This is a genomic window from Blautia sp. XA-2221 (assembly GCF_028767025.1).
Lineage (GTDB): Bacteria > Bacillota > Clostridia > Lachnospirales > Lachnospiraceae > Blautia_A.
The window spans coordinates 1-115,343 of record NZ_JAJQXX010000002.1 but is presented as its reverse complement, the minus strand read 5'-3'; the positions used below and the strand labels follow the sequence as shown (position 1 = coordinate 115,343).

The following is a 115,343-nucleotide window of genomic DNA, read 5'->3' as shown; positions in this document are numbered from 1 at the left end:
AGATTTCTGCCTGTTTCTTTATCCCATAATTCCCACAGCCTTCCTCCATACTCCGGAAGGAATACTGCTTTCAGGTATTTGTTTTCCAGAACTGCTGTCCTGATTTCTTTTTCCCCGAGTTCCCGGGTATACCCATTATACTGTCTGTAAGGATACGCCGTCTTTTTTCTTCCGTATCCTTCGAAGATCTCATCATCTTCCTTCAGTCTGAACTCCAACTGATTCTGGAGAACCAGTTCCCCAAGCAGATCAGGAACGCAGCTCTGCTCCCCCAGCTCTGCTGCTCTCATTCTTTTTTCCTCAAATCTCAGCTCCGGCTTCATATTTCCTCCTCTGTTTTATTTTCAGGCTGCCTGATGCATCCTGCACTTCTCCTTTTTGTTTATTATATCAGCCCACATTCTGTATGAATAGTACAAAACAATTAATACAGACTTTTCTTTTTCAGCATCTCTGGTTTTAGCTATAAAGTCCTGTGCAGATACTTTTCTCTGGTGGCAAGACCGCCCCTGATATGTCTTTCCGACTTGTTTTTATCCAACACACGCCGCACCTCTGCTGCCAGACTGGGATTGATCTCCTGTAACCTGTCAGAACAGTCTTTATGTACCGTACTCTTACTGATTCCAAACTTTTTTGCTGCCTGTCTTACAGTTGCCTTAGTTTCAATAATATAAGAAGCGATCTCCACTGCCCGTTCTTCGATGTAATCTTTCAAAGGAAAAACCCCCGAAAACGCTGTTTTTACAGTGTATGCGGGGGAATCAGAGCGTATGAATCGCTTCTTTTTCAACAAATACTTGACAAACCCATACTGCCGGACTACAATGGGACAAACAATTAATTACACACTTTCGGTAGGTGAGGCTACCACAGGGATTTGGATTTTCCTAAGATTGCTGCCGCAAAAACGTGGAGACACGATTCGCTGGTCAGCAGGATATGTCGCAGTCAAGGCATAACCTAATGCAATTTTTACGCCCTGTGATGCTAAAGCTTGAACGATGTTTCACAGGAAAAATATATCCTGTCATTGCTCAGGCGATGACAGGATTTTTATTTTGAAAAGGAGGTGAAAACCATGGAACCTGGAGCCAGTTGTCAGATCATTATATTAAAGAAAGGACTGAAGAATTATGATGAAAACATTACTGATCCACACACCGAAAAATCACACTTCTGTCAGCTCTCTGACAGAGCCAAAAACTGTACAGGAGTCCATGGAAAAACATGAAACCTCCTATTTTGAGACTTCCGTACTGACCCATGCCAGAAAACGCTTTATGTGGCTTCTTTTTCTGATGCTTTCTGCCACACTTACCGGAACCATTATTACCAGATATGAAAACGCCTTTTCCGCAGTCCCTCTTCTTGTTTCCTTTATTCCCATGCTGATGGATACCGGAGGAAACTGCGGTTCTCAAAGCTCAACTCTTATCATCCGCGGTCTTGCTCTGAATGAGATCCGTCCCTGTGATGTTTTTCGGATTGCATTTAAAGAATTTCGGATTGCGCTTCTGGTAGGTACTGGACTTGCTGTAATAAACGGAATCCGTATTCTTATTATGTACAAAGATCCCAGACTTGCTCTGGTCGTTTCTCTTTCTCTGACTGCAACTGTAATCCTGTCCAAGATCATCGGATGTATTCTTCCGCTTGGCGCAAAAATTCTGCATATGGATCCGGCTATCATGGCGTCTCCTCTGATCACTACAGCTGTGGACACCTGCTCTATTATTATTTACTTTTACATTGCCACAAGGATCTTTGCCCTTGCTGTGTAACCTGTTTATTCCTTCTGAAGATCAACGATCCTGGTACAGACTTTTTCCAGAAGCTCCGGGCTGTGGCTGACTACGATCATTCCAATTTTGCGCTTTTCGGTTTCATCTATAAGAAAATGCCAAATCTGACTCTGTGTGATGAGATCCAGCATTGTGCTGATCTCATCTGCCAGAAGGAACTGCGTCCTCTGCCCCAGCGCTCTTGCAATACAGAATCTCTGCATTTCTCCCCCTGACAGCTCTGCCGGAAAACGGTTCATCCAGTCTGCCTCAATCCCAAGTCTTTTCATAAGGTCAGGAGATACATGATCGCCCTCCTCAACCACTGCTTTCATCCGCAGTCTGGGATTAATGGCCTGTTCCGGATGCTGCCAGATCAGCTGAACCGGGCAGTAGGAGCCCCAGGCGTCAAGGGGCTTTCCGTCCAGCAGAACTTCTCCGCTGTCAGGCTTCTCATATCCTGACAATATCTTGCAGAGAGTTGTTTTTCCAAATCCACTTGGTGCCACAAGCCCCACTCGCTCTGCGCTCTCTGCTTTCAGACTGAAATCTTTTAAAATTGCTCTGCTTTTTTCTCCATATCGAAAAGAAATGTTTCTGGCTTCAAGAATCATACACGCACCTCACATATCCTCCGTTTACTTCCCTGTAGGGGATTTCCCCTCTGCATTTTTCTGTACATTTTTCGCATCTGGGGGCAAACGGACAACCCTCCGGCATATCTTTTACATAGGGCTGCACCCCGTCAATATAATGAAAACCATTTTGGGGCATTGCTCTCCATAAGGCTTTTGTATAAGGATGCCTCAGTGTTTTTTCCTGGCGAAAATCCTCTGTTTTCGCATCCTCCAGCGTATAGCCTGCATAAAAAACAAGAACCCTGTCCGCAGTTTCCAGAGCAAGTTCCAGATCATGAGTGATGATCAGCACTCCCGCTCCCATATCAGCCAGCTCCCGAAAATGCTCCATGGCTCTCTTTGCCGCTTTCAGGTGAAGTCCCGGAGTAGGTTCATCTGCAATAACCAGCTTCGGCTCTTCGATCATCGCTGTGGATATCATCACTCTCCTGGTCATTCCTCCGGAAAGCTCAAAAGGATACTGTTCCTGAACCTCCTTTGCCAGACCATACCGTCTGAAGATCCTGTCCAGTTTCTTTTTTCTTTCAGGATCCTTTTTACCTTTGCAGATCTGTGTTCCCACTTTCATCAGCGGATCCAGATAGGAAGTGCTCTGGGGAACCATAACAATCTCTTTTCCTCTGAGCGCACGGATCCTTTTTTCCGTGAGAGGCTCTCCACAATAAAGAATCTCTCCACCCATTTCTGCATTATAAGGAAGGATTCCCATTACTCCATGGGCCAGAAGACTTTTTCCGGAACCGGAAGAACCAACAACAGCCACCATTTCTCCCTGGTGAACAGTAAGACTGAGATCCCTGATCACAGGAAGCTTTGTCTGCTTTGTACCCTTCTGATACTGGGAAAAAGAAATATTCATATTCCTGATTTCAAGTATTGTATTTTTTTCCATTTGGTCCCTCCTATTCATGAGCGCTTGCAGGATCCACCAGCTTCCGGATACCCTCGCCTACAGTATAAAAGCACACAACTGTCAGAACCAGCATCAATCCGGGAAACAGGGCCAGCCACCACTTTCCGGTGATCAGATATTTCATTGCCTCTGACAGGATGATACCAATGGCGGGCTGCTCATTAGAAAGTCCGAATCCCAGAAATGTAATGCTGGATTCATGAAGGATCGCATGAGGAAAAAGAAGTATCAGACCTACCAGAAACTGAGGAAAAAGATGAGGAACCATGTGCTTCATGGCAATATAAAAATTACTTTTCCCAAGTTTTCTGGCCATTTTAATATACTGCTGTTCTTTTAACTGCAGAACCTCGCCCCGGATCAGTCGCGCCAGTGAGGTCCAGTGCGTCAGGGCAACACCCAGGATCACGCCTTTCAGTCCCCGTCCGCAGGCAACGCAGATCAGGATCAGAAGAAGCATATGAGGGATTCCCATAACAAGATCAATAAACCAGGTGATCACTGTATCTACAGCTTTTCCCATTGTTGCAGACAGAACTCCCAAAATAAATGCCATAACTGCGCTGAAAGCTGCGGCGCTGATTCCAATAATAATGCTGATGGAAAGTCCTTTGACCGTCCGGGTAAACATATCTCTTCCCAGCCAGTCAGTTCCAAAAGGATATTTCAGGCAGGGCGCTATATTTTTGCGGGCAAAATCAGTCTCTCTGGCAGCATCTCCACAGAAAATTCCGCCAATGCACACAGCAGCCAGGAAAATCAGAGAAAGCACAAGCCACAGTACCAATCTTTGCCGGCGGTTCCATTTTTTTATCATAAACGTTCCTTTTTTTGTGTTTTTTGTCATTTTGCGGCACCTCCACGTCTGATACGCGGATCGATCACACCGTATAGAATATTTGCAATGAGATTTCCGCCAAAAACAAACAATGCGCTGATAATAGTGATTGCCATAAGAAGCGGCATATCACTTCCAAGTCCTGCGCTTACTGCCGCCTGTCCCAGTCCCGGATAGGAAAAAACCTGCTCCACCAGAACAGAACCTCCAAAAATCTCACTGATCGAAGCAAACTGCAAAGTCATGGCAGGCGCCAGAACATTCCGAAATCCATGATTCCGGAAAATCTGCCACAGGCTTTCGCCTCTTGTCCTGGCAAAAACAACATAATCACTTTCACAGATATCAATCATCTTTTCTCTGGTATGCATGGCAATATTGGCAATTCCGGTAATGGACAGCGTAACCGCAGGAAGAATGGCATGGTATACTCTGTCTAAAAAGGTTACTCCGCTTGCCTCCACGCCTATGGGAACGCTTAATCCTATGGGAAGGATCTTCAGCCATACACCAAATATGATCAGAAGCAGCATGGCAATCCAAAAAGCCGGGGTACTGGATATTAACAGGCAGTATCCTTTTACTGCCTTATCTACAAATTTCCCACGGTTCATTCCTGCAAGAGCGCCCAGGGCAAAGCCAATAACCCCTGACAATACCCAGGCGATAATCATAAGAAAAAGTGAATTTCCCAGCTTTACTGCAATTACCTTTGACACATCCTGTCTGTAAAGAAGAGAAACGCCCATATCTCCCTTCAGAAAATCTTTCAGCCATGCCAGATATCTCTGAACCGGCGGTTCCCCTACTCCCCAGTATTCTTCAAGCTTTGCAATCTGTTCCTGGCTCATGCTTCCCAGCGCGGCCTGTCCTACATTGGCCTGAAGGGGATCTACGGGAGAAACCGTCATCAGGGCAAAGGCTGCAATACTGACTGCAAAAATAAGAAGAACCATCTTTACAAAATTTTTCAGTATAAATTTTCCTGCTGTATTTTTCAATATTTTCTCCTTATATATAATCCTTTTGTAACGCACAGTATCCGGCAGCTTCCGGAGATATTTTATTCCTCTTACGGAACAAACTTTCCCGAAATCCTGCCGGATAACTATTTTACACGTAATTTTATCAGATTTTCAGAATTATTCCCAGGTCCACTGATCCACATTATTTACAATAGACCATCCATGTCCATGAGGATGGATCTTCTGATCCGCAACTTTCAGTCCGTCTCTTACAAAGTACAGATGATCCACATTGCACAGCCAGATCCACGGAATATCTCCCTCCTGGGTAACGCCTGTTTCTCCATCCCACTGAGCCTTTTTCCACAGCTCATAGGATTCCTCAAGATCACTGCTTTCCAGAGCCTCGTCCATGTATTTGTCTACTGTTTCATTAGCATACGGTGAATACTCAGCAGTTCCTGTTTCCTTCATTGTATGGTAAATGTTGTAAAGTTCCATAGGAGTGTGAGCTCCCCATCCCCACATCAGAGGCTGAGACAAAGCTGCGGTATAAGCGGTATCCCAGTCAGCTCCCTCTGTAGTAACAGCAATTCCCAGTTCAGAAAGCTGATTCTTTGCATCCTCAGCCAGAGCCTGACGTACAGAATCAGATGCCGGATAAACAATCTTCAGTTCAGCACGTACACCGTCTTTTTCACGGATTCCGTCCTTGCCTTCTTTCCAGCCGGCATCCTCAAGAATCTTTACAGCGCCATCAAAATCATATTCTGTTTCTGCAGCCTCATTATACCAGGGCATCTTGTCACATACGCTGTATGCCGGAGTTCCATAACCGTTCAGTACATTGTCGATCATTTCCTGACGGTCGATTCCAATGTTGATGGCCCGTCTTACTTCCACATCACTGGTAAAGTCATTTCCAACCGTTACTCCGTCTTTTTCTTCTGCCGGAGCTGCTGGAAGATTCAGTCCACGGTTATCAACTGTATCTACACGGAACAATTCATATCCGTCAATTTCCGTATCAGAATAGGAAGCTGCAGTATGCGCTACATCTACAGTTCCGGACTGAGCTGCCGCAAGAGCTGCATCCTCTTCCATAAAAAGAACCGTAACCTTTTTCATCTTTGGTTCCTCTCCGTAATAATCCGGATTCGCCTCAAAGATAACCTGCTGTCCCTTATCCCACTGTTTCATGATATAACGTCCTGATCCAACAGGATTCTGTCCGTAATTTTCATCATATGCATGTTCCGGAACAATTCCCACTACCGCCATTGTATAAGGCCAGATAGAAAACGGTTTATTCAGATGGAACTCTACTGTGGTGTCATCCACTGCAACAGCTTCCTCCAGCATGGAAAAATCATTGACAGAACTGTTGTCACGGCAGTTATTGTAAGTAAACGCTACATCCTTTGCTGTCAGTGGTTCCCCGTCTGTAAATTTTACATCATCACGGATCTTCACTGTCCAGACAAGCCCGTCCTCACTGACAGAATAATCTGTGGCAAGATCCATTCCGATAGACAGATCCTTATTGGTAACAGTAAGCGTACTCTGTATCAGAGGTTCATGAACATGCTCTCCGGCTCCCCAGCCATATGCAGGATCAAATCCCGCCTCCGGCTCAGAAGTTGTAGGCATGGTAACGATCACTTCATCTTTTGTTTTCTGTTCTGCTGCTGAAACCATTGCGCTGCTTCCGATCGTGGAAACAGTCATACAGAAAGCAGTCAGCAGTACCATCAATCTTTTTTTCATTATGATAGTCCTCCTCCGCATTTTTACTTCAGTATAGCACTATGCCACAGGCAGATTAACCCTCCACAGGGGATATCTACTCATTCTTATTTTGCATATATATTGTATTTTTTTCATATCAGAACATCCCCCTGGGAGGCTTGTGAAAATCTCTGACTTTGTTAAAATATAGTCAACACAGGAATTGTGTTATATGATGTCAAAGTCAGTGCACGACCTCCACTTATGATGCACTAACGATCCCATTAAATACTCATTTAAAAAAGCACTCACGAAGAGTGCTTTTTTAATATATCCTTTGTCTTTTTACAAATATCTTTTACCTTTTTACAACACAGAGTCGATCAGATTTCTGGTGTACTCCGCCCTTGGACACCATATGATTTCCTCCGGAGTTCCGGCTTCCACAATTTTTCCCTGTTTCATAACGATCACCCGGTCACAGAACATCTGAACCAGAGCAAGATCATGACAGATAAAAATCACGCTCAGACCATTTTTTTGTCTTAGCTGTATCAGAAGCTCCATAATCTGCTTCTGCACGGTCACATCAAGGGCGCTGGTCGCCTCGTCACAGATCAGAAGCTCCGGCTCCGGCGCAAGAGCTCTGGCAATAGCAGCTCTCTGGCACTGTCCTCCACTGACCTGATGAGGATACCGGGAAGCAAATTCCGGGGTGAGTCCGCACAATTCCAGAAGGTTATCCACCTTTTCTTTTAATTCTGCTCCCTTTATCCCCATATTCCTCAGGCTTTCCCCAATTCCGTCTCCAAGTGTCCTTCTGGGATCAAAAGACTCCGCAGGCATCTGAAAAACCATTTGCATATGACGGTATGCCTGTCTTAACTGCCTCACCTCTGCCCGGGATATTTCTATACATCCCGCCTCAGTTTCTTCTGACGAAGGATAAAACAGAACTTTTCCCTCTGTACAGGGAAGAAGCCCTGTAACCAGCCTGGCAACTGTACTTTTTCCGCTTCCGGATTCACCAACAATTCCCAGACATTCGCCTCTTCTCAGTTCAAAAGACATCTCATCCACAGCTGCAAAGGAGTTCTTTCCTGCAGTAAATATCTTTTTCAATTTCTCCGCTTTCAGCAAAATCTCTGTCATATTTTCTGATCCTCCCGTCTTTTCAGCCGGATCACAGAATCCATAAGCTGACGGGTATACTGACTTTCCGGATTTTCCAGAACCTTTTGTGTATCTCCATAATCCATTATTCTTCCATTCTGAAGTACAAGGATCCTGTCTGCCATTTTTCTCACCACACCGATATTGTGGGTAATCAGAAGCATGGCTGTATGGAACTCTTTTTTCATCAGAAGAAGCTCTTCCACCACCTGTTTTTGTACCGTCACGTCAAGAGCGCTGGTGGGCTCATCTGCCAGGAGCAGATCCGGTTTTAAAAGCATGGCGGTACAGATTCCCACTCTCTGGTTCATTCCCCCGGACAATTCAAAAGGATAGCTTCCAAGAACACGGGAGCAGTCTGTCAGCCCTATTTTTTTCATCAGATCAGCTGCTCTGTTTTCTACCTCTGCTCTGCTGATTTTTTCATGCTCCGATACAGCCTCATATATCTGAGCCCCTACTGTTCGCACCGGACAAAAGGCTGATTTGCAGTCCTGAAACACCATTCCAATCTCAGGTCCCCGGTATTTCCTCAGCATCTTTTCCGGCATGGCAGTCAGATCTTTTCCTTTGTACCATACCTGACCTGTAACTTTGGCTCTGTTTCCCAGAAGTCCCATAACAGCCTTCGCAACCGTACTTTTTCCGCTTCCGGATTCCCCTACAATACCAAGGATCTCTCCTTTTTTCACCTGAAAGCTTACGTTCTGTACCGCAATATCTCCATCATAGCAGACAGTCAGGTTCTCCACCCGGAGCAGCACATCTTCATTCTTTTTTACCTTCATTCCGATCCTCTGTTTCCAAGTCTGTTATTCTACATCCAGGTCTGCGGTGATCTCATAATAATCAGATGGATGAGCTGCTATTCCCTTTACATTGGATTTTGTCACAATTCCCATATTGAGATGTGATACAAAGAAAAATGCATCATCATCCAGGATCTTCTGCTGCAGCTCTATTGCCAGTTTTGCTCTCTCTTCCGGCTCAAATGTCTGATGAAGTTTTTCTGTAAGAGCTGTTACCTCTTTATTCTCATATTTTCCATAGTTTTTCGGTCCCACTACTGTGCTAGTAAAGAAGTATTCCGGATCTCCGGTAGGCGCTGTAGTCGTAGAACTTACATACACATCAAAATCACCGTCAGCAGCATAAGTCATATGATCTGAAGTATTATTTACCACAACGTCAATTCCAATTTCTTTCAGAGTTGCCTGCGCATACTCGGCAAGCTTCGGCTGCTCCAGACGGGTTGGGTAGGTCAGCCAGTTTATGGTAAGTTTTTGTCCGTCCTTGTCTACATATCCGTCACCGTCTGTATCCTTCCACCCGGATTCCTCCAGAAGTTTTTTTGCCCCTTCCGGATCATAGGAAACAGTTTCCACTGCCTCGTTTCCATAAGAAAAACCGTCCGGAAAAGCAGCTTTGGCAGGAAGTCCTCTTCCCTCCATGATCACAGAGCAAAAGCCCTCTTTATCAATTCCCATTTCAACAGCTTTTCGTATATTCTGATCCTGCATGATCTCGGACTCAAAATTAAACTGTCCGAAAAAGCATCTGCTGGTTGCGCAGGAATTAATGGTGTATTCCGGATTCCCGTCAAAAAGCGCATAGTTATCATACTGAAGGCCGTAAGTTCCCTGAATATCGCCTGTCTGAAGAGCTGCAGTCAGAGCGCTGCCATCCGAAAAGGATTTTACGGTAACTTTGTCCACCTTTACATCACCGCCCCAGTAGTTTTCATTTTTTACAAGATCAATCTGAGTCGGGGTAACTTTTTCTGCAATATAAGGGCCTGTTCCTGCCACATTGGCATTTCCCCCTTCTCCCTGAACGCCATACTCCATATCAATAATGGCTCCGTAGGGATCGCCCAGATAATTAATGATCGCCGGACATGGTTCTGTTGTGTAAATAGTCAGAGTCAGTCCGTCTGCCTCAATATGATCGATCTTCATATCAGAAGGAGCACGGTCATGAACCTTTACCAGATTTTCCAGACATTCTTTTACTGCCTGAGCATCCATAGTACGGCCGCTTGAAAATTTTACCCCGTCTCTCAGAGTGATCTTTACCGTAGTGTCATCCACAAACTCATAATCTGTGGCAAGCCATGGCTCCACCTCCATATTGTCATTATACTTAAATAATGTTTCTCCTACACCATATCTGATCGCGCTCCATCCGGAATAATTGTCATGAGGATTCAGACCTGCGTCACCCATTTCCTCACTGTATCCGGTTGTTCCGTATACAAAAGTCTTTTCCTCATCTGCCATTACGCTGACGCTCATTCCTGATATCATTACAGCTCCTGCAATCACTGCAGCAATAAATTTTTTCTTCATTTTCTACCTCTTTTCTTCTTGTGTTCCGGGTCCAGATAATCTCTCAGTGTATCTCCCAGAAGGTTAAAAATCAGTACAGTTACAAAAATCGCAGCTCCCGGTGCCAGTGACATCCACGGTGCAATCTGCAGAAGGCTTCTGCCCTCATTGATCATGCTTCCCCACTCTGCTGCCGGCGGCTGTACCCCAAGTCCCAGAAAGGATAAGCCAGCAAGCTCCATCATCATAGTGCCAATATCCAGAACTGCCGTTACAAGAACAGGTCCTGCAATATTAGGCAGGATATGGCGCAGAAGCAAAGCAGGCGTGCTGCTGCCGGAAAGTCTGGCCGCCATCATATAAGGCGCCTCTTTCTGGGTCAGGGTCAGCCCTCTGGCCAGTCTGGCAAACTTCGGCCAACTTACCACGGCCAGCGCAAGTACCGCATTCTGTACGCCGCCGCCCAGAACCCCTGCCACAGCTAATGCAAACACAAGGCTCGGAAATGCCAGAAACAGATCTGATATCCTCATAAGGAAGGCATCCACAAGGCCTCCTCGCCAACCACAGATAATTCCCACAAGAGTTCCCGTTACTGTTGTAATGGTCACCAGGATCAGAGTGGAAAAAACACTGGTGGTTCCGCCTACCAGAATTCTGGAAAGCATATCGCGCCCATAGCGGTCTGTTCCCAGCAGATGCTCCGGCCCCGGCGGCTGCTTTGCCAGCAGGAGATTCTGCTCATAGGGATCGTAAGGACAGATATATTTTGCACACAGAGCTGTCAAAAGAAGCAGCGCTGCCAGAACTGCCAGTACAATAAGCCTTACTTTTACGGGATCTGTTCCCGGCTTATACACAGAGGATGAACCGTTCTTTTGCTTTCTCATTTCTGCTCACCTCCCAGTCTTACACGGGGATCCAGATAATGATACACAATGTCTGTAATCAGATTCACAACTACATAAATCACTGCCATCCACGCCACATATGCCTGAACAATAGGATAATCTCTCATAGTAATAGCATCTACAGCCATTTTCCCTACGCCGTCCCACATAAAAATAGATTCTACAATCGTAGTTCCCCCCAAAAGACTTCCCACAGACAAAGCCATCAGTGTCACTATGGTCAGCATGGATACCCTCAGAACATTTTTCCAGACGATCACACTTCCTCTGACGCCCCTTGCCCTGGCGCCCATCACATAATCCTTATTCAGCTCCTCCAGCACAGCAGCTCTGATCTGTCGGATATATTTTGCCGCCATAGCGATGGCAAGGGTGAGCGTAGGCAGCACAAGACTTGCCACAATATTTTCTGATGTGATGACCGGCAGCCATCCAAGCCTTACAGAAAATATATACATTAAGATCAGCGCCGCAAAAAAATTCGGTGCAGAATTCCCGATAAAGCTCAAAAACCGTATCAGATAATCTGCCCATCGATTATGGCGTATAGCAGAAAAAATCCCAAGCGGGATGGCTATCAGCATAGTCACTGCCATAGAAGAAACCGTAAGAAGTATGGTTGCCGGAAGCTTTTCCATAAAAGTATCATATACTTTCTGCCCGGATACATAACTGGTTCCCATATCGCCTGTAACCATTCCGGCAAGCCATCTGCCGTACTGTACCAGAAAAGGCTGATCCAGACCGTATTCTTTTTTTGCCTGGTCAATGACCTCCTGATCGACAACTGCCCCTGCGTTTTCATACATGTAGGTTACTGCATCTCCCCCTGCAAGGCGCATCATGGCAAAGGACAGAAACGTAATCCCGATCAGAACGGGAATTAACTGAAGCAGCCTTTTTCCTATATATTTCAACATAAATTTTATCCTCTGTTTATTTGCAGAATTTCTGTTACCACTGCACATTATTCGTTTACAGATTTTCCGGATAATCTTCTTTGATACTGTTCACTCTGTTCACAGTAGCCTGACCCAAATTCCAAATCTCCTTGAATGATGTTTTTTTATGTGCTTTTTCATCATTTTACTTATCGCTTCCGATCCGTTCTTCCAGAAAATGGATAAACTCTCTCAGACTGCTGTCAGGCTCTTCTCCCCTGTGTCTGATATATCCGAATATTACCCGGCTTCCCTTCATCTTCAGCGGAATTCCGGGAATCGTATCTTTTTTGTTCTCAGACAGATAGCTTCCGCTGATATTTACAACATCACTGTTTTTTAAAAGCCTTTCCATGATGTAGTCACTGTTTGTGATCACAGAAGCATCCAGACTTTTTAATGAAAAGCTCTCCGAATTTCCGGAAGCTCCAATATCAAAAAATTCATCCTGATAATTCTGAACCAGACGCACCCCGTCAAGTTCTTCAAAGCTCAGGCTGTCTTTTTTGATCCCGTAAAGAGATGAATTTCTTCCCGGATAAACAATCGCTTCTGTGTCCTGCAGGGGAATAAATTCCATCCGGTTTCTGGACAGTTCATAAAGAAATTCCTCTTTCTGCCGTTCCAGAATATAGACAAAGCCCACATCATCCTGATAATCCCGGACACGTTCCATCACTGTCCGGACACCTGCAGTATAAACCTGAAAATGATAGTTTTTGTCATAATTCTCATTATAAAAGTCCACAAACTGAGTAGCAAACCAGGAACTGGGATTTGCCGAAATCCTGAGCCATTTTGTCATCCCATGCTCTGCCACGGCTTCCAGTTTTGTGACCTCGCTTACGATTTTGCAGGCATAATGATATACCTGACTTCCCTGCGGTGTAAGACGGATCCCTCTGGGAAGCCGCTCAAAAAGCTGCATTCCCAGAGAATCTTCCAAAGCCTTTACCACCTTACTGACACTGGGCTGAGTGGAATATAAAATTTTTGCCGCCTCGCTGACAGATCCGGTCTGGGCGCAGGCCACAAAATACTGCAGCTGTTTTAAATCCATGATTTTTTCCTTTATAGTTCTTTTATTTACAGGTTTTCAGCATAAACATCGGTGTGGGATTATAAAACTCGTCCTTTTCCACATAAATCCTGCTGCTGATTCCAAGATCCACAGAAAATTCCTGAAGCTTCATTGCTCCCAGAGTCTCCAGATCCCAGGCCGGACGGCTGTAGGAACTGATGGGAAGCTGACGCTTGATCTCCTCACATTCTCTCATCATCTCATCGCCAACCTCCTGATGGGCATGATTGTCCGGAAGCTCTGACAGATCTGTAAAATCACTGAGCCCGTAATTTGCATCAAAATTCAAAAGTGTGCCGCCTTTTTTCAGTACGCGCACCCACTCTCTGTAAGCACGTTTTACATCCGGAAGCGTCCAGGTAAGATTTCGGGAGATCACCACATCAAAGCTTTCATCTTCAAATCTCAGATTTTCCGCATCCATTACAAGGAACTCGCAGGCTGTTTTTTCCTCTGATGCAAGTATTCTGGCATTTTCAACCATATCAGGCGTCAGATCCACACCTGTAACCTGATATCCTTCTTTTGCCAGAAGTACGGAAAAAAATCCCGCCCCGCAGCCTACGTCAAGGATTCTGAGAGTTCTGTCCCGGGGAATCTGCTTTTTTATTTCATAAAGCCACCGTTCAGCCATAGAACTATGAAGCTCTGCCCTTTTGTGTTCCAGAAAATCTTGGCTTCTTTTTTCCCAGTAGCTTACAATTCTCTCTTTCCTCTCATCATAGGGATTTACAATCTTTCCATAGGCGATCATCGGCCCGTCCCCCAGTACCTGAAGCGTACCGGTCTGATACAGGATCACACCGTCATACTCAGCCACGCTCAGCTCCAGAAGACCACCTTCATAATCCCGAACTTCACCCAGAATCTCCCCTTCCCGTATCATATCACCGGGCTTTTTAAAGGGATACCACAGCCCGTCCCCGGAAGCGTCCTGATAACAGATATCTGTAACCTCCAGAGGATAATAAGTTCTATAATCCTTTTTTCCCTGATAAATTCCCAGGTGGCAGAGAATATTTCTTACATCTCTCCTTGTAGAGCGTACTTCTTCACTGGTCCAGGCTCCCATACCGCCCCGCTCAATGAGAATACTGGGTATTCCCTGAGAAGCAGCATAGTTATAAGAGCCCCCTGACGCCACATTGGAACGGACCATGTAGGGTACGTCCACCTGCTCCGCCATACGTCTTGACTGACTGACTGTTTCTTCATCTGCCATGCCCGCATAATACACGTAAGGAGTCAGCTGTTCATAATCATCCCCACTATGCAGATCCATATAATAATCTGCTGCCGGCTGAAGTTCATGGGAAACTGCCCATGCAAGACGTTCCATTTCTGTGCCTGTGGGATTTCCGGGAAATTCTCTGTTCAGATTTTTCCCGTCTGTCAGTCCCATACTTCCATTTCTATGCTCAAAGGCCGGAACATTAAGCGCTTTTACAATAATTATGGTACCTGCCACCTTCTGTATCTTCAGTTTTTGCGACAGCTCAATGGCAGCCTGTATCCCCACATATTCGCCCCCGTGCACTCCCGCAGTGATCAGTATGGTTTTTCCCGGTCGTGTTCCATGAAGTACAGCAGCCGGAAGCCGGAATTCACCATGTCCCAGTTCCAGATAACCCGTCCATACTTTTCCAGGCTCCACAGAAATATTATTCAGGCAAAAACTTTCTCTCTTTTTTCCGGAAAGAAGAAAAATGGGAGTGGAGCCATTATTTATGATCTCTTCTTCTGTCCATACCTGTTTCCACACTTCTGTGTCGCAGCTTATGTCTGTCAGTCCTGCATTTTTCAGAGTTTCCACATCCCATTGAGGTCGTTTCTGTCTGCTTAAAGGAACCTGTCTGGCAATAGACTCCATCCGTTCAGTGTCTGTTCCTGTATAATAATCTTCCAGATTTTTTTCTTCCACCCTCTGACGATCCTTCTCGTAACCGCTGCGCTTTTCCTCATCATAAAGATGACCGTACCAATCTGCGTCAAAATTACACAGAAGTCCTCCCGGTTTCAGCACACGTATCCATTCCTCATACGCCTGTCCCGGATTTTCCAGATTCCAGGTCACGTTTCTGGAAAATACTGCGTCAAATTCGCAGTCTTCCAATTCCAGATCCTGCGCGTCACTGATCTTCCAGATAATTTTTTCCGCAAACACTCCTGTATTCTTTTTTGCCTCTTTCAGCATCTCCTCTGTAACATCTGCTGCAGTTACCTGATATCCGGCTTCCGCAAGAAGCAGAGCAAAAAACCCCGGTCCGGTTCCCACATCAAGAATCTTCAGTTCCTCCGGTTTCTTTCCCGGAAAGTTCTCTTCAAGAAGAGAAAGAAGCTTGTTCTTCCACATATTTCGTCTGGCATCTGCCAGCTCCTGCTGATTATATTCTGAATAGCCCTCTGCACGCTGCGTCCAGTAGGCATGGATTTCTTCTTTTAACGTATTCATGATCCCTTCTGCTCTTTTCTGTCCTTATGTTCTTTTTATAAAAAAGAAGTTCCTATTTTATAGATGGTTTTATTATATAAAAAAAGAAATCCCTCCTGCAACCCTCCCAGGGGGATTTCTTTACTGTTCAGAAATTGTCTCTTTTCCTGATTTCTCTGTTGATAAATTTATACAGTCTTTCCACGGCTTCTCCGTGAATCTGTTTTTTCTGAGCTCTAACCATCTCGTCAGCCGCCTCAGGATCGTTCATAAGCTGGATTCCTTTTTCCACCTGTCCATTGAGGGTGAGCGCAGACCAGCTCATGCCTGCCTTCATAAAAAACCTACGGTTTACTGTCTCGCATCCGGGAATAGGCGCCGTGTGGATCATCGGCACACCCGTCACTGCCGCTTCTGTAGATGTCAGGCCGCCCGGCTTTGTAAAAAGAACATCACATGCTTTCAGATACAGAGACATCTGAGTAGTAAATCCAAGAATCTGCACCCGAGACTGTTTACAGAACTCTTTTTTCAGTTTCTGCTCCGCCTTAGTATTGCTTCCGCAGATAACAAGAATTTTTTCCTGAGATGTGCCTTCCAGAAGTTTTTTTACAAGCTCGGAAAGATCTCCGGCTCCCATACTTCCTCCGGCTGCCAGAAAATATCTGCCTTCCGGATCAAGTCCCAGCTTTTCTCTTGCCTGTTCTCTGCTTATCTTTCTTCGACAATTCTTTGCCACAGGAATTCCAAAAGCCAGAAGTTTCTCAGCAGGAATCCCCCGTCTGATACAGGATTTTTTCAGAGCTTCATGAGGAAGCACATAATAATCACAGTCTGTTTCCTCCCAGAAGGGAATACAGGTGTAATCTGTCATGACTGCCACCGTAAGCGGAAGCTTCAGACCTTTTCGCTTCATATAAGTAATTGTTTCTGCAGGATAAAGATGCGGCATGATCAGCACATCAACCGGATGTTCACGTAAATATCCGTCCAGATACTTTGCCATTCTTCCATTAATATAGTACACAGGAGATTTCTTCAGCAACCGGCTGGCTATCATTCCCAGCTTATAAAAAAGGCCAAAAAGTCTGGGAGTTTTTTTGACGATCTGAACATATCCGTCCCCTACCAGACGCGAAACTCCCTCTCCTGCAAGACAGAGATAATCCAGCACATATGCCTCGTCACCTCGCTCCTGCATTTCCTCTGCAATCGCCCGGGCTGCAGAATTATGCCCGCCTCCTGTATTGCAGGACAAAATCAGTGCTTTCATTCAAGTTTCCCTTCCTCTCCTCGCCTGTATGCGGCATTTGCCTTCAGACAATGTTTATGTATTACAATTCCCGACATCAGGATACATCCGGACAAAACTGTTCTGTTGGGCACAGTCAGCATAACAGTAGCGGCGAAAATCAGGAATGTATATACGCTCTTTCTGGTGTTAGATCTGGCAGGTATTGCGATAATAAACAGCAGATACCAGAAAATCAGAGCTGCCAGCGGCTGCCACAGAGGAAGCAGCCCGATCAGTACGCCAAAAGATACTGCAATCGCCTTGCCCCCATGGCCTTTCTGAAACAGAGAATGAGCATGTCCGAACACAGGCGCTGCCATTACCAGCGCAAACATCCAGGAGTTTATCCCCAGCGCTCTTGCACACAGCGCAACCGGAATCGCTCCCTTTCCCAGATCTGCCAGAAGAACCAGTATCCCGCAAAAAACGCCTCCACAAGCAAATGCATTAAATGTTCCCGGGTTTCCATCCTCAGACTCTGTCTGAACATCCACGCCCCTGAAGATCATGGGAATCAGACGTCCAAATAAAATGCTTCCTGATAAAAATCCCATAATTACATAGAAAAAATATCCATATTTCATAATCCAACCTGCTTTCCTGCTGCAAATAAAATTTCACAGTCAGTTCAGACCCGCATCCGTCTTCTCTTCTGATTTCTGAATGTCTATTTTCCCGGTCACAGATTTTTATAAATTTCCTATCACCTGTCAAAAAATTTCCTGTTACAACACTCTACTCATACTGACTGTTAATTTTTCTGCAAGATACCCCCAGTGTATCACAACAAAAAAATACACGCAACAAAAAGACAAACCGCTCTTGACGGCACAGCTTATGCCATGCTACAATGTCACCTGTCCAAAACAGAGTGTGGACTTTTTTGGCTAAGCCACTTTTCGCCATAAAAGCCTTTTTATAAACGAACAGACAAGAGGAATGTAAATGAACAATACTTTTATGAAAGAAAAACCAGTATTTCCTCTGATCATGTCCATGGCTCTTCCCATGGTGATCTCCATGCTGGTAAACTCTTTATATAATATAGTAGACAGTTTCTTTGTTGCGCAGATCAGTGAAGATGCCATGACAGCCCTATCTCTGGTCTTTCCCATCCAGAACCTGGTCAATGCCATTGCCATTGGTTTTGGCGTGGGAATCAGCTCACAGATTGCCTTTCATCTGGGGGCAGGAAATAAACACAATGCAGATATTGCCGCTACTCACGGCACAATCCTGTCCGCTGTACACGGACTGATCATGATGATTGTCTGTACCCTGATCATGCCGTCTTTTCTGGGTCTTTTTACACCGGATAAAAAAGTTATTGATCTGGGTGTAAGATATTCCGGCATCGTTTTTGCCTTTTCTGTTGTGATAGGGCTTGACCTTGCTTTTGACAAAATTTTCCAGGCAGTCGGAAGAATGAAAGTTACCATGTTTTCAATGATGTGCGGCTGTATTACCAATATTATACTGGATCCGGTTCTGATCTTTGGCCTTGGTCCTTTCCCTGCGCTTGGAATTGAAGGCGCTGCTCTGGCAACAGGTCTTGGACAGGTTTTAAATCTGATCATTTACCTGGTGATCTATTTCGCCCGCCCAATCCCGGTACGCCTCAGAAAAACATGTCTGAAACCAGACGGCAACATAGATAAAAAACTTTATGCTGTGGGAATTCCGGCAATTCTGAACATTGCGCTCCCCTCCCTTCTGATCTCCGTACTGAACAGTCTGCTTGCTGTCTACTCCCAGAGCTATGTGGTAATTCTCGGAATTTATTATAAGCTTCAGACCTTCCTTTATCTTCCTGCCAACGGAATCGTCCAGGGTATGCGCCCTGTGATCGGATATAACTATGGAGCAGGAGAACACAAACGTGTGAAAAAAATCTATATGGTAACGCTTGCCATGAGCAGCGTCATTATGATCATCGGAACAGTTGTCTGTCTGGCAGTTCCCGGACAGCTGATGGGACTGTTCACCTCCAATGCGGAAACCATCCTTGCAGGAAAAACAGCTCTCCGGATTATCAGCGCCGGCTTCCTGGTTTCTGCTGTGTCCGTTACAACCTGCGGCGCACTGGAGGGAGTTGGAAAGGGAACTCCTTCTCTTATCATCTCTCTGTGCAGATATGTACTGATCATCATTCCTGCCGCCTTCGTCCTCAGCAGAATTTTGGGCGCAGTAGGAGTATGGCATGCCTTCTGGATCGCTGAAGCAGTTACTGCAGTTGTAGCCGGCCTGATCAGCCGTAAAGTAGTATGGGGACATTAATTGTCCCCATTAAATTTAGTAGTCTAATTCCCCCAATAAGATTCATAATATTTTTTCAGTATTTTCTGGTATTTTTTTTCAAGTGCATCATAAAGCTTTTTATTTTTTAGAAGATATGACATATAAGTCAGCCATTCATTATCTTTTAGCAGGAGTGCCTGCTTTACCCGATAACCAACCGCATGCACTAGCAACTGAGAATCCATTTTTTCCAACCTCTCCATGATCAAAAATGCTCCCGGCCAGTTGAGATCCTGCAGCCACTCCAACATCTCGCATATGTATGTATCTAATTCTTTATCTGTTTTTTCACATATTACTTTTGCGCAATTTTCCCATGACCATTTATATTCTATAGGTTGCATAAATACAGATAAGGATTTTATCTTTCTCGCTTCTCTAAGGGCAGCTTCCTGAACCTCTGTCGGTTGATCCTCATCCATCATTTCAAATAAAGTATCAATATCTACTGCCATGCCAATATCCTCCATTCCCCAATACTATTCTCCCTGGCCCTGCACTGCCTGCTCTTTTTTAAACAATCTGAAAATCAGACCAAAAATTACTGCCAGATAAAACAAAACGGTAAGATTCCAAAAAAGAAATACGCCATCCAAAATACCGCTGCTGCTAAATATTACCCCAACTATACTAAATACAGCTTACCACTATATTTACAGCCCGGTCAATAAAAATAACGATGTTATTCTAATATCTTTATATCCTTTTTTATAGAGAAAACAGCTGAATCCCTAACTATTTTCTCTCACATCATAAATATCTGAACCTCCAGTCCTTGTCATCTTCCAACCCCAGGATCACATTTACCGGAACTTCCAGAACTCTGGATAATCTCATTAAAAAGTCCACGTCCATTTTCGTTATCCCGTTCTCAATCCGCGAAATTGTCATCGTTGACACATCCATAGCCTCTGCAAGAGATTCCTGACAAAAATCACAGCGCTTCCGCAATTTTCGTATCCTTTCTCCCATTTCAATTCTCTGCTGATTAAATTCCTTCTGCATCAACTGTTACCCCCTCCAGATTTTTCTTCTGTAAAATAAAATATAAATCATGCCCTCCTCTCTTATATGCAAACATTTGTTTGTATATATTTTATAGGAAACATATGTTTGTGTCAACCCAATAAAACGGACTGAACTATATTTATTTAAAAACATTTTGAAAACGCTTACGCTGTTTTTCATGAAATCCCTTAAAAAAGCGTACAAAAAGGAAGCAGCAGGGGAACCGCCTCCTTGAAAATCCATATTCTGATATTATTATTTACAATCAAACTAATCAGTAGTCTAGTTTTCCCCAATAAGATTCATAATATCTTTTCAGTATTTTCTGATATTTTTTTTCTTCAGAAAGTGCATCATAAAATTTTTTATTTTTTAGAAGATATGACATATAGATCAGCCATTCATTATCTTTTAGCAGGAGCGCCTGCTTTACCTTATAAATAGCATCATACACCAATAACTGAGGATCCATTTTTTCCAGCCTCTCCATGATCAAAAATGCTCCCGGCCAATTAAGATCCTGCAGCCACTCTAGCATCTCATATGTGTAATGATTTAATTCTTCATCCGTTTTTTCACATATTACTTTTGCACAATTTTCCCACGACAATTTATATTCTACAGGCTGCATCAATACAGATAAGGATTTTATCTTTCTCGCTTCTCTGATAGCCTCTTCCTGAACCTCTATAGGCTTTCTCTCATCCAACATTTCATATAAAGTTTCAATATCTACTGCCATATCAATATCCTCCATCCCATTTTACAACTACACTTTTTACTGCTTTAGTCCAGATTCATAATCTTTGTAAAAATATCTCTCATTCTTTGGTAATCTTCTGTTTCCTGATTCTCCCCTCTTTTAGAAATGTATATTTTTTGTTCTTTTAATACAATTCCTGCTGTAAATACACAAATAGATTCATTCCCACTATTCTGCCGAGTTATCATATCTATTAAAATTGGTGATAATTTATCTACATAAAAAATGCTTGTCATACATATTGGCGCTGCCGGAAGTCTATCTATATGTTTTTTTACAAATTTTTTTAACTCTTCATTCAATCGTTTTACATGTCTCTCGGTAAGCTCCGAAAGATAAAGTTGTACTAATATCTGAGTCCTGTGATTTTTTTTATCCTCATAAATATGTACAGATATTTTGTCATGTATATCATCTAAAGATATTTCTCCCGTTTCCACTATTAACTTATAATAATTCATAAACGCCCAACTGGCTGTTTTCATTAAATTTTTCTCTTTCAAAAAAGTTTTTATAATTTCTATCTTTTTTGAATGATTTTCAGATGTCTGAAATATCTCACCGTCAATAAATAGCTTATAAAGTTGTTTTCTACTTCGATTTAAAATATTATTATATTTCCAACTTACAAAACAATGAAAAATTGCGCCTGATATCATACATGCATATGTGAGCACATAACAAAATAATAAAAACCTTGACATATACATTTGCTCTAAACAGACCCACTTCACAACCGAAACCAAAGATAATGCAATAAAAACAAAAATTTCTATTAATGCCTGAATTTGTAAAACATAAAATCCTTTTAAATTTGACATCCATTTTATTTTTTTATGTTTTACTATATATCCATATCGAAACAATGGATTAGACTCGTCTTCTCTTTCTGCTATTTGCGCATTCATACCAGAAAATCCTGGTATGATACTATTACGAGCCGGAAACCAGTGAAGAAAGATAATCAAAAGAATACTTAAATAGTTATATGCTATCCTCTTACTGATCATATTTGTTCCAATAAAATCAGTTATACATAAAATTGCACCAATAGTGCTTATAATTAGGATAAAAGAAAGCAGACTATATGCATCCATCTCAAACGCTCTTTTTTTATTATCTTGTCTTTTCATACCCCGTTTCCTTCCTGTAATTTTAATTAAATTACTCCGTTGCGCTAATTTAAATTTATTGGACCCATATGATACTGTTCTTTTTTATATCTCTTTCTCAATTCTTCTTTAAATACTACTGTTGATGGATACATAAGTGAAAGTTCCTCAAATATCTCAAATACCTTTGCCTTCATCTTTTGATATTCTTCAAATGCATTTCCCTTCCGGATTCCTGGAATATACATTTTTTCCTCATTTAATACAATTCCAATCGGCAAACAATGAAAACTCTTTCTTTGATGAATCGTTCCACAAAATATATCTTCAAATAACTTTGATTTTTCTTCTACATAAATGATATAAGTAACATGGGGAAAGCCAAAGGGAAGACTTCTCTGGGAAGCATAGCGGATTTCTTTATGAATAAACCGGTTCATCATATCCACATATTCCCGTGTTAATCGTTTCTGATACATTTGAACTAATATCTGCACACTATTGTCATCACGATTCTCTTCTATATCCATAATCAGATTATGCTTCATATTAGTTTTCTGTCCAAAAAGTAATTTCCCTTCCCCCTGAAAACAATCTCGAAATCCCCTTACAGTATCATATAACATCGTAATATAATCCAATGTATTTTTATAATGAATCACATCATAATTGTCGTTAGGAATTGCCTTTTTGCACACCTCTTTTTCTTTATAAAAACCTTTTTGCTTTTTTAGTCTTTCTGATTTAATGATCCAGTCATAATATGCCGAAAAAAATAATGATACTGCTATATTTATAAATACCCATACAATAATTATCCCATCTGGCCATAGTACAGTATATTCAAGTCCTATTTTCTTAAACTTTACAGAAATAAAAATAATATAAATCAGTCTTATCAGTATAACTGCCATCTGTATGATCGCTATGATCTGACAAAAATAATTCCCTCTTAGCTTTGCCATTCTGCCATTATAATTTTTTCGAAAATGTCCTTTTGCATACAGAGGATTAGATACGTCATTCCGCAAGCCAAGCCAACTCTGTTTGTCAATGACAGAGCCTACCTCATTTTCTTTCCATCTTTTAAAACCATATCTCCAATACCCGCCCAACATCCCAGGCAGCAGAACAGTATATAACGGAATTCCCAAATGAAAATGCCATTTCCATTTGTCAAGTGCCCATCCCCAAAACAACAGTAATGCTAATAATATACTGTCTGTAATATCCAGCTTAATAAACTCCACTACTTCTTGGCAAAGTATTTTGATAGTTCCTTGTTTTCTTTCCTTTTTCATATGTACTCCCCCATGGACATTTTACCACTTTATCATAATATCATCCGAGAAAAATGACTTTTGTAACTTCACTCTTCTCGGATGAGTCCTTTTTATAAGTCTCAAAACCGCCTCCTTCAAAACTAATTTTCTGATATTATTATTTACAATCAAGCTAATCAGTAGTCTAATTTTCCCCAATAAGATTCATAATATCTTTTCAGTATTTTCTGGTATTTTTTTTCTTCAGAAAGTGCATCATAAAATTTTTTATTTTTTAGAAGATATGACATATAGATCAGCCATTCATTATCTTTTAGCAGGAGCGCCTGCTTTACTGCACAAATGCTAGCGTCCAACAACAACTGAGGATTCATTTTTTCCAGTCTTTCCATGATCAAAAATGCTCCCGGCCAATTAAGATCCTTCAGCCACTCTAGCATATCATATATATAACTGTTTAATTCTTCATCCGTTTTTTCACAGATTACTTTTGCACAATTTTTCCACGACAATTTATATTCTATAGGCTGCATAAATACAGATAAGGATTTTATCTTTCTCGCTTCTCTGATAGCGTCTTCCTGAACCTCTATAGGCTTTCTCTCATCCAACATTTCAAATAAAGTGTCAATATCTACTGTCATATCAATATCCTCCATCCCATTTTACAACTACACTTTTTACTGCCCGAGTCCAAATAGAATTTGAACCCGTGTCTTTTTTAACTTCTTCAACTGCTGATTTATCCGCACAGATAAACCTTCTCAACTCCGGATCATAATACCGGTTCTTCAAGTAGTACATCCCTGTTTCTTTGTCGTAGTAGTATCCTCTGTAGCGAAACAGGTTCTGCTGGCCTACAGTGTCCTTCAGGCTTCCGGTAATGCTTAAAATCTTACCCCAGCTGTCATAAGTATAGTTTACCACCGTGTTTCCAGCTTCGTCAATGAGAGTAGTAATATCATTCGGAAGCTTGTGCAATCGTAAAACACTGGATGTTCTTTCCATTATTCACCCCGGCAGGCTTTCTGATGTATCTTTTAATATATCTACTGCCTTTTTTATCATGGAAGGATAGGAACTCCCATCAGTCCTGCTCTCCAACGCTCCGTTAGGTGACTTCGGACTTTTGCGAAACACAGCCGGAAGTATAATTCCACCTGTAAACCAATCCAAAACCATGAAGATCAATAATGTCTTTAACACGGTATCCCAGCCTCCAAACAGTTCCGCTACCGTACTGCCTAAAAGGGCAAGTACTGTAAAAATCTTATATTTCATGCTCGTTTTCCTCCATTTCTCATGAAATTCTCTTAAAAAAGAGTACAAAAAAGGAAGCGGCAGGGGAACCGCCTCCTGATTACTATTTATCATCTGTTTTCCGACAATTCCCTCCAATCTACTTCTATCTCATAATCATCAATGTAAAGTTTATAATCTGAAGGCACCTCTTTTAAATAAGAGTAGTATGTGCTAACATTTAAGCCCTTTCCCAGTTTTGATCCAAAATAAATAAAATTACTATTCTCTGAATCTTTAACATTTCTCTTTTTCCATCCATTCTCTGTCGAATCATGCAAGAAAATATAACAACTATCTGTATTTCCATCCCATATAATGCCCGCCCTATAATCGGCTGTATTTTTGTCCATTGCTGAATTTCCTGCTACATTTCTGCCTAGTGAAAAATCTTTGGGAAGTTTCCACTTATCTTTTCTTTTCTCATAAATGTTCACGTATAGTATTCCCTCATCAGATTCGGGCACAAATGCTGTCTCTTCTCCAATAAGCGGATGTCCTTGTTGCTTCGTTTTTCCATAAAATGAGATTGCTTTTTCCAGAGAAGTAAAAGATATTGTATTACGGACTATATTTGTAAGAAAATATGATGCCAGCATAATAATGGAAATACACAATATCCATTTTCTTATCTTTCCTGTTACAGCCTTTTTCTTCTTTCTGTTAATCAGCCAGGCAGCGGCGCAGCAGACCACCCAGAAAAACATTATATTTCCGATTATCGTGTCAAATCGCTGAAAATCCAATTCCCTTATCTCCTTTTCTATTTCTCAAATATCTTTTCACATCAGAATAACCACATTATTATCTTATAGATCCCAGAAAATCAATCTTTTCCAGACATTTTCACTAATTATCTTTTAGTAACTTTTCCCAATCTACTTCTATCTCATAATCATCAATATAAAGTTTATAATTTGACGGCGTATCTTTTAAATAACTGCAATAAAATTTATTTACTATACCTTCTACTGGTTTCGAACTAATATATGTAAATCTGCTATTCTCTGAATCTCTTACATTCCTCCTTTTGCAATCCTGGCTTATTGTCTCCCAAAGTATTATATATCGGCCATCTGTGTTTCCTTCCCATATTACACTAACCATATATTTGTTTGTATTTTCATCTATATCATCATGCATTGAATCTTCATGTAAAATCCAACAGGGAAGTTTCCATTTATTTTGTTTTTTATGATAAATGTTTAATTCCAATCCGTCATTAAGTTGAGGAACAAGGGCAGTTTCTGTTCCTATAATCGGCTCTCCCTGAGACTTTGTATTTCCATAAAATGAAACTGCTTTTTCCAGGGAGGCAAAAGATATAGTACACTTGACTAAATTTAACATAAAATATCCTGCAAAAACAATAATCGAAATACATATCATCCGTTTTTTTAGCTTTCCTGCTGTGGCTTTCTTCTTTTTTCTGTAAATAAACCAAATAGCAACACAGCAGATCACCCAGAAAAGAGCTATAGTTTCCACTATCATTTCAAACTTTTGAAAATCCAATTCTTTTGCCCCCCTAAATAATGTTATTCTATTTACAACTCCTCTGAATCCTCATATCCCCAATAGCTTCTATGATTGTTACACTCCTTCAATCCCATTAACTTAAGAAAATCTGCTCGCATTTCTATATATTTTTTCCGTTTTCGTTTCATAATACCAGAACATTCCAAAATTCTTAGGGACGGTTTTCCAGAGTATATCTTACCATTATCAGAAATCCCTTCAAATTTGAGTACTGCTACCAAACGGTTTCGCCTTTTTTGTGGATTTACAGATAAAACTTTCCAAAATCTTTCTTCTAGTTCCTGGTTTCCCTGTTCCACACAGAGTAAAAAACTCAATGAAACATTATCCGTTTTATACTTATTCTCAATACATCGAACCCAGAAATCTGCAAAAATCTCGTTTTGTCTTTCCATAACCTCTTCTGAGTAGGTTTGTATATATACTACCTGAAATATCTGTAATTCCCCTTTTTTTACACGAAGATAACTATCTGTATATCCACTATATGTTTTAACAGTATTTATATACTGATATCCCATCTTCTGTGTGGATTCCATCAAATTTCCTCTTATTTTCTCCTTAGGAACGCAATAATTGCAATCAAAAGGTCGATAGTAACCAAATCCATGAGGCTTTGCTATATATCTGAACGGCATCCAGATTCCATGTAAATCCTCCATATAACTGAAGTCTTTATAATATCGTCTTCCATAATAATTAAAAATTATTATCCAGATAATATTACAGATCCAAAACAATATCCCCATACTATGAATCATAAGTTTCGAATAGAAAAACACTGGCATCCTGAACACTATATCCGAAGAAACAATAGTAGGTATCCTAAGCATAACAACACGCTCACTCCAATCTACAGGACAGAACTGATAAGTAAAAATAATAATCCAAATACTTACCCAAAAAACAATAATAGCCACTTGACAATAAAATATCCCTTTTAGAAATGACCAATATTCCGATTTTTCTGCATCCTTTCTGAAATACCCTCTGACATATAACGGATTATAAGAACTTAATTCTCGGTCAGTATTTATTATATTTTTATCAATTTGTGGTTTTAAATATACACCTGACAAAATGCATCCTATACAATAAAAATAATACTTATCATCATATGCAAACCATGTCATTGCCAAATTTAAATTTATAAAATATACTACAAACCACACAAATATGTATGTAACTGACCTTGGCTTTTTCATCTCCATCCCCCTTTTTCATATTGGCAGGTTTTTGTCCCTGCCAATATCAATTTCTAATACATATAAACTATTGTATCATCCATAAATACCATTCTAAAACTTGTACGTGAAGGAGTTCTATGCGTCTCTCTTTTTATCTTATTAGAAATCATTGTACTTGCTGCATAACTTCCTGCTGTCCATATAGTTGCTTTAAACATACCTCCTATATATCTCCGATTCTCCTCTTCTAAACGAGGTTTTTTTCGAAACTCTGACAGATATTCTTTTTTTATCTGTATTTTTTTATCTGTATGATCTCTCGAAAATTTTAAATAATCATTTATTTTTAGTGTTTCTCCTAATTTGTCAAAGCCTAAGCTCAGACCTAAATCTACCCCAGCTGTCATAAGTATAGTTTACCACCGTGTTTCCAGCTTCGTCAATGAGAGCAGTGATATCGTTCAGAAGCTTGTGCAATCGTAAAAACACTGGATGTTCTTTCCATTGTTCACCCCGGCAGGCTTTCTGATGTATCTTTTAATATATCTACTGCCTTTTTTATCATGGAAGGCATAGGGACTCCCATCAGTCCTGCATTCTCCACAATAGAAAGTACCTCATTTGCAATAAATCCAATGCACACTGCATTTCTTATATATTCCACTCCCAGAACCATATCCAGACGGGCTGCGATCAGAACATATAACAAAGTCATTCCCTTTCTGCAAAGCCCCTTCCATCCGGCTCTGCTCTCCAACGCTCCGTTAGGCGACTTCGGACTTTTACAGAATACAGCCGGAAGTATGATTCCACCTGTAAACCAATCCAAAACCATGAAGATCAATAATGTCTTTAACACGGGATCCCAGCCTCCAAACAGTTCCGCTACCGTACTGCCTAAAAGGGCAAGTACTATAAAAATCTTATATTTCATGCTCGTTTTCCTCCATTTCTCATGAAATTCTCTTAAAAAAGAGTACAAAAAAGGAAGCGGCAGGGGAACCGCCTCCTTAATAATTAATTTGCAATTACATATCCGCCTGTTCCTCATCCCCCCAATGGTATTTACCGTTCATTATATTTTTCATTCAGTCCCATAAGCTCCAGGAAATTCTCTCTCATTTCACAATATTTTCTCTTTCCACGCCAGATTCCATAATTATCCAAAACTTCTAAAATTGGATATTTCATCTCTTCATCAAATTTAAGAACTGCCACCAAACGATTTCTCCCTTTCTTCTGATCTACTGTCTGCATATTTAAAAGACAATGCTCTAATTCTTCATTAATCTCCTCTACACATAACAAAAAACTAAATGATATGTTCTCTGTTTGATATCTCTGCCAAATCTTATTTTTCCATAAATTCGCAAAAATCTCATTCTGTCTTTCCATTTTTTCTTCAGTATATCTGGACATTTGTATTACTTGAAATATCTGTAATTCTCCATCCTTTACACGAAGATAACTGTCTGAAAACTCCCCATTCATGTCAGTTGAATCAACAAACTGATAACCATTTTTCTGGCATAATTTTCTCAAAGTTGTCCGTATTTTTTCTTTGGAAATAAAATAACTGCAACGAAAAGGACGATAAGCTGCCAATCCACAATATTTTGTTATATGACTAAAAGGTTTCCAAATTCCATTCTCTTCTGTATATCGAAATGATTCATTATAACTCCATGCATAAAATACGCGAAAACCAAACCAGACAAGAAAAATTATCCAAAACAGACTCCCTGCGAAAATAGTTACTCCTTTTTTATAAAAAAATGGCGGTATTTTTCTATAACATAAAATGCATCCCCATATAGGAATTTCCACTATAACCAACACTATCTGACAGTAATACAGCCCTTTCACATTCGCCCATAAACAACTGGTACTTCTCGTATTTTTTCTAAAATACCCCTTATTATATAATGGATTATGTGTATTCCATCTGTCTGCCAACACATAATAATTTCTATCATGAAAAAAATTTGCACTGGGAATTAGTAGAATTCCTGCTAAAACGCAACCTATCATCCAAAAATCTTTTCCAAATATTCCAAACCACTTAATTCCCAGACACAAATTCATAAAAGAACCCATCATGCCAAGTAAAAGTCCAACTGTTTCTCCCATATTAAAATTATCCTCTTTTCCTACTTTTTTCTTAATATCGGCAGGTTTTAATTCCTGCCAATATTAAAAATTTTATTACATACAGACTATTTGATCATAAATAAACACATAACGAACTCCCTTTTCTCTTTTTGGCTTAGTTCCAACAATTTCATGAATGCCCCGTTGAGCAATTGGGGAAACTATTCCTGATGTCACATAACTTTCTCCTGACCATGCAGCTGTTTTGAATATTTCCACAGCATAACTTCTATTCTCTGCAGATTTTGCTCTATTCTTTTTCCACAACCAAATTGTCTTCTTATCTATTTCATCTAATTTGTTTATGTGAATTTTTTTCAGTTCTTTATACCCTATTATATCCAATGTATTTTCTACTCTACCTAAGCCAATTGAAACATATCCTTCTATTGCCCCATTAATAACCGCATCTATCAATTCTTCTCCATCATCTATATAGCTAGAAGCAATTTCTCCTGCAACACCCACTGCAAGCTGTACTCCATTCGATACACCTCCTATAAATCCCATCGCTGTTGTCAGCCCTGATGTTCCTGCTGCAATCCAGCTTACCTCTTTAAGAGATTTTCCGTCAAAAATCATTTGCTCTGCAACAGACGCTGCAGCACCTACCACAAATGATACTGCTGCTGCAATCCAAATATCCCCGTCACCGTCTCTTCGTGTCAGCGGATTTTCATCACAGTATACATACAGATTTCGGTTATGCAGTGTTTCCATAGATGCCTTAGCTACTCCAGTTTTATCCGCACAGATAAACCTTCTCAACTCCGGATCATAATATCTGCTCTTCAGGTAGTACATCCCTGTTTCTTTGTCGTAGTAGTATCCTCTGTAGCGAAACGGGTTCTGCTGGCCTACGGTGTCCTTCAGGCTTCCAGTAATGCTTAAAATCTTACCCCAGCTGTCATAAGTATAGTTTACCACCGTGTTTCCATCCTCGTCAATAAGAGCAATGATATCGTTCTGAAGGTTTCTTACATAGAAATAGTTTTTTCCTCCAATAATAATGGAAACAAGGTTGGCATTGGAATCGTAAGTGTACCAGAAGGTCTGTCCATTGGTGATCTCTGATACCAGAAGTTCCCCTGCCATTCGGTATTCGGTGGCTGTACCATCTACGACTTTCCTTGTTCTGGAGCCTGTATGATCGTAAAAATACTGGATGTTCTTTCCATTGTTCACCCCGGCAAGCTTTCTGCCCATAGTCCAGCGATAAGTAATATTTCCTCTGGTCAGCATGTTTCCGATTGCATCATAGGTCATTGCTGTGCCGTTCCAGTTCACAAGCTGGTCTTTCCAGACAGAAGCATAAGCTCCTGTTTCTGTTCTTTCCGGGAAAGCGGGAAGCTCTCCTGTGGTATATGCATACTCCTTCACCTCAGTCAGATTTCCGCCCAGATCATACTCGTAAACAAAAGTCTTATTCTGGGTCTGGCTGTCTTCACGGATCAGCTGGTTTCTCTCATCATAGCAGAAAGTATCTGTCTTTGCCGCTCCGGAGCCTGATTGATCCTGGATCCTTGTGATATTTCCGTTTTTGTCATACTGATAGGTAAGCTTTCTGTCTCCCACAGTCAGTCCTGACGGCATAGCATGTTCCTGATTTCCGTTTGCTGCCGGATAAGCCACCTTTACTGCAAAAGCCTTTTTGGTGCTGAGAGTTACACCTGCTGCCCTTCCCAGCTTATCGTAAGTACTAGTCTTTGTATAGCCTCCGCGTACCTTTGTGGTCTGTTCCCTGCCGTCTTTATCATAAGTATAAAGAGTCGTAGTATGGGAAACGCCTGCCTTGTGGATCAGCCTTGTCATGTGATTGGCTTCATCGTAAGTATACTCATAAAAAGAACCTTTTTCATCTCTTACACGCATCAGGCGGTCAAGGAAATCATAATCCAGATCATAGATTTTACCTGACATATGGTTCACAACCCGACAAAGATTTCCCTCTTTATTATAGGTATAAGTATTCAGCTTCTGCTCTGTTCCGCCGGAAAATTCCCTGAAATAGCTTTCTGTCATCCGATCCTGATTGTCGTAGGTATACCGGATCTCATTTCCATTTGCATAAACAGTCCTGCTGAGGTTTCCGTTTCCACTTTCATAAATATACTGTACCACCTGGCTGCCTGCAATGGATGCGGCTGTTGTGTTTCCAAAGGCATCATATTCAAATCCATATCGGAATCCGTTGTGGTCAATGGACGTCAGTTTGTCCTTTGTATAACCATAAATATTTTTTACCATCTGCTTTGTTCCGCCTGCAGTTACTTCCTGGGAAACGGAGGTCATTCGATCTGCAGAATCATACTCATAGCTTAGCCTGTTTCCCTGTCCGTCTATCAGTGAATTAAGAAGATCTGACTTCTCGTTCCAGTCATACTGAGTTCTGTTACCCTCTGCGTCTGTGACAGACGCCACATGGTTTTTATCTGTGGTAAAAGCTCTTGTGATCCAGATACCTTTATCCTGAACGTCAGTCTGCACAGTACCGCTTTTTGTGATGTTTCCGTTTCCGTCATAGACCAGACGGTTCACCACGCCCATAGCAGAAGTTCCCTTTGTCACGTTATGTTTTTTATCATACTCATACTTGAATTTATTTCCCTTTGGATCCGTGATCCCGGTCAGGTCGCTGTTTTCATTATATTCAAACTTTGTGGCATTTTTCTGGGAATCCACAGCAGAGATCACATTGTTTTTGTCATCATAGGTGTAGCTCTGTCCAAATTCCTCCCGGTACAGGGAAAGTCCATCAAAAAAGGCAAGGTTGGCGTTTCTGCAGTAAGTATAGGAAACCTTAATACTGGTGTAGTCCTGTTTTGCCACATAAACGTCGCCCAGGAACTGCCAGTCAAGAATATCCGGACTGAAATTGGTATAATGAATATCATTTTTTCCGTCTGCCCCTACAAAAACCACTTCTACACCAAAGCGGCGGTATTTATCATTATCTGTTTCCGGTAGACAGGTTCCCCGTCCCCAGGCATTGACCATGTAAGTGTCTCCTTTTTTGCCTGTGAGATCCAGGATTTTTGTAAGACGCTTGTTTACCTGAGTATTGCCTATGAAACGGTATATATATTTATCCAGCCCGCCTACTCTTTCGGGAACTATGGATACCGCACGTTTATCAACTTCTGTTGCCATATTCAGCTGACAGTAACGTGCATTCAGAAAACAGAAATTCTTTCCACGCTGTACTGCATACCATTTCTGATTTCCTGTCATACAAATTCCACGCACTGCAATTTTCTGTCCTGCTTTTAATGTGATAACTGCTTTTCCTGTCAGCGATGGAGTATCAAATACTTTATCCTCCTGCTTCATGGTACAGACAGGAGCATTTACACTGAGGCGAATGACATGATCTCTTTTTATATATCCAAAATAACGTTTTTTATCAATCTGCATTGCCACATAGTACCATTTTTGTCCTCTCGAATCTGTTGTGACGGAACGGATCACCACACTGGTTCCTCTGGGTATCACTTCTTCTACAATATTCCCACTGTCAGAAGCTGAAGCTCGCAAAATTGCTCCTGTAACCGCAACTGCCCCACAGTTATCTCCATCATTTCCTCCAAGATATGCAAACGCTCTGCTTACCGGAAAATATCCCCGTTTTCCTTCTGCATTTTCTACCCTGTACCACTGACTGTTTTCATTTGGAAGGGAAACAGAAGCATAAAGCTGTGTCCATTTCTGTACACTTGCGACTTTTTTTCCATTCAGGGATGGTCTGTCATAAATATACGAAGTTCCTGCTGCAGTTACCGTCACAACACGGTTTACCGGTCTTACATTTTCAGATCCGACTGATGTCAGACCATCCTCATAATATGCCTTCTTTTCAAAATCCGTACTTCCCAGCTGGAAATCCCCGTTGTCGATCAGATTACATCTGCTTACAGTTGTTCCCGTTTCCAGCTGAGCCATGTCACCGTATACCACACCTGAAGCATGATATAAATAAAGATATACACGCACTGTGGGATCTTTAGAGTCGGAGGGCACAGTAAAGGTACGGTAAAGACGTACGAAACCGCCTGTTGTTTCTTTCAGGATTTCACTGTCCAGATAAACCCATTTTCCATTTTTGTCAATGTATCTGATCCTCAGCCTTGCGCCTCCATCTTCTGCCGTCTGCTTCATTTCTGTCTTTACATACATAGAAAAGGTATACGTCATTCCTGCTTTCAGCTTTACATCCTGCGCCCAGCTTACATATCCTTTCAGAGAACTGCTCTCTGCTTTTAAGGATCTGGTTCCTACTTTGCAGTGCTTCTGATCCGTATTGACAGATGCTGTTCCTGATGCGTCTGTTCCGATAATCTTTCCCCATGCAGACTTAGCTGCCTGAATGATCGGGTCCTTCAGAAGCTGAACTACATTGGTCTGAAGCTTTGTGGCGTTTTCCAGACAGTTCACATGATTTCCGCTGGTATTGAACCGTGCGCTGGCAGCGTGACCAAAGCCGTCATGAATGTGAAGAAGGTTTCCGCTGTTGTTAAAACGATAGATTTCGCTCCGTTTTTTATTGTCTGTGAATTTTGTGCTGTTATAACCGTAAGTCAGGGTCAGGCTGTTTCCTTTCACATCCCCGCCAAACTCCGTGATTCTTTTTACACGATAAGGGCTGGAAGTATAATATTCGTAATTAACACGGTATCCGTCAACATCAGCCAGAGAAGTAAGCATATGGTTTTTATCATATGTGTAGTTTACAGTTTCTTTGTCAACATCAATGATTTTTACCAGATCTCCATTGTTGTACCCGAACAGCTTCTTTTTCCCGGAAGGTGAGGTAATCTCATGAAGATAAGTGAGCTTACCCTGGCTGTTTTTCCGATAAGTAAGAACTGTCTTTCTGCCTGCACCATCTATAACATAGATCACTCTTCCATCCTTCCAGGCAACAACAAGGGTATTTCCATTTTTGTCCTTTACTTTTACCAGATATCCGTTTCGGAACATCAGCTGGTTATTTTCCTTATCATGGATCACAAGCTGTTCGCTGGCATCTGCATGAATAGTCACATAAGATTCTGAACCGCCTTCCTCCAGCCATTTGGATTTTTTTGAATCATAATAAAAATAATGAACCGTTCCGTCTCCGTCTGTATGCTGATAGTAATCAGTTCCTGCAATTTTGACTTTTTTCAGCGTCTGATGATAACTTAGGGCAAATCCGTAGCCATATCCCAGATTCACTTTTCTGTTATTGGAGTTATATACATGAGCAAGACTCATAGGTACGCGGCTTCCGCCGGTTGCCATAGTATCATGGATCAGGATCAGGTTTCCGTTATAATCATTTACATGAACGGTTCCTGCTCTTCCCACATCCTGACTGTGGTAGCTCCAGTAAGACTCCAGACCTGAATAATTCACATAAGAAAGCTCAATTCTGGGGCGCATATCCTGAAATCCGTTGTCGCAGTCAGAGGACAAAAATTCTGTATATCCGGAAAGCTCTTTGTCATTTTTAAACATCAGTCCGTAGTTGCCGCCGTTCTGATACCAGTCCTTTACCATTCTGGTAATATCCAGTGTAATGTATTTCTGCTGATCTCCTTTGTATCTGCATATATCCTCCACAGTATCGGAATAAAGAGGCTTATTGTACCAGTTAATGGAATCGGATTTCCAGCCATGAAGCACCTTATGCACCGCCACGGTATGTTCCTTTCCGTCTTCAGCCAGTGAAACAAGTACCAGTCTGGCATTGATAACCATATCGCCTGTTTTGATCTCCGGAAGCTCAAATCTTACAAAGCTTCTCTGTACCTGATCGCCGCCCTTATTTTTCAGAATAATACTTGTCTGGAAGTTATCCTCCTCATACAAGGAATCCACATGGGCGTCATAGATTTCTGAAGCTTTTTTGGAGGTTGTTGTTACCGGGTCGATGACTACCGGAAACAGGCGGTTCTCAGATCCCAGCCATTCCATATCCGGCAAAAATGTAATCCTGCACACATCTGTATCTGTTTCTGTAAGGCTCAGACGGATTGCCTCTGATTTTTCGCCTCCGGCGTCTTTCATGCAGGGCGCATGAACGCAGAACACTTCCTGTTCCTCCCTGTCTAAAAAAGAAACCACATTGTTGTGCAGTACAGGACGAAGATTTTTCATCTGATAAAAACAGCTGTAAGTATCGGAAACCGCTTCCGGTTTATGAAGGATCAGGTCTTCCTTTACTCCTTCCCCGTGAATACGGCAGCGAAGCTCTGCCCCGTCAAAAATGTCCTTATAAGAAACTACGCTTTTTTCCTGTTTCCGGGCTTCCGCAGAAGTACCTCCCTCCAGTCCCCAGGAAAGAAAGCTGTCTTTCCGACTCAGGTACACTGTGGAAGCCGGCTCTGCTTTTTTACTCAGGAAAATCTTCATGTCCCCTTTTCTGTTCAGAAATCCCGGGATTTTATTTTCCTGTTCTGATCTTTCCATGTTTTTTTCTGAAAAATTTCTTTTTTTGCAAAAGCTCTGTAAATTCTGCGGTATTTTTGTTTCCTGAAGGGTATCGTCCATTTCCTTCCAGTCTCCGCCTCTGTCCTGATAGTGTACAGGTTCCAGATAAATCTCTACTGTTCTGGAATGATCCTGATTTTCAAATACTTTTCTGTTTGCAGTACGCTGATCTGCAAGCTCTGTTCGTTTCATGCATCTCATCTGTTTCATGATTTTGTTCTCCTTTGCTGTTTTATTATTTATTTGTGTAATTCAGGTCCGGCTCTGTTTTACAATCAATACTATAGCAAACAAACGTTCTTGTTTTCCATAACACATCTGTATAATGCGCAAACATTTGTTTGTATTTTATTACCAGAATATTTTCCGTTGACAAAATACCCTTCCAGGGTATATGATGACGATATAAGAATACCTCTATGGGGTATATTTACAAACATAATTCATTTTGATCATAAATAAATCAAAGGAGGGATTTACAGTGACTGAAACGACATCCTGCTGCTGCACCAAAAAAACAGTGCGTCCGGAGGAAGAGCGCAAAAAGCTTATAAACCGGCTGAAAAGAATTGAAGGACAGGTCCGAGGTATTATAGGAATGCTGGAAAACGACGCCTACTGCAATGACATTCTGGTTCAGTCCGCCGCAGTAAACGCTGCAGTAAATGCTTTTAACAAAGAACTTCTTGCCGCCCATATTAAAGCCTGTGTGGCAAGGGATATACGAGAAGGCAAAGACGAAACCATTGACGAACTTGTGGCTACCTTACAGAAGCTTATGAAATAAGGCTGTGCGCGGAACAGACAGTCTGTACACAGCAGAAGGAGGAAATATGGAACAATATCAGGTAACAGGAATGAGCTGCGCAGCCTGCAGCGCACGGGTAGAAAAAGCTGTTTCTCACGTTCCCGGGGTAATCTCCTGCTCAGTCAGTCTGCTCACCAATTCCATGGGAGTAGAGGGAAGCGCCTCACCTGGGGATATTATAAAGGCTGTTGAGGAGGCCGGTTACGGAGCCTCTCTGAAAGAAGCTGACAGTCAGCAGTTCTCTGCATCCCAGGCTGCGGAAGCTCTTGCGGATCACGAAACTCCGGTTCTGAAAAAACGACTGATCGCCTCTGTGGGCTTTCTTCTGGTTCTTATGTATTTTTCCATGGGACATATGATGTGGGGCTGGCCTGTGCCTCAGTGGTTTGAACACAACCATGTTGCCATGGGACTTTTACAGCTGCTTCTTGCAGGAATCGTTATGGTTATTAACCAGAAATTTTTTATCAGCGGATTCAAAAGTCTGTGGCATCGTGCTCCCAACATGGATACTCTCGTTGCCCTTGGCTCCATGGCGTCTTTTATCTGGAGCGTGTATGTGCTTTTTGCCATGACAGGCGCTCAGGTCAGCGGAGACACGGCTGCTGTGGAAAATTATATGATGGACTTTTATTTTGAATCTGCGGCAATGATCCTTACTTTGATCACTGTGGGAAAAATGCTGGAATCCCGATCCAAAGGAAAAACAACAGATGCGCTGAAAAATCTTATGAAGCTTGCGCCAAAAACAGCTGTTGTGATCCGTAACGGACAGGAAATCACGATCCCTGTAGAACAGGTCCACAAGGGAGACATCTTTGTTGTCCGTCCGGGAGAAAACATTCCTGTAGACGGAGTGGTTCTTGAAGGAACAAGCGCAGTAAATGAATCAGCGCTCACAGGTGAAAGCATTCCTGTGGACAAGGCTGCCGGAGATATGGTATCTGCAGCCACTGTCAACCAGTCAGGATTTATCCGCTGCGAAGCCTCCCGGGTAGGCGAAGATACTACTTTATCCCAGATTATAAAAATGGTCAGCGACGCTGCCGCCACCAAGGCTCCTATTGCTAAAATCGCAGACCGGGTTTCCGGGATCTTTGTGCCTGCTGTCATCACTATCGCTGTGATCACAACTATTGTGTGGCTTCTTACTGGACAAACCTTCGGATATGCTCTTGCAAGGGGAATTTCTGTTCTTGTTATCAGCTGCCCCTGCGCCCTGGGACTTGCCACTCCGGTTGCCATTATGGTAGGAAACGGCATGGGCGCCAAACACGGTATTCTTTTTAAAACAGCTGTATCTCTTGAAGAAACAGGAAAAGTACAGATTGTGGCTCTTGATAAAACAGGCACCATTACCAGCGGTCAGCCGGAAGTTACTGACATTCTTCCTGGGGAGGGATTTTCAGAAGAACAGCTTCTGACGCTCGCTTTTTCTCTGGAACAAAAAAGTGAGCATCCTCTGGCAAAAGCAATTCTAAAAAAAGCTGAAGAGCTGAAACTCTGCGCTTCTGAAATCTCTGATTTTCAGGCGCTTCCCGGAAACGGACTTTCCGGCGTTATGAACAGTCAGACTCTTCTGGGAGGAAGCATGAAGTTTATCAGCAGCCGTGTTTCTGTGCCGACTTCTCTGAAGCAGCAGGCTGAACATCTGTCAGAACAGGGCAAAACCCCTCTTCTCTTTGCCTCAGGCAATAAGCTGGCGGGTATCATCGCAGTTGCCGATGTGATCAAGGAAGATAGTCCACGTGCTGTTAAAGAACTCCAGAATATGGGGATCCGGGTTGTAATGCTTACCGGGGACAACGAAAAAACTGCCCGGGCTATCGGAAAACAGGCAGGAGTGGACGAGGTGATCGCAGGAGTTCTCCCTGATGGCAAGGAAAGTGTGATCCGCTCTCTGAAAGAGCAGGGAAAGGTTGCCATGGTAGGAGACGGGATCAATGACGCTCCGGCTCTTACAAGGGCAGATATCGGCATTGCCATAGGCGCCGGAACAGACATTGCCATTGACGCGGCAGACATTGTTCTGATGAAAAGCCGGTTAAGCGATGTACCTGCCGCTATCCGTCTTAGCAGAGCTACCCTGAGAAATATCCACGAAAATCTTTTCTGGGCATTTTTCTACAATGTAATAGGAATACCTCTTGCTGCAGGAGTGTGGATCCCCATCTTTGGCTGGACCTTGAACCCCATGTTCGGAGCTGCCGCCATGAGCCTTTCCAGCTTCTGCGTTGTCACAAATGCCCTTCGGCTGAATCTTTTTAAGGTTCATGATGCAAGCCGGGACAAAAAAATCAAACAGGCTGTTTCCATTCAGCCGAAAAAAGACTATAATGAAAGTAATAAAGAAAAGGAGACTACTGCTATGGTAAAAATTACAGTAAATGTTGAAGGAATGATGTGTCCTCATTGTGAGGCCCATGTAAATGAAGCTGTCAAAGCTGCTTTCCAGGCAGAGGATGTTGTTTCCTCCCACGAAAAAAAGACAACTGTTTTTACTTCTCCGGAACATATAGACGAAGATAAGATCCGGGAAGTTATCAAAAACGCAGGATACGAAGTAACTGGAATCACTGAGGAATAAGCCGGATACAAAAAATGTATCTGCACTGCTATTGAAATACAGAAAACGGGTCATGGTCATTTTTGTCCGTGATCCGTTTTTTAAAGAATGAGGGGGAAATCATGGATACCACACAGAAAAACAGGGAAAACAAAAGCCTTCGGATGATTCATTTTTATGCCAGGCGAATATGGAGAGATACGTCAAACCTTATGAAATGGCTGATTCTGGCTGTACTTACAGGTCTGACAGTAGGAGCCGTAAGCAGCGTCTTTGCAGGAGCGCTGAAATCTGTCACGGATTTTCGTGCGCAGAATCTTCAGGTATTTCTTTTGCTTCCGGTTTCAGGTCTGTGTATTGTATTTCTGTATCAGAAATTCGGAAAAGATGACGGCGGTACCAATCAGGTGCTTTCCACCATCCGCTCTCAGGATGATGTTCCTCTGCGTTCTGCTCCTTTAATTTTTATCTCCACTCTCCTGACTCATCTTACAGGAGGATCCGCAGGACGTGAGGGAGCTGCCATACAGCTTGGGGGAAGTATTGGCAATCAGCTTGGCAGCTGGTTCCGGCTTGACGAAGAAGACCGGCATGTAATTGTAATGTGCGGCATGAGCGCCGCCTTTTCTGCTGTTTTTGGCACTCCTATGGCTGCCGCCGTATTTTCTATGGAAGTGGTAAGCGTTGGAGTTATGTACTATGCAGCACTCCTTCCCTGCGTGATCGCTTCCCTGGTTGCCGCCAGATTTGCAGTCAGCTTCGATATTCATCCGGAAAGCTTTCATGTATCCGGGATTCCTGAGCTTTCCGTTGCTTCCGGACTGAAAATGCTTCTTGTAGCAGTTGGCTGCGGCATCGTAAGCATTCTTTTCTGCGTTGCCCTGAAAGGTATCGGACAGTTTTATTCCCGTTTCCTGAAAAATAAATATCTGCGTATTGTCGCAGCCTCCGGAGCTATTATTGTGATCACGCTTCTTCTCCAAACAACAGATTTTATGGGCGCAGGAAATGTACTCATTGAAAAAGCAGTGGAAGAAGGGCAGACCCGGCCTTTTGATTTTCTGTGGAAGCTGATTCTTACTGCAATTACCATGAAAGCAGGCTTCCGGGGAGGAGAAATTGTTCCCTCCTTCTGTATCGGCGCCACCTTTGGCTGTGTTATGGGACAGCTTGTAGGACTTTCACCTTCCCTGTGCGCAGCTTCCGGAATGGCCGCCCTGTTCTGCGGTGTTACCAACTGCCCCATTACCTCCATTCTCATTGCCTTTGAGCTGTTTGGATTTGAGGGTGTTTCCTATTATCTGATCGCGGTTTCCATCAGCTATGCTGTTTCCGGTTATTATGGACTTTATAAGGATCAGACCATTGTATACTCCAAATATAAGGCAAAATATATTAACAGACATACAAAATAACCATCATTTATAAAAAACGCTTCTCTCAAAACCATATGCCTGAAATGGCACCCGGAATCTTATAAGACAGAACAATGCCCGATATCAGTTCACATAACCGATATCGGGCATCTCTTTATTATACCTATCAATAAATTGGAAGATAAATTTGTAAATTGCCTTTGCAGCGTAAGATCAATACTCTCCCACTACTGTAGCTTTAATAAGGTTCGTATTTCCGGAACGTCCCAGCGGAACGCCTGCTGTCAGAACAACCACATCTCCTTTTTCTACATAGCCGGCTTCTTCTGCCGCTTCTGTAGCATGGAGCAGAAGGATTTCCATGCTGTACTCTTCCTTAATATGAATAGGTGTGATACCCCAGGACATATTAAGCTGTCTGCATGTGTGTTCCTCCGGTGAGCATCCTACGATCATGCAGCCCGGACGGTATTTGGAAACCATTCTCGCAGTGTTTCCGGAACGGCTGACTGTAATAATAGCCTTTGCGCCAAGATCAATGGCTGTCATACAGGTAGCGTGGGAAATAGCTGTTGTCATATTTTCAGTAGTCCCATGATCTCTGGAAAGAATGTTAAATTGTTTGTTATATGCGATATCACTCTCTGTACGAAGAGCAATCTTTATCATAGTACGAAGAGCTTCTACCGGATATTTTCCTGCCGCAGTTTCACCGGAGAGCATGATCGCGCTTGTTCCCTGATAAATGGCATTTGCCACATCGGTTGTCTCCGCACGGGTAGGTCTTGGATTTTTCATCATGGAATCCAGCATCTGAGTTGCTGTGATCACCTGTTTGCCTGCATTATAAACCTTGTTGATAAGCTCTTTCTGAATAACAGGAACATCCTCCAGAGGAATTTCCACACCCATATCTCCACGGGCGATCATGATTCCGTCTGCCACTTCCATAATGCTGTCAATATTGTCAACACCCTGCTGGTTTTCAATTTTGGCAATAATGTTAATATCACGGCCGCCGTTTTCATCCAGGATCTTACGGATTTCCAGAACGTCATCTGCAGTTCTGGTAAAGGAAGCTGCAACAAAGTCGAATCCCTCTTTGATTCCAAAAAGGATATCCTCTCTGTCCTTTTTGCTGATAAACGGCATATTTACATTTACACCCGGAAGGTTCACACCTTTTTTGTTGGAGATCACTCCTCCGTTTATGACAACACAGTGAATCTCTGTTCCCTGGATCTTTTCCACTTTCAGGCCGATCAGACCATCATCGATCAGAATACTGTCGCCGGGCTTCACATCCTTATAAAGTTCTTTGTAAGTAACAGATACTTTTTCTTCTGTTCCCTGAATATCCTCTGCGGTCAGGATAAATTTCTGACCTTCTTTTACGGTAATCTTACCTTTTTCAAATTCCTTAATACGGATTTCAGGTCCTTTTGTATCGAGCAGCGCAGCAATGGGTCTGTTAATCTTTTTTCTGATCGCCTTTAATCTTTCAAGACGGCCTTTCTGTTCTTCATGAGGACCATGAGAAAAATTGAATCTGGCAACATCCATCCCCTCGATGGCAAGCTGTTCCAGTATTCCTTCTTTATCAGTTGACGGACCCATAGTACAAATAATTTTTGTTTTGCGCATATCAAACTCTCCTTCTCAGATTTTTACGAAATATAAATTTATTTTATAACAAAAACTATCTTTTACACAAGCAAATTTATGTAAAAAAATCGTAGAAACATCTAAAAATTTATAAGCTCTTTCAGAACTTCCCCTGCAAGGATCAGTCCTGCCACTGACGGAACAAACGCTACTGAGCCCGGAACGGAGCGTTTTTTAGGCGCTGTCTCCGACTGTTCCTCACTGTAGGAGCTGAGTGTTTCCTGAGATGGCATAACCGGAGACTCCTGAGAATAAACAACCTTCAGCTTTTTTATTCCCCGTTTTTTCAGCTCACGGCGCATTACCTTTGCCAGAGGACACACGGATGTTTTATAAATATCCGTTACCTGAAAAGCTGTGGGATCCAGTTTGTTTCCAGCCCCCATACTGCTGATGACAGGAACTCCTGCAGCATATGCTTCTTCCACGATCTGAAGCTTGGCTGTCACTGTATCCACTGCGTCTACCACATAATCATACTGCCTGAAATCAAACTCATCTTTTGTTTCAGGAAGATAAAAGCACTTGTGTGCGTGTACTTTTATATCCGGATTAATATCAAGAATACGCTCCTTCATTACATCCACTTTATATTTCCCTATCGTGCTTCTCAGGGCTATGATCTGACGGTTCAGATTGGTAAGGCTCACTGTATCGCTGTCAATAAGATCGATCTCTCCAATACCGCTTCTTGCAAGCGCTTCTGCCGTATATCCGCCTACTCCCCCAATGCCGAAAACTGCCACACGGCACTGCGCCAGTCTGTCCATTGCAGCCTCTCCGAAAAGAAGCTCTGTTCTTGAAAACTGATTTGCCATAATTTTTACCCCACTAATTTTTCGTAGTCTTCTTTCATAAAACGATGATAAATGGTATGTCCCATTTCCATTTTTATACAGTAATAATAAGGATCGATCTCCTTATCCTGAAAGTACAAAGCATAATCAAAATCATTATCCTGCATTTCAAGACATACATAATCCGGACTGAAGCGTGCGAAACAGTCGCATATATCATGGATGGAAATATCATGGTGCGTTCCAAAAAGCCGTATCATTTCTTTTAGAAAGGGAGGATCCGGGATTTCTCTGTGAACATACTCAGCCCCTTCCGGAGGAATTGTAACTTCCACCCTTCCTCTGCTTTCCCGGAAAGAAACCTGACCCAGACCACTGACCGCAAACTCCGATGAACTGTTCAGCTCATTAAGAATCCTGCTTTTCCGAGCTTTGTTTTCCGTTTTTTTATGATTTCCGTTTTCCTGCTGTATTTTGTCCTCAGAATTTATACCGGAGCTGTTCTCTTCCCATAAAGTTTCTCCCAGAAGAACCATAAAGGATTCCCAGGGAAAGTACAGCCGGATGCTTTCCCGGACAAATCCCAGTTTTATCTGCGCTTCCTTGATCTGATCTGTCATATTTTTTATAAGTTTTTGTTTTTTCATGGTTATATTCTCCATTAAACCAGTTTTCCCACACTGCCGGAACTTATGAATCTCCGGCGCTGCGTACCTCTGAAAACTGATATTTCTGTGTTTCTTTCAGCCTATTATTCAGGTATGTATTATATCATATCTGTATTCTGTTCACAAGAATCCTGTTTTCCTTTGGATTTTGGGCTTATTTTACATTGTTTTGACTTTTTCTTTCCAATATCTACAAATTTTCGTGCTATCCTGTAAAAACTCTGATAAAATAAAAACAGAAACGGCAGCTTCAGTCGGCTACTGTAATCGCAGCTGCCCAAGGAGGATATTTATGAAGTTTAAACTGAACAGTATGGAAAAGAAATGGATTCTCTATGATGTGGGAAATTCGGCATTTACGCTCCTGATTGCTACGATCATGCCTATTTATTTCAATTACCTGGCAGATCAGGCAGGAATTTCCGAAGTAAACTATCTGGCTTACTGGGGATATGCCACATCTGCAGCCACGATCATTGTTGCAATTCTGGGACCTGTACTTGGCGCTGCCTCTGATACAAAAGGACGGCGCAAAAAGATTTTCCTGGTTTCTCTTCTGGTAGGAACTTTAGGCTGTGTTTTCCTTGGATTTACCCAGTCATGGATCTGGTTTCTGCTGCTTTTTGTAATTGCAAAATCCGCCTACTCTTTAAGCCTGGTTGTGTATGATTCCATGCTTCCGGATGTTACTACAGATGAGCGGGCAGACGAAGTATCGGCTCAGGGCTATGCCTGGGGTTATATTGGAAGCTGTATTCCTTTTATTTTAAGCCTGATGCTCGTACTGTTTTATGATAAGATCGGACTTACCATGAAAACAGCTATGGGAATCTCCTTCCTTCTGGTGGCTGTCTGGTGGATCAGCATGAGCCTTCCTCTGCTGAAAAACTACCAGCAGAAGCATTACCAGTCAGTAGCCTCCGGCAACAATCTGGCTGCCAGCTTCCGCCGTCTGAAAGGAGTTTTTTCCGAACTGAAAAACAACAGAAAAATCCTGTTTTTCCTGATCGCCTTTTTCTTTTATATTGACGGTGTATATACGATCATTGATATGGCAACCGCTTACGGAACCGCTCTCGGCCTTGACTCTACAGGACTTCTTCTTGCGCTTCTGGTAACTCAGATCGTAGCTTTTCCGGCAGCTTTGATCTTTGGCAAACTGGCAGGAAGGGTCAGCGCTTCCCGCCTGATCACGGTTTCTATCGGAGCTTATTTCCTGATCGCTCTGTACGGAATTATCCTGAAAGAGCAGTATCAGTTCTGGATTCTTGCTGTTGTTGTGGGAATTTTTCAGGGCGCCATCCAGTCCATGTCCAGATCTTATTTTGTAAAGATCATCCCTGCCAACAAGTCCGGTGAATATTTTGGAATTTACGATATCTGCGGAAAAGGAGCCGCTTTCGCAGGAACTATGGTCGTTTCTCTGATAAGTCAGCTTAGCGGCAGCGTAAACCTTGGTGTAGGAGCACTTTCCATTATGTTCCTGATCGGATTCTTCTTTTTCCGTAAGGCGGACAAAACGCCCCTGAACTGATTATATAAAAAACCTGCATACGCCTGAGGCGCCCCCGGAAAAGCATATTCCAAGGGCGCCTCATTTTCAGTCTGTATACCGTTTTTATTTCATAAGCTGTATCTGATGTTTTTCTATTTCACCAGTTTCTTACTCATCAAAATTTACTTCAAAAACACCTTCCGGCAGACGCATAGTAAGAACGCCAAGATTAAAATCCTGATCCATCACAGTGATGTGATACTCAAAAATCGCATCATCTTCAAATTTTGACAACAAAACATAGGATCCGTTTTCCTTACCCTCAATCTGATCGCAGATATCTTCATAAACTGCTTCCCCGGAAATAGCTCTGGGATATCCGCAGCTTTTAATTTTTTCTTCAATTGCTTTATATAATTCTTCCATATTTTTTCCTCTCTGTATAATTTGGTGTTTTATTTCTCATAAGGACAGTGATACCGTGGCTTTCCAAGTGATTTTTTGCCATATTCAATGGCTTTTGACGGACACTGGGTAATGCAGGCCATGCAGTGAGTACATTTATCCCCCCACTGAGGCATTTCATTCACAAGCCGTATATTATTTAACGGACAGACTTTTACACATTTTCCGCAGCCGGTACAACCGTTATCCACATTAAATTTCTTTGCATGCACAAACAGTGGATAAAAAAGCAGATTTACCGGACCGCTGCACACACTTCCGAGCATGCCTACCGGTTCTTCTGTAAGAGATTCTCCTGCAAAAATCTGTTCTTCTACCCGGCGGATCTTCAGCTCTGAACCTGCAATGATATTTTTTGCCTCTTCCTCTGCCGGAACCTGAAACATGGCAAGATAATTCTCCGGCATCAGAATACCGGCGCAGCCCATGTAGGTAAAAACCTTATCCTCACAAAGCTTCCTGACATATTTTGCAGCGTTTCCAATTCCATCGCCACAGGTCATAACAAAATATGCTTTCATTCCTGTGTCAAATTTTGACTTTCTGATCCAGGTTTCTACAATTTCCGGGATTCTCCATGCATAAGTAGGCACTACAAAAACCGCTGTTTCCGGTGTTTTCCCGGAAAAGAACTTTTTCTGCTTTATGGCATCATTCAGAGAATACATCTCATCTCCTGTCTTTTCCTGGATCCGTTTTGCTACAAATCTACTGTTTCCTGTTCCTGAAAAATAAAAAATCATCTGGACGCGCTCCTTTCTGTCCGTTCAGTTCCTCATGGAAAACTTTCTTTCATCTTCTACCAGAGAAAGCTCTTTTACATCCATTTGTTCTATACTGATGTAGCGGTCATGAAACAGAGCCTGAAGGATCATATCAATTGAAGCCTCTTCTCCCTGAACCTGAGCCGTTACAGACCCGTTACATTCATTCTGTACCCAGCCTGTTACATTATATTTCTGTGCCAGATAATACATTTTATATCGAAATCCCACTCCCTGGACTCTTCCCCAAAACGAAAATCCCCGGCGTATTTTTATCCCCATAGCATTTTCTCCATATCCGTCAGCACTTATTTCCTGAAAACCATGCCATCAGCACTCTGTCAGTTTCTTCCACAGCATTTTTTATACTTCTTTCCGCTTCCGCAGGGACATGGATCATTCGGATAAATCTTCTTGCTCTTTTCTTCTCTCCCTGACATATCGTTCTGGAACACTCCCGGGAACCTTGGGCCACTTTCTTCTTCCTCAGGCGCATGACCGCACAGCTGTACTTTTCTGGTTTTACTGTAAGCTTCCATCAGAAGCTCTGCCATTTCCCTTGCCTGATCTTTCGTTTCAAAAATAACTCCGTTTTTGTTCAGCTGCTCCATTGCCTCTGACATAAGCCCGCCTGTATAATATACTCTGTAAATTTCGCAGAGATAGGCTTCTGCCAATTCTTCAGACATTCCCAGTTCCTGTTCCAGTAACTGTCTGATCTTTCTATAAACCGGCAGCTGAGAAGGATAGCCATTGTATGTGCAGTCAACAATTTCCTCCTCTGAAGGAATATAAAATTCTCTGTCTCCCTGATATTCCAGAAGCATACGATAGATTTCTTCCTCTTCCAGCAAGGCCTGAAGACTGATCCTGTCACCGTCAAGAACACATAAATTTTCCTCTTCCGGAACAGACTGGAATAATTCCATAAATTCTTCAAAGCTTACTCTGCACTCTCTTCTTCTGCGGTACATTCTGTATACCACCCTTGCAGGAGCTGTGCCGTAAAGGTATTCAACCATTACCAGACATGCACTCAGCCAGCTTCTTTTTTCCTGAAGCGCACGGAACTCCGGTGTAAAAATCTTTCCAAAAACATCTGAAACCTCTGCCGGAACCTCTGCATATCCGTCATCATAAACTGCCAGATATCCAAGATCACTGGCCCATTCCAGATCTGCCCATTCATTTTCTTCCACATAAAAAAGACCTTTTTTCATTGCCTTTTCAAAAGCCTGGAATTCCCATTCATTCAGTCTCAAAAACTCCTTTTCCATAACCTCAGGCTTTAAAAGTTCTCCGGCAATCCGTCCTGCCAGTTCCTGTTTATCCTGCTCTTCAGCCCCGGAAAGTCCCAAATCTTCCGCCAGAAAAACCAGATCCTCCTGTTCATATGCCTGCAGATATTCTGCAACCTTTGGCTTTCTGCTTCCGGCTGTTTTTTTCATCTCCTTCATAACTGCTTTTGTTACTGTTTCTGCCATGTCCTTTATAAGAGAATTGACACATTTTTTATTATTTTCTGTTTTGCTTACTGCATTTTCACTGAAAATAAGAGCGGCTTTGCCCTGACAGAAATCCTCCTGGATTTCTTTACTGCTTCTGTGATCCGGCTCTCCTGCTTCCGGTATAAACAGTTCTGCCAGACGCTTATTTTTCTTTTCTGTATCTGACCAGAAAGCTTCCTCTGCGCCTGTTTTCTCTTTTACAATTACGGGGCAAAGCGCCTCGCCATCCTCATTGACTGCAGGAATCTTTTTTTCCACCTCTGCCCTGTACTCCGGAAGCTTCTGCTCGTCTGCCTTTACCCGGAAGGTAAACCATGTCATCTTATCCAGCAGGTCATTTACAAATGTATCGGAAGCATTTGCAAAATCATACTGACCAGAAGTCACCTGAGGTTCATTTTCTCTGTATTCTCTCACCTGAACCTTTTCCTGATAAAATTCAAATTCATATCTGTCTGTAAATGAATACTCAAGGATTTCTTCCAGAACCACTGCCATCTGTGCAAAAGTAATATTGGAAGGAACAAAACATCTTCTCCATACCGGCGGCTTCGTTCCTTTTCTTATGATTTTAAGCTGATAAAATTCCATGTTTTCTCTCCTGTACCTGTCTTTCTAATTATCTTTTGTTACTGTTCACCCCATTTACAGCAACTTGGGCAAAATGCATTTTAAATCACTTCCGGTGATGGCATTTTGCCCTCTATATATCCTTCTCATTTCTTCTATTCTACTTCATATTCTCCAAACACACAACAGGGTTTTGCAGGACAGGGGACAAAACAGGCATGAAACAAAAAATATCAAAATTTTCAAGTATTAAACCTAACGAAATCGTGATATAATCAAAATAATCCGAAAAAATATAGAGGAAACTTATGGACGTAAGTTATAACAGATTATGGAAAATACTCATAGATAAAAATATGAAGCGAATAGAGATGCAGTACCTCATTGGGATCAGTGGAAACATTCTTGCCCGGATGGGAAAAACAGTATGTATCAATGGAGACCATTGAGAAAATCTGCAAGAAGCTGGACTGCACCGTTGATGAGATGATGGAATTTACAGATAATGAATAACCGGAGGTTGCTGCAATGACAGATACACAGCAAAGAGCAGCGACGCCAACATTTGAAAAAAACTGAAAAAAACGTGGATACGAAAAAGGCGACAGCCAGATCTTCTGGGTGGAACTTCTGATAACAGTATTTGGTATCTTAAAAAAACGAATAGGAGGATTCATAATGAGTGAGAAAACAGAGATTACTTTTATGCAGACAAGATTAATCCGGCTTGCTTCAGAAGAGTGGCATTTACCTGTTGAGCAGATTATCCACCTGTTTAAAGAAGCTGGTGTTCTTGAATATATAGAAAAATGTTATGGGATTTTTCATTGCGAAGGTGATGAAGCTGTGCTTGAAGATATTACGGAGTTTCTGGAGGGAAAGGGGATAGAGATTAGTGCTTGACTTAAAAGATGGATTTGTTCTCTACCATGGAAGTTATTGTGAAGTAAAAGAACCAGATCTTGCTAAATGTGCAAAGAGAAAAGATTTTGGTCAGGGATTCTATTTAACTACCTCAAAGGAGCAGGCAGAAAGTTTTCTGAGAACTTCAATAGCAAAAGCAATCGCAACCAGAAAAATTGAAGAAGGTCAGAATTATGGATATATTTCAACTTTTGAATTAAAACTTTCCGGGAAACTTGAAACGCATATTTTTGAAAATGCAGATGTGGACTGGTTACATTGCATTGCCGCTCACCGAAAGAAAAAAATGTTTATTGATGTTGAACGTGAAATGGGAAAATATGATATCATTGCAGGAAAAATTGCGGATGATGCAACAAACGCTACTCTTACCGCTTATCTTGCCGGAGTTTTTGGGACTGCAGGTGATAAGGAAGCAGACGATTTCTGCATCAGACAGTTGATGCCAAATAAACTAAAAGATCAATATTGCTTCAAAACAGAATCCGCTATTAAGTGTCTGAAATTTGTGAAAGGTGAAAAGATATGGCTGAAGTAACAATTCCAAAGGAAAAAATAAATTATACAATTGACCTTCTTATCACTATGGTGACAGAAGAAGTCGCAGAAGAGACATGCCGGGACAGAAAAGAGGTATTGACAGATTTTTTATGTTCCAAAACAGGAAAAGCACTATATGATGAAAAAACAAAGCTGTGGTGCAATGGACCGGCATATATAGCTGAACTGTATATGGAGGAATTAAAGAAAAAATGCATTCCAAATCACTTCCAGTGATGGCATTTTGCCCGCTATATATCCTTCTCATTTCTTCTATCTACTTCATATTCTCCAAACACACAACAGGGTTTTGCCGGGCAGGAGACAAAACAGGCATGAAACAAAAATACAGGAATGCCTACATCATCGTCTGACTCTCCTGTATTTTTATTTTCATATATACTATCTATATATTTTAAATTACATATATTTCATCCAAGCACTCTTTAACTTTTTCTCTCAACATAATAGGCATGAAGTTTATATCCCAGCATATCATCTCGAGCAATAAATATCACATAACTCTCTGAAAATTCATCAAAATCAAAGCCTTATACCCTCATCTATTACTGTAAATTATTATTTTCCTTAAACGGCTTCAAAAAGATCACCCATCCGAAGATTAGTAAATTCAGCACAAGGGCAACCGGTATCTCTCCCCAGTGGATCTGCTGGTTTTGAAGTACATCCGCAGAATATGTTCCGGAAAAAACCACGGCCATATTGTTATTCAGGAAATGAATGATCACCGGAACCCAGATATTCTGTGTTTTCATGTATGCATATGCCATAAAAAGGCCCAGGGTGATACAGGTAATAAACTGACTTACCAGAGCCGCCAGTCCCATATCCGGCGTGGTATAGTAGAAAAAGTCAATTGGCAGATGCCATACAGCCCATACACAACCCAGAAGGATCACGCCACCTTTCAGTCCGAAACGCTTCTGAAAAAGAGGCTGAAGATAATATCTCCATCCGTATTCCTCCCCGAAAAATGCCACGACTACCGTAAAAAAGTTTATCAGAACCGTAAAAAACATAATCCAGGTATTAGGATTTACCATTATTTTTCCAAATTCAGAAAGCTGGCCGCCCAGCGCACTGGCAATCACAAATCTGAGAAGGTACAATCCAATAAACAGCAGGATCATAAGAACAGATGTATTCCACTGATTGCTGTTCAGTCCGTAAGCTCTGCGCTTCTCTTTACCGGATGCCAGAAGAAGGATCCAGAAAACAATGCTGCCGCCCATCATGGCATACTGCAGAAGCAGCATCCACTGTGAAAACGGAGCTCCCATAATGTCTATATTTACAGGAAAAAGAACAGAAGCTGCCGCACAGAAAATCATCACTGCTGTCAGCACCACAAAGAATATGTAAAAAGCTTTTGGGAGCTTTTTGTCATCCTTTCTGGTAATTAAATATGCCATCATTACACCGGCTGCCGGATACAGCATCTGCGCATTAGGAAAGGCGCTGAGATCAATTCCTTTTCCGTATCCATACCACATCAAAAGTCCCAGCGCATAGGTGATCCCATATGCTATGATCACATAGATCATAAGCTGTTTTTTCTCGGTCTGCGTAAATTTCATAATTCTCCTCCTTATTCTCCCGGAAATACTGCTGTCACGGAAAAAATCCCGTCCTTTGTGTCTATATTCAGTGCGCCGTGATACTTTTCTACTGTATGACGCACATTTTCCAGGCCAATTCCTTCATGTCCCTGTTTTATGGAACGTCCCGGGGCATAGCTCCCGGAAAAAGGGTTCCATATTTTTACTATTGTAAAATCCTGTATCTGTTCTCCTCTTATTTTTATCCAGAAATTCTTTTTATTTTCGCCTGCCTCTATGGCATTATCCAGAAGATTTGCAAAAATTGTTGTCACATCCATATCGGTCAGGAAATCCAGACTGACACCGCCCATATTACATTCTGCCTGTCCCGGTTCCAGTTTTTTTAATTTATCATTCAGGATCATGTTCAGCATTCTGTTGTCTGAATAAAATTTCAGACCCAGAGAATTCAACATTCCGTGAACGTCCTCAAAATAACCAGTAACATCCGTCTTTGCCGACTGTTCCAGCATATTCAGATGATTCCTGATATCATGAATGATCCTTCTGGAATGATTATAATTATTTTCCATATCCTCATAATACTGATGAGTCAGTTCATTCTGCTGTTTCATCAGTTCCAGCTTATGCTTCAGTTCTCTGTTTTCTGCCAGATCGTACCACACATAAAGACAGTAAATATTTATAGCCAGCAAAAGGATCATACAGAGAATAACTCCCCAGAATCCATGCTCCAGAAAAAAGCTCTCCCCAGAAACACAGTATAGATATACAAGGATCATACTGAACAGCGGAACAAGGACCATTCCTCTGATATGCAGCTCCCTATGATCTTTTACCATACGTTTCTGAACAATCCGGCGCATAAGATAAGTCACGGAAAACAGGCAGATCATTTTAGCCATCACAAGCGTATAATAAGAGAGCATATCCTGGTCAAAGTCGAACTTTTTACTGATATATACAGTAAAGTAAATACCGATCACCTGCGCTCCGTAATTTGCCATTCCGTAGATCAGAGAATACAAAACCCAGGTTCTGCTTCTGTGATAAAAACTCCAGCAGATTACAATGTAATATGCCGTAAGCACGGACATTGTAATGATGTCATTCCACCATAATGTGGGGAGCAAAAAGGTAAGTACCACAAAAATTCCCCAGGCACAGTATCTTACCCATAATTTCGACTCTATCTCTCTGGGCATGGAATACAGAAACTAGATGAAGCTTCCTGTATGGATGAGCAGTTCGATGGTCTGAAAAAAATAATATAAAACATAATTCATTTCCATCATCCTTCCCTTGATTCCAGCCGCGCCGACAGCCAGGCGGTCAGCTCCTGCTTCCATGTTTTCTGTTTCTTCTGGGAAAGTGGGATTTCCATTCCATTATCCAGATAAATATGCTGTCCTTTTACATTTTTCACATGGAGCATATTCACAGAAAAGCTCTGATGAGGCATGGAAAATCCAAAATCCTGCATACGCTTTGCCACATTTCCAATGCGTTCCACCATGTAATATTCTTCTTTGTCTGTCACAATTCGTATCTTTCTGTTTTCGTACTCAAAAAAATAAATAGACTCTACAGGGAGACAGATAATCCCGTCCACCGTGCGAAAATCAAGGATGATCTTTTTGTCCGAAGTTTTCATATATCGGAATATTTCTTCCAGAACATTTATGATCTCCTGACTGTTGACTGGTTTCAGAAGATACTGAAATGCATGAACTCCAAAGGCTCCTGCTACATAATCCCGGTATGCTGTCAGATAAACGATTTTAACCTCTGTATCTACAGAACGGATGGATTTTCCTGTTTCTATGCCATTCATTCCCTGCATGTCAATATCCAGAAAAACCGCATCATAAGACTGATAGTTTTCCAGCAGATCTCTGCCGGACGAAAACACACTTACCTCTACCTGAGGATTCCATTCCAGGATCAGTTTTCTGACCTGCTCCTGAATATTTTTGTCATCATCACAAACCGCAATTCTGTACATTTCTGCCTCTCTCTCCTGCTGTTTTTAATATAATCATTATACCTGAAATTGTAAATACAGTATACATAAGAGATAAAAAACATGTACTAAACGACAGATAGCCTATGCCGAAATCCAGATAACAAAAGAGGATTTCCCAACAATATTTCCCAACAATAAAAGGCTGCCGAAGCTTTGACTGTCAGGTCTTTATTCCCTGCGGTTTCAAAGCTTACAGCAGCCTTTTATGTTATTTGCTGTAAATTTACATTCTTAATTTTTTGTGGAATTCTCCAATGGTTTTTTTCTGCTGAAAAATAAATAGTCCTGCCAGCACCAGAAAACTGATCCCGGAGCAGATCACAGACGGATAAGGAAACGTCACCAATCCTGTCCATAACAGAATGATGGGAATGCATCCTGCTATTCCTGCCTGAACAAGATAAAACAGGTATTCTTCCGGTTCCAGATGGTTTACCTTGGCGATTACAGGAATAGAACCAAGCACTGCCATTGCCCCAAAGGGAAGCACAAAGTTTACCGACCACCTGTGCCAGCCTGTAAATATATCCCAAAAAACAGCAATAGCCGTTATGATCAGAAGCTGCCACATTGCATTTTTCAGTATATTTCTCCGTTTGGTGTATCCCACAGACACCACCAGCCACGCACAAAAGCTTCCTGCCGCCGCAAACCAGAACCAGTTCAGGGTCTGGGCGGTCATGTAATTGATCATTCCGCACAGCACTGCTGCCGCCAGGCAAAGAAACGTAAACGTCTGGTATGCCTTTCTGCCCTCTTTTTTCTGCTCTTCCCCGCATCCCGGAAAATCATTTCTCTCTTCTGTAAATGAAATTTCATCCTTTTTCAGATATTCAAGAAAATTCCTCTGAATACTTTCTCCGGGAATTTTTGAGGTAAATCCCAGAAGCAGCTCATCTCCGTAAGAGCAGGAACAAAGCTGCAGCGCCTCCGTACAGGTAAAAAATCCAAAGCGTTCAATATACGGTTCATATTCCTCGGGAAAACGAACCACCCCTATATTGGAATATACAGTCGTGATCCTTCTGCTTCCCAGAGCCGCGCCTACCATAAGGAAATATTTTTTTACTTCCAGGGGGACTGCACGGATCACCGGATTCTTTTCCAGCCGCACATATCCGTTCATATGCATGGCGATCTTTTCTTTTACAAGCTCTGTTTCAAACTGTTTTTTTACTTCCTCCAGCACATCCCGGAAGGTGGTTGTTTCTGTAAATGTATATCCTACTTCGATCCATCCGAAAAAGTTTGCCATGGATTCCGAAGGAAAAAAGTTCCTCAGATTTACCGGAACCATCAAAGTAACAGGACGCTTCTGACGGTTTCTGGGAATCTCCTCATGAATGGAACAGATAAAGATCGCTGACAGATACGCAGTAATAGAAGCGCCGTAAGAGCGCGCTTTCTCCAGGATTTCCTTTACAGGAATGGAAACCTCCAGAATCTGCATATCGTCATGCCCCAGCATTTCTCCCTTCAGCCTTACTGCCCGTGGCTTCTTCTCTTTATTTTTCGGAGTTTCCGAGGAATAATACTGGGAAAAGCTGTCCTCCTCATGATCCCGGAAAGTAGTTCTCTGTTCCATTTTCTGTTCCGGAAACTGTGTTTCCGGATGCCGCAGCTTCAGATAATTCTGTACCAGCTCCTGAAGAAAATTCCTGGCTCCGGTACCGTCAGTAAGCGCATGATAAACCTCAAAATTAATACGGTTTTCATAATAAGAAACCTCAAACAAAAGTGACTTTTTATCCGGAATATAAAGCCGGCTGCACGGAGGCTTTATTTCCTCCTTTGCAACAGCTCTGATATCTCTTCTCTCCAGATAAAACCAGAAAAGTCCCTTTCTCAGCACCACCTGAAACAGGGGATATTTTTCCATAGTCTGGTCCAGAGCCGTCTGCAGGATCTGCGGATCTACTGTTTCTTTCAGCTCACAGTACATCCGGAAAACTCTGGTATCATTCTTGTCTGTTGCGGGTGGAAATGCCAGAGCCGCATTATCCAGCTTTCGCCAGTTTGAATATCCTGATTTCACATTTTCTGCCTTCTCTCCTATAATAGTTCAAATATATCATAGCCTTAATCAACAGGCAAGAAAGGATTTGAGCAGACTTTTCCCCACTATCCACAGATTTTTCTGTTCAAACATAAAACAATCTTTTATGGAAATGGGCAAAAATCAGACCTCTCTTTTTTTCAGAAACTCATTCATATGCCGGAAGCTTTCCTGCACATGAAAAAAACGGATCCCCAGCGCAAAATATCCATGAAGCGCATTGGAAATTCTGTGTATCTCCACATAGTTTCCTGCCTGCTCCAGCCTTTTTCCATATTCTTCCCCTTCATCTCTTAAAGGGTCAAACTCCGCTGTCAGAATCAGCGTATCCGGCATATCGCTTAAATCTTTTTCCTTCAAAGGTGAGAAATATGGATTTTCACGATCCTCCGGACTGCTCTCATAAAGCTTCAGATAATTTTCCATTCTCTCAGAAGTCAGCAGATAATCTGTTCCGTTGGTATGAACCGACTCATAGGGGGACTGCTCTGTATAGCAGTTACCCAGAGCCGGATAGATAAGTATCTGCCGCTTTGGCATAAACTCTTCTCTGTCCCTTGCCATAAGGCACACCGCTGCCGCCAGATTTCCGCCTGCGCTGTCCCCCATGATCGTAATTTTGTCCGGATCTATGTTCAGATCAGGATTGGTATACAGCTCTCTGGCTGCCGCATAGCAGTCCTCCAGACCTGTGGGAAAACGGTATTCCGGAGCCAGTCTGTATTCTACAGAAATCACAATATGTTTCGTGTCCTGCGCCATCCGGGAACATACACGGTCATAATTTTCCACGCTGTCAGTCACCCATCCGCCCCCGTGAAAAAACAACAGAATAGGGCAGGAATTTCTCTCTGACGCCTCCATTGTCATGGCATCCTCTGAAGGAAAATAAACACGCACAGGAACCTCATATTCTCCATTATATACCTTTGTGTCCAGTTTTTTTACAAATATCCTCATGGCATCCAGCTTTTTAAGGTCTGCCAGCCGTCTGGCTGCATCTACTTCAACATTGCTGTAAGATAGCGCATGCAAAATTGCGCGCATTGTCTTTGATATCAATATTTTATCCTCTCTGTTTATCGTTTATCTCATTTTTACGCTTCCATCATATCATTATCAGTTTTGTATGACAATCATTTCCCGCATTTATCTTATGGTTACAGAACGCTCCGTTTACATCGGCCTTGTCAAAACACATTGCAAAGTTCAGGCGGATTTCATTAAAAAAGCAAAATTCCCCGTTTCATCTGGTAAGTTTTTGATGTAAAATTGATTATAAGGAATCCTCTTTCTTTTTCAGCAGATTTTTTCAGTTACCTGATTCTACACCAAAAGGAGAGAGAATCCCTTATATTTTGGACAATTTTAAAAATTCCCATCAATCATTATCAAAATTGGAGAGGTTAAGATGAACAAAGAAAGAAATATATCTTTAGATATTACACGGATAATCGCAGTGTTGGCAGTGGTAATGATACATACAAATGTAAAGTTTGTAACTTCGTATAATATCGCAACACCGGAATTTTTTTGGGGAAATATTTTTGACAGTATATCACGAATAGGCGTTCCTCTTTTTGTTATGATTTCAGGAGCATTAATGCTTGACGAAAACCGTAATATCAGCATAAAAAGTTTGTTTTTAAAGAATATAAAAAATATTGCTTTCCTTTTGATCTTTTGGTCCGTACTATATTCCTGTATTTATAATATAGTGTTTCCATTATCGAAAGGCAAATCCCTGAGTTTTAAGCGTATCGTTTCTTCAATGCTTCTGGGACATTATCATATGTGGTATCTCTATATGATCATCGGTCTGTATCTGATAACGCCGTTTCTCAGAGAGTTTATAAGCAAAAAGAATAAAAATTTAATTTTGTTATTTTTTGCCGTTTCTGTCTTAACACAGTTTTCGCAGCCCATACTAAACGCTTTGTCATTATTGTGGAACGATGTGATTTATTTCGTAAAATTCATAGAAAAATTCCGTTTAGATTTTTTCGGCGGTTTTATTACCTATTATATTATCGGATGGTATCTTACGAATATTAAAATCAAGAAGAAATGGAGCTTTTATTGCATGGGATTTTTTTCCTTGCTGATCACTGTTTTATATGTTCAAATAACAAAGGATTATTCTAATGGCTATTCCAATATGAATCTTCTTATTTTGCTGTATTCAGTAGCTGTGTTTATTGCATTGAATTGTGGAAAAAAATGGACACCGGACAGCCGATTAAAAAATATTATAGAAGTATTATCCAAATTGAGTTTTGGCGTCTATATCGTTCATCCTCTTTTCCTGACTGTTTTCCGCAAAATTTTTGGATATACAAAAGCGCCTCTCCAGTATATATTAATCTGTTATGTGGTTGTAACGATTCTGTCCTTCGCAAGCTGCTTTGCTGCATCTAAAATACCGGGTGTCAAAAAGCTGATCAGAGCATAAAATAATTGATCCGCTCACAGACAAAGGGCGAAGATATTGCTGTTGCGTATCTTCGCCCTTAATTTATGTCAGCTGAGCTGCCATCTTACATGACTTCCGACCTCATCTTTGGTTACGATCAACTGATCCTCTATCTCCTGCTTCAGTTCTGTCACATGAGAAATAATTCCGATCAGCTTCGAGCCTTCTGCCATTTCCAGTAATACCTTTACAGCCTGATTCCTGGAATGTTCATCCAGAGAGCCAAATCCCTCGTCTATAAACATAATATCCAGGCTGACCGCCGCAGAACTTTCCTGAATCTCATCTGCCATTCCAAGGGCAAGAGAAAGAGCAGCCATAAAGGATTCCCCTCCGGAAAGTGTCCGGATCTCCCTCTCTTTTCCGGTAACTGTGGAATATACCATTAGATCGAGCCCTCTGTTTTTGCCCTCTCCCGCCTTTTCCAGATCGCACATACGAAGCTCAAACTGACCTGCGGACATATCCTGAAATCTGCGATTGGCTGCATCCAGGATTCTTTCCAGATAATAGCGCTGCACATAAGTTTCCAGATCCATTCTGGAACCGCTGACATTGCCCGAAACCAGGCTGTAGAGATTATCAAGCTTTGCATGTTCCTCCACCAGACGTTTCCTGTCCGTATACTTTGGAGCGAGAGCATCATAAACCGACTGATCCTCCTGATATACAGACTTTAACCCGTCCCTGATACGCCCCAGATCTTCAAGGTTTTTCTCTGCTTCCTCTGCCTGACTGCATATTTCTTCCAGCACAGGACGCGGCCTTTCTCCTATTGCAGTTCTCATTGACTGTGCGCTGCTTTCTGCTGCCGTCCTGTTGTTACGGAATGTATTTACCTCTTTTCTGAACGCTTCAGCAGCATCCTTTTCATAGGTGTCAGTAAGATATTTCCATTGTTCCTCTGTAAGATTTTTCTCCTGCAAAAGACTTTCATAAACCCTTTTCTGCCTGTTTTTTTCTTCTTTTTGCCCGGGCAGCTCCGCATCATATTTGCGGATAAGAGCTTCTGTTTCTATACTTTTCTGTCTTACCTGCTCAGCTTTCTCTCTGGATTTTTTCAAAGCATTTTCTTTCTGATTCTTTTTGTTTTGCGCTATATTCCGGGCATTTTTTGCCTCATCTTCAGAAGAAAAATCGGCAGAAGATGAATATCCGGAAAGCTCTGATCTGGCTCCTTCCAGCTCCGCCTGTTTATTTTTTTCCTTCTCCTGAAAGCTCTCCATATCTGCTTTTAAAGAAGGCTTACGTTTTTCCAGTTCCTCTAATTTTTCCCGGACTTCTGCTAATGTCTGCGATTGTTTCTGATATATAAGTCCTTCTTCCTGAATCTTCTTCTTCCATTGTTTTATCAAATCCTGCGCCTGTCCGGGAGAAAAATCTTCCGGAAGATCCGGGATATTCCTGCGCATTTTATCCTGTAATTTCACAAAATTTTCTTTGAAATCCCGATCTCTGGCATCTCTCAGGTTAATATTTGACTTCACCTCTCCGGAAAGTTTTTCCTGCTCTTTACGAAGAAGATCTGCGTCCTGTCCAATCTGTTCTATCTTATCCTGGGAAAGTTCTTTATGCTCTGCTTTCGGAATACAAGGGCTTGGATGCTCTGTTGATCCACATACAGGACACGGTTTCCCGGGCTTCAGCTCTTTAGCCAGAAACCCTGCCTGAGCATCCAGAAAAGCACGTCTCAGATTTTCGTATTCCTGGTTCTTTTTCTCATATCTGTCACTGACATCCTTATATTCCTGTTGCAGATTTTCTGCAGCCGCATTATATTTTTTTATTTCCTGATACATACCTGACAGCCCTTTGAGATCCTCTATCATCATTCCAACCTCGTCCATTTTGGACTGACATACGGCAAGCTTTTCTCCTGCATCAAAAAGAGTTTTCTCCTGCTCCCGGTATTCTTTTTCCTGATTTTCTACAGATGCGAAATCATCCTTTGCTTTTTTATTTTGCTTTTGAATATATTGAAGTTCGCTGGCAAGCTTCTCTGCTTTTTGTTGACAATCCCTTATTTGCCGGAATAATTTCAGAGCATTTTTCGCCTTTTCATCTATACGATTGAACTCTTCCTGAGCCTGATCCCGCTCCTTCTCCGCTTCTTTTTCTTCTTTCTCTGCCTCCTGTTGTATTTTCAGAAGCTCCGGCAACTGACTGTTCAGTTCTCTTAAAGCAGTCTCTGTTTTTTCTGCTTTCTGCCTTTTTTCTTCCAGCTGGTCGCTGGATACTTTTACGTCCCAGGCCGCCTGAATCTGCTCTGCCAGCCGTTCTTTTTTCTCCATTTCAGAAGCCAGTTCTCCGCATTGAGCAAGTTTCTTTTCCGCATCCTCCAGCTGAGAGAATAGCTGCTGAAGATGTTGGGCTTCCGTATATTCATCTCTTTTTTTATCCCTGACTTTCGCCGCTTCACTGTAGCGTTTTTCTGCTGTTTCCAGGTTCTCTTCCAGAATCCTGCAATACTGGAACAGTGTTTCCAGAAATTCTCCTATTACAACAATCTCCCCGGCTGTAATCTGCTTTTTCAGCCTATCCAGGCTCTCTTCCAGAACAGCTGTCTCCTGCCATAATTCTTCCTGGCCCTGTTTTTCCATTCTGTCTGACAGAAGCTTTACTCCGGCTGCCTGACTCTGACACTGCATTTTAATACTTTCAATGTCCTTTTCCTTTGCCTTCTTTCTCTTTTTCAGTTCCACAGCAATATTCTCATACATTTCTGTATTAAAAAGCCTGCGGAATATTTTTTTCTTATCGTCAGATTTTGCCCGGAGAAGTTCCATAAACTCTCCCTGTGCGATCATGGCTATCTGCATAAACTGATTTTTGGTAAGTCCGATGATCTCCTGGATTTTTCCATTGGATTCCTTCTGAGGATATTCCGTGCCATCTGGCATGATCAGACTCACAGAACCTGTAATCTCTCTGGTCCCAACACCCTTTGCGGCTCCTCTGGTGAGTTTTTTCAGGTGTCTGGGCACACGATGTACTGTATAAATATCCTGCGCCTGCCCGTCTGTAAATTCCAGCTCCACATATGGTTCAAGATCCAGCGCTGCATACTGACTCTGCAGAACAACGCCCTCTTTTTTATTTGATACAGAGCTGGCTTCCCCGTACAGAGCAAAAACGATCGCATCAAAAATCGTAGTTTTTCCGGCTCCCGTATCGCCTGTGATCAAAAAAAGATTCTGATCTGTCCTGGTAAAATCTATAACGGTTTTCTGCCCGTAAGATCCAAATGCCTGCATGGTAAGTTTCTGCGGTCTCATTCTATTTCACCTCCTGTACCGTGTTCAGTACGTCTCTGAGAATATCTTTTTCTTCCTCATCCATATCCTTCAGAAATCCGCAGCACAGTTCAAAAGGATCCAGCAATTCCCGGGCTTTGTTTTTTCTGCTGTAGTCTGCTTTTCTCTGATTTTCCCGGCGGATTTCCAGAAGATACGGAAAAGCAAGTCTCAGTCTGTCCTGCATATCAATAACATCAAGATCTGCCTTATCTGTAAGAATTACCGTCACATAATCCTGGCATTTCTGTTCCAGAACCTCTTCCAGACTTCCTTTTATCACCCGAACCTGACGTAAAGGCATAAGAGGAAGAACCGTAATTTCCGGCGCTTTTTCTTTCTCTTTTATTTCCACCATAAGAATCCCCTTCTGCTGTGCCGCCTCGCTTACAGAGCAGGCCAGAGGCGTTCCACAGTAGCGAAAAACTTCCTTTCCCACTTTCATGGGCTTATGGATATGCCCCAGCGCCGCATAATCAAACTGTTCCAGAATATCTGCGGAAATCTGGTCAATATTCCCCACAGTCCGTATCTCCGAGTCCATTCTTTCCACATCATCCGCAGCTTTTCCCACAGAAAGATAAAACTGATGGCTTACCAGAATGTTTCTCTCTTTTTTATTTATATCTTCTCTTTCGATCAGCTTGTGAACTGTTTCATCATAAGAAAGATTATTGCCGTTTTTATCTGTTCCTGCAATCATTTTTACCATAGACGGCTTCACAAAAGGAAGAAGATAAAAGTTTACTTTACCATAGGTATCCTGCAGTACGACCTTCTCAATATATTCTCCCTCACGCTGTGGCGGAAGTCCAATCATATGCACTTTCTGTCTGGAAAGCACGCTTCGGAAACAGTCCACTCTTGGACCACTGTCATGGTTTCCGCTGATCGCCATAACCGTCATTTCCGGCGCTGCCTCAGTCAGCTGTCCCATAAAAGAATCAAATACCTGTACTGCCTCCGCAGACGGAACCGCTTTGTCATAAATATCACCTGCGATCACCAGAGCGTCCGGTTTCTGTGCCTTTACCATATCCACAATCTGCCGGAAAATATATTCCTGATCCTCCCTCAGATCCCGGTTCATTAGCTTTAACCCAATATGTAAGTCTGATAAATGAAAAAATTTCATGCGTCCTCCTGGTTCTTTGTAATCATAAATCCTTACTGTCAGTAATGCTGTTTTTATAGTTTGTATACAAAATCCCCCGGTTCTGTCCACACAGGTCCGAAGGATTTTCGTTTGTTCTCTTTTATTACATTCAGAACATTTTATCTTTACAGGTTCGTTTCTTTCATTTTAGCAGACGTGTGCAGCACTGCCAAGCAAAAATTTTCTTAACGGTTCCATTTACAGGAGCCTGATCAGAACACTATACGGGCAGCAATTTTCATCTCTTCCATAAATAAACAAAAACTGCTGCAAGCTTACCTCGTCCGACAGATTATGCCGGAACTACAGGTTTCTTACAGCAGTTCTCATGCTTATATTTTCAATTATGAAAGAATTTTCAGGCAGTTAGTTCGCGCCCAGAATCTCTCTGGCATTTTTGATCCGTTCCTCTGTGGGAGGCTTCACACCTTCCAGCGGATAAGGAATTCCCAGCTTTTCCCACTTAAAGGTTCCCAGCGTATGATAAGGAAGAACCTCCACTCTCTCCACATTTTTAAGAGTTTTAATAAAATCAGCCAGTCTGTGGAGATATATGTCGTTATCGCTTCCACCAGGCACAAGCACATGGCGGATCCATACAGGCTTGTTCATCTCTGAAAGCTTTTCTGCCATGGCAAGGATATTTGTGTTAGTACAGCCGGTAAGCTTCACATGCTCCTGTTCATCAATCTGTTTGATATCCAGAAGAACAAGATCTGTGTACTTCATCAGCTCCTGCCATTTGGAATAAAAAGGCTCTTTTTCTGTATAAGGGTTGGCGCTGGTATCCAGTGTGGTATGCACGCCGGCTTCTTTTGCCAGACGGAAAAATTCTGTCAGGAAGTCAATCTGCAGAAGAGGTTCCCCTCCGCTAACTGTGATCCCGCCCTTTTCACCCCAGTAATTTTTATACCGAAGTGCTTTTTTCAAAAGTTCTGACGGTGTGTATGTCTGTCCTTCTCCCATTTTCCAGGTATCCGGATTATGGCAGAACTGACAGCGCATACCGCAGCCGCTTAAGAAAATCACAAACCGGACGCCCGGGCCGTCAACAGACCCGAAGCTTTCCAGTGAGTGAACATATCCTTTGATCTCTTTTTTATCCATTCTTACATTTCTGCGTGGCAGGTTCTGGCAATAACGTCCATCTGCTGCTCTCTTGTAAGGTCGATAAATTTAACTGCATAACCGGAAACACGGATTGTGAAGTTTGCATACTCCTCTTTTTCCGGATGTTCCATAGCGTCGATCAGTTTCTCTTTTCCAAATACGTTTACGTTCAGGTGATGAGCGCCCTGATCAAAGTATCCGTCAAGTACATGAACGAGGTTGTCTGTACGCTCCTCATCACTGTGTCCCAGAGCATCCGGATTGATAGTCTGAGTATTGGAAATACCGTCAAGAGCATCCTCATAGTCAAGTTTTGCAACAGAGTTCAGGGAAGCAAGAAGTCCGTTCTGCTCTGCGCCGTAAGACGGGTTAGCACCAGGTGCCAGAGGCTCGCCTGCTTTTCTTCCATCCGGAAGAGATCCTGTAGCTTTACCATAAACAACATTAGATGTAATGGTAAGAATGGATGTGGTAGGTTTGGAATCACGGTATGTATGGATGTGTTTCAGCTTTCCGAGGAAAGTAGACAGAAGATTTGTTGCAATCTCGTCTGCTCTGTCATCATCATTACCATAACGTGGGAAGTCTCCCTCAACAATAAAGTCTGTTGTAATTCCGTCTTCATCACGAATTGCTTTTACTTTTGCATATTTGATCGCAGACAGGGAATCTACTACATGAGAGAAACCTGCGATACCGGTTGCAAAGGAACGGTCAACCTTTGTATCGATCAGAGCCATCTCTGCAGCTTCGTAGTAGTATTTGTCATGCATGTAGTGGATCATGTTCAGGGTTCCAACATACAGATGAGCCAGCCAGTCCATCATCTGATCATATTTCTGAACTACCTCGTCATAGTCAAGATACTCAGAAGTGATCGGCTGATACTGAGGTCCTACCTGCTGTTTTGTCTTCTCGTCAACACCACCGTTGATCGCGTAAAGAAGGCATTTTGCAAGGTTTGCACGAGCTCCGAAGAACTGGATCTCTTTACCTGTTTCTGTAGCAGATACACAGCAGCAGATGCTGTAGTCATCTCCCCATACCGGACGCATTACATCATCATTCTCGTACTGGATAGAACTTGTTGTAACAGAAATATTTGCAGCATATTTCTTAAAGTTCTCAGGCAGTCTTGAAGAATAAAGAACAGTAAGGTTCGGTTCCGGAGCCGGTCCCATATCCTCAAGTGTATGAAGGAAACGGAAGTCACTCTTTGTTACCATATGGCGTCCGTCGATTCCCATACCTGCTACTTCCAGAGTTGCCCATACCGGGTCACCGGAGAAGAGCTGGTTGTAAGAAGGAATACGAGCAAATTTTACCATACGGAATTTCATAACCATATGGTCAACAAGCTCCTGAGCCTCTGACTCTGTAATTGTACCATTCTGAAGATCTCTCTCAATATAAATATCAAGGAAAGTAGAGATACGTCCAACGCTCATTGCTGCGCCGTTCTGAGTCTTGATAGCTGCAAGATATCCGAAGTACAGCCACTGGAATGCTTCTCTTGCATTCTTAGCCGGCTGAGAAATATCAAAACCATAGATCTGAGCCATAGCTTTCATTCCCTGAAGAGCGCGGATCTGGTCAGCGATCTCCTCACGAAGCTGGAAGTCATAACGTCTCATACCCTGACGGTCGCTTGCTGCAAAGTCTTTCTGTTTTTCTTCGATCAGAGCGTCGATACCGTAAAGAGCCACACGTCTGTAATCGCCTACGATACGTCCACGGCCGTAAGTATCCGGAAGACCTGTAAGGATCTTATTGTGACGAGCTACTTTCATCTCCGGTGTATAGATGTCAAATACACCCTGGTTATGTGTTTTGAATTCGTAGTTGTTAAAAATGTCTTTGATCTTGTCGCTTACTTCATATCCGTAAGTTTCACATGCTTTTTCTGCCATTTTGATACCGCCGTATGGCATAAATGCACGTTTCAGCGGTTTGTCAGTCTGAAGACCAACAACTGTTTCCAGATTTTTCAGATCTTCATCAATATATCCCGGGCCATATGCAGTAAGAGATGTTACAACCTCTGTCTCCATATCCAGAACACCGCCGTTGGCACGTTCTGCCTTCTGAAGCTCCTGAAGCTTGTCCCAGAGTTTGTTTGTTGCCTCTGTCGGCTCTGCCAGGAATGAAGAATCACCGTCATATGGTGTATAGTTCATTTTAATAAAGTTACGTACGTCAATTTTCTCTTTCCAGCGATTTCCTTTAAATCCTTCCCACTGTGAAAATTCTCTCATGTGATCAGCACCTCTTTCTTGTAAATATAGGTCTCATGTCCTGAAGCTTTTTTGTACAGCTGTCAGAACTGTTTCATTAATTATTTGATGCGAACATTTCCTGTCCACACTGTCAGTCTATACTGCTTTTGCAGCTCTGTCAATTATTTAACACATGTTTCCCATAAAGTACAATCCGGGGCTCTCAAACGCCTGAAAACGCTTGAAAATCCCCGGATTTTTTATGTTTTCTTTATATGGATATACAGGTAGAAGTTCTTTTGCACCCGCATATTCCAGATTCCATTATACCCAAATTCAACATTCATCTATTGGCAGCCTTATTCCCACCAATAAAATTCTGCGCTTAAAAATATTAATTCCAGAAGTCTGTCTTTGTTTCCAGATTAATATCCTTCGCTTTAAATACAGGATTCTTTCCGGCTTTTTTCTGCTTGAAGTAATCCTGCATACAACGAATGGCCGGTTTTGCAAGAAGCACGATAACAGGAAGATTAATAAGAGCCATCAGCCCCATAAGTACATCCGCTGTGTCCCACACCACGCTGAAATCCATCGTTGCTCCCAGACATACAATAAGAGCCGCTGCGATACGGAAGATATTCATGATCAGTTTTTTCGGTGTTTTGTCACAGATGTAGCGAAGTCCCATTTCTGCATAATAAAAATTTCCGATCAGTGTAGTAAATGCAAATAAAAACAGAGCCACTGTAATAAATACAGAACCAGCGCTTCCCAGTGAGCCTGCCACAGCCTCCTGTACATAAGGCATTCCGGCGATTCCTTCTTCCGGTATCACACCGGAACACAGAAGCATAAATCCTGTTGCACTGCAGATCACAATTGTATCAATATAAACAGAAAGCATCTGAACAAGCCCCTGTTTTACAGGATGAGACACGCCGGCTGAAGCTGCGGCATTAGGAGCAGAACCCACACCGGCCTCGTTTGAAAAAAGTCCCCTTTTAATTCCCTGCATAATTGCGGAACCTGCAAATCCGCCAAAAATAGCAGAAATATCAAAAGCGCCTTTAAAAATAGATGCGATCACTCCTGGAAGGAGATTCAGATGTGTGATCACAATAAACAGAGAAACTCCTATGTAAAAGATTCCCATTAACGGAACCAGAACCTCTGTGATTTTGGAAATGCGTTTGCTTCCGCCAAAAATACAGATCCCGAAAACAACTGCAAGGATCATACCTATCACAAGGGGTGTTGTCCCAGGCTGATAAAAATCATATCTGCGGAAAGAATCTGAAATATTAAAAGCTGCAACCATGTTGAAGCCGCCCATATAAGTTACAATAAGGACTGCCGCAAACAAAACTCCCAGCCATCTTTTTTTCAGTACAGCCTGAATATAGTATGCCGGACCTCCGTAAGAACTTCCGTCTGCCGCTTTTCTTTTATAAATCTGCGCCAGCGTACTCTCAATAAACGCAGATGCGCTTCCCAGAAGAGCGATCAGCCACATCCAGAACATGGCTCCTGCTCCGCCGATACAGAGAGCTGTGGAAATTCCCGCAATATTTCCGGTTCCCACTCTGGATGCAGTGGAAACCATCAGCGCCTGGAAAGAAGAAATTGATTTTTCATCATCTTTTGGCTCCATAACCACCTTAATGGCTTCTTTCAGCGCTCTGAACTGAATTCCTTTTGTTTTGATGGTAAAATAAATTCCCGCGCCTACAAGCAGGATAATAAGGATATAGCTGTACATCCAGTTGCTTAATCTACCTATTACTTTTCCATACACCTCAACAATTCCTGAAAACAATTGTCAGTACCTCCTGTTTTTTATTGTGCGTAAATCATGCATATCTTACCATAAAATCAAGGGTTCTGACAAGAAAAAAGAAGCCGCTGCGCCGGAAACAATACCGTATAGGCAAGAAACTGTCCTGTTCAGGTTCTTGCCATTCCGTCTACACTTAACACCACGCCTGTAATATAAGACGCCTCATCTGACGCAAGAAATACAAATGCATTGGCAATGTCTTCCGGCTGTCCCAGCCTGCGCAGCGGAATCTGTGCGATCATCGGCTCGATCACGCTTTTTGGCACAGCTTTCATCATGTCTGTTTCCGTAATTCCCGGAGCCACTGCATTGACGCGGATCCCTTTTGGACCAAGTTCCCTTGCCAGTGAAACCGTCAGCCCGTTTACTGCAAATTTAGAAGCCGGATAGGCAATCCCACTGGGCTGTCCGTAAAGACTAACCATAGAAGACGTACTTAAAATCACTCCGCTTCCTCTTGCAACCATACACTCTGAAGCCGCCCTTGTTGCATTGAATACTCCTTTTACATTCAGATCCATTACTCTGTCAAAAGCTTCTTCTGTATACTCCACAAAAGGTGTACTCTCTGATACCCCTGCATTATTCACAAGAATATCTACGCATCCATACTTTGCAGTCGCTTCTCTGAATTCATTTCTCACACTTTCCAGACTGCTGAGATTAGGACTGATTCCTGCCACAGTCCTGTCCGGATATTTTTCCTTCAGGCTTTCCACTGCTTTATCTGCTGACTCCTGAGAGCTTGCCGCCAGAATAACTGTGGCTCCCTCTCTCAAAAAAGCATCTGCTGTGGCATATCCGATTCCTCTGCTTCCACCTGTGATAATCGCTACTTTATCTTTTAACCTCATATAGGCTACCTCCCTGTCGTTTATGCCTGTATCATACTCTTTTGGAAATAGCCTGTCTGTGATAATATCACCTAACCGTAAAAAATTTTCGTACTTTTATCTTCTACGAAGCTCTCCCATTCTCTATTATCAAATTCTTTCATTCTCCATTACGAAACTCTCCCATTCTCCATTTCATACACCACATCTGCCACGTTCATGGTAGATTTTCGGTGAGAAACGAGAACAACTGTCTTTTCATCCGATGCCTCACGAAGCGATTTCAGAATAATCCCTTCATTCAGAGAATCCAGGTTTGAAGTCGGCTCGTCCAGAAGAATAAAAGGAGCATCATGGAGAAACGCTCTGGCAATTCCTATCCTCTGCTTTTCTCCTCCTGAAAGAGTATCTCCCAGTTCTCCGATCTCTGTATCATAACCTTTTGGCAGACTCATAATAAAATCATGAACCGCTGCTTTTTTTGCAGCCTCTGTAATCTCCTGTCTGGAAGCGCCTGGTTTTCCCACTGCAATATTATTTGCTATGGAATCATGGAATAAATGTGTTTCCTGAGTCACATAACTTTCTGTGTCCCTCAGACAGTGCGTGGGGATCCTGCGCACATTTTCTCCGTTTACGGAAATTTCTCCGGAATCTGTATCCCAAAACCTCATCAAAAGCTTCAAAAGTGTAGATTTTCCGCTTCCGCTGGTTCCATGTATTCCCACGATTTTGCCGGCTGGAATTTTAACGGAATAATCTCTGAGAATCTCTTCTTCCTCATAGGAAAAGGTTACATGAGATGCTTCAGCCCCGGAAAATCTCTTTTGTACAGAGTCCTCTCCGGAAGAATTTTTCCCGGACATCCGGATATCCTTCTGTTCCTCATAAATTTCTTCTACCCGTGGCTGTTCCTCCAGAACAGACAGCACTCTTTCACCACTTGCCAGAGTCTGGTTCAGATTATTAGACAGATTTGAAAGCGCTACCACCGGACCAAAAGATCCCATCATAGCTATTGTGCAGATAATCACCCCGTCAAATCCTACCGCCTGTTTTCCGTAAAGATATAAAGTAAAAAACAACATTCCGAAGGATGCCAGAAGAATCGCCAGATTTGTGACTGATCTCTGTCCGCCTTCCATACGGCTTAATTTTTTCTGCATCTCCGTAAGATCAGCAGATTTTTCTTCCATCTGATCTTCACGTTTTTTTCCCTGTCCATACTGTATGGTTTCGTCCAGCCCCCTGAGAGAATCCAGCACAAAGCTGTTCAGCTCACCGAATTTTGTACGGAACTTCATTCCGACACTTCCACCTCTGTGTCCGTTCCACAGGGGAACGAATACACCAACGATCAAGTAAGCGCACAGCGCAAAGATCCCCGCTCCCACATGATAACTTCCTATAAAAATCACCATGATTAGAGAGGTCAAAACTGCAATCGCTACCGGCGAAATCGTATGGGCATAAAAAACCTCCAGAAGTTCAATGTCTGTGGTAATAATAGAAATCAGGTTTCCCTTATCGCGTCCTTCAAGCTTTGCCGGACAAAGCTTCCGCAATGCCGCAAAAACCTTATGGCGGATGATTGCAAGAAGCTTAAATGCAATAAAATGATTGCAATATTGCTCCGCATAATGAAGGATCCCACGGGCAACAGCCAGAACGATTATCAGAATAAAAAGGTTCTTCGCTGTCATTCCCATAAAAAACCCCGAATGCACTGTTCCGGACACTGGTTCCAGACCATGAAGAAGTGTCTGACCTGCCAGTATTGTGAGAAAAATCGCACACAAATAACCTGCAGTTCCCAGAAGAACTGCCAGAATCATAATGTGGATCAGAGGTTTTACCAGTCCGATCAGACTTCCCATAATCTTCAGCGCGCCTCTTCGTCTGTCCGGCAAGACTGTTTTTTCTACTCTGCCGTAATCCGTATTCCTGCTCATTTCTATAACCTGCCTTTCTGCAAAAGGGAGCAATTCGGATTGCTGTAATTTTCAAGTTCCATCTGACTTTTATAAAGCTTTGCATAAATTCCATCAAGAGTCAGCAGCTTCTCATGACTTCCCTTTTCACTTATCCTGCCGTCTTTCATCATATAAATACAGTCTGAACCTACTACATTGGCAAGTCTGTGAGAGATCAGAAGAACTGTTTTTGTCTGTGAAAGCTGGCGTATCACTTGCATGATAAGTTCTTCACTTTCTGCGTCAATATTGCTGGTTGCCTCATCAAAAATATACACCGGCGAATCATGGAGCAGCGCTCTGGCAAGCGCCAGTCTCTGACGCTGTCCCCCGGAAAAATTTTCTGCATGCTCCAGAAGTTCTGTTTTAATTCCCTTCTGTCCCTCCAGGAATCCCAGAAGATTTACTCTGGAAAGAACTTCCAGCATTTCCGGTTCCGCAGCATCCGGTTTTGCCATACGGAGATTTTCCTCTACTGTTCCCTTAAAAAGGTAGCTGTTATGACGGATCAGCGTTACATTTTTCATCAGAACCTCTTCAGAAATCTCTTCCAGACCTTTTCCAGCTATAGTAACAGAGCCGGTAAATCCCCTGTTTCTCCCCGCCAGAATACCTGCAATGGTGCTTTTTCCACATCCGGATTCTCCTACAAGAGATATAAAAGATCCTGCAGGCATATCAAGATCAACACCTGTCAGAATTTCCCTGTCCTTTTCATAAGAAAAATGTACGTCCCGAAACTGTATGTTCATATCTCCAGCTGTGATTTTTCCTGGCTTTTCATTGTTTGCCACTTCTGAAACATCTGAGCATTCTTCCTTTAATCGAATGTTTCTGTTCTTTTTCTGAACTTGGATGTTATCTCCTGAATTCCGACTGTCGACTTTTGTTTCCGGAATATCCAGAATGGCAAAAATTTTGTCACTTGCGGCCATTCCGTTCATAGCAATATGAAAAAAGGATCCCAGAAGTCTCAGCGGAATAAAAAATTCAGATGCCAGGAGAATAATTGTCAGCGCTCCGGCAAAATTTAATCTCCCTGCCAGAAATTCAGATGCTGCCACGATCATTCCCGCCGCAGCGCCTCCGTATGCCACGATATCCATCACACTTGTAGAATTTAACTGCATAGTCAGCACTTTCATGGTGATCCTGCGGAATTTCTGAGCTTCCTCATCCATTTCCCTGGCTTTCATTTCATCTGCCTGATAAATTTTAAGCGTAGTCAATCCCTGAAGGTTTTCCAGAAATGAATCTCCAAGTCCTGTATAAATACTCCAGTATCGGTTCAAAAGTCTTTTTGCAAGCTTTTGTACTGCAATAATAGAAACCGGAATTAAAGGCACGCAGATGAGAAGTATCACACTTGCCCGAAGGCTCACGTGTATCAGCACAAAAAACAATGTCAGAGGCGCCAGAAGGCTGTAAAAAAGCTGAGGCAGATACTTGCCGAAATAAATCTCAAGCTGTTCCACTCCCTCTGTACACACCTGCATCACCTCTGAGGTAGATACCTGCTCATGATAGGAGGCTCCCAGTTTCAGCATTTTCCGGTAAATTTTTTTACGGAGAATCTGTTTCACATCCACGCTGGCCTGACAGGATGCCCGGGCTGCCAGTCTTTCACAGACAAAACGTACTGCCACACAAATCATCAATATGAGAAGTGTTTGCCCCATATGGAGCCCTTTTTCAGTCTGACCCTGTATTAAAAATACTTCTTTTTTACTTTGTAAAAGAACTGCCGCCTGTCCCAGAAGTCCTGCAATAGAAAAAACAGCTCCGATCTGAGCAAGAAGTGAAATCCACTGCCAGAGTATATTGTATATAATATATTTTTTTGCATGGGACAAAAGCCCTGTAAGTCTTGTGTCGATCATTCCGTGTACCTTTCTCCTTTTTCATAATGAAATTCTTTATCAGTCAGTCTTCTATTGCCTGTGGTTTTTTTACTCCTGCTGCTCTATCCCTGATGGAATTGTTCTGATTCTTGCAAAAAAATAAAAAATATGAAATACCCACACCACAACCAGACAGATTCTTCCTGCCGGTACATCCCGCATCATAAGAAAACCAATTGCCATAACCCCGGAAACCATACCTACGATCCGAAGCTTTGTCCTCATCGTCATAGCTCTTTCTCTGACAAAGCTGTCCAGATGCTTTTTATACAAAGCAGTTCCGATAAACCAGTCATGAAGTTTCCTGGAGCTTTTTGCAAAACAGAAAACAGTTGCCATATAAAAAGGCACAGTTGGCAGAACAGGAAGTAAAACTCCCAGGGTTCCAAAACCCAGACACAAAAATCCTGCTATTATCCAGAATATTTTTATTGATTTCTTCATATACCATACCTTTCTGCCGCTTTCCTGTATATGACGTAGCTGTTTTCTTATAAAAAACGACTGCTCTCCACGCTTCATTCTTTTACAGTTATCCCGGCTGTTCTTCATTTTTATTTAGTAAGTTTCATCTAACTTAAATATGTATACCACAACTAACTGTAAGTTGTCAACAACTTTTCTATTGGCACTAAAAAAGGAGACATCTCAATTATGAAATGTCTCCTTCTCACTGCCATATAAGCAGAATTTTTATCTCAGATATTCTGCCAGTACATAAACCCTGGCTTTTGTCAGCTCAGCCCCTTTTAAATTTTCCTGCATAGGCTGCATACTGCCGCCTTGGAACTCACTGCCCGCCGCTGCCATAGAAGCCTCTTTTTCTCCAATCCATGCAACCTCTTCATCTGTCAGCTGCTCCATTGTATCTGCAGGAAGAGTGGTTTTTAATCTTCCCCATATGGAATTCAGCTCATCATCCCAGAGTCTATAAAGCTCGCCTGATAAGGCATTCATATCTTCCTGAGTCATAGCGTTGCCCAGACTGCCCTGGATCTCTGTTGCCTTTGCTTCTATTTCTGCCAGTTCCGCATCAATACCTGAGTTCTCTCCTGTCGCAGGAGCAGAGTCTTCTTTTACTGTACTGGAAAATCCCTGCTGACCAGCCTCATTATAAAGTCCGATAAATGGCAATTCTGTTTCCTTAAGATTTGTCAGATCAAAATATCCAACCCAGCTTCGGTATTCCTCGGGAAGCTCCGAAATTGGCGCTCCTTCTGTATAAAACAGAATGTTTTCCGCATTATCCAGTCCATAAGGAGTACGGTAAATATATTTCATCCCGTCAATAATTTCCTCTGTCCCCGGTTCCTGTTCACACTGGATAGTCTGAAGCTGAGCTGAATAAGTATACTCATTTACCGGAACAGGCTCTGTAAGCTGTCCGGAAAAATTACAGACATATCGTGTTCCATTTGGATTTCCCTCTTCTGTGAATCCTATATCCGTGTCATGATAATACCCCTCAAAAGTTCCATCCTCATGGATTGTCAGAACTGTTGACCACGCACCGGCCCCACTGCAAAACAGGAACTCCCGATTTGCTACATCCTCATAGGAAAATCCTCCATCTGCCAATACCATATCTGCCTGAGATACAGATAGTAACCCTGCGGCGCAGATAATTGCTGCCAGTCCTGCTGTTTTCTTTTTCATACTCTTTTTCCTCCTTCTACTGTTTTTAGTTTATTATATCAAATATAACTGTCAATAACAATTCCGTCCTTTTACTCTGATAAATATCCAACAAAAGTTTTCAACTGCTGCTTTTTTAAATAATTGCAATTTTTATAACATGATCCTCTCTGTTTTCAAAAAGCTTATATGCTTCCTCAATCTGTGCAAGAGGATATTTATGTGTAATAAGAGGCGTTGTGTCAATTTTTCCTTCTTTGATCAGCTGGAGGATTTCCTCACAGTCACATCCGTCTACCCCACCTGTTTTAAAGGTCAGATTCTTCCCGTACATATCCGGAAGAGGAAGGATCTGCGCTTCATCATACAACGCCACCACTGTAACAACCGCATTGGGTCTTGCACATTCCCACGCCATACGGAAAGTCTCCCCGGCTCCTGCCGCTTCTATAACTACGTCTGCTCCGCCATGGTCACTGTGCTCTTTTACAAAGTTCTGAACATCTTCCGGTTCTGTAAGAAGCACCTGAGGATAATGTTCTTTTATAAACTGGCGGCGGCTTTGATCTTTTTCACATACAATGATCCTCTTGGGATTTTTAAGCATGACACAAAGCAGCGTGCAGATTCCCGTAGGGCCTACCCCCAAAAGAAGAACCGTGTCCTCTTCTTTAATCTCAGATATGCGCGCAGCCCAGAATCCGGTTGCCAGGATGTCTCCCACAAAAAGAGCCTGTTCATCGGTCACTCCGTCCGGAATCCGATCCAGCCCCTGATCCGCATAAGGAACCCGAACATATTCCGCCTGTCCGCCGTCTATCCGGCAGCCTAATGCCCAGCCGCCATCTGGATCTGTACAATTATTCACATATCCCTTTTTGCAGAAAAAGCACTCCCCGCAAAAAGTTTCTACATTTACAGTTACCCGATCCCCCGGCTTCACTTTTTTTACTGCAGAGCCTGTCTTTTCTACAATTCCGATCATCTCATGTCCCACGGTAATTCCAGGCACCGCTCTGGGAACAGACCCATGCTTAATATGAAGATCGCTTGAACAAATACTTGCCATAGTTACACGGACGATCGCATCCCTTTCATCCTGAAGAATCGGCTCCGGTTTTTCCCTGAGTTCAAATTTACCTTTTTCCACATACGTATAAGCCAGCATATTTTTACCTCCGTTACATTTGTCATTGATTATAATCTCTATACATATATTATAATCGTCTCTGGCTTTTCTACAATACTTTACTACCATTTGCTGTAAGCTTAAATCTTGCCCCCAGAAGCTCTGCCGCCTTTCTGCACATCATCATTCTTCCAAGAAAAATCTCAAAATACTCATACATAGTACAGATTTCTTCATCAATCTGCAGATTTAATGTAATAAGATGCTTTTGCGCATTTACCTTTACTGCCGCACTTGTCACTGCATAATTTACACGATCATGCTTATCAAAACTTGCCTTATCTTTATTTCTTACACGGTTTCTTCTAACGTCAGTTTTATCTGCCAGGATCAACGCTGCAGATACAGCATCAACCGCTTCTCCTGTAGCTTCATCATGATTTCCAATGGCAGACATAAGAATCACTCTGTCCTCCAGGATGAATCCCAGTTTTTCCAAAATAGAATTTGCAAGGATTGCTCCATATTCCCCATGATTCTTCCTGTTGACCACATTTCCTATATCATGCAATGCACCGGCAATCTCTGCCAGTTCGATTTCATGTTTAGAATATCCCAGCCTTTTCAAAATCATACCTGCCCGTTTTGCCACAATGGCACAATGCTTTTCTGAATGATCGGTATATCCAAGAATCCCCAGATTTTCATTTCCTTTCCTTAAAAAAGCTTTTACTTCTTCATTTCTTAATATGTCTTTATAATCCAAGTTTTCCGCCTTCTTCGGTATCTAAAATTTGTATTCCATATAAAAGCTGTATATCGTCCATTTAAAATCAGCTTAAAATTACAAGCGACAAATCGCATCCATTGCCAGAGAAGATCTTTCGCATTCCTCCGGCAGCAATGTGATCTGCCAGCATAACGGACTCCCTTTCATATGTTCCGCTGCATAGCTGAGTCCATTGGTGCGATCGTCCAAATATGGTCTGTCAATCTGATTGGGATCACCTAAAAGAATGATCTTCGTATCCTTTCCTGCACGTGTGATAATTCCCTTTATCTGCGCCGGGGTCATATTCTGCGCTTCGTCAATCACCAGATACGTTTTTATCAGGGATCTCCCTCTTATAAAGTTCAACGCTTCTGTCTGGATCACTCCCCTGTCAAAAATCTCCTGTATCTTATCACTGAGTTCCTGCTCATTTAAATACCTTTCCTTATCATTGGAATCTACCAGCTGCTCCAAATTATCTATGATCGGCCTCATTAAAGGAGAGATCTTTTCCTGTTCATCTCCGGGAAGAAATCCGATATCGGAATCAAACAGTGCATTCGGTCTGCAGATAAGTATTCTCCGGTACTCCCCGGATGGATGATTCATCAGCTTTTCCAGACCTACTGCCAGTGAATAAAATGTCTTACTGGTTCCCGCCATTCCTTTTACAATCACAAGAGGAGCTTTCTCCGCCGGCTGCATCAATGCTTCCTGAAGAAAATACTGTCCTACATTTCTGGGACTGACGCCATACGGTGTAGCTTTTTTATACTCAAGTTTTCGTATCATTCCCTTTTCGACTCTTCCTAACTGAGTCTTTTTTGAAGACTGATCTGCTTTTAATATAATAAATTCATTTTCAAACAGTTCCGGACAAATATTTTTTCCATTTTCATCACAGCAATAAACGTTTTGTACAGGAATACCCTTTTTCTTAAATTCTTTAAACAATTCCTCCGGTACAAAAACTTCTTTTCGCCCAAGGTACTGTTCTTCATGTCCGGCAACCTGCTCCGTAGTAAAATCTTCTGCCTGAATACCAAGAAGCTGGGCTTTTATGCGTAAAAGAATATCTTTTGTTACAAGAATCACCTGTTCTTCTCTTTCTTTTGCCAGACCGACACAAATCTTCAGAATCCTGTTATCCGATTTATATTCAGGCAGATCCGAAGGCAATTCAACATTACGATAATTTTTTTCTACACGCAGTATACCTCCCTGCTCCGTTTCCACACCTTCTATCAGATTTCCTTTCCCTCTGTACGTTTCAAGAATACGAATCGCTTTCCGTACATTTGCGCCTTTTTCCCCTTCATCCTTTTTTAGATTATCAAGCTCTTCCAGTACCGTCATTGGCAGAATCACTTCATTTTCTTCAAAACACTCAATGGCATACGGCGCCTGAATCAGGACATTAGTATCAAGTACATACGTTTTTTCCATAAAAAACTCCCCCTTACATATTTAAAACTTTATAATGTGAAACCGGTCTCCCTTATAAATTTTTTATATGTTATCACTATATCGTATAATCTAATGGTCTGTTATTATAAAATTCATGTAAAAAACAAAACAGCCAGCCTGTTTCCATATGCCGGCTGCTTAAAATCTTTTGAAACTCAATGTAATTCGCAGATTTATTAAAGTTACCCTTTTGTACGAAAATCTTTTCAAAATAACTTTTGACAATTTACCCAATTGCTTTTTTTATTAAAAAAGCAGATAACCTATTTTCATAGGCTAACTGCTCGTGTTTAGATCCATATTCCGTTTTATTCTATATATCCGACAGTGAAATTCGGTCGTATGCGCCATTTTTCTTATCTTCCGGCAGATTTTATCTCTTCATCTTATAAATCATACCGCCATCCATTTCATATACTTCATCACAAAGTATCTCTATATCCTCTCTATTGTGGCTGGCAAGTATGATCAGTTTATTTTCTTTTTTCATATCCAAAAGAAGTTCCCGTATCTCTTTTACGCCATTTTTATCAAGCCCATTCATTGGTTCATCCAGAATCAGAATTTCAGGTTCCTCCATAATCGCCTGTGCAAGAGCAAGTCTTTGCCGCATTCCCAGTGAATACTTTCCTACCGGACGTTTCAGTTTGGGGTCAAGCCCCACCTTATTTAGTATAGAGTAAAGATACTTTTTATTTTTTTTATTTCGCAATGTATACAAAAACTCCAGATTATGATATGCGCTCCATGTTCTCAAAAACCCTGGATCCTCAATAATAATTCCGGCCTCTGTCAGTATGTCTTTATCCTTTCCCATCACTTTTCCATTTACAGAAACAGTTCCGGAATCGCAGGAAACAAACCCGCAGATAATTTTAAATAGAACGGTTTTTCCAGAACCGTTATGTCCCACCAGACCATAGATTTTTCCACTTTCACAGTGAAGTGAAATATCCTTCAGAACCTGAACTCCCTTAAAACTCTTATTAATATGAGAAACTTCTATCACATATTTTTGACTGTCCATTTCTACAACACCCTCTTTACACACTGATTTTTTGGGATCAGAACTTCAATCCTCTTTGCAAAATGAAAGTTCTACGTTGTTCACACGCCATATTATCAACATACCAAAGATTAAAATTCCAACGCACAATGCACATACTATGTAGCTTAACGAAGGCCGTGTATAATAATTATACATTTTTGTTCCTATATTTGTCGTCTGTATCCAACTAACCGGAGCAAATGCAGATATCTTTTGAACCATGGCAGGATTTGCGTTATGAACAAAATAAACCATACTGACCATTACAATCGCTGCTGCTATCGCCCAATAACGATTTAGTATTAAACAGACTGCAAACATAAAAACACCTGTAAATGCAATTACCAACGTACCAATAAATAAAGTTAGAATCGTTAATTGTTGTGGTGAATATTTCTGTATTGCTGAATATGGCACATCAAATAAAAATCCATAATGTCCTGCCGCATTTGTTAAAGCGGCAGTATGAAGCAGCTTTCCCCATTCCATTTTCCATTCACAATGTCCCACAATCCACAGTATGCTTACAGCAAAATTAAAAATCATCAGAAATAACGATTGAAGAATAATTGAACCAATCTGTCCCAGCGCCCATCTCTTTCTTCCTGTCCGCACTATTTGATACATATAATACTGCTGCATAAAGGGTATATCGGAAAACAAATATACCACCCCCAGCATAAATAAAAAAATAAAATACACATTAGAAAACAGAAACGGTAGCAACCATGGCGTTGACGGATATTTAACATCCCTGGAAAAATCGATCACAGGCTGAACATAAATATAAAGGACATAGGTTTCTAAGATCAGAAGCGTATACATTCTGTTTTGCTGAAGCTTCTGTAAAAAAATCCGAATTGAATAACGTAACTGTTTCATATTTTACATCCTGTTCTTTAATCTGATATAGCTTGCTCCACATAAAAATGCTGTTATGCAAAGACTTAACCCCAACGCCCACAGAAACATTTTTCCATCGTTTCCAAACATACGATACCTGGCATCAAAAACGCTCTGAATACTCCACATACTGTTTTTTTCCGTAAGCTTTGCAGAAAACTCAGTAATTATCTGATAGCAAAATACCGGCACCGCCAGTACCAATAGACGATTGGTTATATATAAAGAAACATATGCCGCTATCTGAGAAAGGCTTCCTGCCAGCAAGCCCCATTGTAATCCGTACGCCAAAATCCATAGTACATATTTCTTTTCTTCTATCAGCCAGGCATATCCCCCATATTCTGCCAGTTCCTGGCAGATCTGAGCATCTGCCCATGGCATATGCAATGAACAAAGAATGCCAAACACTCCACATCCTGCAACCATAACCAATACCGAGGACAAAAATATCGCTGCCGTTTTGGAAATCACATATTTTTTCAATCCACCACGTATTACAGAATAACGAATATAGTATGTTTCCAGTTCATCACTGTAAATCGTCCCGTAGGAAAACGCACAAAATACAAACGAAAGTAAAAATCCTACTCCATATGTCCCATACAAAAAATTAGAAATAACCGATTCCTGTAAATCACTGCTGATTGAAAAAAATAATGCAGCAGCTACTCCGATCATCCCTATGTAGGTTTCCTTCTTTTTAAACACCCTTCCTATATCCGTTAATAAATATCCTCTGTTCCGGTTTGATTTCATCAGACAGTCACTTCCTCTCCTGTCTGAGCATCCAGAAATGTATATAAGGTTATTTCGTATTCGCTTCCTGTTTCACTGTCTGTAGATTTTTCATGAACTTCAAATAACCATACCGGACGTAATTCATAATCCTCTGTACTTGCTTCAACTGGCATATAATATAACTTTGCACGATTTACATAGTAAGATGAAGATGTCAGTAAGTTCCCGTATTTATCCGCTATTTTTCCTGCCAGTTCATCAAAGCCCAACAAGCTCACGGATTCTCCCCCTTCAGTAATACTATATACTTTATTTACACGTAAGCTTTCTAAACCTCTGGAAGAGTATATTGCCTGAACAGGTTTGTTTGTAACTCCATCATCCGGAAACGTATGATTTCCATAATAAATTGGAAGTCCCTCATACATCTGTTCTGTAAAAAAATAATAACAGTCATCTTCTTTGCTCCATGCCCTTGGTTCACCGGAAGAATTATTATCTAACTTATTTTCTACAATCTCCTGTTGCTGCATGGTTTCTGCATCTAAAGCATAATATTCATAATTTGTTTCTTTTAATTCATATCCACATTTGTTGACAATATCCAAAATACACTTAAAAGCATCTTCCGAACTCATATAATCAAAGTTGCTTTCCTGACTGTAATTGTCCGCATTAAAAGCTTCCGTTTTTTCAACACGAAATGCACTCATAACATTATCAGAATAGGGCTTTGCATACGTCAGCCCCGTATCCAGATTCAAAAAACTTCCATCTTCAAATGTATAGTAATTAATATCTATATTTTTCCCCTGCCATTCAACACTTGATACATCTTGCTGAACTATCGTGGCATCAGCAGCAAGTTCCGACATAGCCTACTCAGGTATCGGATACTGCAATTTTGCAGCTCCTGTTTTTATCTTTGAATAATCAAGATTCTCCGGAACATCAATTACTGTTTCAAAGGTTACTCCATTTTGTTCATTTGTATATTTATCTGGAAAACTGATTTCGGATGCCATAACCATATTTCGAGAAATCACCGGCATGAGCAAACAACCACAAAGAACCACCATAAAAGCTTTTTTATATTTCATTGTACAGCCTCCCTATGTCTTAAAAAAGGAGGATATATTCCTCCTTTTTCTACTAATATTACATATTTAAAAGATTACGGACAATAATTCCCCGATACCGTCACACGTTTACTTTGTGCCTGTGCTTTCATATAATAATATTCTCCACCAGGAGCTTCCATATTATACTGAGCGCTCTGAACTTTTCCCGCCGTAGTGCTAACCAAAAATTTTTGTCCAGAATAAATATACTCCTTACTCAAATTATATGATCTTACATAGATTCCAACCTGATTAGCGCTGAATCTTTTCCCTGTAAAGTAGGCAAATGTATCTCCGTCAGCTGTTTTTATTTCTCTTTTTGATAAAGGATCCTGAGATCCAGCTCCCCCAACTGTAACAGTAAATGGTATTGTCCCTGCCGAAACAGTAGAACTACTAGCAATTAATGTTACAGCCAAAGCCGTTGCACATAATAATTTTTTATACATTCTTTCTTACCCCTTTCATTCATTTTATTCAGTTTTTCTACTACCTGTGGGAGTTCAGGCTGGTAATACATAAAAGTACAAGTAATATTGGCATCACGAACAGATATTTTTTTGCCAAACTTACTAATGCCCTCTTCCCTTGTGTAATCATTTTTTGTTCATTGGACCTACACCTTCCCTTCTTTTAAGTAATTAGAATATAACATAAAAAAGTGCTAGTTCTTTTAGATTGTAAAAATTCGCCCTTGTTTTTGTCAAAATTAGACTTTACCTTTATATAAAAAAGAGACTCTTAATAAGCCTCTTAACTTCTGATCCTTGACATATACAAAAGAACCTGAACACAAAATCTGTTGGATGTATAATCTATTTTAATTTCTCCTCCGTTAGCAACAACCACTCTTTTTACATTTTCTAATCCAATACCATGTATTGCAAGTTCTGTCTGAGTTGTCTGTAATCCGTTTTTCTTTTCAAGAATTTTTCCCGAGTAACTATTTTCTATAAAAATTAATAACAACTCTTGCTTTATTTGTATTTTTATAGTCAGTAGCTTTTCCTGTGATTTACTAGCCTCTCTTACTGCATTGTCTACCAGATTCCCTAAGATCACGCAAATATTAAAATTATTTAGATATAAATCTTCTGGAATATTTATTTGAACATCTACCTGATTCAGCGTCTTGTTTGCTTTCTGCAACATATAGTTTAATACTCCGTCTATTTCCCGATTACCTGTAGTTGCATATTCTTTTGGATTTAGCATAAATTCCTTCATGCTACTTAAATATTCTATTATGTCGTCATTATTATTTTTTTTAGCCATTGCAGATAACTCAATGATATGATGTTTTATATCATGCCTCAGCGCTTTCACCCGCTCTTCCGATTCTCTGACTATATCTAATTGATAAGAATAAACTTCTAACATCTGTTTAAATACCAACTCATTCATACGATCAGAATAAAATTTAAGTAATGAATGATACAGATAAAAAATAAGAATATTAATGAAAAGAAGCGCCAATGCTACCAAAATAACAATTCCTTTTATTTCATGTGCAACAATAACCAAATAATATATGTATGCAATACTAACACCAGGAATCATTAAAAGTGTAGCCATATCTAATATCGGTAATGTAACTTCTTTTTCAGGTTTTGTTATTCTTTGTATAATAATTGCAATAAATAATAAAATTAAACTCGTAATACATTCATATACCTGCTTTAGCGGCTGTCCTATCATATATTTTATCAAAGATAAAATAACAATACTGTCAACCAATACATTAATTCCATATATAACAAATATAGCCAAACACTTTTTTGTTTTCTTTATGCGGTATGGTAAAAAAATCAAGAAAAGGCTTATAATGTTTGAAAAAACATTCAAAACAGGAGAAGAAAATAACAGGCTTATCGCACCTGTCCATGCCCACCCTATAATGTACAAAATCGAAATATGTTTCCATCTACTTTCCTCTTTTTGCACAAAAATATTAACAAAATACTTCAATGCGTGAAAACGTAGTGCGTTTGCCAGTAACGCTATAATACTATTAAATATTTTCAACCTCATCTGAAGTACCCTCCAAAATCTTTCTTCGCACATCAGGGCGATTAGTTTTACTCACATTCAGCACATCTCCGTTCAACATTTTTACCCATTCATATGTAAATTCCTTTACATAACTTTTATTTATCAGATACGATTTATGGATTCTCAAAAAAAGATTTTCCGGTATTTTTTCTTCTATCTCATTCAATTTTCCATAGAATGTTCTGACTTCTTTTTGCATGACAATATTAATTTTTCTTCCGGTACTTTGAAAATATAAAATATCTTTATACGAAATGCGATATGTACTATTTTGAGCCTGAAACTTGAACCCCACACTATTTTTCCCCGATATGCGATAAATGTTATCCAAAACATGATATATCTTTGCCTGTTCTATTGGCTTTATCAGAAAATCAAACGGTCGATTTTGAAAAAGCTGTAATGCGTAATTCTCTTTTGAAGATATATATATCAAAAATATATTCTCATCTTCCAGAACCTCTCTTATATATTTACCAATCATAATTCCATCTTTTCCTGGCAGCTCTATATCCAGAAAAAGAATATTTATTTTCTCTCTTTTCAAATAATCCAGCAAAGTATCCCCTGAATAAAAAATTCCTGTTGCAAGTGAAACGCTTTTCTCTTTCGCATATTTCAGTATAATCTTTTCTAGTTCTGAACAGGTGCTTTTTTCATCATCACAAATTATAGCTTTCATTATTTTCCCCTCCAGAAAGTACAATACCCTCTCGGTATCACTCATACAAATTGTTTCCTTTTAAACATTTACCCCAAAATCGTATTTAGATATTTATAGTATAGTTTTTAGCAAAATATATGTCAAATAGACCTTTAAAATTGATAAAAGAGGTGTCGCAATTTGCTAACACCTCAGTATCTTTTATTTTATTGAAAATTTCTACGCACAAATTCTTTCTTATTCAATCTACCTTGATTTGAATTACTTCTTGAATTTATATTTCCCTTTTCCGTGACCGGATACTGGTTCAATAATATCTGCCTGCACCAAATTGGAAAGAAGTTTTGAAGCACCTGAACCTTTCAGCTCAAGAAGTTCCATAACTGCACTTCTTCCAAATATTCCATCAAAGTCAAACTTTTCAAAAAGTCTGTGAATATGAACCATCGTTTTTACTGAGAAATCACTACCTTTTTCGGAAAGTACACTTTCAATATCCACTTTTTCATCTTGAATGTCCACTTTTTCATTCTCAATATCCACTTTTGCATCCCCAATATCCACTTTTTCTTCGTTCAAAAGTCCACTTATATGAAGATTTCGATTATGAAGCTCATTTTTCTCGTTCAAAAGCAGATTTCTGAGAAATGCTTCCAGATACTCTGTTGTTTCGTAAATACCTTTTTGCAAGTTCGTATAGTTTGCACGGACAAGTGCATTTCTGAAATACCACGCATTTTCTGCAAAAATATCATTGGTTGCAGAAAACCCAAGCGTCCTTAAATATTTGATGAAGAACACTGCCGTTGTTCTCGTATTGCCTTCCCCGAAAATATGGATTTGCCATAACCTTGAAATAAATACCGCAAGATGATGGATAATCTCATCCATTGAAAGTCCTTTGTAGCTAAAATCTTTCTCCTGCGAAAAATCGTATTCAAGTGTAGCTCTCAGTTCGGACGCACTACCGTACATAACGGTTGCTCCATCAAGCACCCGTTCTTTCTTTGTGATGTTGTAATCTCGAATCTTTCCGGCGTGTTTATAAATCCCCTGAAAGAGTTTGCGGTGGATAGAGATATACTCATTCGGAGAAAATGAGAACGCTGTTTCAGAAAGAATTTCAGCAATACGGGAAGAAACCTTATCAGCTTCTTCAGTACGCTCGTCATCAGACAAATGGACAGGTCTTTCCTCATAGTAGCTGTCGATAAGGCTCTGTGCTTCCTTCATCGTGATTTTGCCTTTAATATTCTGAATGGCAGTATCAATCAAATATTTAGATGGTTTGAGTCCGTCCACCGCCTGAAGTCCGATTGCTGTACTCCAAGCATACCCCTTATGAGCTTTATCCGGTTCAGACTCCCTTAAATATTCCTTAAACGGGTCTTTTTCCATATCCACTACCTCGCTTCATAGTCTTATAATTCAATCTTACCTAATTTGTGCAGACCGTCTGCACAAATTCAAATCTGCACTATTCACTTTCCTGCATATCCTCATCGGCTTTTGCAATCATCTGTCTGTACTGTTCTTTCACACTCTCCGGTGCAAGTATTTGTACCTTGCCATTAAATCCAAACACCCAACCGAAGGAAGATAAGAAGTGAAAAATCTTCCATCTTTTGCAAGTAAGGCGATTGTTTTTGGGGTCCTAAAGTGAAAGTGTCACTTGTTACTTGATTAAGTCTATCATTCTGTGTTAATTCATTATAGAAATCTCCAGTATTTATAAAGTATTTTTCACCCTCCAAGATGAACACCTTAATTGTACTTCCAGGTTTCTTTTTATTCAATTGGCGTTATTTCTGAATTACAGGAATACTCCTATCATCACAAATAGAATAACCAAAACCACACATAGTCAACCCCCTATATTCATAGTATGTTTCTCCTTTACAACTCCCGATTGAGATTTCACCTGTTTTAAGAAATTTAATAACTGTTATATTTTATTATTAAATTCTTCGCAACCCCTTGAAAACACTGGATTTGTCGCAGGTGAGCTTTCCCTTATTATTTCCCTTGTGTTATATCGTCCCATCAGTGTTTATGCACTCTGATAAGGGCAAATACAAGGGCAAGAAAAATCTATAAGACAGTATAACACAAAATAAAAGTGACATGGTGAACTGATTGAAATGCTTCTTAATTTTTGCTACTACTGATTGATTAAATGATAAGGAGATGGGATACGATGAGAACAATATTTGCAGAATACAATCCACAGTGCAACAGCATTGATGTATATACTAATACGGGCTATATACTCCGTATTGATTGTTGGGAAGCAGAAAAAAATTTAAGAACCACACCTGGATCTGATTGTGCTTTGACATCGCTTGCAATCGATGAGCCATTAGAATATGCAAGGTTATATCTTGATGGGAATTTACAGATGTGGGTAGATGCTGAAGATTCATTAGAGTTATGATTATTCCAATCAAAATCTACTAGAATTTATTAAAAATTAGCTTCATAATTTTAAAAGGACAGCCCTATTGCTATGAGGCTGTCCTTAAAAATACAATAGATAAACCTAGATTATTCTTGCTACTATCTGATTGTTAAATTTTCTGTATTCCATATTGCAAATCTCCCTTTTCGCAATATTTTATTAGTATGAATGCCAGAATCGCTGAAAAAACACGTGCCAATACCGTACTCCACCATATCATAATCTGTCCACCAAATAAAGGTGGTAAAACAAGCATAAATATCAGCATCAATACTGGTTCAATGAATGTAAGAATGTATGACAATCCACTTTTTTCAGTAGCATAAAATCCAGCTGTCGCTATTCTGGTAATCGCAACAAATGGTAATGACACTAAAAATATAGGTACAATTTTAGAAATCTCAATACTTACTTCATAAGATGCTCCGAAAACCCCTCCAATATTTGCTCTGTTTACATACATGATAATTCCACCACAAACAGCAAGAATTATTGCAAAAATGTATGCCATTCTCTGAACTCCTCTCAGGCTTTCTTGATCCTTCTCACCATAAAAACGGCTCATTAAAGGTTGACTTCCATCACCTACGCCCTGCAATATGAGATATATGATACAGATAATATAGGATACACATGCATAAGTTGCAATAGCTTTTTCTCCCCCATAAGAAGCGGAGAATCGGTTTATAAACACCAATGAAATATTAGGAGTCAATGCTAGCCCAAATGGTGCAAGACCTACTCTGAATATAGCGCCACACATTTCTTTTACATTTTTTAAGGATACATACACATAAAACTTTTTATTATATAATGCGTATATGATTGCAATTGCTGCAGTCACACCCTGTCCGGCTATTGTAGCTGTGGCTGCACCTTTCATGCCCATTTCATATATCCATACAAAGATAAAATCCAGAACAATATTGGTTATGAATCCACCAACCATCGCAAACATTGACCAGAAAGAGTTTCCATAATTTCTAATGAATGGCATCATTCCAGTTCCAAGAATCTGCAATATTGCTCCAAGTGCTATAATTTTGATATAATCTGTCGCATTTGTTAATATAATTCCATCTGCTCCAAGCAATCCTAAAATTTTAGACGAAAAGGAGTAAATAATTATGGTACTGATAACACTTACTATTACAAGAAGCCACCAGCTTGTAGCAATAAATTCTTCTGCCCGTTTTCCTTTCTTTTCTGCTGCATTAATTGAGTAATAAACAGCTCCTCCCATACCAATTCCTGTTCCAAGAGCCTGAATCAAAGCCACAATCGGATATGCAATATTAATAGCCGAAAGTCCAGCATCTCCTATGGTATTGCCTACAAAATATCCATCCACTATCGCATATATTCCTGATAATGCAAATGCTATAATAGATGGAATAACATATTTAAAAAATAATGATTTATGATTCATTTTTCTTACAATCTCCTTCCTTGAAAAGTCTGATAAACAGCTCTGTATTATCATTAAGACTTTCTATATTCTCTAATCCCATTTTTTCGATTACATATATTTCTTTTGAGTGCAGTTTTTCTATGATATCTTTCGTATATTCCATTCCTGATTCTGTGAGGCATATCAGCTTATTTCTCTTGTCTGAATCATCAGATACCATATTGATGTATCCTTTTTTCTGAAAATCTTTTAGTATCGTATTTACCGTTTGCTTAGGTATATTCCATTTTTCACTTATCATTTTCTGCGTGCATCTTCCATTACTTTCATAAAATGAATACAAAGCAAAAACTCCATTTGAAGACAGTCCCTGATCCTTTGACCATTCCTCATACATTGCTGTACATTCTTTCCATAAAGCATAATATCGTTGCAACTGTATTATCATATTATTATCTTTTCTCATCTTTTTCCTCCTTAAATTAGTACGAATCCGGACTTTTGCATTATAGTCCGAGTTCGTACTAATTGTCAAGATTTATTTATATACTTTTTCTTTATATAAACAATCAATAGTCCCTTACTAAGGACAGGAAGATTATGAAATTTCCCTGTCCTCTTTTAATAATATCCTCGTTCTTCCATCCAGTCTTTCACATAACATCTGATTCCAATATAAATAATATGCGACAGTAATAGCAATACAATAAGATTTATCGGATTAGCGTTTTTAATCCATTCTCCAAAGTAAATTACAACAGCTGTACTCGTTATCGCTACCACGATACTGATGATATCCCAACAATATTTCCGGTAGATTTTTCCTACCTGATAACCAATCCCGATTATCAGCCACCCGGTTATTACGAATAAAATTGCCATGACAGTACCGGCAATCAGCCAGTACACAATCCCGGAAAGAATACTGTTAGGTATTCCACTGCTTAACTGTCCGAAAGAGTCTGCACCTGTCACAAACTCCCGAAATAAACTTCCCATTCCTTTTCCTAACGCACCGAAAAAGACGATACAGTCGTTAAGGAAAACCGGCGAAAGAATCGCAGTAAACAGTGTTGTTGTTATGCTGTACCATGCCAGTAGAAACAAGATACTTTCATAACCAATCGTCATATTTTTATATTTCTTTTCTAACTGGCTTTTACGGCTATCGCATTTTTCTTTTGCTTTCCGGTAAGCAGTACGGTCACATTTTTCACATTTCTCATAAGGCACTTTTTTCTCAACAGCTACCTCTACCGTCTTTTGGTGTGTCTGTGCATAAAGTTTTTCCTGCTCTGCTTTTTCATACTTAAATTTCCATGCCACGGCTTCTGCGTCGGCTCTTTTCCTGCTGTCTGTCTCGCTGGTCAATCGTTCCTCTGTTTGCCTTAATCTTGTCCGCAATGCTTCGATATTCTCGGCTCTGTTTTCGCTGTTCAATTTCTCGTTCAAGGTCAGCGATTCGCTTAGCTGCCTGTTTAGTTCCTGGATTGTCTGGTCTTTCTGATCCAGTTCGTCCTGCATCTGTTCGGTCATCAGCAGAAGTTCTTCCACCTGCCCGACGTTCTCTAAGTTTCTGCATTCGCTCATCGATCTCCCTCGCTTTCTCTATCTGCTGTTTAAGGTCAGCAATTCGCTGTTCTGTTTCTGCAATAAGCTGTTCTCGTTGTTCAGCTTCTGCGTTAATTCCTGCCATTGCTGATTCTCGTTTTCCAACTGTTCGATTCTGGTTTTCTGTTGCTCGATCTGTGAGAGCAGTTCTTCTGTATCTGGCAAAAGATTTAGCAGCCTGGATAATTCGCTGTTTAAGCTTTTTAAACTCTGGTTCTGCTCCTGAAAAGACAGGAGCTGCCTGTCCCGTTCCTGCAATTCCTGTACCATCTCTGCCATAAGATTCTGCTGTTCCTCGATCTGGTTTATCATTGTCTCCATCATGGGAATGACTTCCCGGCTTTCTTCTAATGTCACGCAATCGCTCCTTCCATTGTGTTAATGCACTGGATACTTTTCCAAAAGAAATCTGTATTTTATCCAGCAGTGCATTTTGTCTTTTTATGATCTGGTTTTCCTCTACTTTCCATGAAGTAGAGGATGTCTGTCCGTTTTGAAATTTCTCGTCAATTTTTCTGGCATCTGCGCCCTCATGGATCGTCGGTATCTCTAATTTTCCCTGCCTTGCATAAGAACGATGGTCAATGTGATTTTCCGTTTTCAAATGTGCATTACAGACGTTTGCCCATTCGCTCCGCCATAGCTCACAATTTTTCGGATTGTTCCACCCGGTAGCATCGGTTAATACACGTTTCCACTGTTTGCGGTTCCTTGTCCCGACTTTCTGGACTCCATTTTCATCAAGTACGGGGATTCGGATTCCATGACGGTCAGGGTTCTTTTTATCCTGCCACCAGTCCGGATGGGATTCATCCACCACAATATTTCCATTTTCATCTCTGACAAACTCCCAATCCTTGATTTCTTTGTTACCCCATGAGTGGTCTGAATTGAATGGTCGCATCGTCACCAGTAAATGCACATGGGGATTACCATCTCCTTTATCGTGGATACTCCAATCCGCACACATTCCCTTATCTACAAAGGTCTTTTGAATATATTCAGTTGTATAATCAATCTGTTCCTGTCGGCTCCATTCTTTCGGAAGTGAGAACTCAAATGACCTGCCGAGTTGTGCATCTGAACTTTTTTCTATCCTCAAGACTTCATTCCATAAACGCTGCTTCTGAAAAGTAAGTTTGAATTTTTCCAGTGCAGCATTTTGGTTATCTGCCCTTTTATATCGGACAGATTTCTGGAACCGTCTGATATTTTCAGCAGGTACATTCTGCCATTCCTGTGGTGCATTTTCACACATCAGCAGGCTGGTATAAACGACTTCTTTTTTTGAAGTATAGTAGCTGATCCTGCCTGTTTCTTCATTTTTCATCACATCGCCATTGAGATAAGCAGACGCCGATATGATGGATTTTCCTTTGCTGCGTCCAACAATCTTTACTGTATAATGAAAAATCGCCATGCTCCGTTTCCCCCATTCTGCCGTATCCGGCTTTGATTTCCGGCAGGTAACGTTTTTCCTAAAAGAAAATGGTATCTGCCGGAGCACCCTCTGCGTAAGAGTGCCCTGTGCATAACAGCCTGCATGGAATGTGCCCCTCTGGCGAAGAGTGCCTCCTGCGGCATGAGCAGGTCTGGCTGAAAGCCCCGCCGACGGAACGAGCCCGGCAAGCGTAAGCGCAGACCGGTTGCCACCTGTGGCAAACTTATACGGACGACCTCTGGTTGTCCATAAGTGCGCCCTTCATAAAAAAGCAATGAAGGGAATGGAAACTCCACTCCCTCCGGCATTACACTTCCTCCGTATTTGCAACTGGCTCTTTCTGCATTGCCTTTGAGAAGAATTTCCCATTTGCTTCCTGCCTTTTTAAGAAGCCGATCAGCTTTGGGATATCATCTTCCTCAATCGCAGAACCCAGTACCGATTCCACTGCACCGCCAATCTGGCAGAGCCTGTGTGTCCGTTTTTTGGTTTCCACATCTTTCTGACGTTTCTTCAGTTCCCGTTTCTGTGCTGCATACTGTTTTGCTTTCTCAAGGCTTTCCTGTTCTTTCTTTTCCAACTGGAGCATACGCTCCTCATAACTCTTTGTTGATCTTGCCATAAATATCATCGTCCTTTCTTTTTTTCCAAACATAAGTTTCCTGTTGTCTGTCAGACGAAGTACATGGTATAATCTGCTTGCGTGTAGGTATATCATGACTCCGGTCTGATAGAACCTTTGGCGGTTTCTTCGGGAACCGCTTTTTTAAGTTGAACCGTTTCTTGTGACTGCTTTCACATTTCCCTTATCCCTCAAGTCCCTGCCCTCGTTGGCTTCCATAAAAAGTTCCAGCATATCCGTTTTGATCAGGACTTTTCTCCCAACCTTCAATACCGGAAGTTTCTTCCACTCTACCAACTTTCGCAGGGTGTTCCTGCCAATTCCCGTATAATCAGCAGCTTCCTCAATAGATAAGGCAATCTTTCTTTGCGTCATATGACCACCTCCTTTCGAATTGCATTATGCAATTTCATTTGTGCTGTCAGTATAGCGTGTTTATATTGCTTTGTCAAGCATTATGAAATTTTGCTGCTTTTCTTAAAATTGCATATTGCAATATATTTTGTTGCGTGGTATAGTAATGACATACCGAAAAAGGAGGCACATCAGCATGAAAGATAAAGAACTACGCAAGCTGATCGGCAGCAGGGCAAAACAGCGCCGTCTGGAATTAAATCTGACACAGCCTTATGTCGCAGAGAAGATGGGAGTTACCGCTTCCACAATCCTGCGTTATGAGAATGGTTCGATTGACAATACCAAAAAGATGGTACTGGAAGGTCTTTCGGAAGCACTTCATGTATCGATTGAATGGCTCAAAGGGGAAACCGATGAATATGAAACTGATATTACGGATAAGAAAGAATTGCAGATTCGTGATGCGATGGGCGACATTCTCAAACAGTTTCCTCTTGACCTCAATAAAACAGAAGACGCTTTTTCTAAAGACTTACTGCTGTTAATGTTAAAGCAATATGAACTGTTTCTGGATTCGTTTCAGTTCGCCTGTAAAAATTACAAAGGCAGTACCAAAGATGCGGACATTGCCAAAGTAATGGGATTTGAATCGAAAGATGAATATAATGAGATTATGTTTCTCAGGGAGATCACACATACTGTCAACGCATTTAATGATATGGCAGATGTTGTAAGGCTCTATTCAAAGAAACCGGAAGCGGCAGAACAAAGGCTTGCAAATCTTTTATCCGAAGTTATGTATGACGATTCTGAATCGGTATAGTAAGATAATCGGAGTTATGATACAATGAGCGCAAGCGAGTCAAGCTGTTTACAGATTTGACGAGCGGCGAATTGGCTTATGGACTTGTCCATAAGATGCCTACACGCAAGAAGCATTTCAGCAGTTCCGATTGTCTGATATCGAAAGGAGACATACGATTATGGCAAAAGGATCTGTTAGAAAAAAAGGAAAAAAATGGTACTATCGTTTCTATGTAGAAGATGCAAGCGGTAAAATGGTTCAGAAAGAATACGCCGGAACCGAAAGTAAAAGTGAGACGGAAAAGCTTCTCCGCAAGGCACTGGAAGACTACGAAGATAAGAAGTTTGTTGCAAAGGCAGATAATCTTACCGTAGGGGAACTTCTGGATATGTGGGCAGAAGAAGAACTGAAAACTGGGACACTCAGCAACGGTACAGTGGAAAATTATCTTGGTGCAATCCGATGTACCAAAAAACACCCGATTGCAGACCGCAAACTGAAAACAGTTACTGCCGAACATTTACAGGCATTTCTTGATCTGCTTACATTCGGTGGTGAGTTTCCAGACGAGAAAGTAAAAAAGGGATACAGCAAAGATTATATCCATTCTTTTTCCGCAGTGTTACAGCAGTCATTCCGTTTTGCAGTATTTCCAAAACAGTTAATCAGTTTCAATCCGATGCAGTATATTAAGCTGAAAAAGCAGGCAGAGGAAGTTGACCTCTTTTCCGATGATGAAGTGGAAGAAGGTACACAGCCGATTTCACATGAGGATTATGAACGGCTTATCCAATATCTGGAAAAGAAAAATCCACCTGCTATTCTTCCGATTCAAATTGCGTATTATGCCGGGCTCCGTATCGGGGAAACCTGTGGTCTTACATGGCAGGACATTAACCTTGAGGAACAATGCCTGACCATAAAACGCAGTATCCGCTACGACGGCATGAAACACAAAAATATTATCGGACCAACGAAACGGAAAAAAGTAAGGATTGTTGATTTTGGAGATACGCTGACTGAAATACTGAAAGCTGCCAGAAAAGAACAGCTCAAAAACCGGATGCAGTATGGCGAATTATATCACCGCAATTACTACAAAGAAGTGCATGTGAAAAACAGGGTATATTATGAATACTATCATCTTGACGGAACACAGGAAGTCCCGACAGATTACAAAGAAATCTCCTTTGTCTGCCTGCGACCAGATGGCTCTTTGGAACTGCCGAGTACACTCAGCATTGTATGCAGATCAGTGGCAAAGAAGCTGGAAGGATTTGAAGATTTCCATTTTCACCAGTTGCGTCACACTTATACCAGCAATCTGCTTTCCAATGGAGCTGCACCGAAAGATGTACAGGAACTGTTAGGACACTCTGATGTCAGTACCACAATGAATATTTACGCTCACTCAACAAGAAAAGCAAAACGGGATTCCGCAAGACTTCTTGATAAAGTAGCGAGCAATGCTTAACTAAAAATTTCCCTTATTTCCCTTGCGGATTCCGCATAAGGGCAAAAATAAGGGAAAATACATATCATTTCACTATTTAATGGGCTGAAAAGCCTGTAAAATAAGGAAAGTTCAGGAAATCTCTCCACAAATTCCGATTTGTATTTCTATTTATTTTAAAAATGGGCAATCCCGATTGGAATTGCCCACTCATTCTGCTAATTATGCGATTTTTTCTTGCTTGCACCGATTTCCTGTATCAAATGATATAAGTTTGATGTAAATCACTGTTTTTTATGAAATTCATCAAATGAAATACGTATTGTTTTGTCAGCCAAAACGGTACATCCTTATGTCAAATTAGTACAGCTTTGCTCCTGCCGGAATATGGTCATCCACCATCAGAAGATGAAGTTTCTCTTCTCCCTCTTCCTCGTGTACTGCTGAAATAAGCATTCCACAGGAATCAATTCCCATCATGGCGCGAGGCGGAAGATTTACGATTGCGATCGCAGTCTTTCCAATCAGTTCCTCCGGCTCATAATAGTTATGGATTCCGCTTAAAATTGTACGGTCTGTACCGCTTCCGTCATCCAGTGTAAACTGAAGAAGCTTTTTGCTCTTTGGAACTGCCACACAGTCTTTAATCTTTACAGCACGGAAATCAGACTTGCTGAAAGTGTCAAAATCAACAGCTTCCTCGAAAAGTGGCTCAATCTGAACCTTGGAGAAATCAATTACCTCTTTTACTGTATCCGGTGCTTTTTCCGCTGCAGGTTTTGCAGCTTTTTTGGACTCTGCTCCGCCAAGTGTTTTCATTGTCGGAAACACTGCCCGAACATTTACATAACCTTTTATTTCTATTCAAAAACCTACTTTATTTGTATGGCAAATATTTTTCATTTTCATATTTCTACTTAGCTCTTTATAACTATTTTGCCTGTCGGCTTAACTTTTGGCTTAATGGCTTAATAGAGATGTACTACTATGCCTCTTTTTGAAACCACTCATCTAGACCAATAAATTCCTTCTTTTTAGTCTCTTTTGTAACATCTGCGTAAATATTCAATGTGGTCGAAATATCCGAATGTCCAAGCGCATCTTGTATTACTTTAATATTAACCCCAGCCTCACACATTCTTGTTGTAAATGTATGCCGTAAAGAATGACAACTAAAATGTGGTAATAAAACTTCTGGATTTTCATCTTCAAGAAGAACTTTGTCATTACAATCGCGAATAATTCTTCGGATAGCTTTGTTTAAAGTTCCCTGATGTTGTGCTTTCCCAAAACGATTTACAAAAATAAAATCCGTATATCCATCAATAATCGTTTCACAGTGGATGTGATTTTCTTCTTGAAATTTTCTTTCCATTAAGAATGCTTCTTTTACAAAATCTAACATTGGGACTTGACGATTTCCAGCTTCTGTCTTTGGTGTATTAATTGTAAAATAGCATCCTTTCTTACCTTCTGTCTCTCGATGATTATAATAAACTAACGTATGATTTACATCTATCATTCCACCATCTAGATCTATATCGCACCATCTTAAACCAGTCACCTCCCCAACCCGAAGCCCTGTTCCAATCATAACCGCAATAATCGGATACCAATGTTTATATAGATCACTGTTTTGTAAATAATTCAAAAGTAATTCTTGTTCTGATCTAGTTAGTGCCTTTCGCTTCTCTGTCTTAAATACATGGGACTGTTTTAATTCTTTCAATACATTGTTTGATGGATTTGCACGAAGATAATCATCATCTACCGCCATATCAAGTACTTGATGCAAAACCGTATGAACACTGTCGATTGTTGAGACTTTTAAGCATCTTTCATCTGCCAAAAGATTATAAAATCGTTTTACATCTGATTTTTTTATTTCTGAAATTCTATTTTTACCAAAACCTGGACGAACAAACATATTGTATACATACTGATAATTTTGAAAAGTATTATCTTTTAATCCCCTTTTCAATTGTTTCCATACATCGAAAAGTTCATTTAATGTTTTATATCTCGCCTCTGCTTTTATTCCATGATTTCTATCTTTCAGTATTTCCTCTTCTTTTTCTCGAAGTTCTTCTAGCGTTTTTGCATAAACTCTGCGTCTCTTATGTTCTTCATCTGTCCATCGATATTCATAGGTTCCATTCGGTCGTTGACCTTCTCCTGTACGTAGTACAATCCTATTTTTATCCTTACGCTTATTATTTTTTGTATTTACCCCTTTTTCTGTCAAACTGCTTTTCTCCTTTCATCCAAACAGAAAAGGGTGATATCTTTTTATTTATCATAGCAAATTATCACCCTTTTGCGAAGTACCTTTTCTCCCAGAAAAAAGTACTTTGTTAATTTCACCTCAAATGGAATACATTTTTTCAGTATATTCGTCTAAACCTTTTCTCTTAATCAAACGTTTGCTTCCATTCCATAAAACAAATCTACAATCTTCTCTGTCTGTTAATTTTCTCAATTTATTAATACCTATCCCAGAATAAGCGGCCGCTTCTTCCAACGTTAAATTACTTTTTTCCCAAATCGGTACTTCATTTTTCATATTCTCATTTCCTCCTATTGTTCATTTATTATCCTTTTGACATTGGCGGCTGGCAAAGGTATCTATAAAGACTGCCAATGCCAAAGTAGTTTTTTGCCAATGTCATCCTTTATTCTGTGATTAACGCAACTGTTTTTCTTCCCTGACACCAGTCATAGCTTAATCTACTTTCCAATTGCTTTCTTACATCTCTTCCTGTTCTGGAAGAAATCCCATAGGCTAGCAGTTCTGCCTCTAATTCTTCTAAACACATTACTTTCCGTTTGGTTAATAACTCCAGGATCAATTTCTGTGCCTTTTCCAGTTTCGTTTCCTTTTTCGTTCCTGCTTTCCCCATCAGCAGATCTTCAATGGATATATCGTATTCTCCTAACCATTTTAATCCTTCTTCTCCTAAAGAAAACGCTACCGGATTTTCCTTCTTAGCAAGAGAATCCTTTTGCTGATATACCACTCGGATATCCTGTTCCTTCTCTTTTTCCACCTTTTCTACAAATAAGATGCTTCGTACCACCGCTGCGATATCAATAGATCCAAGGGAACGGTAATCGCTCTGACTTCCCGATGACTTATTCAAATGTCCAATGAGAACAATGGCACATCCGGTTCTCTCTGCAATCGTACTGAGATGTCGAAATAAGGGACGGATCTCATTGGCCCGGTTCATATCCACATTGGCTCCCAGATAAGCCTGTATGGGATCCATGATCATGAGGCGTACATTGTTCTGGCGGATGGCTTTTTCAATCCGATCGTCCGTCATAGAAAGCTGTTTTTCATCTTCATTGATGAATCGCACCCTTGTCATATCTGCACCACATTTTGCTAATCTAGGCTTAATGGTATCTGCTATCCCATCCTCTGCTGTTTGATACAACACATTAAAGGGTTCTATGGGAAGTGCATTGGGAAGTTCCTTTCCGTTGGTACAGTATGCAGCAATCGCCATTGCAAGCCATGTTTTTCCTTTTCCCGGATTTCCCTGGATCAAAGTAACCTTTCCAAAGGGAATGAACGGATACCATAGCCACTGGACCACCGTTTCCTCAACCTCCGACATCTTCATGACCGGAACTGGTTTTTCCCTGGCATCTCTCCAACACATCTGCTTTGCCATATTTTCTACCGGAACTTCTGCTACCAGACATTCATTCCAGTCTTTCTTCACCGGTTCTAATCGGTACACACTCAGTTCCTCCGGAATAAGAGAAACAAACTGCCTGCATCTCTCATTTCCAGGCTCATCATTATCCAGACACAAGTAGATGGAATGGATATGAGGATATTCTGTATACATCCGTTTCATTGCTTTTTCACTCAATCCTCCCAGGGAAATATAACTATGCTTTTCCCATTCTTCCGGAACTGCGGTGATATAAGACAAAAGATCAATGGGAGATTCAAACACAAATAGTTTTTCATCCGTTCCTATATGGCCAAATCCATAGGCTTTTTCTGAACCTCTTGCTTCCCCACGATATCGGTTCTCATCGATTCCCCGCATAGCTGCATATCTGGGATTCTGTTCTTTGTCTCTTCCGACGAATACCACATTGTGATAGTTTTTACTTTCATAAATATCCCCCTTTGCAATCATCTGATCTACCAGTTGTTCCGATAGTTTTCTCTGTTCAATGAGATACTTCCTTGCAATCTCACAGCTTTCATTTCTTTCTGGCAGTTCCAATCCAGGCAAGGGGATGGGGCAGACCTTCTGTCTGCCTGCATCTTCCTTCGCCGTTCTTCTATCGGTTTCTCTTTCTTCTCCTAATAATTCTTTGACTGCCTCTGCAAAAGAAAGACCGTAGAATTCTTTCATAAAATCGATGGCATGACCGCCTTTATTCTGACTAAAACGATACCATTCGTTCTTGTTGATCATCACACTGTCATGTCGTAACCACCGGTATTCTTTTCCACATCGTTTGAACTGTTCTCCTCTCCCAGAAAGAAAAACATATAAATCGGTATCATCTGCTCTTTGGATTTGTTCTCTTGTATATTCTTCCATCTTCTAAAATTCCTCCTATAATTCCATTCCATGATGTTTCTTCTTTCGTTTCATGGTTCTCACTGCTTCTTTTGTTTCTGTGGATTGCTCCCGTTTGTTTGTTTCTGGAAGAGAGACACCTTCTCCTTCCTCTGCCATCAAAGCTTCCACATGATTTTTGATTCCCTCATACTTTCGTAACATGGCATGGATCCGTTTATCTTCTTTTCGTAAAGCAGCTATCCCTTCTGATAAACGAGCGGCTTCTCGTTTCCATTGTCCTTCCGGAATCTTCCCACTTGGGTCTAGATTTTCTTTTAAGATTCTTTCCGAACGATAATATCCGCTAAGTTCTTTCTTATGTTCCTCTTTGAATTTTTCCCTGCCAAAATATTTGTTCTTTAATTCCAGATAAACAGGTCTCGTTTCAAAATACTCTTTCATTGCATAAAGGTTGACATTGACCCTTTGTAAAGCAGCCAGTTGTTTTTTCATCCTCTGGCTCACTTCCTTCAGCTGAGTATCGAATTCCTGGATTTTCTCTGTCAGCTGTTCTGGGGTTCTCACCTCCTGCTCTTCCAGAAAGCGGATCGTCTCTGCAAATTGTTTCAGATTTGTATTCTTCGCCTTTTGTGTTCCATAAGCGTAGGATTCTGCGACTGCATTTCTCTTGTCATAATAGTTTCTTAGATAATCCGCTAAAGTTGGCTGATGTAAGAACAGCATCCGTTCCATCAACTGGCTTTGTCGAAACAACGACCATTGAAGAAGATTCTTTGCCCGTTCTTTCATATCATTCAAGGCACGGATAAGTCGGTTTAAACTTCCCAGTGCAGTTGAAATTCCTCTTGCTTCCATTGCCTGTACGTTCGGTCCTTCATGCACCATCGGGATCTTATCAATCCCCCGTTCCTCATAAGATCTGGCATCGACTCTTTCTGTAAGTCCTTTTTCTTCATACAGTTCGTTACACATCCTCGCCCAGGCACTTCTCAATTCTTCCAAGGTTTCTTTCCTACTCCAATCCGTTGTATGTACCGCCCGAAATACCGGCTGTCCTTTCTGATTCAAAACCGGTTGTCCATCTAGAGTCAGCACTGGAACCTTTTTTTGTTTTTGTCCCCAGGTACCATCTTCCTGTAAAGGACGGATGGGAACCATGATGTGCATATGGGGATTGGGGATTTTATCCTTTGCCTTCTTCGGATCATGGATCGCTAGATCTGCGATCATCCCTCTTGCGACTAACTGTTCTTCTACGAATCTTCTTGCAAGCTCAATATTTTCTTCCATAGAAAACTCATTCATCAAGGCAATATCAAAGCTGTGTGCCAGCTGTGCTTTCTTATTTCCTTCGATCCATTCCACCTCATTCCAAAGTATCTCCCTGTCTTTGAATCTCTCCGGAGCCTGTTGGGGAAGATGGATCTCCGCTAATACCACACCGCCTTTTCTCGTATAATCACTTACTTCTCCATAATACGTACATTCCAGTTTTGTACCAGCCCGATAGGCAGCACTGGCAATGGCAGACTGTCCTTTTCCTCTGGACAATTGATTCAGATGAAAGTGATAACATCCCATCTTACTCATCTCCCTGTGGCAGTTCACCTCGCTGCATCGCCTTTAATAGTGCTTCCTCTTCTTCTAATTCTCGTTCTTTTGCTTCTGCAGTTTCCGCCCGTCCACGAACCATTTCATGAACGACATCACAAAACTTACAAGCGGGATCATGAAGAAGTTCATCTATCAGCTGATAAAATTCCGCCTCTGTCAGATATTTGGTATCTTTACAGATAGCTTCTATGGCTGCTCCTTTCTGGATCAACAGATGGGTTCGTGCCTTTCGTTTTTTCTTTTTCTGTGTATCCAGATAGTTCAAGGATCTCTGGATCCTGTGCTCTGCCTGTTCCTTCTCAAGCTTTGCCTGTTTCAATGCAGCTTCTGTTTTTTCAATCTCATAAAGTGCTTCCTTCGTATATTCCTGAAATGTTTTTTTCTTCGCCATATCATTTTTCCTCCTTTTCAATTCTCCCTTTTTCTCTGTTACGGGATAGGCATTTCTGCCGGAAGGGAAACCCTTCTTCGGATGGATCATCCGCAAACACTTTCGGAATTTCCCTTCAGAAAGATGCTACTTCCGTAGGACGCACATACCTTTTAAGGTATATAAGTGCGCTCTTCTGCTTTCAGCATCCGAGTTTTTCTTACTCAAACGGAAGTTCTTCTCCGTCTGGAAGATGCATAAATCCATCTGGATCGGTATCTTCTTTCTTTTCTGATCCTGACAGTTTCTTCCCTTCTGCGAAATAATGTTCTTCTACGATCACGTTGGTGGCATAAACTTTATTCCCCTCCTGATTCACATAGCTTCCTGTCTGGATCCGTCCGCTTACTAAAATCTTCAACCCTTTTTTCAGATATTTTTCTGCAAACTCAGCATTCTTCCCAAAGGTAACACAAGAAATAAAATCTGTTTCTGCCTTTCCATCCTTTCGATATCGTCTGTCTACTGCCAGCGTGTATCGTGCCATTGCAGTACTGTTTTCATTCTGGAAATATTTCACCTCCGGATCTTTTGTCAGTCTTCCCATTAAGATTGTTTTATTCATGTAGTTTCTCCTTTCCCTTTTCGTTTTTTGTTTGTTCTTGAATCAGGCCCGATTCTTTTAAGGCAAATGTAATTTGTGCCTCATATATCAGAACGTAGAGAGGGCTTTTTACAAATAAAAAATGAATTTTATTTTTTTGCTCTCATATAACGAAAGGTTCAGAGGGGAAAATACAGGGTGGAAAAGGAAATTTTTTATTTTTCTGCACAAAAAATACCCCTATGACTTCAAAATTGAAATCATAGGAGTATTTAGTTCAACCTACTCAACCGAATATTTTATATTTTGTTTTGTTATCATTCATTCTTCAATTTCTCCAATCAAACAAGGCAATCCGTTTCTTATTTGAAATCAACTGTCTTTCCTATGCCTTGTTTAATTTTTATGTGTTAAATGAGTTTCTCTCAGTTAACACCCTGTCAAAAGCGATTTTGCCTTGTAAATACATCGTTTTTCAATTAGTAATATCTATTGTCTCTTGTTTTTCCCCCTCGTTAGATAACGAGAGCTTGATGTTCTCTCGCAAGCTCGCTTAACTACCAAAGTAAGTCAGCCACTAAAAACGGTGAAAAAATCTAAGAGATTTTCCCACCGCCATGTCTGGATCACTCCGTCTTTCTATTCATTTCTTATATCCATCTTGTTTAATCTTAAATATTACAAACAATACTCCTTATCAAACAGCATTTTGCATCTTTCAATAGCATTTTGTACATATTCATCTTGCACTATATAATAAATGTATTTTCCTTGTCTTTGACTTTTTACTATACCATTAGCTTTTAATATATTTAATTGGTGTGAGACTGCCGACTGAGACATCTCTAATTCTTCCGCTAATTCTCCAACACATTTTTTTGTCTTTAATTCAAGCACTATCCTTAATCTTGTAGAATCTCCCAGCGTTTTGAAAAATTCCACCAATTGCAAGCAATCTTCTATAATAAGTTTTTGCATTTTCATCTAAATTATAAATTATGCACTCTTAATGCTCTAATAGCATTTAATATTGCAATAATCATGACACCAACATCTGCGAAAATAGCAAACCACATATTCGCAATACCTATTGCACCTAATCCAAGACATGCAAATTTGATAACCAATGCAAAAATGATATTCTGATATACAATTCTAAGACATTTTCTCGAAATCTTGATTGCTTTAGAAATTTTTAGTGGATCATCATCCATAAGGACTACATCTGCAGCTTCAATTGCCGCATCAGAACCCATTGCACCCATTGCAATTCCAATATCAGCACGAGTCAATACAGGTGCATCATTAATTCCATCTCCAACAAAGGCTAGTTTATCTTTCTCTGCTTTTGTGGAAAGTAGTTCTTCTACTTTTGACACTTTATCTGCTGGAAGTAATTCGCTATATACTTCATCAATTCCAAGTGATTGTGCCACTTGGTCTGCCACGCGTTTTGCGTCTCCTGTAAGCATTACTGTTTTTTCTACCCCAGCTTTTTTCAATTCCGCAATCACTTCTTTTGAATGAGGTTTTAATATATCAGAAATTACAATATGTCCCGCATATTTTCCGTTAATTGCCATGTGAATGATTGTTCCAACTCTATGACAATCATGATACTCTACACCTATTTTTTTCATAAGCTTGCTGTTTCCAGCAGCCACCTCATTGCCGTCTACTTTTGCGATAATTCCATGTCCACTGATTTCCTTTATATCAGAAACTCTGCTACGGTCTATTTCCTTCCCGTAAGCTTTTTGCAAACTTTTGCTGATTGGGTGAGAAGATGCACATTCTGCCAAAGCAGCATATTCCAAAAGTTTCTTTTCTTCCATCTTATTGTGATGAACAGCACTTACTTCAAATACACCTTGTGTCAAAGTTCCTGTTTTATCAAACACGACATACTTTGCTTTTGACAAAGTTTCCATATAATTAGAACCTTTAATCAACACACCTTCTTTACTAGCACCACCGATACCAGCAAAGAAACTAAGTGGGATACTGATAACCAATGCACATGGACAGCTAATTACAAGGAAAGTCAGAGCTCTGTAAATCCATACTCCCCATTGTGCTGTTTGGCCTAAAAACAACATTTGCACCAACGGTGGTAATAACGCCAATGCCAATGCTCCATAACATACTGCAGGAGTATATACCTTTGCAAATTTAGAGATAAAGTTTTCTGATTTGGATTTCCTTGAACTTGAATTTTCCACAAGCTCTAAAATTTTTGAAACTGTTGATTCACCAAACTCTTTTGTTGTTTGAATTTTTAAAACACCAGTCATATTGATACAGCCACTGATGATTTCATCGCCCTGTTTTACATCACGAGGTAAACTCTCACCTGTTAATGCACTTGTATTAAGGCTCGACGCCCCCTCTATTACAATACCATCTAATGGAACTTTTTCTCCTGGTTGCACAACAATTGTACTATCAACACCAACTTCATCAGGATCTACTTTTTCTAATTTTCCATTAATTTCTATATTTGCATAATCTGGACGAATATCCATCAACGCGCTAATATTTTTTCGGCTTTTTCCAACTGCATAACTTTGGAATAATTCTCCAGTTTGATAAAACAACATAACAGCGATTGCTTCATTGTAATCCCCACTTCCTGAGTAAATTGCTAGTGCAAAAGCTCCCACTGTTGCCACCGCCATTAAAAAGTTTTCATCAAAAACTTGTCGGTTTATAATTCCTTTGCCTGCTTTCTTTAAAATATCATAGCCGATTATTAAATATGTTGCCAAGTAAAGTAATAGTTGCGCAATTCCTGTTATCTGTATCAAATTCAAAGCAATAATCATAACTGCTGCAATAATAATTCTTGTCAACATTTTTTTCTGCTTTTTATTCACAGTCCATTCCTCCTATTTATTTTATATATGTTTAATCATTCATATATTTGTTTTAAATTTGCACCCCTTCTATATTTAGGGGTGCGTTTTTTCTAAAGTTCAATCTCACAATCTGGCTCTACCTTTTTGCAAGCCTTTAAAACATCATTCATAACTGCTTTTGGTTCTGTTCCATCTTCGAACTCTACAATCATTTTTTGTGTCATAAAGTTTACAGTTGCATTTGCTACTCCAGCTGTCTTTTTTGCTGCATCCTCCATAAGATTTGCACAGTTTGCACAGTCAACTTCGATTTTGTAAGTTTTTTTCATTATAATATCTCCTTTCATAATTGTTATTTCCATTCAACAATTAAGTACTTGTTTAACTGTTATAACTGCAGTATAATTCTCTTATAACCTAAAGTCAACAGAGATATGTGATTACCTACTAAATGGGCGAAACACATTTCTAAACAGAGCAAAATGAAAGGAAGAGCGTATATGTCTTATATGAAATTACCACATAATCATCATAACGAAATAGATAATACTGAGTTATTAGAACAGCTTAATGATATTCAACACTTTCAAATAGTTTCAGAATTATTTAAACAATTAAGTGACCCTACACGTGTTCGTTTATTTTGGCTTTTATGTCATTGTGAGGAATGTGTTCTAAATCTATCTGCAATGATGAAAATGACAAGTCCTGCCATATCCCATCATCTTAGAGAGTTACGAAACAAAGATTTAGTATCTAGCAGACGTGTAGGAAAAGAAGTTTACTATAAATCAGCAAATACAGAGCAGAGTGTATTATTTCATAAAATGATTGAAAGGATTTTGATGATTACCTGCCCTGAACACAAGGAGTAAATATCATTATGAGCAAAAAAATCACATCATTAGAAAAATGTATTCAAGAACTTTCTCATAAACATCCTATAGTTAGTTATGATTTATACGAAGGTATAACGCTTGCTTTTATGTCATTAACTGGCAACAAACATACTGATACACATGAGCCATTAAGAAATATTTTAGAAATCAATTACTGTCATAAGGGACGAATTGGGTGGAAAATGTCTAATGGAAATAGCGTTTACTTAGGTGAACATGATTTTTCATTACATACAATGGAATATTGCTCTAACTCTACAATAACTTTACCTAATGAATACTATGAGGGGATTAGCATTTATATTGACTTAAATACCCTTTCTGAAGAACCGCCCGAATTATTAAAAAATACTGGGATTACAGGAAATAGTATACTTGATAAATTTTGTAAAGATGAAAATTTTTCAGCTTTTATTGGCAATGAAGAAACAGACGCTATCTTTTCATCATTCTATCATCAGCCAAAAGAATTTCAACTTGCATATTGGCGAATAAAAGTGATAGAACTCTTACTGTATCTAAGTAAATTATCCTTCGATACAGAAAACCGATTGTCTGAATATCAATCTGAACAAGTTGAACTTGTTCGTAGTATACACAAATACCTTTTGGATAATATAAGCCAACGGATAACAATAGATGAAATGGCACGCAAGTATCTTATCAATCCTACTACATTAAAGTCCGTCTTTAAAGCTGTATACGGTACTTCTATTGCCTCACATATAAAAGAACATCGAATGAAATTTGCAGCTCGTTTGCTAATGGAAACGCCAAAAAGTATAAAGGAAATTGCGAAAGAAGTAGGGTATGAAAGCCAAAGTAAATTTTCTAAAGCTTTTAAGGAATATTATGATGTTTTACCAACAGAGTATCGAATATTCCATTCAAACAAATTAAAATAATTTAATGCTCTATACAATAGCTTTAAATCAATATTTTATGTGTAATAGGATTTTGCATCAAAAAAAGATACTATGATAATCTCGTAGTATCTCTCCCTAATTGGAATATTATATTTTTGCAAGCAAGTAAACATAGGTTATTTCTTAATATCCCTTTTTTTGGAAACTCCTCGTTTTCTTACACCTATATATAAGGAAATATCTGTATTATTCTTCGAAAAGTGTCACTATATATCAAGCCGCTATAAAACAAGAGAGAATGTCCTCGAACATTCTCTCTCATTTACATAATAAAATATCACCTTTTCTGTTTTCTTAAATGTAATACATATTTCCATACATCAATTGGCTTAAGTTTGGCTTAAAGGCTTACTTTTTAGCATTTTTACTTGCTATTTTTTCTGCTTAAAATCTTCTCTTAGTACAGCTTTGCTCCTGCCGGAATCTTATCATCCAGGATCAGAACGTTCAGTCCTTCTCTTCCTTCTACAAGGTGTGTAGCGGAGATGATCATACCACAAGAATCAATTCCCATCATCTTACGTGGTGGAAGGTTTGTGATTGCAAGTAATGTCTTTCCTACTAAGAATTCTGGCTCATAGTAATCGTGAATTCCGCTTAAAATCACACGATCTACGCCACTTCCGTCGTCTAATACGAACTTCAGAAGCTTCTTAGATTTTGGAACTGCTTCACATTCTTTTACCTTTACAGCACGGAAATCTGACTTGCTGAATGTATCGAAATCAACCATATCTTCGAATAATGGTTCTACTTCTACATTAGAGAAATCGATCTCAACCTTCGCTGGTGCAGCTGTTTCTTCTACTGGAACAACTACTTTTGCAGCTACCGGAGCTGTCTGTGCTGCATTGTTTGCTTCGTTCTTCGCAGCGCCCTGTGACTTCATTGTCGGGAAAGATTTCACGTTTTCTTCATGATTCTTCGGGATGCGTCACTGTACTATTTTTTCTAAATTTATAAACCTTATAATTACTTCACTATTCGTCATTATTAAATTATCTTTGTTGTCAATTTGCTGTAAACCAAACAAATTGTTGTCATCCGTTTTACTAAGCACTTCTCAAAAAATATCTAATTTTGCTGCTAAATTCTCGAATGATTCTTGTTTCTTTTCTTCTGTTGCTTCCGCATAAATGTCCATCGTTGTTTCAATGTTTCTATGTCCCATAATGGATTGAATAACTTTTAAATTTGTTTCATTTTCGCAAAGTCGTGTACAAAAAGTATGTCTCAGATGATGGCAAGAAAAATTAGGTAGTATAATAGGATCTCTGCGTTCTTTTTTAGCTCGCACCACTTCGTCTGCATTATAACTATTTGCTATACGCTTAATCGTATGATTGACTGTTTGTGGATTTGGAACCATTCCAAAACGATTACAAAAAATAAATCCTGACATTCCATCAATTTCTGATTCATTAAAACCATTTTCCAGTTGTTCTTCATAAAGCATTTCAAAAGCATCTTTCACAATATCCAACATTGGAATTGTACGAATTCCCGCTTCCGTTTTAGGTTTGGATATTCTCAATACACTTTTGTTGCTTTCTGGTTTTTGATAATAACTCAAACTGTGATTGATACTGATTGTTCTTTTGTCATAATCTAGGTCTTGCCATCGAAGCCCTAATGCCTCACCAATTCTACATCCTGTTCCAAGCAACACCGTAAACATAGGCCACCAATGATAATATATCGGATGGTTCGCAATATATTCCATAAATGCTCTTTGCTGCTCTACTGTCAATGCATGTCTGATTCCTCTGTTCTTCCCGGATTCTCTGCTGATTTCTTTCATTACTCCATCAGTAGGATTATTTCGTATGATCTCATCCCGCACTGCCAACTGAAATGTTGGATGAAGCAAACAATGAACAGTATCTAAAGTTCCTAATGAAATTTTTACTTCATTAAGAAGATAATAATAAAACTGCAATACATCAGAATACTTTATATCAGCAATCCGCTTTTTTCCAAAGGTATCACGTACATAATGATCGTACGTATATAAATATGAACTTTTTGTAGATTCACGCAAATTATACTTCGTGGACATATACCGATCAAACGTATCATTCACACTTGCCTTGCCAGCAACGTAGAGATCCAATCCGTCCAACTGATCCTTCATCAGTTTAGCTTCTTTCTCTCTTAGTTCTGCCAGATCGTTAGCATATATAAATTTACGTCTGCCCATCGGGTCTGTATAGGTGTACATATATCTTTTATCTGATGATCTTTGTACTTCTCCTTTGCGTAAAGATCTTCCTCGCAAATCTTTTCTAACTTTCGCCATAATAGTTTCCTCCTCTTAAGAGAGAAGCACTCACTATTTTTTCTGCTCGGATAAAAGTATCTCTACCCCTTTTAGGACAATGTCCGTTGTAGTCATTTTATGTTGTTCGGCGTATGCAAGCATCTGGGAATATAGCTGATCAGGAACACGAATGCTTAATACTTTCTTCTTTGCATTGTCTGATTTTGGTCTTCCCATCTTTTTCATTTCAGCTCTTATACCTCCTATACCAACATTATACTTTCTGTATGACATAAAGTCAATTAAAAATGCAGAAAACTATAGAAGTTCTTCTCTCTTATTTTCTCTCTTAAAATTTTAATACTCTCGGAATGTTTCCAAATATTTTTCAAATATCTCACAATTAACTAAAGCTACTTTATCAATTTTATAGACTGCTTTCGCCTCTTTTGCTAATGCCTGAAATTTTGTCAATCCTAAACTGTATTTCTCCGCACCTTCTGGATATCTCACGAACTTCTTTTCCATTTTCTTAGTAGCTTCCACATCTTTTCTTGCAAAACCCATTTCACAAAACTCCTTTCCATTTATAAATAAGAAAGAAAACAAATTTGTCTTCTCATATAACGAAAGGAAATCAATGGATTTTACAGGGTGATTATGATAAAAAGTTAAAAAAATAGTTGTCAAAGACTTTTCTTCGACAACTATCGTTACAAATTACTAATATTCATATTGAATTATTTTATTTTCATATTTTATATCACAACCCATTTCTATAAATCTCGTTTATAACGGCCTGTGCCTGTTCCATTTCTTTTTTCTTTATGAATTCTTCCCGGTCACTTAAAATTGCTATCATCTCATCTATTACATCTTCTATTCTAGGTTCCGTGTAACGATACAAGTATCCTAACATTCTAGTCGCCGTATAATCAGTATTCAAAATATTGTAAGCTATTTCTGAACAAAGTTCTTTTGGATATCCTTTGGTAAGTAAAACCTTGTACAACTCATCTGTTCTCTCTGTTTTCATAAACCATTTCTCCTGTAAATTTTACGCTGCATATATCAATATTCCTTCCCAATGATCCAATTCATGCTGACAGATCTGCGCGATCCATCCATCAAGTTTCAAATTCTGTTTTGCATCATCAAAAGTCTGTTTCATAATAATTTCAACATTCGTCCAACAAATCAAGATGATTAAGAATTCCATCTATATAAAATCAAAAAGTGATAGTTGCTCACACTTATCTTTTTCTTCATAGGTACGCAGATATTCAAACACTTTATCATTATCATGAACAATATGGTATTTGTCACATGTTTGATTGAATATCTTCCGTAGATGGTTTTCATTTGGGCTTGGCAAAATATATTGATTCCCATAATAGGCAATATATTTTCCTTTCAGTCCAGGAAACAGACGATCCAATTGTTTATAGAAATATTCACGATTCCCTTCTCGTAAAGTCAAACCCATACCAAAATTTATAATCCCATACACTTTTGCTTCAACGCAATAATTTAATATACCACGCAGATTTTCTTCAGTATCGTTAATAAACGGCAAGATTGGACATAACCATACAACCGTAGGAATGCCCTCTTGATGCAAAATCTTTAACGCTTCATACCGTTCTTTGGTTGTACTGACATTAGGCTCTAATTTCCGACACAACTGTTCATCGTAAGTAGTTAATGTCATCTGTACGACACATTTCGTTTTTTCATTGATTTTTTTTAAAATATCTAAGTCACGAAGCACTTGGGTTGATTTCGTAATCAGGGTAAACCCAAACCCATATTTTTCAGCAAGTGACAATGATTTTCTCACATACCGCAAGTCATTTTCCAATGGGATATATGGATCGGTCATTGCTCCGGTACCTATCATACATCGCTTCCGTTTTCTTTTCAGGGCATCCTCTAGCAACTCAAGTGCATTCTGTTTTACTTCAATATCTTCAAATGCATGATTCATATGATAGCAATCACTTCTTGAATCACAATAAATGCAACCATGCGTGCATCCCCGGTATAGATTCATTCCATTGGATGCCGATAGAATGCCTTTTGATGTTACATAATGCATTTCCTTCCCCCTTTCATCTATCGCCTGATATCTTGTTGTCCTACGCACACCTGGAAGAGGTAAACGTCTAGTTTCTGTCTCATAAGGCAAATTAGTTTTATCATTTTCTTCATACTTTTATTCTCAAAATCGTTTTTTGATTGATTCTGAATTGTAGTATAACAGTTTTTTAACTTTTTTTCTATCTCGCCCTGTATTTTCCCCTCTGAGCATTTCGATATATGAGAGGGTTAATCTTTCAAGAGCAAGATCCACCCGGGTAATACCGTATCCTCATTTTATGAGAACGGTCTTATCCCCGGGTTAGGTATCTTGATGGGGATTACGTTTCCCCATACCCTCGCTTTTGCATCAAAGATGCAGTCAGTATCCACAAAAATGGATACTGCACTAATTCTCTATCGGAAGGGACAGCCGATAAAAATTAGTGAACTGTAACACTATTCGATGTCACAGTTTAGAAAGGAAGGAGGAGTATGCCACCAAAAGAAAAATCAAAGGAATTGAAGCATCGAAACATAATCTGTCTGAAACTTACAGACATTGAATTGGAAATATTAAATCAGGCCGCAAGCTCTGTGGGAATCTCTCGTTCAGAATATCTACGAAGATTGTTCCTAAATAGACCAATTCAAATTCATTATGAAGTTGTCGCAGACATCAAAGTACTTCGGGAGCTGGTCGGGCAATACGGTAAAATCGGTTCCAATCTGAACCAGATCGCCAAGTATTTTAATACCGGTGGAACTCATTCCCAGGCTATGGAAAATGAAATCCATCAATGTATCTCCGACCTCTTCCTCTTGCGAAAAAAAGTGTTAGAAATGGCAGGTGATTTTCATGGCAATACTAAAACACATCAAAAGTAGAAATGCCAACTATTCAAATGCCATTGATTATCTGCTTTTCCAACATGATGAGAGCACTGGAAAAAAGATAAAAGATGAAATGGGGCGAAGTCTTTTAAGAGATGAGTTCTACATGGATGGTCTCAACTGTGATCCGATGTCTTTTGACAAGGAGTGTAGTCTGACAAATGCGAAATTTCATAAAAACAAAAAATCATCTGAAATCAAAAGTCATCACTATATCATCAGTTATGATCCTGCTGATGCTATTGAATGTGATCTGACGGGAGAAAAAGCACAGGCTCTATCTTTAGACCTTGCCAAAAAAATATTTCCGGGATATCAGGCTCTTATCGTGACACATACCGATGGTCACAATGGTTCCGGCAATATCCATACGCATATTGTGATCAACAGCGTCCGTAAGGAAGCTGTCAGAAGGCAACGTTACATGGATAAGCCCCATGAAGAAATTGCCGGATACAAACACCGATCCACAAATAAATTCCTGAATTATTTCAAAAAGGAAATTATGGATATGTGCATCCAGGAGGGACTTCATCAGGTTGATCTTCTCTCTCCGGCTGAAACAAAGATCACACAGGCTGAATATATGGCCCAAAAATCCGGGCAGAAAAAATTAGAAGAGACCAACAAAAAAATCATTGCAGATGGATTGAAACCAAATGCCACAATGTTTCAGACGCAGAAGCAGGAACTCCGAAATGCCATCGAAGAATGCAGCTCGCATTCTAAAAGCTTTCAAGAATTTCAATCTCTTCTTTTTGAAAAATATCAGATTTCCGTCATTGAAGAAAGAGGAAGATATCGTTATCTCCATCCGGATCGGAACAAACGGATTACAGAGAAGGCTTTGGGAACTCAATACGGCAAAGAACATTTAGAACAGCTCTTCTTACGAAAAGATCCGATAACCATTCTTTATGTCAGATCGCATTTACGGTTGGTAGTAGATCTTCAGAAAAATGTGAAAGCAATGCAAAGTCCCGGATATGCTCATCGGGTAAAAATATCCAATCTTCAAGAAATGGCAAATACCATTATCTATGTGCAAGAACATGGATACAATACCCAAATCGAATTAAAAAATGCCTTTTCCGAATCTCAAAAACAGTTAGATCAGGCAACAGATCAGCTAATGAAAATGAATGCAGATTTGAAAAACATCAACCGGCAGATCCATTACACCGGACAATATTTTGCACAGAAAGCAATCTATACCGAATTTTTAAAGGCGAAAAACAAAGGCAGATTCCGAAAGGAACACACCGCTGAAATTCAGGCATATGAAGAAGCCCGTGACTGGCTGAAATCTTTTTATCCCGATGGAAAGATGCTTCCTATCAAAACATTGAAGGAACAAAAAAACAGCTTGCAGGAACAGATCGACCAGCAAAAATCATCCATCCGATCTCTAAAGGATCTGACACAAGATTTAAGAACCGTAGACAAAAATGTGGAAGCAATTCTCCACAACCAGGTTCCGAAAAAGCAAAAGACACAGGAACCCGAATTATAAATCATTTTACGAAGGAGGAATTACAATATGACACAAAATGAATTTAATGTTGTCCTTGAACAACAATATCGAAAATGTGCCGATGTCCTGGCACACAAGAAGAAAGAATACACCGGAGACCGCATTGACCGCCTGAGTGCGTTTAAAATCGCTGCCTCATTACAGGGATGCACACCTAAGGCTGCTCTGGCCGGAATGATGTCGAAGCATGTCGTATCTCTCTATGACATGTGTTACTCTTCGCTGCTCCAATTTGACTTAGAACAATGGGATGAGAAGATCACAGACTGCATCAACTATCTCATTCTACTGAAAGCATTGATAAAGGAGGAACAAGCCTATGGATCACATTGAGACAAAGATTTTAAATAGTTATACCATTCAAGAAGCAGCTCAGAACATGGTATTCGCAGCAAGGCTTACCCAACAGGGGCATTCCATTCAAAACATGGATGATCTTATGGCTCTTTATCAGAAATCTTTTACAGATAAAACCGTAGATCGGATTGCCAGTCTTCCTCATCCAACCGTACAGAAATTTACGGTGATCACTGTTGCGATTGTGGGGGCAAGCAGACGTTTTCTTGCACAGATTACTCGTCATCAAAACGAAGTAAAATTCATGAGTGCATCTCTGCAATATAGCAACTATTCAGAAAAAGCTGCATTTACGATCCCATATGAAATCCTTTTTTCCGAACAGAGATACATTGATCTCTATCTGAAAAGCTGCTTATCGGATCTCAGATGTTATCAGGAATTGTGCTCTGTGGGATTTCATCATGATTCTGCAGGATATGCCCTCCCTCATGCTTTAAGAAATATTCTGATTATCTGCGCTACACCTTATGAGTGGAAACATATGATCAGTCAGCGAATCTGCAGGAGAAATACCGACGAAACAAGAATTGTAATGTTGGACATCTGGCAGAAATTATATGAATTTGATCCGGTGTTATTTTCACCGAAGCTGACCGGTCCTTTCTGCCAGAGGGGATGTTGTGAAGAAGGTGCTATGTCCTGTGGAATTCCTATCCCAAAAGAATGGTCTCCATTAGAAATAATGAGAGCAGATTATCCTCTGCTCGTAGAAGGGAGGGAAACTGTTTATGAAAATTAAATTGATCGACTTTGGGTTAGAGAAAGATCATTATCCTTTCCGACCTCATGAAAACGATGCCGGGGCCGATGTATATATGCCTTATGACTACACATTAAAACCAGGAGAGATTGCAAGAATCCCATTAGGATTTGGTCTCATGATTCCAGATGGATATGCCGGTTATGTTTTTCCAAGAAGCAGCATGGCAGCAAAAGGGTTGGTCTGCGAACTTCCGCCTATTGATTCCGGATATCGAGGAGAAATTCATGCCATCATCAGTAATGTTAGTTCAGAATCCCAAATACTCCGCAAAGATACCCGTGTAGGGCAACTGGTTATCACTCCGGTTCTAATCGCCGACTTTGTTCTGGATCTCGGAGAAGCAAGAGATATCGGGGCTTTTGGAAGTACCGGGGAATAAAGATCATAAAACCAGAGGTGCCGAATAATTTATGATTCGACACCTCACACACTCAAAATAACTTGCAGAAAGGAATAACTACTATGATTACATTTGGAAGAAAATTAAATCATTTGAGACAGAAAAATCATCTCACACAAAAAGAACTTGGTATCGCACTTGGCTTCCCCGAAGATTCTACTGATATCAGAATTACACAATATGAAGCAACTACAAGAAAGCCTCTCGATGAAATCCTTGTTAAATTGGATAAAATACTTGGAGTATTATCACTTTACGACAAAATTAACTAACCTTAACATTTGTTCCACTACCACTATAAATTTCTAATAATCCTAAGGTTAACTGCTTTGTGTGTAGATATAAAATTGTCAAACTGGAATTTTATTTTCGCTTACTACTCTATATCATCATCATGTTTATTAGTAAAAAGACTCCCAACAAACATTCCCACTCCCAGTCCTATAGCTAATCCTAATATAGTATGATTGAATACCACGCCTAATGCAGTTCCTACACCTACACCGATGCACATCCCATATATCATTCCATTATATTTATTAGTTTTTTTCATAACTGGTCTCCTTTGCAAATTCAAGATTTATTATTCTTTCCCATTCAATAGTTTATTTACTCTTTCAACCGGAAATCGGTCTTCAATGTCAATTATTTCAAAAAAATTTAGGGGCAATTCTTTTTCTCCAATCAGAGTAAGATATTCATTAACAGCTCTGCGATCAATCATTATTTGAGGAACTGGGCGGCAAATACGAAAGGCAAGGGGATTATTTGATACCGTGCTTAACTGTACCCGCC

General features: G+C 40.5%; 108 protein-coding genes, 5 pseudogenes and 1 riboswitch (1 of these 114 running past the window's edge). Of the genes and pseudogenes, 22 read left to right on the top strand and 91 right to left on the bottom strand.

Going from position 1 to position 115,343, the window contains the following annotated elements:
- Positions 1-323, bottom strand: partial view of a DUF5107 domain-containing protein gene (locus tag LU279_RS13450; RefSeq protein WP_330684532.1) — the 5' portion only. 277 nt of this gene lie to the left of the window's left edge; the window shows 323 of its 600 coding nt (coding positions 1-323); its start codon is at positions 321-323; the stop codon falls past the left edge of the window.
- Between the two features lie 140 nt (positions 324-463).
- Complete coding sequence (gene spoIIID, locus LU279_RS02395; protein ID WP_274420692.1) at positions 464-718, bottom strand: sporulation transcriptional regulator SpoIIID; 255 nt, start codon at positions 716-718, stop codon at positions 464-466.
- Between the two features lie 128 nt (positions 719-846).
- A riboswitch (M-box (ykoK) riboswitch) is annotated at positions 847-1,013 on the top strand.
- A gap of 168 nt (positions 1,014-1,181) precedes the next feature.
- On the opposite strand from spoIIID, the pseudogene LU279_RS02390 reads away from it, so the two are divergent.
- Positions 1,182-1,784 (top strand): annotated as a pseudogene (locus LU279_RS02390) (magnesium transporter); the annotation flags it as partial.
- A gap of 5 nt (positions 1,785-1,789) precedes the next feature.
- On the opposite strand, the gene LU279_RS02385 reads toward LU279_RS02390, so the two are convergent.
- From LU279_RS02385 to LU279_RS02320, 14 genes are all read right to left on the bottom strand, one after another.
- Entirely contained in the window at positions 1,790-2,398 is a 609-nt protein-coding gene (locus LU279_RS02385; RefSeq protein WP_274420691.1) for an ABC transporter ATP-binding protein, read from the bottom strand.
- A complete protein-coding gene (locus tag LU279_RS02380) occupies positions 2,388-3,314 on the bottom strand; it encodes an ABC transporter ATP-binding protein (RefSeq protein ID WP_274420689.1) in 927 nt (308 codons plus the stop codon). The genes LU279_RS02385 and LU279_RS02380 overlap by 11 nt, the downstream gene beginning before the upstream one ends.
- A 10-nt stretch (positions 3,315-3,324) precedes the next feature.
- The gene (locus LU279_RS02375) at positions 3,325-4,182 is read right to left on the bottom strand and encodes an ABC transporter permease (RefSeq protein ID WP_274420688.1); all 858 of its coding nucleotides are present in this window, start codon (positions 4,180-4,182) and stop codon (positions 3,325-3,327) included.
- Positions 4,179-5,174 carry an ABC transporter permease gene (locus LU279_RS02370; RefSeq protein ID WP_274420686.1) on the bottom strand — a complete coding sequence of 332 codons (996 nt, stop codon included), beginning with the start codon at positions 5,172-5,174 and terminating at the stop codon, positions 4,179-4,181. Before LU279_RS02370 ends, LU279_RS02375 begins: the two co-directional genes overlap by 4 nt.
- Before the next feature lie 141 nt (positions 5,175-5,315).
- A complete protein-coding gene (locus tag LU279_RS02365; protein WP_274421162.1) occupies positions 5,316-6,866 on the bottom strand; it encodes an ABC transporter substrate-binding protein in 1,551 nt (516 codons plus the stop codon).
- Between the two features lie 366 nt (positions 6,867-7,232).
- Complete coding sequence (locus LU279_RS02360; protein ID WP_274420684.1) at positions 7,233-8,018, bottom strand: ABC transporter ATP-binding protein; 786 nt, start codon at positions 8,016-8,018, stop codon at positions 7,233-7,235.
- Positions 8,015-8,827, bottom strand: a complete 813-nt coding sequence (locus tag LU279_RS02355) for an ABC transporter ATP-binding protein (RefSeq protein WP_274420682.1) — start codon at positions 8,825-8,827, stop codon at positions 8,015-8,017. Before LU279_RS02355 ends, LU279_RS02360 begins: the two co-directional genes overlap by 4 nt.
- A 24-nt stretch (positions 8,828-8,851) precedes the next feature.
- Positions 8,852-10,387 (bottom strand): ABC transporter substrate-binding protein, encoded by a 1,536-nt coding sequence (locus tag LU279_RS02350; protein ID WP_274420681.1) that lies wholly within the window; start codon positions 10,385-10,387, stop codon positions 8,852-8,854.
- Positions 10,384-11,256, bottom strand: coding sequence for a nickel transporter permease (nikC, locus tag LU279_RS02345; protein ID WP_274420679.1), 873 nt, complete (start codon positions 11,254-11,256; stop codon positions 10,384-10,386). Before nikC ends, LU279_RS02350 begins: the two co-directional genes overlap by 4 nt.
- On the bottom strand, positions 11,253-12,197 hold the full coding sequence (gene nikB, locus LU279_RS02340) for a nickel ABC transporter permease (protein WP_274420677.1): 945 nt from the start codon (positions 12,195-12,197) through the stop codon (positions 11,253-11,255). Before nikB ends, nikC begins: the two co-directional genes overlap by 4 nt.
- 166 nt (positions 12,198-12,363) lie before the next feature.
- Positions 12,364-13,278, bottom strand: coding sequence for a LysR family transcriptional regulator (locus LU279_RS02335; RefSeq protein WP_274420675.1), 915 nt, complete (start codon positions 13,276-13,278; stop codon positions 12,364-12,366).
- A gap of 22 nt (positions 13,279-13,300) precedes the next feature.
- Complete coding sequence (locus LU279_RS02330; RefSeq protein WP_274420674.1) at positions 13,301-15,751, bottom strand: methyltransferase domain-containing protein; 2,451 nt, start codon at positions 15,749-15,751, stop codon at positions 13,301-13,303.
- A gap of 127 nt (positions 15,752-15,878) precedes the next feature.
- Positions 15,879-17,003, bottom strand: coding sequence for an MGDG synthase family glycosyltransferase (locus tag LU279_RS02325; RefSeq protein WP_274420672.1), 1,125 nt, complete (start codon positions 17,001-17,003; stop codon positions 15,879-15,881).
- On the bottom strand, positions 17,000-17,608 hold the full coding sequence (locus LU279_RS02320; protein WP_274420670.1) for a glycerol-3-phosphate acyltransferase: 609 nt from the start codon (positions 17,606-17,608) through the stop codon (positions 17,000-17,002). Before LU279_RS02320 ends, LU279_RS02325 begins: the two co-directional genes overlap by 4 nt.
- 361 nt (positions 17,609-17,969) lie before the next feature.
- Between LU279_RS02320 and LU279_RS02315 the strand changes: the two genes are divergently transcribed.
- Positions 17,970-19,301 carry an MATE family efflux transporter gene (locus LU279_RS02315; RefSeq protein WP_274420668.1) on the top strand — a complete coding sequence of 444 codons (1,332 nt, stop codon included), beginning with the start codon at positions 17,970-17,972 and terminating at the stop codon, positions 19,299-19,301.
- 23 nt (positions 19,302-19,324) lie between these two features.
- Here LU279_RS02315 and LU279_RS02310 read toward each other — a convergent pair whose 3' ends face one another.
- The 15 genes from LU279_RS02310 to LU279_RS02240 all read right to left on the bottom strand — a co-directional run bounded on the left by LU279_RS02310 (position 19,325) and on the right by LU279_RS02240 (position 36,345).
- A complete protein-coding gene (locus tag LU279_RS02310; protein WP_274420666.1) occupies positions 19,325-19,777 on the bottom strand; it encodes a DUF5071 domain-containing protein in 453 nt (150 codons plus the stop codon).
- 295 nt (positions 19,778-20,072) lie between these two features.
- Entirely contained in the window at positions 20,073-20,327 is a 255-nt protein-coding gene (locus tag LU279_RS02305; protein WP_274420664.1) for a helix-turn-helix domain-containing protein, read from the bottom strand.
- Between the two features lie 277 nt (positions 20,328-20,604).
- Positions 20,605-21,072: a DUF5071 domain-containing protein gene (locus LU279_RS02300; RefSeq protein ID WP_274420662.1), complete on the bottom strand. Its 468-nt coding sequence runs from the start codon at positions 21,070-21,072 to the stop codon at positions 20,605-20,607.
- 44 nt (positions 21,073-21,116) lie between these two features.
- Complete coding sequence (locus tag LU279_RS02295) at positions 21,117-22,226, bottom strand: hypothetical protein (protein WP_274420660.1); 1,110 nt, start codon at positions 22,224-22,226, stop codon at positions 21,117-21,119.
- Positions 22,227-22,270: 44 nt separating this feature from the next.
- Positions 22,271-23,506 carry a hypothetical protein gene (locus LU279_RS02290; RefSeq protein ID WP_274420658.1) on the bottom strand — a complete coding sequence of 412 codons (1,236 nt, stop codon included), beginning with the start codon at positions 23,504-23,506 and terminating at the stop codon, positions 22,271-22,273.
- A gap of 158 nt (positions 23,507-23,664) precedes the next feature.
- Complete coding sequence (locus LU279_RS02285; protein WP_274420656.1) at positions 23,665-24,132, bottom strand: DUF5071 domain-containing protein; 468 nt, start codon at positions 24,130-24,132, stop codon at positions 23,665-23,667.
- A gap of 1 nt (position 24,133) precedes the next feature.
- Positions 24,134-24,496 (bottom strand): RHS repeat-associated core domain-containing protein, encoded by a 363-nt coding sequence (locus LU279_RS02280; protein ID WP_274420654.1) that lies wholly within the window; start codon positions 24,494-24,496, stop codon positions 24,134-24,136.
- 3 nt (positions 24,497-24,499) lie between these two features.
- A complete protein-coding gene (locus LU279_RS02275) occupies positions 24,500-24,769 on the bottom strand; it encodes a phage holin family protein (protein WP_274420653.1) in 270 nt (89 codons plus the stop codon).
- Between the two features lie 89 nt (positions 24,770-24,858).
- The gene (locus tag LU279_RS02270) at positions 24,859-25,533 is read right to left on the bottom strand and encodes a hypothetical protein (protein ID WP_274420650.1); all 675 of its coding nucleotides are present in this window, start codon (positions 25,531-25,533) and stop codon (positions 24,859-24,861) included.
- Between the two features lie 103 nt (positions 25,534-25,636).
- On the bottom strand, positions 25,637-26,302 hold the full coding sequence (locus LU279_RS02265) for a hypothetical protein (protein ID WP_274420648.1): 666 nt from the start codon (positions 26,300-26,302) through the stop codon (positions 25,637-25,639).
- A gap of 32 nt (positions 26,303-26,334) precedes the next feature.
- Entirely contained in the window at positions 26,335-27,531 is a 1,197-nt protein-coding gene (locus LU279_RS02260; protein WP_274420646.1) for a hypothetical protein, read from the bottom strand.
- Between the two features lie 53 nt (positions 27,532-27,584).
- A complete protein-coding gene (locus LU279_RS02255) occupies positions 27,585-27,920 on the bottom strand; it encodes a hypothetical protein (protein WP_274420644.1) in 336 nt (111 codons plus the stop codon).
- Between the two features lie 101 nt (positions 27,921-28,021).
- Positions 28,022-28,447: a phage holin family protein gene (locus LU279_RS02250; RefSeq protein ID WP_274420642.1), complete on the bottom strand. Its 426-nt coding sequence runs from the start codon at positions 28,445-28,447 to the stop codon at positions 28,022-28,024.
- Positions 28,448-28,578: 131 nt separating this feature from the next.
- On the bottom strand, positions 28,579-29,643 hold the full coding sequence (locus tag LU279_RS02245) for a hypothetical protein (protein ID WP_274420640.1): 1,065 nt from the start codon (positions 29,641-29,643) through the stop codon (positions 28,579-28,581).
- Positions 29,644-29,718: 75 nt separating this feature from the next.
- Entirely contained in the window at positions 29,719-36,345 is a 6,627-nt protein-coding gene (locus LU279_RS02240) for a DNRLRE domain-containing protein (RefSeq protein ID WP_274420638.1), read from the bottom strand.
- Between the two features lie 271 nt (positions 36,346-36,616).
- Here LU279_RS02240 and LU279_RS02235 point away from each other — a divergent pair, with 271 nt between their 5' ends.
- The 3 genes from LU279_RS02235 to LU279_RS02225 all read left to right on the top strand — a co-directional run bounded on the left by LU279_RS02235 (position 36,617) and on the right by LU279_RS02225 (position 40,924).
- On the top strand, positions 36,617-36,922 hold the full coding sequence (locus tag LU279_RS02235) for a metal-sensing transcriptional repressor (RefSeq protein WP_274420635.1): 306 nt from the start codon (positions 36,617-36,619) through the stop codon (positions 36,920-36,922).
- A gap of 46 nt (positions 36,923-36,968) precedes the next feature.
- Positions 36,969-39,530, top strand: a complete 2,562-nt coding sequence (locus LU279_RS02230; RefSeq protein WP_274420633.1) for a heavy metal translocating P-type ATPase — start codon at positions 36,969-36,971, stop codon at positions 39,528-39,530.
- 143 nt (positions 39,531-39,673) lie between these two features.
- Positions 39,674-40,924, top strand: a complete 1,251-nt coding sequence (locus LU279_RS02225; RefSeq protein ID WP_442870141.1) for a chloride channel protein — start codon at positions 39,674-39,676, stop codon at positions 40,922-40,924.
- A gap of 174 nt (positions 40,925-41,098) precedes the next feature.
- Here LU279_RS02225 and pyk read toward each other — a convergent pair whose 3' ends face one another.
- The 3 genes from pyk to LU279_RS02210 form a co-directional block, all read right to left on the bottom strand.
- Entirely contained in the window at positions 41,099-42,529 is a 1,431-nt protein-coding gene (gene pyk / locus LU279_RS02220; RefSeq protein WP_274420629.1) for a pyruvate kinase, read from the bottom strand.
- A 101-nt stretch (positions 42,530-42,630) separates the two neighbouring features.
- Positions 42,631-43,368, bottom strand: a complete 738-nt coding sequence (locus LU279_RS02215; RefSeq protein ID WP_274420627.1) for a tRNA threonylcarbamoyladenosine dehydratase — start codon at positions 43,366-43,368, stop codon at positions 42,631-42,633.
- A 5-nt stretch (positions 43,369-43,373) separates the two neighbouring features.
- On the bottom strand, positions 43,374-43,994 hold the full coding sequence (locus tag LU279_RS02210; RefSeq protein WP_274420625.1) for a DUF3877 family protein: 621 nt from the start codon (positions 43,992-43,994) through the stop codon (positions 43,374-43,376).
- Between the two features lie 313 nt (positions 43,995-44,307).
- Between LU279_RS02210 and LU279_RS02205 the strand changes: the two genes are divergently transcribed.
- The gene (locus tag LU279_RS02205) at positions 44,308-45,549 is read left to right on the top strand and encodes an MFS transporter (protein WP_274420623.1); all 1,242 of its coding nucleotides are present in this window, start codon (positions 44,308-44,310) and stop codon (positions 45,547-45,549) included.
- Between the two features lie 129 nt (positions 45,550-45,678).
- Here LU279_RS02205 and LU279_RS02200 read toward each other — a convergent pair whose 3' ends face one another.
- Genes LU279_RS02200 through LU279_RS02185 form a run of 4 tightly spaced genes read right to left on the bottom strand, consistent with a single transcriptional unit; the run spans position 45,679 to position 48,838 of the window.
- Positions 45,679-45,936, bottom strand: coding sequence for a hypothetical protein (locus tag LU279_RS02200; protein ID WP_274420621.1), 258 nt, complete (start codon positions 45,934-45,936; stop codon positions 45,679-45,681).
- Between the two features lie 29 nt (positions 45,937-45,965).
- A complete protein-coding gene (locus tag LU279_RS02195; RefSeq protein ID WP_274420619.1) occupies positions 45,966-46,718 on the bottom strand; it encodes an EFR1 family ferrodoxin in 753 nt (250 codons plus the stop codon).
- A gap of 24 nt (positions 46,719-46,742) precedes the next feature.
- Positions 46,743-47,021 (bottom strand): acylphosphatase, encoded by a 279-nt coding sequence (locus LU279_RS02190; RefSeq protein ID WP_274420617.1) that lies wholly within the window; start codon positions 47,019-47,021, stop codon positions 46,743-46,745.
- A gap of 59 nt (positions 47,022-47,080) precedes the next feature.
- A complete protein-coding gene (locus tag LU279_RS02185; RefSeq protein WP_274420615.1) occupies positions 47,081-48,838 on the bottom strand; it encodes an IS1096 element passenger TnpR family protein in 1,758 nt (585 codons plus the stop codon).
- 287 nt (positions 48,839-49,125) lie between these two features.
- Here LU279_RS02185 and LU279_RS02180 point away from each other — a divergent pair.
- The 4 genes and pseudogenes from LU279_RS02180 (at position 49,126) to LU279_RS02165 (ending at position 50,518) form a co-directional block, all read left to right on the top strand.
- Positions 49,126-49,330, top strand: a pseudogene (locus LU279_RS02180) (helix-turn-helix domain-containing protein).
- A gap of 165 nt (positions 49,331-49,495) precedes the next feature.
- Positions 49,496-49,720 (top strand): DUF3791 domain-containing protein, encoded by a 225-nt coding sequence (locus tag LU279_RS02175; protein ID WP_274420614.1) that lies wholly within the window; start codon positions 49,496-49,498, stop codon positions 49,718-49,720.
- Positions 49,713-50,279, top strand: a complete 567-nt coding sequence (locus tag LU279_RS02170; RefSeq protein ID WP_274420612.1) for a DUF3990 domain-containing protein — start codon at positions 49,713-49,715, stop codon at positions 50,277-50,279. The genes LU279_RS02175 and LU279_RS02170 overlap by 8 nt, the downstream gene beginning before the upstream one ends.
- Positions 50,267-50,518: a hypothetical protein gene (locus LU279_RS02165; protein ID WP_274420609.1), complete on the top strand. Its 252-nt coding sequence runs from the start codon at positions 50,267-50,269 to the stop codon at positions 50,516-50,518. The genes LU279_RS02170 and LU279_RS02165 overlap by 13 nt, the downstream gene beginning before the upstream one ends.
- Positions 50,519-50,847: 329 nt before the next feature.
- Here the strand turns inward: LU279_RS02165 and LU279_RS02160 are convergent, their stop codons facing one another.
- The 5 genes from LU279_RS02160 to LU279_RS02140 form a co-directional block, all read right to left on the bottom strand.
- Entirely contained in the window at positions 50,848-51,879 is a 1,032-nt protein-coding gene (locus LU279_RS02160) for a CPBP family intramembrane glutamic endopeptidase (RefSeq protein ID WP_274420607.1), read from the bottom strand.
- Positions 51,880-51,890: 11 nt separating this feature from the next.
- Positions 51,891-53,012 carry a sensor histidine kinase gene (locus tag LU279_RS02155; protein ID WP_274420605.1) on the bottom strand — a complete coding sequence of 374 codons (1,122 nt, stop codon included), beginning with the start codon at positions 53,010-53,012 and terminating at the stop codon, positions 51,891-51,893.
- 143 nt (positions 53,013-53,155) lie between these two features.
- Positions 53,156-53,869 (bottom strand): LytR/AlgR family response regulator transcription factor, encoded by a 714-nt coding sequence (locus tag LU279_RS02150; RefSeq protein ID WP_274420602.1) that lies wholly within the window; start codon positions 53,867-53,869, stop codon positions 53,156-53,158.
- Between the two features lie 244 nt (positions 53,870-54,113).
- Positions 54,114-55,925 carry a DUF6320 domain-containing protein gene (locus LU279_RS02145; protein ID WP_274420600.1) on the bottom strand — a complete coding sequence of 604 codons (1,812 nt, stop codon included), beginning with the start codon at positions 55,923-55,925 and terminating at the stop codon, positions 54,114-54,116.
- 144 nt (positions 55,926-56,069) lie between these two features.
- Positions 56,070-57,011 carry an alpha/beta hydrolase gene (locus LU279_RS02140; protein WP_442870140.1) on the bottom strand — a complete coding sequence of 314 codons (942 nt, stop codon included), beginning with the start codon at positions 57,009-57,011 and terminating at the stop codon, positions 56,070-56,072.
- A 346-nt stretch (positions 57,012-57,357) separates the two neighbouring features.
- On the opposite strand from LU279_RS02140, the gene LU279_RS02135 reads away from it, so the two are divergent.
- Positions 57,358-58,398: an acyltransferase gene (locus LU279_RS02135; protein ID WP_274420598.1), complete on the top strand. Its 1,041-nt coding sequence runs from the start codon at positions 57,358-57,360 to the stop codon at positions 58,396-58,398.
- Positions 58,399-58,466: 68 nt separating this feature from the next.
- Here the strand turns inward: LU279_RS02135 and LU279_RS02130 are convergent, their stop codons facing one another.
- The 23 genes from LU279_RS02130 to LU279_RS02020 all read right to left on the bottom strand — a co-directional run bounded on the left by LU279_RS02130 (position 58,467) and on the right by LU279_RS02020 (position 85,671).
- A complete protein-coding gene (locus LU279_RS02130; protein WP_274420596.1) occupies positions 58,467-61,694 on the bottom strand; it encodes an AAA family ATPase in 3,228 nt (1,075 codons plus the stop codon).
- Between the two features lies 1 nt (position 61,695).
- Positions 61,696-62,847 (bottom strand): exonuclease SbcCD subunit D, encoded by a 1,152-nt coding sequence (locus LU279_RS02125; protein ID WP_274420594.1) that lies wholly within the window; start codon positions 62,845-62,847, stop codon positions 61,696-61,698.
- 387 nt (positions 62,848-63,234) lie between these two features.
- Entirely contained in the window at positions 63,235-63,975 is a 741-nt protein-coding gene (pflA, locus tag LU279_RS02120) for a pyruvate formate-lyase-activating protein (RefSeq protein ID WP_274420592.1), read from the bottom strand.
- Between the two features lie 2 nt (positions 63,976-63,977).
- Positions 63,978-66,233: a formate C-acetyltransferase gene (gene pflB, locus LU279_RS02115; RefSeq protein WP_274420590.1), complete on the bottom strand. Its 2,256-nt coding sequence runs from the start codon at positions 66,231-66,233 to the stop codon at positions 63,978-63,980.
- Between the two features lie 355 nt (positions 66,234-66,588).
- Entirely contained in the window at positions 66,589-67,992 is a 1,404-nt protein-coding gene (locus LU279_RS02110) for an alanine/glycine:cation symporter family protein (protein ID WP_274421160.1), read from the bottom strand.
- 149 nt (positions 67,993-68,141) lie between these two features.
- Positions 68,142-68,888, bottom strand: coding sequence for an SDR family NAD(P)-dependent oxidoreductase (locus LU279_RS02105; protein WP_274420588.1), 747 nt, complete (start codon positions 68,886-68,888; stop codon positions 68,142-68,144).
- Between the two features lie 149 nt (positions 68,889-69,037).
- Positions 69,038-70,819: an amino acid ABC transporter ATP-binding/permease protein gene (locus tag LU279_RS02100; protein WP_274420585.1), complete on the bottom strand. Its 1,782-nt coding sequence runs from the start codon at positions 70,817-70,819 to the stop codon at positions 69,038-69,040.
- Positions 70,820-70,821: 2 nt separating this feature from the next.
- Positions 70,822-72,720, bottom strand: a complete 1,899-nt coding sequence (locus tag LU279_RS02095) for an ABC transporter ATP-binding protein/permease (RefSeq protein ID WP_274420583.1) — start codon at positions 72,718-72,720, stop codon at positions 70,822-70,824.
- A 69-nt stretch (positions 72,721-72,789) separates the two neighbouring features.
- Complete coding sequence (locus tag LU279_RS02090; RefSeq protein WP_274420581.1) at positions 72,790-73,185, bottom strand: YbaN family protein; 396 nt, start codon at positions 73,183-73,185, stop codon at positions 72,790-72,792.
- Between the two features lie 249 nt (positions 73,186-73,434).
- The gene (locus tag LU279_RS02085; RefSeq protein WP_274420579.1) at positions 73,435-74,397 is read right to left on the bottom strand and encodes a lysozyme inhibitor LprI family protein; all 963 of its coding nucleotides are present in this window, start codon (positions 74,395-74,397) and stop codon (positions 73,435-73,437) included.
- A gap of 115 nt (positions 74,398-74,512) precedes the next feature.
- On the bottom strand, positions 74,513-75,544 hold the full coding sequence (locus LU279_RS02080) for an alcohol dehydrogenase (protein ID WP_274420578.1): 1,032 nt from the start codon (positions 75,542-75,544) through the stop codon (positions 74,513-74,515).
- A gap of 70 nt (positions 75,545-75,614) precedes the next feature.
- Positions 75,615-76,271 (bottom strand): HD domain-containing protein, encoded by a 657-nt coding sequence (locus LU279_RS02075; protein ID WP_274420576.1) that lies wholly within the window; start codon positions 76,269-76,271, stop codon positions 75,615-75,617.
- Between the two features lie 78 nt (positions 76,272-76,349).
- On the bottom strand, positions 76,350-77,723 hold the full coding sequence (locus LU279_RS02070) for a PhoH family protein (protein WP_274420574.1): 1,374 nt from the start codon (positions 77,721-77,723) through the stop codon (positions 76,350-76,352).
- A gap of 394 nt (positions 77,724-78,117) precedes the next feature.
- A complete protein-coding gene (locus LU279_RS02065; RefSeq protein ID WP_274420572.1) occupies positions 78,118-78,771 on the bottom strand; it encodes an ABC transporter ATP-binding protein in 654 nt (217 codons plus the stop codon).
- Positions 78,772-78,816: 45 nt separating this feature from the next.
- The gene (locus LU279_RS02060) at positions 78,817-79,674 is read right to left on the bottom strand and encodes a hypothetical protein (protein ID WP_274420570.1); all 858 of its coding nucleotides are present in this window, start codon (positions 79,672-79,674) and stop codon (positions 78,817-78,819) included.
- A gap of 3 nt (positions 79,675-79,677) precedes the next feature.
- Positions 79,678-80,454 carry a hypothetical protein gene (locus tag LU279_RS02055; RefSeq protein WP_274420568.1) on the bottom strand — a complete coding sequence of 259 codons (777 nt, stop codon included), beginning with the start codon at positions 80,452-80,454 and terminating at the stop codon, positions 79,678-79,680.
- Positions 80,454-81,311 carry a hypothetical protein gene (locus LU279_RS02050; protein WP_274420566.1) on the bottom strand — a complete coding sequence of 286 codons (858 nt, stop codon included), beginning with the start codon at positions 81,309-81,311 and terminating at the stop codon, positions 80,454-80,456. Before LU279_RS02050 ends, LU279_RS02055 begins: the two co-directional genes overlap by 1 nt.
- Before the next feature lie 3 nt (positions 81,312-81,314).
- Positions 81,315-81,536 (bottom strand): hypothetical protein, encoded by a 222-nt coding sequence (locus LU279_RS02045; RefSeq protein ID WP_274420564.1) that lies wholly within the window; start codon positions 81,534-81,536, stop codon positions 81,315-81,317.
- 74 nt (positions 81,537-81,610) lie between these two features.
- The gene (locus tag LU279_RS02040; RefSeq protein WP_274420562.1) at positions 81,611-82,006 is read right to left on the bottom strand and encodes a hypothetical protein; all 396 of its coding nucleotides are present in this window, start codon (positions 82,004-82,006) and stop codon (positions 81,611-81,613) included.
- A complete protein-coding gene (locus LU279_RS13535; protein WP_274421159.1) occupies positions 81,967-82,134 on the bottom strand; it encodes a cyclic lactone autoinducer peptide in 168 nt (55 codons plus the stop codon). The genes LU279_RS02040 and LU279_RS13535 overlap by 40 nt, the downstream gene beginning before the upstream one ends.
- Positions 82,135-82,310: 176 nt before the next feature.
- Positions 82,311-83,588, bottom strand: coding sequence for a GHKL domain-containing protein (locus LU279_RS02030; RefSeq protein ID WP_274420560.1), 1,278 nt, complete (start codon positions 83,586-83,588; stop codon positions 82,311-82,313).
- The gene (locus LU279_RS02025) at positions 83,569-84,291 is read right to left on the bottom strand and encodes a LytR/AlgR family response regulator transcription factor (RefSeq protein WP_274420559.1); all 723 of its coding nucleotides are present in this window, start codon (positions 84,289-84,291) and stop codon (positions 83,569-83,571) included. The genes LU279_RS02030 and LU279_RS02025 overlap by 20 nt, the downstream gene beginning before the upstream one ends.
- A gap of 243 nt (positions 84,292-84,534) precedes the next feature.
- Entirely contained in the window at positions 84,535-85,671 is a 1,137-nt protein-coding gene (locus LU279_RS02020) for a Fic family protein (RefSeq protein ID WP_274420557.1), read from the bottom strand.
- Between the two features lie 799 nt (positions 85,672-86,470).
- Here LU279_RS02020 and LU279_RS02010 point away from each other — a divergent pair.
- Positions 86,471-86,707 (top strand): DUF6061 family protein, encoded by a 237-nt coding sequence (locus LU279_RS02010; RefSeq protein WP_002578301.1) that lies wholly within the window; start codon positions 86,471-86,473, stop codon positions 86,705-86,707.
- 133 nt (positions 86,708-86,840) lie between these two features.
- On the opposite strand, the gene LU279_RS02005 is transcribed toward LU279_RS02010, so the two are convergent.
- From LU279_RS02005 to LU279_RS01980, 6 genes are all read right to left on the bottom strand, one after another.
- Positions 86,841-88,160 (bottom strand): MATE family efflux transporter, encoded by a 1,320-nt coding sequence (locus tag LU279_RS02005; RefSeq protein WP_109214827.1) that lies wholly within the window; start codon positions 88,158-88,160, stop codon positions 86,841-86,843.
- The gene (locus tag LU279_RS02000) at positions 88,150-88,608 is read right to left on the bottom strand and encodes a MarR family transcriptional regulator (RefSeq protein ID WP_108817235.1); all 459 of its coding nucleotides are present in this window, start codon (positions 88,606-88,608) and stop codon (positions 88,150-88,152) included. Before LU279_RS02000 ends, LU279_RS02005 begins: the two co-directional genes overlap by 11 nt.
- Before the next feature lie 155 nt (positions 88,609-88,763).
- Positions 88,764-89,513, bottom strand: a complete 750-nt coding sequence (locus LU279_RS01995; RefSeq protein ID WP_009243742.1) for a DUF6040 family protein — start codon at positions 89,511-89,513, stop codon at positions 88,764-88,766.
- Complete coding sequence (locus LU279_RS01990) at positions 89,452-91,173, bottom strand: MobA/MobL family protein (RefSeq protein ID WP_117535163.1); 1,722 nt, start codon at positions 91,171-91,173, stop codon at positions 89,452-89,454. The genes LU279_RS01995 and LU279_RS01990 overlap by 62 nt, the downstream gene beginning before the upstream one ends.
- Before the next feature lie 328 nt (positions 91,174-91,501).
- Positions 91,502-91,816 carry a DUF3847 domain-containing protein gene (locus tag LU279_RS01985; protein ID WP_002578306.1) on the bottom strand — a complete coding sequence of 105 codons (315 nt, stop codon included), beginning with the start codon at positions 91,814-91,816 and terminating at the stop codon, positions 91,502-91,504.
- Between the two features lie 144 nt (positions 91,817-91,960).
- On the bottom strand, positions 91,961-92,191 hold the full coding sequence (locus tag LU279_RS01980; protein ID WP_002578307.1) for a helix-turn-helix domain-containing protein: 231 nt from the start codon (positions 92,189-92,191) through the stop codon (positions 91,961-91,963).
- Positions 92,192-92,366: 175 nt separating this feature from the next.
- Here LU279_RS01980 and LU279_RS01975 point away from each other — a divergent pair, with 175 nt between their 5' ends.
- Positions 92,367-92,996, top strand: a complete 630-nt coding sequence (locus tag LU279_RS01975) for a helix-turn-helix domain-containing protein (RefSeq protein WP_009243739.1) — start codon at positions 92,367-92,369, stop codon at positions 92,994-92,996.
- Positions 92,997-93,156: 160 nt separating this feature from the next.
- Positions 93,157-94,452: a tyrosine-type recombinase/integrase gene (locus LU279_RS01970; RefSeq protein WP_274420545.1), complete on the top strand. Its 1,296-nt coding sequence runs from the start codon at positions 93,157-93,159 to the stop codon at positions 94,450-94,452.
- A 339-nt stretch (positions 94,453-94,791) separates the two neighbouring features.
- On the opposite strand, the pseudogene LU279_RS01965 reads toward LU279_RS01970, so the two are convergent.
- The 10 genes and pseudogenes from LU279_RS01965 to LU279_RS01920 form a co-directional block, all read right to left on the bottom strand.
- Positions 94,792-95,262 (bottom strand): annotated as a pseudogene (locus tag LU279_RS01965) (hypothetical protein); the annotation flags it as partial.
- A 154-nt stretch (positions 95,263-95,416) separates the two neighbouring features.
- A complete protein-coding gene (locus tag LU279_RS01960; RefSeq protein ID WP_274420542.1) occupies positions 95,417-96,676 on the bottom strand; it encodes a tyrosine-type recombinase/integrase in 1,260 nt (419 codons plus the stop codon).
- Positions 96,677-96,796: 120 nt separating this feature from the next.
- The gene (locus tag LU279_RS01955; RefSeq protein WP_117861157.1) at positions 96,797-96,994 is read right to left on the bottom strand and encodes an excisionase; all 198 of its coding nucleotides are present in this window, start codon (positions 96,992-96,994) and stop codon (positions 96,797-96,799) included.
- 109 nt (positions 96,995-97,103) lie between these two features.
- Complete coding sequence (locus LU279_RS01950; protein WP_274420537.1) at positions 97,104-99,005, bottom strand: AAA family ATPase; 1,902 nt, start codon at positions 99,003-99,005, stop codon at positions 97,104-97,106.
- A 15-nt stretch (positions 99,006-99,020) separates the two neighbouring features.
- Positions 99,021-100,568 (bottom strand): MobQ family relaxase, encoded by a 1,548-nt coding sequence (mobQ, locus tag LU279_RS01945; RefSeq protein ID WP_274420535.1) that lies wholly within the window; start codon positions 100,566-100,568, stop codon positions 99,021-99,023.
- A gap of 1 nt (position 100,569) precedes the next feature.
- Positions 100,570-100,992, bottom strand: coding sequence for a DUF3847 domain-containing protein (locus LU279_RS01940; RefSeq protein WP_173815625.1), 423 nt, complete (start codon positions 100,990-100,992; stop codon positions 100,570-100,572).
- A gap of 199 nt (positions 100,993-101,191) precedes the next feature.
- Positions 101,192-101,596, bottom strand: a complete 405-nt coding sequence (locus LU279_RS01935) for a single-stranded DNA-binding protein (protein WP_117861665.1) — start codon at positions 101,594-101,596, stop codon at positions 101,192-101,194.
- A 657-nt stretch (positions 101,597-102,253) separates the two neighbouring features.
- Complete coding sequence (locus tag LU279_RS01930; RefSeq protein WP_243874462.1) at positions 102,254-102,553, bottom strand: ArsR/SmtB family transcription factor; 300 nt, start codon at positions 102,551-102,553, stop codon at positions 102,254-102,256.
- Between the two features lie 11 nt (positions 102,554-102,564).
- On the bottom strand, positions 102,565-104,451 hold the full coding sequence (locus LU279_RS01925; RefSeq protein ID WP_173725176.1) for a heavy metal translocating P-type ATPase: 1,887 nt from the start codon (positions 104,449-104,451) through the stop codon (positions 102,565-102,567).
- A 92-nt stretch (positions 104,452-104,543) separates the two neighbouring features.
- Positions 104,544-104,762, bottom strand: coding sequence for a cation transporter (locus LU279_RS01920; protein ID WP_101695140.1), 219 nt, complete (start codon positions 104,760-104,762; stop codon positions 104,544-104,546).
- Between the two features lie 171 nt (positions 104,763-104,933).
- Between LU279_RS01920 and LU279_RS01915 the strand changes: the two genes are divergently transcribed.
- Positions 104,934-105,308 (top strand): ArsR/SmtB family transcription factor, encoded by a 375-nt coding sequence (locus LU279_RS01915; RefSeq protein WP_173725174.1) that lies wholly within the window; start codon positions 104,934-104,936, stop codon positions 105,306-105,308.
- An 8-nt stretch (positions 105,309-105,316) separates the two neighbouring features.
- Complete coding sequence (locus LU279_RS01910; protein WP_274420519.1) at positions 105,317-106,237, top strand: helix-turn-helix transcriptional regulator; 921 nt, start codon at positions 105,317-105,319, stop codon at positions 106,235-106,237.
- Positions 106,238-106,655: 418 nt separating this feature from the next.
- Here LU279_RS01910 and LU279_RS01905 read toward each other — a convergent pair.
- From LU279_RS01905 to LU279_RS01875, 7 genes and pseudogenes are all read right to left on the bottom strand, one after another.
- A pseudogene (locus LU279_RS01905) lies at positions 106,656-107,168 on the bottom strand (lysine--tRNA ligase); the annotation flags it as partial.
- A 153-nt stretch (positions 107,169-107,321) separates the two neighbouring features.
- Positions 107,322-108,557, bottom strand: a complete 1,236-nt coding sequence (locus tag LU279_RS01900) for a site-specific integrase (protein ID WP_004606460.1) — start codon at positions 108,555-108,557, stop codon at positions 107,322-107,324.
- A 33-nt stretch (positions 108,558-108,590) separates the two neighbouring features.
- Positions 108,591-108,764, bottom strand: a complete 174-nt coding sequence (locus tag LU279_RS01895; protein WP_004606461.1) for a hypothetical protein — start codon at positions 108,762-108,764, stop codon at positions 108,591-108,593.
- Positions 108,765-108,875: 111 nt separating this feature from the next.
- On the bottom strand, positions 108,876-109,085 hold the full coding sequence (locus LU279_RS01890) for a DUF6462 family protein (RefSeq protein ID WP_008976866.1): 210 nt from the start codon (positions 109,083-109,085) through the stop codon (positions 108,876-108,878).
- A gap of 196 nt (positions 109,086-109,281) precedes the next feature.
- A complete protein-coding gene (locus tag LU279_RS01885; RefSeq protein WP_008976867.1) occupies positions 109,282-109,554 on the bottom strand; it encodes a hypothetical protein in 273 nt (90 codons plus the stop codon).
- Between the two features lie 21 nt (positions 109,555-109,575).
- Positions 109,576-109,689 carry a peptide deformylase gene (locus tag LU279_RS01880; RefSeq protein WP_274420506.1) on the bottom strand — a complete coding sequence of 38 codons (114 nt, stop codon included), beginning with the start codon at positions 109,687-109,689 and terminating at the stop codon, positions 109,576-109,578.
- A gap of 48 nt (positions 109,690-109,737) precedes the next feature.
- A complete protein-coding gene (locus LU279_RS01875) occupies positions 109,738-110,616 on the bottom strand; it encodes an SPL family radical SAM protein (protein ID WP_130647919.1) in 879 nt (292 codons plus the stop codon).
- A gap of 476 nt (positions 110,617-111,092) precedes the next feature.
- On the opposite strand from LU279_RS01875, the gene LU279_RS01870 reads away from it, so the two are divergent.
- From LU279_RS01870 to LU279_RS01845, 6 genes are all read left to right on the top strand, one after another.
- Positions 111,093-111,485, top strand: coding sequence for a plasmid mobilization protein (locus tag LU279_RS01870; protein WP_016439442.1), 393 nt, complete (start codon positions 111,093-111,095; stop codon positions 111,483-111,485).
- On the top strand, positions 111,457-113,004 hold the full coding sequence (locus tag LU279_RS01865) for a relaxase/mobilization nuclease domain-containing protein (protein WP_274420499.1): 1,548 nt from the start codon (positions 111,457-111,459) through the stop codon (positions 113,002-113,004). Before LU279_RS01870 ends, LU279_RS01865 begins: the two co-directional genes overlap by 29 nt.
- A 27-nt stretch (positions 113,005-113,031) precedes the next feature.
- Positions 113,032-113,358, top strand: a complete 327-nt coding sequence (locus LU279_RS01860; RefSeq protein ID WP_004606466.1) for a hypothetical protein — start codon at positions 113,032-113,034, stop codon at positions 113,356-113,358.
- Complete coding sequence (locus LU279_RS01855; RefSeq protein ID WP_009247023.1) at positions 113,345-114,124, top strand: FAD-dependent thymidylate synthase; 780 nt, start codon at positions 113,345-113,347, stop codon at positions 114,122-114,124. The genes LU279_RS01860 and LU279_RS01855 overlap by 14 nt, the downstream gene beginning before the upstream one ends.
- Positions 114,114-114,527 (top strand): dUTP diphosphatase, encoded by a 414-nt coding sequence (locus LU279_RS01850; protein ID WP_009247024.1) that lies wholly within the window; start codon positions 114,114-114,116, stop codon positions 114,525-114,527. The genes LU279_RS01855 and LU279_RS01850 overlap by 11 nt, the downstream gene beginning before the upstream one ends.
- 83 nt (positions 114,528-114,610) lie before the next feature.
- Positions 114,611-114,820 carry a helix-turn-helix domain-containing protein gene (locus LU279_RS01845; RefSeq protein ID WP_009247025.1) on the top strand — a complete coding sequence of 70 codons (210 nt, stop codon included), beginning with the start codon at positions 114,611-114,613 and terminating at the stop codon, positions 114,818-114,820.
- Between the two features lie 104 nt (positions 114,821-114,924).
- On the opposite strand, the gene LU279_RS01840 is transcribed toward LU279_RS01845, so the two are convergent.
- Both LU279_RS01840 and LU279_RS01835 read right to left on the bottom strand, forming a co-directional pair.
- The gene (locus LU279_RS01840; RefSeq protein WP_008976817.1) at positions 114,925-115,101 is read right to left on the bottom strand and encodes a hypothetical protein; all 177 of its coding nucleotides are present in this window, start codon (positions 115,099-115,101) and stop codon (positions 114,925-114,927) included.
- A gap of 30 nt (positions 115,102-115,131) precedes the next feature.
- Positions 115,132-115,343, bottom strand: a pseudogene (locus LU279_RS01835) (hypothetical protein); the annotation flags it as partial.

Excerpts from the sequence above, each read along its gene's own strand:
- LU279_RS02385 (WP_274420691.1), bottom strand. The coding sequence starts at position 2,398 with ATGATTCTTGAAGCCAGAAACATTTCTTTTCGATATGGAGAAAAAAGC.
- LU279_RS02380 (WP_274420689.1), bottom strand. The coding sequence starts at position 3,314 with ATGGAAAAAAATACAATACTTGAAATCAGGAATATGAATATTTCTTTT.
- LU279_RS02375 (WP_274420688.1), bottom strand. The coding sequence starts at position 4,182 with ATGACAAAAAACACAAAAAAAGGAACGTTTATGATAAAAAAATGGAAC.
- LU279_RS02365 (WP_274421162.1), bottom strand. The coding sequence starts at position 6,866 with ATGACTGTTTCCACGATCGGAAGCAGCGCAATGGTTTCAGCAGCAGAA.
- LU279_RS02360 (WP_274420684.1), bottom strand. The coding sequence starts at position 8,018 with ATGACAGAGATTTTGCTGAAAGCGGAGAAATTGAAAAAGATATTTACT.
- LU279_RS02355 (WP_274420682.1), bottom strand. The coding sequence starts at position 8,827 with ATGAAGGTAAAAAAGAATGAAGATGTGCTGCTCCGGGTGGAGAACCTG.
- LU279_RS02350 (WP_274420681.1), bottom strand. The coding sequence starts at position 10,387 with ATGAAGAAAAAATTTATTGCTGCAGTGATTGCAGGAGCTGTAATGATA.
- nikC (WP_274420679.1), bottom strand. The coding sequence starts at position 11,256 with ATGAGAAAGCAAAAGAACGGTTCATCCTCTGTGTATAAGCCGGGAACA.
- nikB (WP_274420677.1), bottom strand. The coding sequence starts at position 12,197 with ATGTTGAAATATATAGGAAAAAGGCTGCTTCAGTTAATTCCCGTTCTG.
- LU279_RS02335 (WP_274420675.1), bottom strand. The coding sequence starts at position 13,278 with ATGGATTTAAAACAGCTGCAGTATTTTGTGGCCTGCGCCCAGACCGGA.
- LU279_RS02330 (WP_274420674.1), bottom strand. The coding sequence starts at position 15,751 with ATGAATACGTTAAAAGAAGAAATCCATGCCTACTGGACGCAGCGTGCA.
- LU279_RS02325 (WP_274420672.1), bottom strand. The coding sequence starts at position 17,003 with ATGAAAGCACTGATTTTGTCCTGCAATACAGGAGGCGGGCATAATTCT.
- LU279_RS02320 (WP_274420670.1), bottom strand. The coding sequence starts at position 17,608 with ATGAAATATGGATATTTTTTCTATGTAATTATGGGATTTTTATCAGGA.
- LU279_RS02315 (WP_274420668.1), top strand. The coding sequence starts at position 17,970 with ATGAACAATACTTTTATGAAAGAAAAACCAGTATTTCCTCTGATCATG.
- LU279_RS02310 (WP_274420666.1), bottom strand. The coding sequence starts at position 19,777 with ATGGCAGTAGATATTGATACTTTATTTGAAATGATGGATGAGGATCAA.
- LU279_RS02305 (WP_274420664.1), bottom strand. The coding sequence starts at position 20,327 with ATGCAGAAGGAATTTAATCAGCAGAGAATTGAAATGGGAGAAAGGATA.
- LU279_RS02300 (WP_274420662.1), bottom strand. The coding sequence starts at position 21,072 with ATGGCAGTAGATATTGAAACTTTATATGAAATGTTGGATGAGAGAAAG.
- LU279_RS02295 (WP_274420660.1), bottom strand. The coding sequence starts at position 22,226 with ATGAAAAGACAAGATAATAAAAAAAGAGCGTTTGAGATGGATGCATAT.
- LU279_RS02290 (WP_274420658.1), bottom strand. The coding sequence starts at position 23,506 with ATGAAAAAGGAAAGAAAACAAGGAACTATCAAAATACTTTGCCAAGAA.
- LU279_RS02285 (WP_274420656.1), bottom strand. The coding sequence starts at position 24,132 with ATGACAGTAGATATTGACACTTTATTTGAAATGTTGGATGAGAGAAAG.
- LU279_RS02280 (WP_274420654.1), bottom strand. The coding sequence starts at position 24,496 with ATGGAAAGAACATCCAGTGTTTTACGATTGCACAAGCTTCCGAATGAT.
- LU279_RS02275 (WP_274420653.1), bottom strand. The coding sequence starts at position 24,769 with ATGAAATATAAGATTTTTACAGTACTTGCCCTTTTAGGCAGTACGGTA.
- LU279_RS02260 (WP_274420646.1), bottom strand. The coding sequence starts at position 27,531 with ATGAAAAAGCCAAGGTCAGTTACATACATATTTGTGTGGTTTGTAGTA.
- LU279_RS02255 (WP_274420644.1), bottom strand. The coding sequence starts at position 27,920 with ATGACAGCTGGGGTAGATTTAGGTCTGAGCTTAGGCTTTGACAAATTA.
- LU279_RS02250 (WP_274420642.1), bottom strand. The coding sequence starts at position 28,447 with ATGAAATATAAGATTTTTATAGTACTTGCCCTTTTAGGCAGTACGGTA.
- LU279_RS02245 (WP_274420640.1), bottom strand. The coding sequence starts at position 29,643 with ATGGGAGAAACAGTTGGACTTTTACTTGGCATGATGGGTTCTTTTATG.
- LU279_RS02240 (WP_274420638.1), bottom strand. The coding sequence starts at position 36,345 with ATGAAACAGATGAGATGCATGAAACGAACAGAGCTTGCAGATCAGCGT.
- LU279_RS02230 (WP_274420633.1), top strand. The coding sequence starts at position 36,969 with ATGGAACAATATCAGGTAACAGGAATGAGCTGCGCAGCCTGCAGCGCA.
- LU279_RS02225 (WP_442870141.1), top strand. The coding sequence starts at position 39,674 with ATGATTCATTTTTATGCCAGGCGAATATGGAGAGATACGTCAAACCTT.
- pyk (WP_274420629.1), bottom strand. The coding sequence starts at position 42,529 with ATGCGCAAAACAAAAATTATTTGTACTATGGGTCCGTCAACTGATAAA.
- LU279_RS02215 (WP_274420627.1), bottom strand. The coding sequence starts at position 43,368 with ATGGCAAATCAGTTTTCAAGAACAGAGCTTCTTTTCGGAGAGGCTGCA.
- LU279_RS02210 (WP_274420625.1), bottom strand. The coding sequence starts at position 43,994 with ATGAAAAAACAAAAACTTATAAAAAATATGACAGATCAGATCAAGGAA.
- LU279_RS02205 (WP_274420623.1), top strand. The coding sequence starts at position 44,308 with ATGAAGTTTAAACTGAACAGTATGGAAAAGAAATGGATTCTCTATGAT.
- LU279_RS02200 (WP_274420621.1), bottom strand. The coding sequence starts at position 45,936 with ATGGAAGAATTATATAAAGCAATTGAAGAAAAAATTAAAAGCTGCGGA.
- LU279_RS02195 (WP_274420619.1), bottom strand. The coding sequence starts at position 46,718 with ATGATTTTTTATTTTTCAGGAACAGGAAACAGTAGATTTGTAGCAAAA.
- LU279_RS02190 (WP_274420617.1), bottom strand. The coding sequence starts at position 47,021 with ATGGGGATAAAAATACGCCGGGGATTTTCGTTTTGGGGAAGAGTCCAG.
- LU279_RS02185 (WP_274420615.1), bottom strand. The coding sequence starts at position 48,838 with ATGGAATTTTATCAGCTTAAAATCATAAGAAAAGGAACGAAGCCGCCG.
- LU279_RS02175 (WP_274420614.1), top strand. The coding sequence starts at position 49,496 with ATGAGTGAGAAAACAGAGATTACTTTTATGCAGACAAGATTAATCCGG.
- LU279_RS02165 (WP_274420609.1), top strand. The coding sequence starts at position 50,267 with ATGGCTGAAGTAACAATTCCAAAGGAAAAAATAAATTATACAATTGAC.
- LU279_RS02160 (WP_274420607.1), bottom strand. The coding sequence starts at position 51,879 with ATGAAATTTACGCAGACCGAGAAAAAACAGCTTATGATCTATGTGATC.
- LU279_RS02150 (WP_274420602.1), bottom strand. The coding sequence starts at position 53,869 with ATGTACAGAATTGCGGTTTGTGATGATGACAAAAATATTCAGGAGCAG.
- LU279_RS02135 (WP_274420598.1), top strand. The coding sequence starts at position 57,358 with ATGAACAAAGAAAGAAATATATCTTTAGATATTACACGGATAATCGCA.
- LU279_RS02130 (WP_274420596.1), bottom strand. The coding sequence starts at position 61,694 with ATGAGACCGCAGAAACTTACCATGCAGGCATTTGGATCTTACGGGCAG.
- LU279_RS02125 (WP_274420594.1), bottom strand. The coding sequence starts at position 62,847 with ATGAAATTTTTTCATTTATCAGACTTACATATTGGGTTAAAGCTAATG.
- pflA (WP_274420592.1), bottom strand. The coding sequence starts at position 63,975 with ATGGATAAAAAAGAGATCAAAGGATATGTTCACTCACTGGAAAGCTTC.
- pflB (WP_274420590.1), bottom strand. The coding sequence starts at position 66,233 with ATGAGAGAATTTTCACAGTGGGAAGGATTTAAAGGAAATCGCTGGAAA.
- LU279_RS02105 (WP_274420588.1), bottom strand. The coding sequence starts at position 68,888 with ATGAGGTTAAAAGATAAAGTAGCGATTATCACAGGTGGAAGCAGAGGA.
- LU279_RS02100 (WP_274420585.1), bottom strand. The coding sequence starts at position 70,819 with ATGAGCAGGAATACGGATTACGGCAGAGTAGAAAAAACAGTCTTGCCG.
- LU279_RS02095 (WP_274420583.1), bottom strand. The coding sequence starts at position 72,720 with ATGATCGACACAAGACTTACAGGGCTTTTGTCCCATGCAAAAAAATAT.
- LU279_RS02090 (WP_274420581.1), bottom strand. The coding sequence starts at position 73,185 with ATGAAGAAATCAATAAAAATATTCTGGATAATAGCAGGATTTTTGTGT.
- LU279_RS02085 (WP_274420579.1), bottom strand. The coding sequence starts at position 74,397 with ATGAAAAAGAAAACAGCAGGACTGGCAGCAATTATCTGCGCCGCAGGG.
- LU279_RS02080 (WP_274420578.1), bottom strand. The coding sequence starts at position 75,544 with ATGCTGGCTTATACGTATGTGGAAAAAGGTAAATTTGAACTCAGGGAA.
- LU279_RS02070 (WP_274420574.1), bottom strand. The coding sequence starts at position 77,723 with ATGGAAAAAACGTATGTACTTGATACTAATGTCCTGATTCAGGCGCCG.
- LU279_RS02065 (WP_274420572.1), bottom strand. The coding sequence starts at position 78,771 with ATGGACAGTCAAAAATATGTGATAGAAGTTTCTCATATTAATAAGAGT.
- LU279_RS02060 (WP_274420570.1), bottom strand. The coding sequence starts at position 79,674 with ATGAAACAGTTACGTTATTCAATTCGGATTTTTTTACAGAAGCTTCAG.
- LU279_RS02055 (WP_274420568.1), bottom strand. The coding sequence starts at position 80,454 with ATGAAATCAAACCGGAACAGAGGATATTTATTAACGGATATAGGAAGG.
- LU279_RS02050 (WP_274420566.1), bottom strand. The coding sequence starts at position 81,311 with ATGTCGGAACTTGCTGCTGATGCCACGATAGTTCAGCAAGATGTATCA.
- LU279_RS02045 (WP_274420564.1), bottom strand. The coding sequence starts at position 81,536 with ATGAAATATAAAAAAGCTTTTATGGTGGTTCTTTGTGGTTGTTTGCTC.
- LU279_RS02040 (WP_274420562.1), bottom strand. The coding sequence starts at position 82,006 with ATGTATAAAAAATTATTATGTGCAACGGCTTTGGCTGTAACATTAATT.
- LU279_RS02030 (WP_274420560.1), bottom strand. The coding sequence starts at position 83,588 with ATGAGGTTGAAAATATTTAATAGTATTATAGCGTTACTGGCAAACGCA.
- LU279_RS02025 (WP_274420559.1), bottom strand. The coding sequence starts at position 84,291 with ATGAAAGCTATAATTTGTGATGATGAAAAAAGCACCTGTTCAGAACTA.
- LU279_RS02020 (WP_274420557.1), bottom strand. The coding sequence starts at position 85,671 with ATGGAAAAAGACCCGTTTAAGGAATATTTAAGGGAGTCTGAACCGGAT.
- LU279_RS02010 (WP_002578301.1), top strand. The coding sequence starts at position 86,471 with ATGAGAACAATATTTGCAGAATACAATCCACAGTGCAACAGCATTGAT.
- LU279_RS02005 (WP_109214827.1), bottom strand. The coding sequence starts at position 88,160 with ATGAATCATAAATCATTATTTTTTAAATATGTTATTCCATCTATTATA.
- LU279_RS02000 (WP_108817235.1), bottom strand. The coding sequence starts at position 88,608 with ATGAGAAAAGATAATAATATGATAATACAGTTGCAACGATATTATGCT.
- LU279_RS01990 (WP_117535163.1), bottom strand. The coding sequence starts at position 91,173 with ATGGCGATTTTTCATTATACAGTAAAGATTGTTGGACGCAGCAAAGGA.
- LU279_RS01985 (WP_002578306.1), bottom strand. The coding sequence starts at position 91,816 with ATGGCAAGATCAACAAAGAGTTATGAGGAGCGTATGCTCCAGTTGGAA.
- LU279_RS01980 (WP_002578307.1), bottom strand. The coding sequence starts at position 92,191 with ATGACGCAAAGAAAGATTGCCTTATCTATTGAGGAAGCTGCTGATTAT.
- LU279_RS01975 (WP_009243739.1), top strand. The coding sequence starts at position 92,367 with ATGAAAGATAAAGAACTACGCAAGCTGATCGGCAGCAGGGCAAAACAG.
- LU279_RS01970 (WP_274420545.1), top strand. The coding sequence starts at position 93,157 with ATGGCAAAAGGATCTGTTAGAAAAAAAGGAAAAAAATGGTACTATCGT.
- LU279_RS01955 (WP_117861157.1), bottom strand. The coding sequence starts at position 96,994 with ATGAAAAATGAAGTACCGATTTGGGAAAAAAGTAATTTAACGTTGGAA.
- LU279_RS01950 (WP_274420537.1), bottom strand. The coding sequence starts at position 99,005 with ATGGAAGAATATACAAGAGAACAAATCCAAAGAGCAGATGATACCGAT.
- mobQ (WP_274420535.1), bottom strand. The coding sequence starts at position 100,568 with ATGGGATGTTATCACTTTCATCTGAATCAATTGTCCAGAGGAAAAGGA.
- LU279_RS01940 (WP_173815625.1), bottom strand. The coding sequence starts at position 100,992 with ATGGCGAAGAAAAAAACATTTCAGGAATATACGAAGGAAGCACTTTAT.
- LU279_RS01935 (WP_117861665.1), bottom strand. The coding sequence starts at position 101,596 with ATGAATAAAACAATCTTAATGGGAAGACTGACAAAAGATCCGGAGGTG.
- LU279_RS01930 (WP_243874462.1), bottom strand. The coding sequence starts at position 102,553 with ATGCAAAAACTTATTATAGAAGATTGCTTGCAATTGGTGGAATTTTTC.
- LU279_RS01920 (WP_101695140.1), bottom strand. The coding sequence starts at position 104,762 with ATGAAAAAAACTTACAAAATCGAAGTTGACTGTGCAAACTGTGCAAAT.
- LU279_RS01915 (WP_173725174.1), top strand. The coding sequence starts at position 104,934 with ATGTCTTATATGAAATTACCACATAATCATCATAACGAAATAGATAAT.
- LU279_RS01910 (WP_274420519.1), top strand. The coding sequence starts at position 105,317 with ATGAGCAAAAAAATCACATCATTAGAAAAATGTATTCAAGAACTTTCT.
- LU279_RS01900 (WP_004606460.1), bottom strand. The coding sequence starts at position 108,557 with ATGGCGAAAGTTAGAAAAGATTTGCGAGGAAGATCTTTACGCAAAGGA.
- LU279_RS01895 (WP_004606461.1), bottom strand. The coding sequence starts at position 108,764 with ATGAAAAAGATGGGAAGACCAAAATCAGACAATGCAAAGAAGAAAGTA.
- LU279_RS01890 (WP_008976866.1), bottom strand. The coding sequence starts at position 109,085 with ATGGGTTTTGCAAGAAAAGATGTGGAAGCTACTAAGAAAATGGAAAAG.
- LU279_RS01885 (WP_008976867.1), bottom strand. The coding sequence starts at position 109,554 with ATGAAAACAGAGAGAACAGATGAGTTGTACAAGGTTTTACTTACCAAA.
- LU279_RS01880 (WP_274420506.1), bottom strand. The coding sequence starts at position 109,689 with ATGAAACAGACTTTTGATGATGCAAAACAGAATTTGAAACTTGATGGA.
- LU279_RS01875 (WP_130647919.1), bottom strand. The coding sequence starts at position 110,616 with ATGCATTATGTAACATCAAAAGGCATTCTATCGGCATCCAATGGAATG.
- LU279_RS01870 (WP_016439442.1), top strand. The coding sequence starts at position 111,093 with ATGCCACCAAAAGAAAAATCAAAGGAATTGAAGCATCGAAACATAATC.
- LU279_RS01865 (WP_274420499.1), top strand. The coding sequence starts at position 111,457 with ATGGCAATACTAAAACACATCAAAAGTAGAAATGCCAACTATTCAAAT.
- LU279_RS01860 (WP_004606466.1), top strand. The coding sequence starts at position 113,032 with ATGACACAAAATGAATTTAATGTTGTCCTTGAACAACAATATCGAAAA.
- LU279_RS01855 (WP_009247023.1), top strand. The coding sequence starts at position 113,345 with ATGGATCACATTGAGACAAAGATTTTAAATAGTTATACCATTCAAGAA.
- LU279_RS01850 (WP_009247024.1), top strand. The coding sequence starts at position 114,114 with ATGAAAATTAAATTGATCGACTTTGGGTTAGAGAAAGATCATTATCCT.
- LU279_RS01845 (WP_009247025.1), top strand. The coding sequence starts at position 114,611 with ATGATTACATTTGGAAGAAAATTAAATCATTTGAGACAGAAAAATCAT.
- LU279_RS01840 (WP_008976817.1), bottom strand. The coding sequence starts at position 115,101 with ATGAAAAAAACTAATAAATATAATGGAATGATATATGGGATGTGCATC.